The organism is Geothrix sp., from assembly GCF_020622065.1.
Classification (GTDB): Bacteria; Acidobacteriota; Holophagae; order Holophagales; family Holophagaceae; genus Geothrix.
Genome location: NZ_JAHRYQ010000001.1, coordinates 619,444 through 733,115, shown reverse-complemented (window position 1 = coordinate 733,115; position 113,672 = coordinate 619,444). Strand labels below are relative to the sequence as shown.

The window sequence follows — 113,672 nt, the reverse complement described above, 5'->3', positions numbered from 1 at the left end:
TGGCCCGCCGCGCCCCTGCGATCGACATCCTCATCGCCCCCGCGGCCGCCCAGGGCGAGCGCTGCGTGCCGGAAACCCTATTGGCCCTGCAGGAAATCCAGGATCCCCACTGGGGTTGCGAGGCCGTGCTGCTGGTGCGGGGCGGCGGCAGCCTCGAGGATCTCTGGGCCTTCAACGACCCGGCCCTGGTGCGCGCGGTGGCCGTGTGCCAGATCCCCGTCATCACCGGCGTGGGGCACGAGATCGACACCACGCTGGTGGACCTCGCCGCGGATCGCCGCGCGGCCACGCCCAGTCAGGCTGCGGAGCTGGCCACGCCGGATCGCGCGGCCCTGAGGGCGGAGCTGCGGCGCCGGACCGAGGCCCTGGCCGCCAAGGCCGCCTGGCGCCTGCGGGGCCTGGAGACCACGCTGAACCTGCTGGTTGATCACGGTCTCCAGCGGGCGGAACCGCTGGCAGGGCCGGGAGTCCGCCTGGCTGCCCTGGGTCAGCGGCTGGCCCTGGCCCACCCCAGCCGGGGGGTGGATGCGGCCGGGTCGCGCCTGTCCCTGCTGCGCCAGCGCCTGCGGCACGCCGCCGCCCGCGCCGCCCGGGAGGCGGATCTGCCCCGCGTCCGGGAGGCCCAGCGCCGCCTCGCCCCGGCGATCCAGCGCGGCCTGCAACGCCGGGACCACCGCCTGGCCGTGCTCGCCGAGCGCCTGCACGGCCTGGACCCGGCGGGCCCGCTTCAGCGGGGATTCGTACTGGCCCTCGATCCCGAAGGCCGGCCCGTGACGACGGCCGCCACCCTCCCTTCTGGAGCCGCCCTCCGCCTCCGATGGCAGGATGGCGAACGGCGCGCCACGCTGGACTGACCCAAAGTTCAAACGGGTCGGGCCTCGCGTCGATAGGGTTCTGGGCAGGACCATGTCTCGAATCCCTTTTCCACCCTTTCCATTCATGAACCGCTTGGTGACCCTCCTCCTGGTCGCCCTGGGTGCCGTCGGCCTGCTGGCGGCCCCCCGCCGCACGGTCAAAGTCGCGGTATTCCCCCATGTGCCGGCCATCTCCATGGAAGCCGGAGGCCAGGCCCAGGGTTTCTATGTGGACATGCTGAAGGAAGTGGCTGAGCGGGAGGGCTGGGACCTGCGCTTCATCCCGGGCACCTGGCAGGAGGGGCTCGACCGGGCCCGGTCCGGCGAGGTGGACCTGCTCACCAGCGTGGGCTACACAGCGGAACGGGAGGCCTACCTCGACTACGGCAGGACGCCCTCCTTCACGGTCTGGAGCATCCTGTACGCCCATCCCCGCGCGGGGATCCACACGATCCTGGATGTGCGTGACCGCCGGATCGCGCTGATGCGCGGCGATGTGAATGGCGAACACTTCCGAGAGCTGTGCAGCCGCTTCAACCTGACCTGCGCCTTCCGCGAGTACGGCAGCTTCGGGGAGGTGCTGGGCGCCGTGGCCGAAGGTCAGGTGGACGGCGGCGTGACCTCCAGCACCTTCGGCTACTCCCAGGAAGCCCGGTTCAAGGTCGAGCGCACGCCCGTGGTCTTCAGCCCCTTCGACATCTACTTCGCGGTGGCGAAGGGCCGGAACCCCGACCTGCTGCGGGCCCTCGACGCCTACCTGAGCGAGGGCCGGACCCGGCCCGATTCGGGCTATCACGGGGCCATCAACCGATGGCTGACGCCCCAGGAGAAGGGCGGGCTTCCCCCCTGGGCCCGGCGCGCGGGTCTGACCATCCTCGGTCTCCTGGCCCTCGCCACCGCCATCGCCTTCGTCTTCCGCCGGCAGGTGCGGGTGGCCACGGCGGAGATCCGCGCGCTGAATGCGGGCCTCGAGCGGGAACTGGCCCAGCGCCGACGGGCGGAGGAGCAGATCTTCCATGTGGCCAGTGGGGTCTCCGTCGCCACAGGGGAATCCTTCCTCCAGGAGCTGGTCAAGCATCTGGCGCAGGCCACGGCGGCAGATGTGGCCTTCATCGGAGAGAGCATTCATGAAAATGGCGCCTCCCGGATGCGGACCCTGGCGGTGTTTGCGGAAGGGGGCCCCGCCGAGAATTTCACCTACGATCAGTCCGGCACCCCCTGCGAACGGGCGGCCCGGGGCGAGCTTTGCGTGATCGCCAGCGGCGTCCAGGAGGCCTTCCCCCGCTGCCCGCTGCTCCACGACATGCGGGCCCAAAGTTATGTGGGCGCTCCCCTGGTGGATTCCCAAGGCCAGGCCCTGGGCGTACTGGCGGTGCTCCACCGGCAGCCGCTCGCCTCGCCGGTGGAAGTCACCTCCCTCCTGCGGATCTTTTCGGCCCGCGCCTCCGCCGAGTTGGAGCGCCGCAACACCGAAGGCGCCCGTGCCCTGCTCGAGCGCCAGATGCAGCATGCCCAGAAGCTGGAGAGCCTGGGCGTCCTCGCTGGCGGCATCGCCCACGACTTCAACAACCTCCTCACGGCCATGCTGGGGCACATGAATGTGGCCCAGATGAAGCTGGCCCCCGAATCCCCCGCCCTGCCCCACCTGGAGAGCCTGGAGCGCATCATCCACCGTGCCGCGGACCTGACCCGCCAGATGCTGGCCTATTCAGGCAAGGGGCGGTTCGTGGTCCGGCCCTACGACCTGAACCATGTCGTCCAGGAGGTGACGCACCTGCTGGAGGTCTCCATCCCCAAGAAGATCGCCCTCCGCTTCCAGCTCGCCCCGTCCATGCCCCTGGTGGAGGCGGACGCTGCGCAGATCCAGCAGATCATCATGAACCTGGTGACCAATGCCGCGGATGCCATCGGCGAGGCCGAAGGCACCATCCGGCTCACCACGGCCGCCCTGAAGGTGGACCGCGCCTACCTGGAGCAGGTGTTCCAGGGGCAGGAACTCGCCCCGGGGACCTACGCCACCCTGGAAGTGAGCGACACGGGCTGCGGCATGTCCCCCGAAGTCCAGGCCCGCATCTTCGAGCCCTTCTTCACCACCAAGGTGACGGGGCGGGGTCTCGGTCTCTCCGCCACCATGGGTATCCTCAAGGGTCACCACGCGGGCATGCGCATCTACAGCGAGCCTGGCCGGGGCACCACCTTCAAGCTGCTGTTTCCCGTCACCGACACCCAGCGTGTGGAAGAAACGCCTCAGGCCGTGGCCCCTGCCCTGGCCCGCAAATCCACCGTGCTGCTCGTGGACGACGAAGAGATGATCCGGGAGGCCGCCGCGGCCGTGCTCGAGTCTCTCGGCTTGTCGGTCCTCACGGCGGAGGATGGCCGCCAGGCGGTGGAGGTGGTGCAGCGGGAAGGCGAACGGGTGGATGTGGTCCTCATGGATCTCACCATGCCCCACATGGATGGGCGCGAGGCCTTCCAGGCCATCCGCCGCCTCCGGCCCAACCTGCCGGTGATCCTCAGCAGCGGCTACAACGAGCAGGAATCCATCCAGGATTTCCTGGGGCGCGGCCTGGCCGCGTTCCTCCAGAAGCCCTACACCCTCCGCGCCCTCGAGCAAACCGTCCTGGCCGTGCTGGCGAAGCAGGCCTGAGGGCGCGCGGGCCGCCGCACGGTCCTACATGTACAGGCCCCCATTGACGCTCAGCACCTGGCCGGTGATGTAGCTGGCCTCGTCGCTGGCGAGGAAGGCCACGCTGGCGGCGATGTCTTCGCCCGTGCCCATGCGGCCCAGGGGGATCTGCTTGGTGAACTCGGCCTTCACATCCTCGGGCAGGCCCGCAGTCATGGCGGTCTCGATGTAGCCGGGCGTCACAGCGTTGGCGGTGACATTCCGGCTGGCCAGCTCGCGTGCCACGGACTTGGTGAGGCCGATGAGACCAGCCTTGGCGGCCACATAGTTCGCCTGGCCCGGGTTGCCCATCTGGCCCACCACGGAGGCGATGTTGATGATGCGCCCCCAGCGCTGCTTCATCATGGGCTTGGTGGCCGCCTGGATGGCCGTCCAGGCGCCCTTGAGGTTGGTGTCGATCACCGCGTCCCAGTCCTCCTCCTTCATCTGGATGAGCAGCTTGTCGCGGGTGATGCCGGCGTTGTTCACCAGGATGTGGAGGGCGCCGTGGCGCTCGATGGTCGTCGCCACGGCGGCCTTCACGGAGGCACCGTCGCCCAGGTCCGCCGCGATGACATCCGCCTTCCCGCCCGCCGCGGTGATGGCATCCGCCACGGCCTGGAGCTTGCTCAGCGTGCGGGCCGCACAGACCACCGTGGCGCCCTGGGCCGCGAGGCGCTTCGCGATGGCTTCGCCGATGCCCTGGCTGGCACCGGTGACGAGGGCGATCTTGCCGTCGAGGCGGAACATGGAACCTCCAGATGGATGAAGGGACAGTCTACCTAGCCGGGGGAACGCTACTTCAGGTTCTTCAGCCAGGCTGCCAACGGGGTCAGATCCGCCATGGGCGTGGCGTCTCCATAGGTGGTGGCGGCGGCAGGGCCTGAGAGGCCAGCCCTGGGACGGGTCTCTCGCTTGAACAGGTGGTTGGCTTCGGGGATCTGGATCACCACGCCCTTGAAGTCGGTGGGCAGCCCATCGGGCTTCCAGGTCTGGATGTCCCGATCACCCCACACCACCGCAAAGGGCACGGCGAGGCGCTGCGCCGCCCCCCAGGGATCCAGGTCCAGGAGGTCGCGGACAAACCCGCGGCTTTCGGGGCGCGCGAGGCCCTTCGCCAGACCCACGAGGCCGGGCGCCACGCCCTTCCCCGGCTCCGGCAGGTCCTGGGTCTTGCGGATGGCGTCAAGCACCGCCTCAAGGTAGGCCATGTTCAGCGCGGACACCTCGGCCGGAGCGCCGGCGGTGTCCAGTTGCCCCTTCACCTGGGCCAGGATGACCTTGCCCATGCTGAGTCCCGGCATGGCCAGCAGCAGCGCGGCCTCGGCCTCGCCCGCCGCCAGCAGAGAAAGCAGGGCCCCCTCGCTGTGCCCGACGAGCAGCAGCTTCTTCCCCTTGGCCTCCGGCAGCGCCCGGGCCGCCTTCATCGCCGCCTTGATGTCGCCCAGCTGGGCATCCAGGGAGATGTCGAGCTTGGGGTCCTTCGACCCGATGAACCGCTTGTCGAAGCGCAAGGAGCCGAGGCCCTGGGCCTGCAGCCAGGCGGCGATATCCCGGCCCCCGTGGCTGGGCACCGGAATCAGCGGGTTCGACCAGTCCCGGTCCGTGGGACCCGAGCCCGCCACCATCACCGCGAAATAGGGATGAGCGCCGCCCGTCTTCACGCTCCCCTTCAGGGGGAAGCCGTTGAAACCCGGAAAGCCGATCAGCCGATCCGGCGCCGCAGCCACCACCTGGGCCGGCGCCTGGGCCACCGCCTGGGAATGGGCGGGCAGCATGAGGGCGGCAAAGAGCAGGGCGGCGCGAGTCATCAGGGCTCCGGAGCGGGGTTGGCGTCCTGGTTCCATCAGCGGCGAAACCCGCAGGTGGGTGCGGCGGACATCCGCCCCGGAATCAGGATGACGGGAACGGGCCGGAAGTTCGTGGCGGACCTGCGCCCAGGGCCCGGTCCGAATCCGGTCAGAGCCGTCCCGCCCCATCCCCACCAGGTTCAAGTTGACAGGTGGCGGAAAGGTTTTTACATTGTTGCCTTGGCAGTTATTGCTTAGACACCAAATAAGGGCCTGCTCATGACCATCGATCCATCGGGGACCGAGCCGCTGTACACCCCCGAGAACTACCAGGCGGAAGAGAGCCTCGGCCGCCTGATCGCCGATGTCTCCGGGCGGCTGCTGGCGGCCTTTGATGAAGAACTGGCCGACCTGGGCATCAGCGGAGCGCAGTGGGTGATCCTCATGCGCATCGCCAAGGGGTGCGCCTCCACGGCCGCCGAGCTCTGCCGCTTCAGCCGGTACGACCCCGGCTCCATGACGCGCATGATCGACCGCCTGGAGGAGAAGGGCCTGATCCGCCGGGTCAAGAGCAGCCTCGACCGCCGGATCAGCCACCTGGAACTCACGGAGGCGGGCCAGAACCTGGTCCCCCATCTCCCGCCGGTGGCCATCAAGGTGCTGAACACGCACCTCAAGGGCTTCACGCGGGAAGAGCTGGATCTGTTCAAGGGCTTCCTGAACCGGATGCGCGCCAACAGCGGACAGCCCGCATGAGCCGTCCAGCCCACTCTTCGCGACCGGTGGAGGTCTCCATGTCCCGCATCACCGCCCCTGCCCTCGGGCGAGGCTCCCTGCTCCTCCTGGCCTTGGCGACGCCCAGCCTGGCCTGGGCCCAGGTTCCGCCTGCCGCGTCCGTCGCCGGGCCGGTCGCCAGCCCCGCCAACGCCCTGCAGCTCACCTTGTCCCAGGCCATCCGAAAGGCCCTTGAACAGAATCCGCGGGTGCAGCAGTCCCTGCTGGCCATCGCCGAAAGCGGGGATGACCGCCGGGCTGCCGCCGCGGCCCTCATGCCCACCGTGGCCGCCCAGGCCACTGGCCAGCGGGCCAAGAACAACCTGGATGCCTTCATCGGCATCCCCACCCCGCACGGCCCCGAAGTGGTGGGCCCCTTCAACTGGGGCCAGGTGGGCGTCGAAGCCCAGGTTTCCCTGTTCGACCTGAGCCTCTGGAAGAAGTGGCGGGCCTCCCAGCATGCGGAGACCTCGGCCCGGGCCCAGGGCCGAGCGGTGCGGGAGGAAATCACCGCCCTGGTGGTGGGCCAGTACCTGCGCGCCCTTCGGGCCGCGGCCTCCGTGCAGGCCGGCGAGTCGCGGGTAGACCTGGCCGAGGCCCTGGCCAAGCTGGCGGAGAGCCAGCAGAAGCAGGGTGTGGGCACCAAGCTCGACACGCTGCGTTCCCAGGTGCAGCTGCAAACCGAGCGCCAGCGCCTCATCCAGGCCCAGACCCAGCAGTTCACAGCCCTCGCGGGCCTGGGCCGCCTGCTGGACTTGGAACCCGGCACCCGCCTCGACCTGACGGACACCCTCGTGGCCCCGGCACTGCCCGGAGGCAGCTTCCAGGAGGCCTACCAGGCGGGTCTCGGCCTGCGTCCTGAGCTCGCCGCCCTCGACGCCCGCGAGAAGGCGGCCGAGAACCTCCGCCAGGCCGCCCAGGGCCTCCGCCTGCCCACCCTCGTCGCCACCGGCGCCTACAGCTCCACTGGCCTCCAGTCCCAGCCCTGGGCCACCACCTACCAGGTCTCGCTGGGGCTCCGCGTCCCTCTGTTCACCGGAGGTCTCGTCTCCTCCCACATCTCCCGCGCCCGTTCCGAACAGGTCCGCATCCAAGAGGCGCGGCGGGATGTCCGCGCCCAGGTCGGCTTCGAGATCCAGGTGGCCCGGGCCGAGCTGGAGGCTGCCGCCCACGAGGTGGAGGTGGCAGGTCTGGCCGTGACCCTCTCGACGGAGGCCCTCACCCAGGCCCGCCACCGCTTCGAGGCCGGCGTCAGCAACAACATCGAAGTGATCAACGCCCAGGATGAACTGGCCCGCGCCAATGAAAACCAGATCAGCGCCCTCTACCGGCTGAACCAGTCCCGCGCGGACCTGGCCCGGGCCACGGGCCAGCTCGAATCCCTCTTCGCCCGCTGATGGAGCCCCCCATGAATCAAGAAGTTTCCGCCTCGACGGCTCCTGCCGAAGAACCCGCCAGTGGCGCCAAGGCCATGAGGGCGCTGCTCATCGGAACGCCCATCGCCCTCCTCATCGGCGGCGGCCTGTGGTTCTACTCCCGCAACCGCATGAGCACCGACGATGCCCAGGTGGACGGCCACCTCGTGCCCGTCTCCTGCCGCGTCTACGGCACCGTCGACAAGGTGCTCGTGGAAGACAACCAGGCCGTGAAGGCCGGGGATCCGCTGGTGGCCATGGACCCTCGCGACATCCAGGCCCGATTGGATCAGGCGAGGGCCGCCCAGGCCCAGGCCCGGGCCCAGGTCGAAGGGGCCAGGGCCGACCTGGAACGCGCCCGGGTGGCCTTCCAGCAGGCTCGCAGCTCGGACCTGGAGACGGCCAAAGCCACCCTCGATTCCAAGAAGGCCAGCCTGGACAAGGCCAGGACCGACCTCCAGCGCATGAAGCCCCTGGCGGAACGGGAAGAGATCTCCGCGCTCCAGTACGACGGCTTCCGCACCCAGGCCGAGGTGGCCGACAGCGAGTGGCGCGCCTCCCAGCAGCGCCTGAGCTCGCTCCAGCGCGAAGCGGACATCCGCAAGGTGGCCGTGGGCGCCGCCGAGGCCCGCCTGGCCTCGGCCCAGGCCCAGGTGGACCAGGCCCGCGCCAGCCAGGAAGGGCTCGAGCTGCAGCTCGGCTACACGCGCATCCTGGCGCCCGTGGACGGCGTCGTCACCCGCAAGTTCGTGGAGGCCGGACAGACCATCCAGCCGGGCCAGGGCCTGCTGACGCTGATCCCCCTGCACCAGACCTGGATCACGGCCAACTTCAAGGAGACCCAGCTCGCCCGCATGAAGCCCGGCCAGGAGGCTGAGGTCAAGGTGGACATGAACGGCGCGGTACTCAAGGGCCGCGTGGACTCGATCGCGGGCTCCACCGGCTCGCGCATGAGCCTGCTGCCTCCCGAGAATGCCGTGGGCAACTTCGTGAAGGTCGTCCAGCGCATCCCCGTGAAGATCCGCATCGACGAGGCTGAAGCCCAGAAGGTCATCCTGCGCCCCGGCATGAATGTCGAAGCCACGGTGATCGTGAAGTGACCTCCTCCCACCGCGCCATCAACCCCTGGGTCATCGCGCTCACGGTGATGATCGCGACCTTCATGGAAGTTCTCGACACCAGCGTGGCGAATGTGGCCCTGCCGCACATCGCGGGGGACCTCTCGGCCACGGTGGAAGAGACCACCTGGGTGCTGACCTCGTACCTGGTGGCCAACGCCGTGGTGCTGCCCCTGGGCGGCTATTTTTCGAGCCTCATGGGCCGCAAGCGCTTCTACCTCACCTGCGTGAGCGTCTTCACGGTGGCCTCGCTGCTCTGCGGCATCGCGCCTTCACTCGGTTGGCTGATCTTCTTCCGCGTGCTCCAGGGCCTGGGCGGCGGCGGGCTCCAGCCCATCTCCCAGGCCATCCTGGTGGAGACCTTCCCGCACGAGAAGCGCGGCGCGGCCATGGCGGTCTATGGCATGGGCGTGGTGCTGGCCCCCATCATCGGCCCAGTGCTCGGCGGTTGGATCACAGACAACTTCAGCTGGCACTGGATCTTCCTCATCAACATCCCGGTGGGTTTCCTGTCCTTCTCGCTCACCAGTGCCCTGGTCCAGGATCCGCCGACCTTCCACCGCATCTCCCTCAAGGAGGGCGCCCGCTTCGATTACCTGGGCATCGGCATCCTCACGCTGGGCCTCGCCTCCCTGGAGATCGTGCTGGACGAAGGTCAGCGCAAGGACTGGTTCAGCTCGGGCTTCATCGTCTTCTTCGCCATTGTCGCGGTGGTGGCCCTGGTCTTCGCCGTCCTCTACGAACTCGGGAAGGAACGGCCCATCGTGGACCTCAGGCTGCTGAAGGATCGGACCTTCGCCGTGTCGATCGTCATGCTCTTCGTCCTGGGTTTCGTGCTCTACGGCAGCCTGGCGCTGCTGCCCATCTTCCTCCAGACGCTGCTGGGCTACACGGCCCTGCTGAGCGGGTGGGTGCTGAGTCCCGGGGGCCTGGCCATCCTGCTGATGATGCCGGTGGTGGCCATGCTGCTGAAGAGGGTGGATACCCGCTGGCTCATCGCCTTCGGGTTCTTCACCTGCGGCCTGGGTCTCATCCAGATGTCCGGCTTCAACCTGCAGGTGGACTTCCAGACGGCCATGACCTCCCGGGTGGTGCAGAGCATCGGCTTCGCCTTCCTCTTCATCCCCATCAATGTCTCGGCCTTCCAGCACATCCCCCATGAGAAGACCGCCTACGCCGCGGGGCTCATGAACCTGGTCCGCAACATCGGCGGCAGCACGGGCATCGCCCTCGCCACCACCATGCTGGCCCGCCGGGCCCAGGTCCATCAGGCCAACCTCGTCGGCCACCTGTCCCCGGGTGACCCGGCCTACCAGGGCCTCCTCGACCGGGCCACCCAGCTGGGAATCCTGCGCGGCGGCCTCTCCCCCGCCGATGCCGCCCACATGGCCCAGGGCGCCGCCTACGGCACCGTGGTCAAGCAATCGAGCATGATGGCCTTCGCCGACACCTTCTGGTTCATGGGGGTGCTCTGCTTCGTCCTCATGCCGCTCCTCTTCCTCATGCGCCGGAGTCGGGCCACCGGCACCGTCCCCATCGACTGATTCCCCGGGATCGGTACCATGGACCGATGAGCCTCCGAGACCAGTCCTCTTCCGAACGCGCCTTCGCCACCTTCGTGATCCTCGCCCTGGCGGCCCTCCTCGCCAGCGGCCTGGCTTTCGCCCTCCGTCAGGAGCGGGCCCGCGCATCGGCTCCGCCGCCAGCCGCCAAGTCGCGCCTGGTGGCGGTCCTGGAGGGCGTCATGGCCCCCAATGTGACCCCGGCCGAAACCGAGACCGTCCGGATCTGGGTACAGGGCGGCGCCACGCGGGAGAGCTTCGCCCCCGTGGAGGTCATCGTGGCCAACAAATGCAGCGCCTGCCACAGCCCGGGGGCCCAGTTCCCCCCGATCACCGGCTATGAGGACCTGCGTCCCCTGGCCGTGGAGACGGTCTCGAGCGGCCTCTTCGCGCTCATCGGAGCCCGGGCGCTCCACCTGATCGTGTTCCCCCTGCTTTTCCTCATCGCAGCCTTCGGCTACCTGCGGCGGACGGCCTGGCGGGGGCGCCGCCTTCTCATGGGCTTCTGCGCGGCGATTGTGGCCTTGGATGCCGCCCAGTGGTGGTTGCGGCAGGGCCATCCCGGGGCCCCGTGGGCCTCCGGAATGGCCCTGCCCTGGCTGGCGATGGGCGCGATGGCCCTCGCCTTCGTGACGCTGGCGGCCGTGGTGCTGAAGGAGCTGTGGCTGGAACCCCGAAACTACTGAGGCGCCGGTTCGTCGACGAAGTCCTCGTCGGACAGGCCGCTGTCCGGCGGGAGCTTCGCCAGTTCGGCCTTCACGAGGTTCTGGTGGTGGGTCTCCTCGTCGCGCAGTTCCGTGAAGAGGGCCCGCACGCCGTCATCCTCGATGGAGGGAAGGGCCGCGACGAAGAAGGCATGGGCCTTCACCTCGGAAGCCAGGGCGGCCTTCATCGCCTGGCGGGGGCTCATGAAGGCGCGGGCGGCGTCGTAGTCCGGCGCCTCCACATCGAAGATCATGGCCCGGGTGGCCATCCGGGGCGCGTCGCCGAAGAGCTTTCGCCGGCGGGCGGCCAGTTCCTCGCCATGCTTGGCCTCATTGGCGGCCATGAGGCGGAAGAACGCAGCCGCCTCCGGCGTGCGGTGCTGCTCCATCTGGGCCGCGAACTCCTCGTACCGCTCCTGGGCCTCTTCCTCGATCAGGACAGCCAGATCGAGCGCATTCACCAGACTCAGGCTGGAAAAATCGATTCCTCGCGTTGCCATGCTGGGGCTCCCGTCACTTCTTGATGAAGAGGTCCAGGATACGCTCCTTCGACGGGGCGCCCTGGGAGAGCTGGGCCTGGCGCTCCCGGACCAGACCGTCGTAGGTCGGCGCAGGCTCGGGGTTCCGGTAGAACACACCGAGGTTCAGCTTGGTGCCATAGTTCTGGGCCAGGTTCATGGCCGCCAGCCGGTCCGACGGATCGTGCCCCAGGCTCTCAAGGGTCTCGCTGATGGCCTTGAGGCCCTTGATCTGCTGGGCCTCCTCGCCGTAGGTGACACAGGGGGACTGGATGTTCACGAAGGCGAAGCCGGGGTAGCGGATGGCCTCCTCGATGATGGCCGCCATGCCCACCAGGTCCGTGGGCGAGGCCTGGGCCACGAAGCCGGCGCCGTAGGCCAGCACATAGAGCAGCGGATTGACGGGGTTCTCGAGGCTCCCGTGGGGCGAGGTGCAGGTGGTGCGGCCCTTCTGCGAGGTGGGCGAAAGCTGGCCCTTGGTGAGGCCGTAGATCTGGTTGTCCATCACGATGTAGGTGATGTCGATGTTGCGGCGGATCAGGTGGGCGATGTGCCCGCCGCCGATGGAGAAGCCGTCCCCGTCGCCGCCGGCCGCCAGCACGAGCAGGTCGGGGTTGGCCAGCTTGATGCCCTGGGCGATGGGCAGGGCGCGGCCGTGGACGGTGTTGAAGCCGTAGGCCGTGGTGTAGCCGGGAATGCGGCTGGAGCAGCCGATGCCGGAGATGAAGGCGATCTCGTGGGGCGGGCGGCCGATGGCGGCCAGGGCGCGATAGATGCCCTGCACCACGGAATAGTCACCGCACCCTGGGCACCAGATGGGCTTCAGGTCGCTCTTGTAGTCCTTGGCCTGGAAGTCGCCCGGAGTGTTCACATTGGGGGTCATGGTAGCGCTCATGGTGAACCTCACTCCTGGGGCTGAAGCTTGCCCTCGTGGCTGCGCTGCAGCTCCGCGAGGAGATGGTGGAGGGCCGCGACGATCTCGCCGGGAAGGAAGGGATTCGCGCCGCTGCGGGCCAAGGACTGAAGGCCCTTGGGCAGGTCGAGGTGCATGCGCAGCACCTTGAAGGTCTGGGCCAGGTGGGACTGTTCGACGACGAGTCCCTTCTGGACCGAGGCGAAGAAGTCGCGGTAGGTCTGCTCGGCCACCGGGTAGAGCAGGTAGGGCACCATCAACTTCACATCCAGCCCCTGTTCCCGGGCCATCTGCAGCGCCTCACGGCATACGCCGGCCACGCTGCCCCAGGCCACCAGGGCCAATGGCGCATCGGGATTGCCGGTGATCTCGAAGAGGTCCTTGCGCTCCTTCAGCGGATCGAACTTCTTCGTGCGCTTGTCGTTCATGCGCGCGTGCACGGAACCGCTGTTCGTGGGGGCGCCGGATTCGACATGCTCGATGCCGGAAGCCAGGTAGGTTCCGCCCAGCATGCCGGGGTGGCTGATGGGGCTGATGTGGTTCTCGGTCTGCTTGAACCGCTTGTAGTCCTGGAGATCCGCGCCGGTGGGCTTCAGGCGGTCGATGATCTTGAACTGGCTGGTGTCGATGGGATCCAGGGTCTCCTTGCGCGAGGCGATCTCCTGGTCGGACAGGATGATCACCGGTGTCTGGTAGTACTCGGCGATGTTGAAGGCCTCAATTGTGGTGCGGAAGGTGTCGGCCACAGAGGTCGGGGCCAACACCGGGCGGATCACATCGCCATGGGCGGAGAAGGCCGCCGCGAAGAGGTCGGACTGCTCGGTCTTGGTGGGCAAACCCGTGGAGGGGCCGCCGCGCTGCACATCCACGATCACCAGGGGCAGCTCGGCGATGCTGGCGAGCCCCATCATCTCCGACTTCAGGGAGAGGCCCGGGCCGCTGGTGGCGGTCATGGCCTTCTTGCCGGCGAAGGAGGCGCCCACGGCCGCGCCGATGCCCGCGATCTCGTCTTCGGCCTGCAGCACGGCGCCGCCGTACTTCCAGACATGGTTGGTGAAGAACTGCATGATCTCGGTGGAGGGCGTGATCGGGTAGCCGCCGAAGAACTGGCAGCCCGCGAAGATGGCGGCGGCCGCGCACATGTCGTTGCCGTCGGTCAGGAGCTTGACGCCGCCCTTGTTCTCCAAGGGCACGATGGTCATGTCGGCCTTGAGGGGATGTTCCTTCGCGAACGCCATGCCGGCATCGAAGGCCTTCTGGTTGGCGTCGACGAGTTCCTGGCTCTTCTTGGCCAGCTTCTTGGAAATGCCCTTCATCACCGCCACGGCGCCGATGCCGAACCAGCCGGCGATGAGGCCCAGCACCACGGTGTTCTTGGCGCGTTCGGTGCCAGCGTGGGCCTTGGCCATCTCCGCGATGGGCACCGCGATCACCTGCAGGGGCGTCACGCCCACCAGGGGAATCTGGTTTTCGGGCACGCCGGTGGCGGCCTCGTAGATCACCACGGTGGTGCCGGCCACGGGCAGCTCGGCGCCGAACTTGAGGAAATCCTCCCAGTTCAGGGCCACGGCCACATCGAGGTTGCCTCCGGGGTTCAGAACCGGATCTGTGCTGATGCGCACGCGACAGGAGGACTCACCGCCGCGGATCTGGGAGCCGAAGCTCTTGGTCATCACGCCGTGATAACCCTCGGCCGAAGCGGCCTGGAGAAGGGAGTCACCGGCAGAGACGATGCCATCGCCTCCCGAACCGGCCATTCCGAAGACAAGATCCTTGCGCATGGGCACCTCGGACTGAGGGTGATGTGGGCGGCCTCCGAGCCTCATCCAGCCGCCCGGCACCGCACACTGGAAGACGCAGTGTCGTCCTCACCACCCTACCCCCGGGGGGCATTGCTTTTCATCACACCTTCCCGCCAGACAGCCTTGCCAGTGCTGTGTCAGCCCAGCTGGGCGAGGTCTTCGGGCGCACCGAAGCTCAGGGCCGAAACCTCAAGGCCCCGCTCCTTCGCCTGGCGCTTCACGAGGCCGGCCAGGACCTTGCCCGGCCCCAGTTCAAGAAAGGTGGTGACGCCCTGATCCAGCAGCAGGTCCAGGGTGGCCTGCCAGCGCACGGCGCCGGGGATCTGGCGCACCAGCCCGTCCCTCAGCGCCTCGGGCTCCGAGACTGCGGCTGCGTCCACATTGTTCACCAGGGGGCAGGCGGGTGCCTGGAAGACCAAGCTCCGCAGAATGGGCTCCATGCGCGCCTGGGCGGGCTCCATGAGGGGGGAGTGGAAGGGGGCGCTGACGGGGAGCTTCATCGCCTTCCGCCCGCCGCGGGCCTTGACGGCCTCCAGGGCCGCATCCACGGCCTCGGCGTGGCCGGCGATGACGATCTGCCCGGGGCCGTTGAAGTTCGCGGGCACTACGATCTTGCCGGTGGCGGCGGCCGCCTCGGCGCAGCTCGCTTCCACATCGCCCAGGCTCATGCCCAAGATCGCCGCCATGGCGCCCACGCCCACGGGCACGGCCTCCTGCATGGCCCGGCCGCGCTCGCGCACGGTGCGGACCGCATCCTGGAAGGTCAGGGCCCCCAGGGCCACCAGGGCGCTGTACTCGCCCAGGGAGTGCCCTGCGGCGAAGTCCGGCTTCGGCAGACGATGGCCCCAGGCCTGTACGACCATGATGCTGTGGGTGAGGATGGCGGGCTGGGTGTGTTCGGTGAGCTTCAGCGTCTCTTCGGGCCCTTCGGCCATCAGCCTCGACAGGGGAAAGCCCAGGGCCGCGTCGGCGTCCTGGAGCACGGCGCGCGCCGCGGGCTCAGCCTCCGCCAGCGCCACGCCCATGCCCACCGCCTGCGACCCCTGACCGGGAAACAGCCACGCGACCTTGCTCATAGGAGCCTCCATTACGAAAGAAATACTGATTCACCACGAAGACCTGAAGACACGAAGAAAAGAAAACCGGCTTCTTTTGTCCTTTTCGTGTCTTCGGGTCTTCGCGGTAGATCCTTATTCTGGGCTCAGCCCTGCGGCAGCAGCAGCGCCACGCGCTCCTGGATGCGCTCGTGCAGATGGTGTTCCGCGGCCCGCAGGGCGGCGCGGATGGCATTGCGCACGGCCTTGTGGTCGCTGCGGCCGTGACCGATGATGCTCACGCCCTTCACGCCCAGCAGCGGCGCGCCGCCGTACTCGGCATAGTCCAGCTTCTTCTTGAACCGCTTCATGGCGGGCTTGGCAAGCAGACCGGCCAGCTTGGTGATGGGGGTCTCCATGAAGCTCTCGCGAAGGCCGCCGATGATGCCCTCCGCCAGGGCCTCGCTGGACTTCAGCACCACATTGCCCACGAAGCCGTCGCAGGCGATGACATCGAAGTTGCCGTTCCAGATGTCACGGCCCTCGGCGTTGCCCTCAAAGCGGATGTCCATCTGGCGGAGCATGGCGGAGGCATCCTTGGTCACATCCGTACCCTTGCCATCCTCTTCGCCCACGCTGAGGATGCCCACGCGGGGACGCTCCAGGCCGAGCACTTCCTCGGCGTAGACCGAGCCCATCACGGCGAACTGCGCGATGTGTTCGGCCCGACTGTCCACATTGGCGCCCACATCCAGCAGCACCGTGGGATTGCCCTTCATGTTGGGCAGGACGCTGGCCAGGGCCGGCCGGTCCACGCCCTCGAGCTTGCCGATGACAAGGCTGGAAGCCACCATGGCGGCACCCGTGTGGCCCATGGACACCATGCCGTGGGCCCGCCCCTCGCGCACGAGCTGCGCAGCGACGCGGATGGAGCTGTCCTTTTTTTCCTTCAGGATGCTGGTGGCCTTGTCTTCCATCACCACGGTCTGGGAGGCGTGGACCACCTCCGCGCGAGCCATCAGCGCAGGCGTGAACCCCTGCCGCGCCAGCTCGGGGCGGAGCACCGCCTCGTCCCCGACGAGGTACAGGAAGAGCCCCGGCCAGGCCTCGAGGGCCTCCCGGGCGCCTTGCAGCGTTACATGGGGGGCGTGGTCGCCCCCCATGGCATCCAGTGCAATGCGATGGCCGTCCACCGGCCGGCCCTTAAGCCGTCTCGGCGACGCGAACGGCCAGCTTGCCGCGGTAGAACCCGCAGCTGGGGCACACGCGGTGCGGCAGCTTGGGGGTCTGGCAATTCGGGCAGGTGCTGGCGCTCATGACTTCCAGCGCGTCATGGGTGCGCCGGCGGTCGCGGCGGGCCTTGGAATGGCGGCGCTTGGGATTCGGCATGAAAAGCTCCTAGCAGATAGAACGCAATGTTCCAGGTTAAAGGGTTCAGGACTGCGGGTCCAGCTTGATTCCCGCGAGGGCCTTGGCCAGCGCCTGGTTCAGGGCGGACGGGGCCTGCACGGCATCGGGCTGGCACTGGCAGGGGCCCTTGTTCCAATTCTTGCCGCAGCTGGGACAAAGCCCCTTGCAGTCATCGGTACAGAGGGGGTGCATGGGGGCCTGGAGCTCGAACTGCTCCCGCACCAGCTCCGCCTCGTCCAGGTTGTCCTCCGGCAGGAAGACCACATCCAAGTCCTGGGAGCCCAGCGCATGGGAGCCACGGCCCACCAGGTCGGCGTCCTTGCTGCCCAGGAACTGGCTCTCGACCATGAGGGGGCGGTCCAGGGGCGCCAGACAGCGGCTGCAGAACCCCTGCCACACGGCCTGGCCCTTCACTTCGAGAAAGACATCGCCGTCGGAGGCCAGGGCAAAGACGGACCAGGCCAGCTCGCGCAGGGAGACATCCCCCTCCAGCTCCAGGCGTTCCGTGGTACCGCTCAGGCGGAGGCCCTCGGGGGGCAGGTGGTAGAGGTCGATCACTTCTTGGCTCCGGCGTCCGCAGCCTCGCCCTTGGGCGCGCCATCGGTCGTGGGCCCGGCGCCGATCACCTGGCCCTGGCCGGGGGTCCGGGTGATGGGCCCGAATTCATCCTGCCGGTCGGGATCGCCCGCGGACTTCAGCTCGTAGTTGTTCCGCGTGGACTTCCCCTCGTAGGGCTGCTTGAAGGGGTCGAGGGGGCTCATGCCGAGCTTGATGAGGCTTTCCTTCACCAGCGGGGAGTTGGGCTCCACCATGGCCTCGAAGCTGCCGAAATCGGGGTAGCGGGCATGCTTCAGGTGGTACTGGTCGAGGCCCTCGGCCACGGTCTTGAGGTCGTCCTGGGCTTTCACATGGCGGGCCTGGGCGCTGTATTTCTGGTACTGCTTGAACCCCAGCGTGCTGATGACGGCGATGATCATCAGGGCCACCAGCAGTTCCAGCAGCGAAAAGCCCCGGTGGGAGGGACGGGTCGCGCGGCAAGCGGAGGTCGGGTTCATGGGAAGGTCCGGAGAAAGGGCTCGTCTGCGTCGCATCCGAGCGTTCCAGTGTGCCAGGAATGGCCGAAAAAGCAAGGATCCATCAGCATCATGCGTCCTTGGAACCCTCGGTTCCACCGCCCTCGTCCACCGCGGACGCAGGGAAGTCGGCGGGCCAGGGGAAGGCCTTGGGAAGGGCTTCCACGCCCCCCAGTTCGGCCAGCCAGTAGCGGTAGGCCCGGAAGCTCATGCCGAGACGCTTTCCGGCCTTGGTCTTCACCCCACCCACCTCTTCCAGGGCCCGCCGGAGGAGATAGCCTTTCAGCGCGGTGAGCCAGGGTTCGAGGTCGAACCCCTCCGCCGGGATGCTGAAGGGCGAGGGGCGATCGGAGGTTTCGCTCATGGCCAGCGAGCCCAGCCCCTCGGGCAGGAGGTCCCGGGTGATGGGTCCCCCGGGATTGAGCGCCACGCAGCGCTCCATGAGGTTCTCCAGCTCGCGCACATTGCCCGGGAAGCGGTAGGTGAGCAGCTCGGCCATGGTCTCGGCGTGGAGCTGCATGGGTGGCTTGCCCAGCTTCTGGCAGAAGCGCCGGATGAAGTGCTCCGCCAGCACGGGCAGGTCCTCGGGCCGGTCGCGCAGCGGGGGCATCTCGATCTGGAGGATGTTCAGGCGGTAGAACAGGTCCTCCCGGAAGGCCCCGGATTCCGCGCGGGCCCGCAGGTCGCGGTTGGTGGCGGCAATGACCCGCACATCCACGGCCCGCTCCTCGGTGGCGCCGAGACGCCGGAACCGGCGCTCCTGGAGCACCCGCAGCAGCTTCACCTGGAGGGCCAGGGGCATCTCGCCGATCTCGTCGAGAAACAGGATGCCGCCACCCGCCTCCTCGAAGAGGCCCCGCTTCATGGCGCTGGCCCCCGTGAAGGCCCCCTTCTCGAAGCCGAACAGCTCGCTCTCCAGCAGGGCTTCCGGCAGGGCTCCGCAGTTCACGGCCACGAAGGGACCCCTGGCCCGGTCGGAGTAGCGGTGGATGAGCCGGGCCACCACCTCCTTGCCCGTGCCGCTCTCGCCCGTCAGCAGCACCGTGGTGTCGGCGCGGGAGACTTTCCCGATCAGCGCATTGATCTTCCGCATCACCGGCCCGACGCCCACCAGCTCGCCCAGGTCCGGGGGCAGCTGGGTTTCCGGCTCCGCGGCGGCCAGCAGGCCCTTCAGCGTACCGATGAGATCCTCGTGCTTGAAGGGCTTGGTGATGAAGTCCACGGCGCCCTGGTTCAAGGCCTGGACCGTGGTTTCCGTGGTGGCGTAGGCGGTCATGATCACCACCGGCGTCTCGACCCCCTGCTCCTTCATCCAGGTGAGCAGCTCGATGCCGGAACCGTCCTTGAGCTTCAGGTCCGACAGGACGCCGTCGAAAGAGGCCTCCTGGAGGGCCCGGCGCCCCTCCTCGATGCCGGTGACCGCCTCACAGGCGAACCCGGCCCCCTCCAGGGCCAAGGTCAGCACTTCCCGGAGGCCGGGCTCGTCCTCCACCAGCAGGATCCGTTGGGTCGAGGTGAGGGACATGGCACCCTGAAGAAGTGACGCGTTAGGTCAGTTATCCTATCTTGAACCCTTTTCTGGAGTCCCGTGAAGCACATCGTCTTTGCCCACCGGAAGCTGTCCTTCGGAGGCGGGGAGCGGGTGCTTCTGGAGCAGGTGGCCGCACTGGCCGATCTGCCGGTCCAGGTTTCGGTGATCTTCCGCAAGGAACCCGGGAAACGCGACATCGAGCCGGAGCTGCGCGCGCGGAACCCGAAGGTCGTAGAAGTGCTCCACCTGCCCGGCCCCCTGGGGGCCTTCCGGTGGCTGCGGCGGATCCGCCCGGATCTCCTGGTGCTCTGCAACCACAAGGGCGTGCAGCGGGCCCTGCCCTGGCTGGCCCGGACCGGCCTCCGCCTGCCCACCGTGGTCACCCTGCACGAACACTATGAACGCCACTTGCGGAAGTACCAGGGCATCCGCGGGTTCGTGGACCGCTGGCTCTGCACCTACGACTTCACCGCCGCCGTGCGGGAACACCTCGGCCCGGCGCCGTGCAGCATCATCCACCCCCTCTACCCCAGACCCGAGGCCCAGCCCGTGGATCCCGGGGCCCGGCGCGCGGCCCGGCGCGCCCTGCGCGTACCGGAAAACGCCGTGGTCGTGGGGTATGCCGGGCAGATGGACGCCCGGAAGGCGACCACCGATGTGATCCGGTTCGCAAGCCACCTGAGGGGACTCCTGGGCCATCCGCTGCACCTGCTCCTGGCGGGTCGGGAGGACGGGGGCTATGCCCAGGAGATCCAGGACGCCCTCGAGGATGAGAACCTGACCGGCCACTGCACCCGCACAGGCCCCCTGGGGGACCTTTCGCCCGCTTTCGCCGCCCTCGACCTCTATGTCATGACCAGCCGCAACGAGGGCTTCTTCCCCCTGGCCCTCATCGAAGCGCTGGAGCGGGGTGTGCCCGTGCTGGCCCCCACCGTGGGGGGCATCGGCACGGTGTTGAAGGATGGCGAGGGCGGCTTCCTCATCCCCAAGCCCGACGACCGGAAGCCCGTCGATGGTGCCCTCCTGCGCCAGGCCGCGGCCCGGATCGCCCCCCTGCTGGCGGATTCCACGACCTGGGAGGCCCAGCGGGCCAAGGCCCACGCCTTCGGCACGGCCCTGACCCGGAACTACGATGCGGCGGCCCGGTTCCGCGAGGCGGTGGCGGCATGGCTGTGATCCCCGACCACGCCACCTGGGTGCGCTTCCCGCGCTTTGTCGGGGATGCCGCCATGCAGCTGCCCGTACTGCGCCTGCTGCGGGAGCTGGCCCCCGACAAGGGCATCGGGCCCATCGTCGTCTGGGGCCCGAAGACCACCGTGGGCCTGGTGGCGAACACCTGGTTCTGCGACGCGGCCCTGGCCGACGAAGGCAAGCCCGGTCCCCTCGAGATGGCGCGCATCCTCCGCAGGCATCGCGCCGCCCGCAGCATCCACTTCCCGAAGTCCCTGCGGCCGGCCCTGGCCGCCTGGCTGGCCCGGGTGCCCGAGCGCATCGGCGTGGACGAAAGCCTGGCGGGTCTCTTCAACACCCACAGCGGCCCCTTCTGGGACGCGGAGGGCCCCTTCCTGCTCCGCTACCATGCCGTGCTGAAGCGGCGCTGGCCGGACCTGCCCCCCATGCCCTACGCCGACTTCGATCCGGCCGTGGCCATCGACAAGCCTGCAGAGCGCTACCTCTGCCTCATGCCCGGCTCGACCTGGCCCTCCAAGGCCTGGCCCGTGGACCACTACCGGGCCCTCCTCCTGAAGGCCCGCTCCGAAGGCTTCGCCGTGGCCGTGCTGGGCTCACCGGACGAGGCGGCCACCTGCGCGGCAGTGGCGGGAGGCGAAGGCCTCGACCTCTGCGGAAGGACCACCCTGAAGGAGGCCGCGGCCTGGATGCGCGGATCGACGGCCGTGCTGGGCAACGATTCGGGCCTGAGCCACCTGGCCGCCGCCTGCGGGGCGCCCGTGCTGGCCCTCTACGGCGCCACCGACCCCGGCGGCTCCACCCCCTGGGGGCCGAAGAGCCGCGGCCTCCGGAAGGAAGGCGTCCCCTGCGCGCCCTGCTTCAAGCCGGCCTGCTTCACCCCGGGCCACCCCTGCCTGGCGGGCATCGGGCCGGACCAGGTCTGGGCGGAACTCCAGGGCCTGATAACCGGATAGAATCACCGTTCACCTCCGAGGTTCCGCATGGTCCGCCGCCTTCTCCTCGCCTGCGCCGCCGTCACCCTCGTGGCCCAGGCGCCCGTCATCAGCTTCGACAAGACCCACCACGATTTCGGCCGCATCACCCCGGACCGCAAGGCCGCCGCGAAGTACCGCGTCACCAACACCGGCAACGCCATCCTCAGCATCACCCAGGTCCGGCCCAGCTGCGGCTGCACGGCCACGGTGCTGGGCAAGTGGTCCATCGGCCCCGGCGAGGGCACGGACCTGGAAGCCACCTTCGATCCCAAGGGCCTGAAGGGCGGGGTGCGGAAGTCCATCGAGGTCGTCTGCAACGACCCCAAGACCCCCACGGTCAGCCTGACTCTGGAAGCCGAGGTCGTGCAGGAGATCATGCCCTCGGTGGAATCGGTGTACTTCCACCTGGTTCCCAAGTCCGCCACCACCCGCGGGTCCGTCCGCTACGCCAGCGGCAATGGCGAGGCCGTGCAGCTCCTGGACGCGAAGGCTCCGGGCGCCCCCTTCCTCTCCTTCGGCTACCGGCAGGAGGGCAAGGATGTGGTGCTGGAAGTGGCCTTTGACGGCCGGAAGGTCCCGGCGGGCCGCTTCCGCGGCGTCGAGCAGGCCACGGTGCGGTTCTCGAATCCGCGGATGAACCAGCTGCCCCTGAACATCCAGTGGGAACTCAAGCCCTCGATCCAGACCTCTCCCATGGAGCTGGTGTTCCAGGATGCCCCCGGCAGGGAACTCCGCCAGAAGCTCTCCCTCAAACAGGCGGATGGACGCGCCTTCCGCATCACCGGGACCCGCTGCTCCCTGAACGGCGTCCGCGTGGAGGGGCTGGGGCCGAAGGCCGCGACCCAGGAAGTCTCCGTGGTGCTGCCCGCCACGCTGAAGGCTGGGCGCTACAGCGAGGTTCTGTCCCTGAACACCGACGATCCCGATCAGCCGGAGTTGACGGTCCGCCTGGCCGTGATCCTCAAATAGCAACAGTCCGTCAAGATTGCATGATGTTCGATTCCGGCCAGACGGGAGGGCGATAGCCTGGAGGGATGCCCAATTCCCGCCCCTCCCACCTGCTGGCCGTGCTCTCCCTGGCCGCCATTGCAGGCGTGTGGGGCGGGGGGTTCCCGGCCACCAAATACTGCCTGCAGGCGGGGTTGTCCGTCGGGGCCATCCTGACCATCCGCTTCGCCCTCGGCACGGCGGGCCTCGGCCTGCTGATGCTCCTGTTCCGGGTGCCCCTCCGGCGGCAGGCCGCCCTGGATGGCCTCTGGCTGGGGCTGGTCCTCGCCAGCCTCTTCTGGCTCCAGACCGATGGCCTGCGCTTCACGAGCACTTCAAAGTCCGGGTTCATCACCGGGCTCTATGTGATCTTCACGCCCATGGTGGCCCTGCTGGCGGGGGACCGCCTGCGGCCCTCCCATGGCCTGGGCGCCCTGGTGGCCCTGGCGGGCCTGGCCCTGCTGGTGCGGGAGCCGGGCGCGGCCTGGGGCGGGTGGAACCGCGGCGATTCCGAGACCCTGCTGGCGGCGGTGCTCTGCGGATTCCACATCGTGATGACCGCCCATTTCTCGCGGCGTTCCTCAGGCTGGGTCCTGGCCTTCATGCAGGTGGCCGTCACGGGGCTCATCTCCCTGCTCGTCACCCTGGCCCTGCCGTCTCCCCACGGTTTCCAGGGGGCCGGCGCCGCACTCGCCAAGGGTGGCACCTGGGTCTCGCTCGGCTTCATGGCGGTGCTGGCGACCACCCTGGCCTTCTATGTTCAAAGCACCATGCAGGCCCAGCTGGGCGCCACCGAGTGCGCCATCATCTTCAGCTCGGAACCCGTGTGGACGGCGGCCATTGCCATCAGCGGCTTCGTCCCGGGCATCAAGGAGCACCTGAGCCCGGCCCAGCTCTCCGGCGGTCTGCTCATCATTGCCGCCACCCTCGTGGCAGAGCTGGGACCCAGGTTGCTCCGGAGGCTCCAGCGACCGGAGCCGGAAGAGGCCATCGGCTAGGAATCCCCCCCTGTTTTTTGGAGAGCTGGCTTAGCCGGTATCCTGAAGGTCGAAGAGGAGTCGGCATGTTCATCGTCACGGGCGGCGCGGGGTTCGTGGGCAGCAACCTGGTGCGGGAGTTGAATCGCCGCGGGCACACGGACATCCTCGTGGTGGACAACCTGGCCCGGGCGGAAAAGGCCCGAAACCTGGCGGACCTCACGCTTTCGGACTACATGGACAAGCGCGAGTTCCGGGCGAGGCTGGACGCGGGCACGCTGGACCTGCGGCCCGAGGCCGTGTTCCACAACGGCGCCTGCTCCGACACGATGGAAACCGACGGCCGCTACATGATGGAGAACAACTTCGGCGATTCGAAGGCACTGCTCCACTGGTGCCTGGCCCGCAAGGCGCCCCTGGTCTACGCCAGCAGCGCAGCCACCTACGGTGCCAGCACGGACTTCGAACCCGTGCCGAAGAACGAAGGTCCCTTGAATGTCTATGGCTACTCCAAGCTGGCCTTCGACCAGCATGTGCGGAGCCTCCTGCCAGCCATCCAGAGCCCCGTGGTGGGCCTGCGCTACTTCAATGTCTTCGGCCCCCGGGAGCACCACAAGGGCCGCATGATGTCCGTGCTACACCAGCTGCTGCGCCAGCTGAAGGAATCGGGCGCCTGCAGGCTCTTCAAGGGCACCGACGGCTTCGGTGATGGCGAGCAGCAGCGCGACTTCATCTTCGTGGGCGACATCGTGGCCATCAACCTCCACTTCGGCAGTGCGGGCATGGCGAAGGGCATCGTGAACGCCGGCACGGGGCGCGCCCGCAGCTTCAACGACATCGCCCGCACCCTCATCACCCACCTCGGACAGGGCCGCATCGACTACATCCCCTTTCCCGAGGAGCTGCGCGGCAAGTACCAGAGCTTCACCCAGGCGGATGTGCGGAGCCTGCGTGGAGCCGGTTATGCCGCTCCCTTCACCGAGCTGGAAGCAGGCATCGCAGCGACCCTGGCGGAGATCTGATCCTCAGGCCTTGCGATCCAGGATCACCAGCGTGACATCATCCACGAAGGGCGCGGGATGGTTGAAGGCCCGGGCCTGGTTGATGACCACATCCGCGGCTTCCTCGGCGCCGGCAGGCAGTTCCGCGCAGATGCGCCGGAGGCCTGCTTCCTCGAGCATAGCCCGGTCCTCGCGCTCCACCTCCACCAGACCATCCGTGTAGAGCACCAGCCGGTCCTCGGCCTGGAACTCCGCCTGATGCTCCACGAAGGGCAGCTGGGGATCCAGGCCCAGCATGAATCCCTTGCCCCGAAGGACTTCGGATCGCTGCAGCCCGCCTCGGGCCCCGCGCACGATGCGCAACGGCGCGCAGTGCCCGGCCACCACATAGCGGATGCGATCCTCGGCGGGATCCAGACGGCCCAGCCAAGCCGTGGCGAACTGCTCCGCCAGGGTGGAGCGGCAAAGGTCCTCGTTCATCCCGTGGGCCCAGGTCAGGGGTTCACCTCCGAGCCGCACCTGGTTCTCGAAGGAGGTCTTCACCATGGCGGAGATCAGGGCCGCGGTCACGCCGTGACCGCTCACATCCGCAATCATCATGGCCGTGCTGCCGTCCGCCAGGGGCAGCACGGCATAGATGTCTCCGCCGATGCCCGCGGCGGGCAGGTAGCGGTGGGTGTACCGGGTCCCGAGCGCCTCGCCGGGCAGCTTGGGCAGCAGGCCCATCTGGAGGGCCGCGGCCAGTTCCATCTCCTCGTGCACGCGCTCCTGGAAGGCCATCAGCTCCTTGTTCTGGCGCTTGATCTCCTTCTGCATCGCGATGAGGCGGAAGGTGGAATCCACCTTGGCCAGCACCTCCTGGGCGTGGAACGGCTTGGGGATCATGTCGTCCGCGCCGAGGGAGAGGCCGCCGATGCGCGAAGCCGTGCCGTCCAGCGCGGAGAGGATGATGAAGTAGATGTCCCGGGTGGCGGGATCGCTCTTGACGCGCTTGCACAGCTCGTCGCCCGACATCTCGGGCATGCGGAGGTCCGAGATGATGAGGTCCGGCCGCAGCCGGCCCATTTCCTCCAGGGCCTCCAGGCCGTGGCCTGCGGTCAGGACCTGATAGCCCGCACGCTTGAGGTAGAAGCTGAGGATATCCCTGATGGGCGCTTCATCATCCACCACGAGGACCACGCCCTTGGCCATACGGATTCCTCAGATGGCGATCGGCGTCAGGCGCCGCGAAGGGCGTCCTGCTCCGTGGCGAAGATCGAGAAGTAGTTGGTGAGGTTCGTCTGGTCGAAGGTCTTCTTCACGGGCGCGGGAAGGCAGCAGAGGTGCAGCTTCCCACCGGACTTGTCGACGCTGTTCCGCGCGGCGACGAGCAGGCCGAGTCCCGAGGAATCGATGAAGCTGACGCCCTCCAGGTTGATCACCAGGAGCTTCGGCTGCGCCGTGGCCACCGTCTCGCGGATCACATCCCGCAACTGGGCGGTCACTTCGAAATTGACCTTGCCCTGGATGGACACCACCGAGGCGGTGCCTTCTTGGCGGGTCTGGATGTTCAGCATGGTTCCTCCTGAAGGATTCCCTGAAGCACTCGCCGCCGGGCGGCGTCCCGCTGGCGCTGTTTGTATTCCGAATGGGATGCCGGACCTGATCGTGAGCTTTGAAACCCCGATTGTTCCATCACTTGGACTTCGTGTGCGAAGAAGAAAGTAAACTCCTCCTGTTCCTGGATCAACTCAGGAATCCCCGCCAGGTCCGCCAGCTCCGCTTGGCCGAGCCCCCGGAGGCGGTTCTGGACGGTTTCCAGGGCCGCAGCCGCCGGCCCGGGCAGGCGGATCAGGGTGCGCGCGGTGAACTGGATGGCCGAGTAATCCTTGCTGGAAAAGGGGTTCTGTTCCAGCCCTCCCGATTTGAGGGCCAGGGTGTGGCTGAGGGATCGCCGTTCCTCTGGGCTCAGGTCGTAGATCTGGAACAGGGGCGGCATGGCCTCGGTCCAGGCCGCCAGGGCCTTCAGGTCGATCATCAGGTTCCGGCTCCGGCTGGGCTTGATGTGGGTGGGCATCAGCACATGGTGATCCAGCAGGAAGCGGATGACCATGAGCACGCCCAGCTGGTCCTCGGCCACCAGGCGGATGCCGATCTGATCGTAGATGGTCTCCGCCACATTCTCGGGCTTGTGGAGCATCTTCAGGAGCATGGACACGCGGTCCTTGTTCTCCTTGCGCTCCACGGCCACCAGCGGCACCTCGTAGGCCCCCCGCAGCAGCCAGCGCCCCTCCTCGCACACGAGGTACTGGTCGTAGCGGCCGAAAACCTGGCTCTGGATCTCCGGGAGGAAGCGGAGGTTCACATTGTGGTCCACATGGAAGAGCGTGTGCATCACCCGCAGGACGGCGCAGGCCCAGCGGCCGCTGAGGGTGCGTGGCCGTTCCGAGGCCCAGACCAGGAGATCGAGGGGATCCCCCAGGGCCCGGAGCTCGTTGGGAACATGCAGGTTCGTCCCCTCGAGCACCACCCCCTCCAGGAAGTCGATGGCGTCCTCGTAGATCCGGAGCACCCTCGCCCGGTGGGCGGGCACGCTCATGTCGTAGCCGTAGTTGAGGGCGAAGGTCCAGGCCTCGTCATGGGACTGGATCCGCAGCCCGTCCAGGTCGATGGGCGAACCACCGCCGAGGATCACCTGGGTGACCTCCGGGGGCATGGGAAAGAGGGCATGTTGTCGCATGGCGTCCAGCATGTGTATCGGCTCGCATCATGAATCATAAAAAATTGGGGCGCCCAGGAAATCGGGCGCCCCATCGAAAATCGGTTTTGTCCTACTTGATGGCGAAGGCGGCGACGAGCACATAGATCACGAGGGCCTCGATGAGGGCCAGGCCGATGATCATGGTGGTGCGGATGTTGCCGGCAGCCTGGGGATTGCGGGCCACGCCTTCGCAGGCGGCGACCACGGCCTTGCCCTGGGCCAGACCGCAGCCGGCGGCCGCGATGGCGAGGGAGAGGTGGGCCACGAACTGGCCTTCGAAGAGGCTCTTCTGGGCGGCGACGGGGGCGCCCTGCGCGAAGGCGACGGCAGCCAGGGTGAACAGGAAGGCGGTGGTGAGGAACTTCTTCATGGTGGTGCTCCTGAAAGGTGTCCAAGGGGTTCGGAATCCCTGGGGACGGTGAAAGAAAGGGCTCATCAGTAAGGGCGGCAAGGAGGCCTGGCTCAGCCGGGCCGACGCGCTGGGGGGTCCCGGGGGCCGTCGCCCGCAAAGCGGGCGCCCCCCGGACGATATCAATGCTCGTGAGAGACGGCACCACTCAAGTAGATGGTGGCCAGCATCGTGAAGACGAAGGTCTGGATCAGGCCGAAGAAGAGGCCCAGGAACATCATGGGGATCGGCAGCAGGATCGGCATCAGGCCGAAGAAGATGCCCGCCACCACATGCTCGCCGGCGATGTTGCCGAAGAGACGCAGGGAGTGGCTGAGAATGCGGCTGAGCAGGCCCAGGATCTCCAGCGGGAACATGAGCGGAGCCAGCCACCAGATGGGGCCCGCGAAGTGGGCCCAGTACTTCACGAACCCCTGCTCCTTCATGCCGTGGAAGTTGTAGTAGCCGAACACCACCAGGGCCGCGCCCAGGGTGACATTCCAGTTGCTGGTGCCGGGGCTCAGGGCCGGAAGCAGGCCGAAGAGGTTGTTGAAGAAGACGAAGAGGGCCATGGTCCCGATGAAGGGCAGGTAACGCTCCCCGTGGTGGGCAATGTTGTCGTTGATCATGTCCTTCAGGCCGCCGACCACGCCCTCGAAGACCTGCTGCAGGGGGCCGGGGATGCGGGCCAGGTTCTTCCGGACCAGGGTCGTGATCGCCATGGCCAGGAGCGCTGCCAGGGCCGCGTTCAGCAGGTGGTCGTAGCGCTCCAGGACGGAGAGGGCCGCCCCGTGGGCGAAGCCGGGCCAGGGATGCTGGGTCAGATGCAGGACCTGGGTGAGCCACTGGGCGAGCAACGATGCGTGGTGTTCCATCTCGGTCAAACCTCAATCGGGCGGGGTGGCTTCGGGTTTCTGGAAGGCCAGGCGCAGCGCCTCCAGGAGGATGCCGGCCACGAAGAGAAGCACTCCCAGGGCCAGCGGCAGGGCTTCCGCCGGGTATCTCCCCATCATCCCACGCAGCACCAGGGCGATCAACGCCAGTTTGCCGAAGGAGAGGAAGCCGTAGAGCCACCTCCGGCGCACGGAGGGCGTCAGCATGCGGGCCGTCAGGTAGCGGTGGAGGGTCCAGAAGGCGAGGCTGGCCAGGGCCCCCACGCCGAAGACCAGCCCGGCGGTCCAGGAACGCAGGAACCCCCAGAGGGCGATCCCCGCCAGGCCCAGGACGACCATGGCCCCAGTGACCCGGCAGAGGTGGTCCTCCCCCTCGTGGCCAGCCTCACGCATCGGGCCCCTTCCCTTCCTTGAGGCGCTTGAGTTCCGCCTCGTCCCGGCGGGTCATGCGCCGGTTCACCTTATAGAGCTCCCAGAAGGCGGCGGTGATGCCCCAAACGAGGCCCACCCACTGGCCCGTGGCCGGGCGCCCGAACCAGCCGCCGATCCAACGGCCCAGGAAGAACCCCAGGGCGATGCAGAGGGGGAAGGTCAGCCCGAGCGACATGAGGTCGCCCCACAGGGCCCGCTCACCCGGATCGACCCCGTCGCCGCGCTTGAAGATCACGGACCGCTCCCCAAGAAAAAAGGCGCGGGAGGAATCCCGCGCCTTTCAGTGTACGCCGTCGCCTCAGATCCGGACGGCCCAGTCCAGAAGCCAGGGCCCGAAGGCCGTCCCCACCAGCACCAGCAGGCAGGCCAGGGCCACGATGAAGGTCGGGGCAGCTCCCATGGGAACCACCTCGCCCTCGACAGGCTCCTTGAAGTACATCTGGGCCACCACGCCCAGGTAGTAGTAGGCACCCACGACGCTGGTGAGCAGCGCGATGACGGTGAGGGTGACGAAGCCCTGCTCGATGGCCAGCTTGAAGAGGTAGAACTTCCCGAAGAAGCCCACCAGCGGGGGGATGCCGGCGAGGCTGAGCAGGAAGATCATCATGGCGAAGGCCAGCACGGGATGTTTCTTCCCCAGGCCCCGGAAATCTTCGATGCGCTCGCCTTCGCCCTTGCCCTGGAGGTAGATCACCACCGCAAAGGCGCCGGTGTTCATCACTAGGTAGATGAGCATGTAGAGCCACACGGCCTGGGCCCCTGCCCTCGGGTCCCCCGACAGCACACCCAGCAGCATGTAGCCCACATGGGCAATGCTGGAGTAGGCCAGCAGCCGCTTCATGCTCTCCTGCCTCACGGCGGTCACATTGCCGAGGATCATGCTGGCCCCGGCGATGTAGCACAGGGGCAGCACCCACTCGCTGGTCACGCCGTGGAAGCCCGCGCCGAAGACACGCAGGAAGGCCGCCAGGGCCGCGGCCTTAGGAGCGGTGGCCATAAAGGCGGTGATGGGCGTCGGCGCACCCTCGTAGGCGTCCGGCGACCACATGTGGAAGGGCACCGCAGCCACCTTGAAGGCCATGCCCACCAGCACCATCAGCACCCCGCTATAGACCAGCAGCGTGCTGGTGGTCGGCGTGAGGGCCAGCGCCTGGTTGAGGTCCGCCAGGTTGGTGGTGGTGCCGCCCGCGGCGCCGTAGAGGAGGCTGATGCCGTAGACCAGAATGCCGCTGGAGAAGGCGCCCAGCAGGAAGTACTTCATGCCGGCTTCCACGCTGGTGGCGCGGTCCCGAAGGTAGGCCACCAGGATGTAGATGCAGATGGCCATGAGCTCGATGCTGAAATACACCGAAATCAGGTCCGAGGCGCCGCACAGGAAGAGCATGCCCGCCAGGGAGAACAGAAGCAGGGCGTAGTATTCCACCGTCTGCTGCTTGAGGCTGTTGAGGAGCCGGGTGCTCAGGGCCACCGTGGCGGCGGTGCCGAGGATGCAGAGCATCTGGAAGCCCCGCGCGAGGCCGTCCATGCGGAACATGCGGGAGAAGCCCTCGCCGTCCACGGTGCGGCCCACCAGCACGGCGGTCGCGGCCAGGATCACCAGGGTGATCGGGGCCCACTTGTGCTTTTCGCTCCGGTTGAAGAACAGGTCACCGGGCCAGAGCATCAGCGTGGCCATGACCATCAGGAACAGTTGGGGCGTGATCAGGTGCGTATCCCGGAGGAGCGCACCCAGAAGCCCCTGCGCGAAGCCGGTCATCAGTGGCCTCCGCCGTGGCCATGGGTTTCGGGGGCGGGCGTGGCGGGGGTCTCGTGACCAGCCGGGGCGGCTTCATGACCGACGGCCGGAGCCGCCTCATGAAGGGCCGGAGCGACCATGCCCCTCATCCCGATCTTGGCGGCGGCAGCCTGCTGGGCGGCCAGGGCCTGGGCGGCATGGAATCCCGGGGTGACCTGTTCGACGAGCTTGCGGACCGGCGCATCCATCACATCCATGACCGGCTTGGGATACATGCCGATCCAGAAGGCGACCACGACCAGGGGGGCGAAGTAGAGCACCTCGCGGAGGCTCAGGTCTTCCATCTTCTCGTTGACAGCGCTGATGGGCCCGAACATCACGCGCTGGTACATCCACAGCAGGTAGGCGGCGCCGAGGATGATGCCCAGCACGGCCACCACGGCGGCCCAGGGGAAGGCCTGGAAGGAACCCATGAGGATCACGCCCTCACCGATGAACCCGTTCAGCAAGGGCAGACCCAGGCTGCTCATGGTCATGATCATGAAGATCGTGGCGTAGACCGGCATGCTCTTCGAGAGGCCGCCGAAATCCGCGATCATTCGGGTGTGGCGGCGCTCGTAGACGATGCCCACCGCGAGGAAGAGGCCGCTGGTGCTGATGCCGTGGTTGATCATCTGGAACAGGCCGCCCTTGATGCCGTAGGGATTCAGGGCGAAGAGGCCCAGCATGCACAGACCCAGGTGGCTCACGGAGGAGTAGGCCACCAGCTTCTTCATGTCCTTCTGGATCATGGCCACCAGGGCGCCGTAGATAATGCCGATGAGGGACAGCCCGATCATCCAGGGCATGAGGTCCTTGGTGGCATTGGGCAGGATGGGCAGCAGGAAGCGGACGAAGCCGTAGGTGCCCATCTTCAGGAGGATGGCCGCCAGGATCACGGAGCCGGCGGTGGGTGCCTGCACATGGGCATCCGGCAGCCAGGTGTGGAAGGGGAACATGGGCACCTTGATGGCGAACCCGATAAAGAAGCCCAGGGCCAGCAGGATCTGGTAGGTCTTGGACTGCTGGGCGATGATCGGCGCCATGGCCTGGAAGCTGGCCAGCGAGAAGTCGTAGGTGCCCGTGGTCTTGTGCTGCAGGAAGTAGATGGCGAGGATGGCCACCAGCATCAGCACGCCGCCCGCCAGGGTGTAGAGGAAGAGCTTGATGGCCGCGTAGAGCTTCTGGGGGCCGCCCCAGATGGCGATGAGGAAGTACATCGGGACCAGCATCACTTCCCAGAACAGGTAGAAGAGGAACATGTCCTGGGTGATGAACACGCCGAGCATGGCCGTCTGGAGCACCAGCATCCAGATGTAGTACTCCTTGTGCCGGGTCTCGATGGACTTGAAGGAGCAGGCGATGGCGATGGGCCCGATGAAGGTGGTCAGCAGCCAGAGCAGGAGGCTGATGCCGTCCATGCCCACACTGAACTTCACCCCCAGGGAGGGGATCCAGTTCCAGGCCCCAGCCCATTGGACCGCGTCGCTGGCCCGGTCATAGCCGAACCAGAAGACGACGCTCAGCAGGAAGCTGACAATCATTACCAGCAGGGAGCCGATCTCGAAGATCCGGCGCTGGTCCTTGGGCACCAGAAGCAGGACCAGTGCCCCCAGGAGGGGCAGGAAGGTCGCCACCAGCATCAGTGTCGTGTTTGCGGTGAACATGGGGACTCCAACCAATGAGGGCTAGGCGAGGAATTTCCAGAAGGCGAAGACGAGGAAGCCGAGGAACATCACGAAGGCGTAGTGCTGCACGCGGCCGCTCTGCAGGCCCCGGAAGACCGTGCTGGTCTCCTGGATGATGTAGGCCACGAGGTTGACCGCGCCGTCCACCAGCTTCTGGTCAAACCAGTGCGACAAGTCCGCCCAGATGAGGGTGACGCGGGCGGCGCCATTCACCATGCCGTCCACCACCCAGGTATCGAAGCTCCATAGCTGGGCCGAGAAGCGCTTGATGGGCTCGATGAGGGCCGCCTCGTAGAACTCGTCCACATAGTACTTGGCGTTCACCCAGCGGTACAGGTTCGGGAAGCGCGCCACGAAGGCCTTGGCCCGGCTCCAGCTGGGGTCCACCTTGTAGATCCACCAGGCCAGCAGCATGGCACCGGGAGCCCACGCCAGCGTGGCCCAGGCCATGAGGCCGTATTCCATCGCGGGAGGGATGTGCTCGCCGTGGTGGACGGGCGCCACCTGATAGAGCAGCGGCTCAATCCACTTGCTGAACAACTCGGCAGGCACGATGGGCAGGATGCGATGCAGGCTCTCGGGGTAGTTCAGGAAGCCGCCCACCACCGCCAGACCGGCCAGGATGGAGACGGGCAGCCACATGCGCCAGGAGACCTCGTGGGGGTGGTGGCCCGGCACGATGTCGTGATCCTCCGGATCATCGTCATGGTGCGCGTGGTGCTGATCCAGCTCGTGGGTGTGGTTCTCGTGATGGCCGTGGGCATCATGACCATGGCCGGCATGCGCGTGGTCGTCATGGCCGTGGTGGGCCTCCGACTGCACGGTCAGGCCGTAGGGATCGTTGCCGGCTCCGCGGTACTCGCCGTAGAAGGTCATCGCGATGAGGCGGGTCATGTAGAACGCCGTGCAGAAGGCGCCCAGCATGCCCAGGATCCAGGCCACCAGATTCAAGGTCGGGCCTGTGTAGTGGCCATGCTGATACCAGCCCTCGAACACCTTCCACAGGATCTCGTCCTTGGAGAAGAAGCCCGAGAAGGGGAAGATACCCGCGATGGCGAAGGTCGCCAGGATCATGCTCATGGCGGTGATGGGCATCAGCTTCTTCAGGCCGCCCATGTTGCGCATGTCCTGCTCGTGGTGGCAGGCGGCGATCACCGCGCCGGACCCGAGGAAGAGACTGGCCTTGAAGAAGGCGTGGGTGAACACATGGAACATGCCCGCGCTGAAGGCCCCGGCGCCCATGCCCATGAACATGAAGCCCAGCTGGGACACGGTGGAGTAGGCCAGCACCTTCTTGATGTCGTACTGGGCCAGACCCATGGTGGCGGCCACGAAGGCCGTGAGCGAACCGAAGGCCAGCACCACGGCCAGGGCCACCGGCGCGTTCACATAGATGAAATTCAGCCGGGTGATCATGTAGAGGCCGCTGGTCACCATGGTGGCCGCGTGGATCAGCGCCGACACGGGGGTCGGGCCCGCCATGGCGTCCGGCAACCACACATAGAGGGGGATCTGGGCCGACTTGCCCATGGCGCCCACGAAGAGGCAGCAGCCGATGAGATTGAACCACCAGGTGGGACTCGCGGTGTGGCCATAGAGCGTGATGGCCGGCATGTTCGCGATGTTGCGGACGGAGCCCATCAGGGTGTCGTAGTCGAGGGTTCCGAAGACCTGGAAGATCAGGAAGAACCCGATCATGAAGCCGAAGTCGCCGATGCGGTTCGTGACGAAGGCCTTCTTGCCGGCGACGGCCGCGAACTCCTTCTCGAAGTAGAACCCGATGAGCAGGTAGGAGCAGAGACCCACGCCTTCCCAGCCCAGGAACATCATCAGGATGTTGGCGCCCAGCACCAGGTTCAGCATGCTGAACACGAAGAGGTTCAGGTAGGCCATGAAGCGGTAGTAGCGGCCGTCGTTCCGCTCTTCAGCCATGTAGCCGGTGCTGAAGAGGTGGATGAGGAAGCCCGCGCCCGTCACCAGCAGGGCCATGCAGCCGCTGAGCACATCGAACTTGTAGGCCCACTCGATCTTGTAGGTGCTGAGGCCGCCCAGGACCCGCGCGCCGCCGATGTCGAACCAGGTCCAGAGGCTCTGGTGGATGGACCGGCCGTCCGCAGGCAGGCCGACGAGCTGGACGAAGTGCCAGAGGGTGAGGAGGAAGGCCAGGCCCACGCTGCCCAGGGCGAAGGCGTCCACGACGGCGGTGTTCTTCAGCTTCCGGCCGCTGAGGCCGTTGATGATGAACCCGAAGAGGGGCAGGAAGGGAATCAGCCAGAGCAGGGTGCCCGGCTGGGAGGCGGCGGTGGCGAGGGCATTCACGCCGTGCGTCAGGGTCATGTCGGCAGTCATGGTCGTCGTCATCCCTTCAGCAGGTTGATGTCGTCCACCTGGACGGTGTCGCGCTTGCGGTAAAGGGCCACCACCAGTGCAAGGCCCACCGCCACTTCCGCGGCGGCGAAGCCCATCACGAGGAGGGCGAAGGCCTGTCCGGAGACGGAGCCGCTGTGGCGGGCGAAGGCGATGAAGTTCAGGTTGGCGGCGTTCAGCATGAGTTCGACGCACATGAGGATCACCAGCGCATTGCGGCGGATGAGCACGCCGGCAATGCCGATGGAGAACAGCAGGAAGGAGATGAGGAGGACCGCATTCAGGCTGACCATCACACCCGCTCCGTCTTTGCCAGCACGACTGCGCCGACCAGGGCCACCAGGAGGATCACGCTGAGGATCTCGAAAGGCAGCAGGTAGTCCGCAAACAGCCCGCGGCTCACGGCCTGGGCGTTCTGGTGGGCCACATCCAGGCCCTGGGCCAGTTCGGGACGAAGCACCAGGGCATCAGGGGAGGCCGTGCCGAAGATCACCCGCCGGAACACGCCCACGAAGAGAGCCGCACCGATCAGGACGGCTCCCACGGCGTAGCGCGACTGGAGCTGGAAGACCTCCCCCTCCTTCTTCTTGCTCATCTCCACCAGCATGACCACGAAGAGGAAGAGCACCACGATGCCGCCGGCGTAGACCAGGATCTGGGCCATGCCCAGGAACTCAGCCTCCAGCGCAAGGAAGCACCCGGCGATGCACAGCATCGCGAAAAGGAAGCCGAGCACGCTGTGCACGGCGCTCCTGGAGGCGACCATGAACGCGGCGCCGCACAGGGCCATGACGCCAAAGATGGCGAACATGTTCCGGCCGATCGTTTCGATGAAATGTTCCATGGGGCGTCCTCGGAAATGCGAGATGGGTGGAATCAGTCGTCAGCCACGCTGAACTTGCCTGCGTGCGAAGGCTCGAACATGTTCTGCTCCAGCCCTTCCGTACCGAGGGAGAAGTCCTCGCGGTTGTAGGCGGCCAGCTCGAACTGGTGGTTGAGGATGATGGAATCGAAGCCGCAGCTCTCCACGCAGAACTCGCAGAAGATGCAGCGCTCCATCTCGAAGTCGTAGCGGACCGGGAAGGGCATCTTGCGCCCTTCCTTCTTCCCCTTCTCGATGGTGATCACCTGGGTGGGGCAGATCTTCTCGCAGGCGAGGCAGCAGACACACTTGATCTCGCCCTGCTCATCCTTCAGTAGGGTGAGTCGCCCCCGGAAACGCGGCTGGACCTTGGCCGGCACCTCGGGGTACTCGGACACGATGTGGAGCGGGACCTTGCGCCGGTTGGCCGTGAAGAACACCTGGCTGAAGTGCTTGCCCGTGATGGACAGGCCCTTGGCGATGTCGGCGGGGATGAGAGTCCTCAGGAACTTGTGCATGGGCGGCCCCTTAGACGGCGAAGCAGCGGATGGCAGCCGCCAGCAGCAGGTTGATCAGCGCCAGGGGAATCAGGTACTTCCAACCCACGGCCATGATCTGGTCGTACCGGTAGCGGGGGATCGTGCCGCGCACCCAGATGTAGGTGAAGAGAAGGAAGATGATCTTGGCCACGAAGAAGATGGCGTGGGGCGCCCCGAACCATGAGAGGAAGCCTGGCAGGTAGGGATTCACCAAGCCCTGGAGGCCGAAGGGCAGGAGCCAGGGGCCGCCCAGGAAGAAGGCCGAGGCCAGCGCCGACACCACGGCCATGTTGATGTACTCGGCCAGGTAGAAGAGGCCGAACTTCATGCCGGAATACTCAGTGTGAAAACCGGCCACCAGCTCGTTCTCGGCCTCGGGCATGTCGAAGGGGAGGCGGTTGGTCTCTGCGAAGCCGCAGGTGAGGTAGAGCAGGAAACCGATAACCTGGGGGACCAGCGCCCAGGCCGGCATGCCCGTGGCCATCCGTGCGGACATTTCGCCGAAGTTCAGGCTGGCGGAGAGGACCACCGGCGCGAGGAGGCTGAGGGCCAGGGGGACTTCATAGCTCACCATCTGGGCCGCACTGCGCAGGCCGCCGAGGAGGGGGTACTTGGAGTTCGAAGACCAGCCAGCCAGGACGATGCCGTACACCCCCACGGTCGCCACGCCGAGGATCCAGAGCAGGCCCACATTGATGTCGGCGATGCCCCCGGAGACCGGGAGGCCGCCCACGAAGGGGAACCAGGTGGGGAGGGTGAAGAAGGTGCCGGGCACGAAGGAGATCGCGGCGAACACCACGATCGCCGCCACCATGCTGATGGAGGGGGCGATGAAGAAGACGAATCGGTCGGCCTTCGCCGGGATGACATCTTCCTTGAGGATCAGCTTCAGAACATCGCCCACGAGGCCGGGGATGCCACGCCAGTAGGAGAGGACGGGCACCCGGCCCATCTTCCACATTGAGCGGTTCATCCACCCGGAGAAGCCGACATGACCGCTGGCTACGCGGGTGGACCCCAGGCGCTGCTGGATGTGGCCAAGCACCTTGCGCTCGGCGAACACCGTGAGGGGAACGACGACGAAGACGAAGATCACCACCAGCAGGCACTGGATGAGCGTGATCACGATGGACTGGGTGAGGGTCGGAGTCGGCATGTCTTGGGATCCTCGTCGGCTAGCGGTCGATCTCGCCGAGCACGATGTCCAGGGAGCCGATGGCCGCGACGCAATCGGCGATCAGTCCGCCCTCGGCCATCTTGGGCAGGGATTGGAGGTTGATGAACCCGGGGGCCCGCACATGGAACCGGTAGGGATTCAGCGAGCCCTTCTCGCCCACGAGGTAGTACCCGATCTCGCCCTTCGGCGATTCGGTGGCGTGATAGACCTCGTTGACCTCGGACCTCATGATCTTGGGGAGCTTCGCCATGACGGGCCCCTCGGGCATGCCGTCCATGCACTGCTGGATGATGCGGGCGCTCTGGCGCATCTCCGCCATGCGGACCAGGTACCGGGCGTAGGTGTCGGCCTCGGTGCGGGTGGGGACCTCGAAGTCCATCTCGGCGTAAGCCGCGTAGGGGAAGGCCTTGCGGATGTCGTAGGCCACGCCGGCCGCCCGCAGCATGGGGCCGGTGACGCCCAGGGCGATGGCATCCTCGGCGTTGAGCTTGGCCACGCCGATGGTGCGCTTCTTCCAGATGCGGTTCTCGGTGAGCAGGTTCTCGTATTCCTCGAGACAGCTGGAGAACTTGGCCAGGAACTTGTTCACCATCTTGTCGAAGCCCGGGGGCAGGTCCTCGCGGAGGCCGCCGATGCGGAAGGCCGTGGTGGTGAGGCGGGAGCCGCAGAAGGCCTCATTGATGTCGAGGACATCCTCTCGCTCGCGGAAGGCGTAGAGGAAGACCGTCAGCGCCCCGATGTCCATGGCGTGGGTACCCAGCCAGATGAGGTGCGAGGCGATGCGGTTGAACTCGTTCAGCAGCGTGCGGATGTACTGGGCGCGCCGCGGCACGGTGATGCCGAACAGCTTCTCGTTGGCCTCGGCCCAGCCCAGGTTGTTGGCCACCGCCGAGCAGTAGTCCATGCGGTCGGTCCAGACCTGGCCCTGGAAGAAGGACTGGTTCTCGCAGATCTTTTCGACGCCGCGATGCAGGTAGCCGATGATGGGCTGGCAGTGGGTGATGGTCTCGCCATCCAGCCGCAGCTTCACCCGGAGCACACCGTGCGTGGACGGGTGCTGCGGGCCCAGGTTGATCTCCATTTCCTCGTTCTTGAACACCGTCCGCTCCTAGTCCGCCTTGGGTTGCTTCAGGTTGATGCCCAGCTGGCCGGCCTTCTGGAGGGCGATGCGTTCGAGCATGCCGCCTCGATCCTCGCGGAAGGAGATGTCCCGCTGGCCCCAGCCCACGGTCGGGTAGTCCTTGCGGAGGGCGTAGCCTTCCCAGTCCTCGGGGCAGAGGATGCGGGTCATGTCGGGGTGGTTGGCGAACCGGATCCCGAGCATGTCGTAGATCTCCCGCTCCATCCAGTTGGCGCTGGGGTAGAGCGGACAGGCGCTCTCGGGCACGAAACCCTCGGGGACGAGGATTCGGAGGCGGAGACGCCTGCGGCGGCTGATGCTCGTCAGGTGGTAGACCACGCTGAAGGCGAAGTCCTTGGCGGCGGGGTAGTGGGTGCCCGTCTGGTCGGCGAGCATCTCGTACTTCAGGGCGGCCTCGTCACGGCAGAGCGCCAGCGCCTCGAGGATGGCTTCCTTCTTCACCTGGCAGACCAGTTCACCGGCCTGCTCGAAGACCTCTTCCACCTTGTCGCCCAGGAGCACCTGCAGCTTCAGCAGATCGGCGTCCTTCGCATCCTCGGGAAAGGGGGTCTTCAGATCGTTGTCGTCCTTGCGGGGGACGGGGCGGACGGGGGCCTTGGGGGCATCCTTCCCCTCGGCCTCGGCCTTGGCCTTGGCGGTCTCGTAGTCCGCCAGGGTCTTCTGCCACTTGGCCTCGTCGGCCTCAGCCGCGGCCTTCTGTTCAGCCAGGTAGGTCCGGCGGCTCGGCAGAGGCACCGTCTTCGGCATGGCGATCTGGCGATTCGGCGCGGCCTTGTAGTCGTAGATGTACGGACCGGCGGGGGCCTCCGGGACTTCCGGGACCTGGGGGGCGTTCGGTTCCGACATCAGCCGACCTCCTCGAAGATCTCCTTGTACCGGTCAGCCAGGCTGCTGGTCATGATCTTGTCCTGCAGCTTCAGGAACCCGTAGATGAATGCCTCCGGGCGGGGTGGGCAGCCGGGAATGTAGACATCCACCGGGATGACCTTATCCACGCCCTGGATGGTGTGGTACGAATCGAAGGGTCCGCCGGCGGTGGCGCAGGAACCCATGGCCATCACCCACTTGGGTTCGGGCATCTGGTCGTAGAGGGTCTTGATGATGGGGGCCATCTTGTAGGTCACCGTGCCGGCGATGATCATCAGGTCGGCCTGGCGCGGGCTGGCCCGGAAGATGCCGGCACCGAAGCGGTCGAAGTCGAAACGGCTGGCGCCCGCGGCCATCATCTCGATGGCGCAGCAGGCCAGACCGAAGGTCACGGGCCACACGCTGGTGGCGCGGGACCAGTTCATGACCTTCTCCACCTTGGTGGTGATCAGGATGTGCTCCAGGGCGGTGGGTTGATTTACTCCCATGTCAGGGCTCCCTTGGACCAGATGTAGCCATAGCCGAACAGCAGCAGGAACAGGAAGAGTCCCAGTTCGATGAATCCGAAGAGGGCCAGCTCCTTCATCTGGATGGCCCAGGGCATCAGGAACACCGTTTCCACATCGAACACCAGGAACATCACTGCCACCAGGTAGTAACGGACGGAGAATTTCTCCCGCGCCCCACTGGTCGTGGTGATGCCGCACTCGTAAGTCGAGTATTTCGCAGCACTGGGCCAACTGGGGCGCAGGAGCCGCGACAGGTTCAGGATGATGATCGGCAGGGCCACTGCCACCAGGATCAGCAGCAGGATGGACGCGTACCCACGCATGGAGCCTCCAAGACGAAAGCAATTGTGGCGCGCGAGTCGCGGGCGGGTCAACGCTGGAAGCCGACCGCTGCATCCATTGTGACCCATGCCCGACTTCGACCCCCTCCCCCGGCCCCGATCCGCTAGGATGCTTCCATGTCGTCACCAAACCCCACGGTTCCTGCGGATGCCAATGACCCCGGCGCCCCTGCCCTCGCGGACTTCCGGCCCGCCCGGGAGTTGTATCCCACCCTGGACCTCACCCGCGAGCCGGTGGATTTCGGGCTCTTCCAGGCTTTGCCCCTCGATTTGATGCTCAAACATCATTTCGTGCCAGTGCAGGAGCGGGACGGCGCCCTCTGGCTGGCCATGGCCGATCCCCTGGACATCCCCACCCAGGACATGCTCCGCCTGCGCCTCAAGCGGCCCCTCCGGTTCGCGGGAGCCCCCCAGGCCCAGATCCAGGAAGTCCTCAAGAAGTCCGAGAGCGGGCAGAAGGTCATGGACGAGGCCGGCGAGGCCCTCAAGATCCAGGTGCTCCACGAGGAGGACCTGGATGACGAGGTCCTCGACCTGGAGCGCCTGACCGACAAGGACGAGGCCCCCATCGTCCGCCTGGTGGACACGACCATCTTCAACGCCCTCCAGCGCCGCGCCTCCGACATCCACCTGGAGACCACGGCCACGGGCTTCCAGATCAAATACCGCATCGACGGCAGCCTCTACTCCGCCGCCGATCCCATCGACCGGCGCTTTGCCTCCCCCATCATCAGCCGCGTGAAGGTCATGTCCGAGCTGGACATCGCCGAGAAGCGGAAGCCGCAGGACGGCCGCTTCAAGCTCAAGGTACGCGGCCGGGCCATCGATTTCCGCGTGAGCATCATGCCCACCATCCACGGCGAGGACGCGGTGATCCGCATCCTCGACAAGGAGAACCTCACCGAGGAGTTCCAGACCCTGACACTGGAGATCCTCGGCTTCTCCGACCACGAGCTGAAGCGCCTCCGCCGGTTCGCCCACGAGCCCTACGGCATGTTCCTGGTGACGGGGCCCACCGGTTCCGGCAAGACCACCACCCTCTACGCCGTGCTCAGCGAGATCAAGGCCCCCGAGGACAAGATCATCACCATCGAGGATCCGGTCGAGTACCAGCTCGAGGGCGTCACCCAGATCCCCGTGAACGAGAAGAAGGGCCTCACCTTCGCCCTCGGCCTGCGCTCCATCCTGCGCCACGATCCCGACAAGATCCTCGTGGGCGAGATCCGCGACCCCGAGACCGCCCAGATCGCCATCCAGTCCGCCCTCACGGGCCACCTGGTCTTCACCACCGTCCACGCCAACAATGTGCTGGATGTGATCGGCCGCTTCCAGCACATGGGCGTCGAGGTCTACAACTTCGTGTCGTCCCTGAACTGCATCCTGGCCCAGCGCCTGGTGCGCGTGCTCTGCCCCAAGTGCAAGCGCCCCTCGGCCCCGCCCAGCCCCCAGGAACTGGTGGAGAACGGCGTGGACGAGGCCTGGCTGCGCAATGCCACCCTCTTCGACCGCGTGGGCTGCGTGGACTGCCACGGCACCGGCTTCCGGGGCCGCCAGGCCATCATCGAGTTCATGGGCATCAACGACGAGATCCGCGAGTTGCTGGTGCAGCGCGCCCCCGTGCGCGAAGTGAAGGCGGCCGCCCGCCGCGGCGGCATGCAGTTCCTCCGCGAGAGCGCCATCGAGAAGGTGCGGCTGGGCATCACCACCTTCGCCGAGATCAACAAGGTGACCTTCCGCGACGGGGCCTGATCAGGCCGCATCGGCCTCCTTGGGCTGGTCGAAGGTCAACAGGTCCGCCGATTTTTCGAGGTTTTCCGCCAGGTCCAGCAACACCGGGCGCAGAGCAGCCCCGACCTCCACCCCCGCCAGGTTCCGCAGGAGCCGGGCCGCCCGCATGGGGTTGTCGTCGAGGCGTCGCAGGGCGTCGAGGGCATCTCCTTTCACGAACCCCGCGGTGGTGTCTGGGGTTTCGTGGAGTTCTTCAATGGCGTGCCCCAGGTTGATGACCGCCAGGATCCCCTTGGGCCAGCGTTCCCCCAGGTCCTTCGAGCGCCCCAGGTGCAGCGAGAGCCGCAGGATCTGCCGCGAACCCCGCGCCCGCCAGCCTTCGAGGACCTCCCCGGGGTCGGGCTCGACCATCCGGAGCAGGTCGCGGCGAATCACCTGGACCGCCTCCTCGGCCTGTCGCACTGAACTTCGCGGCATCAGAATGTAATTGCCGGCCACCAGACTGGCTGCCAGCGCCAGCGCGGCCGCGCCCCCGACCACCTCCGTCCCGGTGGCGAGGGTGGTGGCCCCAGCTTGGCTGGCCAGCAGGAAGCACATGTTGGTATCGACTCCGGCAATGGCTGTGCCGGGGTTGGCGCGCACGAAGCCACCCAGCAGCAGGAACGGCACCATCGACAGGAGCAGCCCCGCCGTCGACGAAAGATTCGGCTGCACCGCGAGGCGGTAGAACACCGCCAGGATGACCCCACTCACCACCCCGGCCAGCAGCTTGGGGGCGATGTGCTGGGGCAGGGCCAAGGAGCCCAGCACCAGCGAGAAGATGCTGACCCCCACCGCCGCCTGGACCACCAGGGGCGATCCCGTCCAATGAGCCAACGCCGTGGCCAGGAAGGTGGCGGCGCCCGAGGCCACGGCCGTGCGACCGGCCTGCGCCCATTCCCGGTGCGGTTCGAGAACGGCCAGCTGGCGGCGGAACGGGCGTGCCGTCTTGCCGACCAGGGGCCGGCCCAGGGCCGCATTCGCCTCGAGAATGCGGGTCAGGGCGCCGGAGAGGCGTTCAGATCTCGGGTGTTCACCCATTTGGAGGAGTCGGTCGCCCGGCAACGGCTCCCCTTCTCGGCGCAGCTGTTCCGCCACCTGATCCAGCTGGGGCGCCAGTTCGTCGACGCCTTTGGCCGGATTGCGGCCATCCGGTCTGTGCGCCACGGCGGCACTCATGACCGCGAGCGACCCCACCACCAGCGAATCCACATCATGCAAGCGGCGGTAGCCTTCGAAGGATCCGGCCAGGATCAGCCGGGCTGAGGCCTCGACCTCGCTGATCTCCGCGAGGATCCGTTCCTTCTCTACCCCCATCTCCGTGGCACCGCGACGGAGGACCTGGGCGGCGTAGGCGACCGCATCGGCGGACAGGCGGCGGAGGCGGGCGAAGAAGGCCTGACTCGGCGACCTGGGGGTCGCCAGACCGAAGACCACGGTCGCCACCACCACCCCGATCAGGGTGCATTCCACCCGCGCGGTGGCAAGGTCCAGCGAGGCCCCCGGGGTCAGCACGGAGGGAATGACGACGACGGCCGCCGTGATGCCCGCCAGCACGGCCCCATAGCCATGCACGCCGCGCAGGATATGGGTCAGCCCGCCGTTGAGGCCGACCCACACCCCGAGCAGGGCGAACTGCAGGAAGGGATGCACGGGCACATGGAGGATGGCGAATCCGGCCACCGCCCCCAGCAGGGTCCCCACCACGCGGAAGAGGGCCCGTTCGACCACCACCCCGCGGGAGGCCTGCGCCACCACCCAAACCGGCATGGCCGCCCAATAAGCGTTCTGCACATGCTGGATCGTCGCGATGGCGAAGGCCACCCAGGCCGATAGGGCCAGCAGCAGGGCGCGCACCACCACCCGGCGGTCGATCTGAAGTGCGTTCATCCCGCGCCCTTCACCAGCTCCCGTTCCAAGCTCTGCAGTCTCTTGAGGCGTGCGAACAGACCGGGCTGGGTGGCCAGCACCTCGGGCGTGTCCAGCTGGATCATCCGGCCCTCCTCCAGCACCAGCACCCGGGCGCAGGTCTCCGCCACGAAGACGCGGTGGGTGGCCAGCACCAGGGTGGACTTGCCGAGGAAGGTCCGCAGGTTCTCGAGGATGCGGCTCTCGGTCTCGGCGTCCACGGCGGAGAGTGCGTCATCCAGCAGCAGCAGGCGGGGACGGCGCAGCAGGGCCCGGGCCAGGGCCGTGCGCTGGCGCTCGCCGCCGCTGAGCGCCACGCCCCGCTCGCCCACCACCGTGTCGAGGCCGTCGGGCAGGCGGTGGATCAGCTCGTCCATGGCCACCACCCGGGCGATCTCCCAGATTTCCTCCTCGGTCGCCTCGGGGCGGCCCATGGCCAGGTTCATGCGCAGCGTGTCCGAGAAGAGGAAGGCCTCCTGGGGGACCCAGCCCAGGCCGGCCCAGTGCCGGCGGAGGGTGGCGTCGGACAGGGGTTCGCCGTCCACGAGCATGCGCCCGGCCTGCGGCTCGCGGAGGCCCGCCAGCGTCTGCAGCAGCAGCGTCTTGCCCGAGCCGATGCCACCCACCACCGCCAGGCTGTCGCCGGGAGCCAGCGCGAGATCCAGGGGACCCAGGCCGCGCCCCGTCTCGAAGCGGTGGCTCACGCCCTCCAGGGCCAGGGCTGCCGGGACCTCCGGCAGGGTGATGGCCTCGGCAGGGGGGAGGGGCGCTTCGGGGCTGCGGAACACCTGGTCGAGCCGTTCCTGGCCGGCCTTGGCCCGCTGGAACAGGTTCGCGGACCATCCCAGGCTCATCATGGGCCAGGCCAAGGCCACCAGGAACCCCGTGAAGGCCGTCAGGTCGCCCAGGTTCAGGGTGCCCTTCACCACCAGGCTGCCGCCGTAGGCCACCAGCACCAGGGCGGACACGCCGCTGATGAAGGCCGATAGGGGCGCATAGGCGCTGAAGATCACCGATTGCTTCATGCTGAGCGACGCGTGGCGGTAGCTGAGGGCCGCGAACTGCGCCACGCGGGCCTCTTCCAGCCCGAAGGCCTGCACCACCCGCTCGCCGCTGATGGTCTCGTGGCTGTAGGTCGAGAGGGCCGAGAAGGCCAGCTGCAGCTTCTGCTGCACCATGTGGCTCCACTTCCCGATGATGTAGAAGCCCAGTGCCAGGAACGAGAAGGGCAGCATGACGGCCACAGTGAGGCGCCAGCTCGTGTTGAACATCAGCCCCAGCGTCACCGGCAGGATGGACAGCACCTGGAGGAAGCTCATGAGGCCCGGGCCCGTGGCCATGCGGACCGTGCCCACATCGTCGCCGACGCGCGACATGAGGTCACCCACCCGCTGCCGCTCGTAGAAGGAGAAGGGGCGGGAGAGCAGGAAGCCGTAGAGGGATTCGCGCTGCTCCCGCTCCACATCGCGGCTGAGGCCGATGAGCGTGTTGCGCATGAGGTAGCGGCCGATGCCCGCGGCGGCCGTGAAGGCCAGCATCCAGCCCAGGAAGACCCGCGACCCCTGCCAGTCCTGGCGCTCCAGGGCATGCACCGCCCGGCCCGACCAGTAGGGCACCACGGAGGCCGCCACGCTGCACCAGACCGTCGCCACCAGCCCCCAATAGAGCGTGCGCCGATGACGGGCCATGAGGGGCCACCACCAGAACAGCTTGGATTCCGAAAGATCCGCCACGGGGCCTCCGCCAATCAGAGTAGCAACACCGATCATCCCGTGCGAAGCCACACCCGAAACGGAACCCGAACCCGAAACTTGGCAGGGTCCCGCCCCCCGGGCATGCTGGGTGAAACTTCCTCGAGCCCTCCATCATGCGGAACCGCCTCGCCGCCCTGACCTTGGTCTTGCTTTCGGCCCTGATCCCGGCCTTGACCCCAGCTCGGGCTCAGGTGGTGGAGGAGTCCCTGCCCCGCGATCCGGGCCCCCTGGATTTCATCCGCGGCGACAGTTACGAGCAGTGGATTCTCCAGTCCCTGGCGGGCGATGCGCTGGTGGGCATCGGACCCGATGGGCGGCTGGTGCCGCGCCTGGCCACGGCGTGGAAGGTCCAAAAGGATGGCGCTCTCGCGTTCTCCCTGCGGGCCGATGCGCGCTTCCCCGATGGCAGCCCGGTGACGCCCGAGGATGCCCTGTGGACGCTCCGGGAGCTGCTCCGCGATGCCCAGGCCAGCCCCACCAAACGGGCCATCCTCCAGGGTGCCGAAACCGGCATTCAGGATGGCCGCCTCTGGATCCGCTCGCCCAAACCCCCAGGCCGCCTGCTCCTGGAGCTGGCACAGGTGCCCGTGACCCAGAAAGGCCATGCGGACCGGGGCTCGGGGCCCTTTCTCTACCGGAAGGAACCCGCCGCCTGGGTCTTCACCCCGCGCGAACACTTCCTGAAGCCCCGCGTGGACGGCATCCGCTTCCGCCTGCTGCCGGACGCCCACAGCGTGCTCCAGGCCCTCCAGAAGGGCTGGCTCACCCTGGGCGCGCCCCCGGCCCGGCTCCAGGCCGACCCGCCCCCCACCCACCGCCTGCTGACCCAGCCCATGCACGCCCAGCTAGTGGCCTGGAGCCGGACTGGCACGGGCCCCCTCCTGCTCCTGGAACGCTGGCGCCGGGACGCCTTCCCGCCCCGCCTCCTGGGGCGGAACGCCCGGCCCAGCCGGGGCCTGTGGCCTGAGACGCTGGGCTTCGAAGCCCGGGCCATCGATACCCAGAGTCTCGAAGCCCAGAGTCCCAAAGCTGGCACCGCCAGCCAACCGCCTCGGGCCCCGGCCACGCTGAAGCTCCTCTTCGTCGCGGGCGAGGAGTCCGTGGAAAAGCTCCTGCTCGCCCTGCGCGAACGGGCCCGGAGGGACGGCTACGACCTGCAGCTCATCCCCTTGGAGCAGGCCCTGCTCGTGGCCCGCCTCCAGAAGGGCGATTTCGACCTGGCCTGCTCCATGGTGGTGTTCGAGCCCCACCCCTGGGCCGTCTTCGAGTATCTCGAGCCCAAGGGTCCCATGAACTTCACGGGCTGGAGCCACCCACGCTTCGCCGAGCTGGCCGCCCGGGCGCAACAGCCCGGAGATGCCGCCTGGCGGGGTCTGCAGATGATCTGGGCTCAGAATCCCGCAGCCCTGCCCCTGCTGGATTTCCAGAGCGTGATCTGGGTGGACCGGCGCCTGACGGTGGAACCCGGGCCCCTGGGCCTCTACCTCAGCACGCCCGGAGCGGCCGGCTGGCGCTGGGCCCGATGAGGGACGATCGGGGCCGAGATCGGACGGCCTGGGGCCCGGCCGCTTGGCGTCTGACCGCTTGGCGTCCAATCATTGGGGGCCTGGCCGTCTGGGGCTTGGCCCTCGCGCTGGCCTGGAGCCTTCCTGGGGCCCTGTGGCGGCCGGTGGCGCCCCCGCCCTTCCCCCTTCAGGCTCTGTTTCCCGCCGGCCTGGCCGTCCTCGCGCTCGCCGTGGCGGCACCCTTGGCGGCCTGGCTGGGCGGCCCGGGCTTGGCGGCCCGGCGGCCTCTGGCCCTGCTGGAAGCTCCGCCCGACCTGCTGTGGGCCGGCCTCCTGCTGGCCCTTTGGCCCGCCGCCTGGGGGCCGCCCGGTTCCGGAGCCTGGATCCTGGCCTTCCTGGCTGCCGCCCTGCCCGGCGAAGTGCGCTGGCTGTCCCATGCCCTGCCGGGAGAGCGCCCCTTCCCGGAAGCCTGGGGCGCCCAGGCCGTACGGCGGGTGCGCTGGCTGGCGTTGCGGCGGCTCTGGGGTCGGTGGCTGGCGGCCCGCCTGCCGGTCTGGCTCACCGCGACCCTCGTCCTGGAGCGCGTACTGGGCGTGCCGGGCCTCGGCGCGGACTGGCTGGCGCGGGTGTCCGGCCGGGATCGGGTCGGCCTCGCCGCCTGGGTCGCGGCGCTGGCGATCCTCTGGCTGCTGGCGCGGCCCCTGGAACGGGAAATGTCATGAAGGGGCGGCTTCTCTTCCTGCTGGCCCTGCTGCTACCGGATCTGCCCCTGGAGCCCTTCCGGGGCGGGGCGGCGATGTCCTTCCGACATCCCCTGGGTCTGGATGACCTCGGCCGGGACGCCTTGCTGCGCTTGCTGCTGGCCGGCACGCGCAGCCTTGGTTTCGCCAGTGCCTGCGCCTTGCTGGCCCTCGCGACCGCCCTCCTGCTGGCCTGGTACGGCCGGCGGGGCCGGGGTGCCCTCTCCGCCATGCGCAGCGTACCACCTCTGCTCTTCCTTCTACCCCTGGCCGCTGCCACGGGTGGCCTCTCCCTTCCGGTCCTCTTCCTCGTCATGGGCCTCCTGCTGGCCCCCCACCTCGAAGCCCCCCTCCGCGTCCGGCTCGAAGCCTTCCGCCGCTCCCCGGCCTGGGCAGCCGAGCGCGTCCTGGGAGCCGCCCCAGCCTCCACCCTTCGCCGGTGGGCCCCCTGGGGCCTGGATCAGGCCGCCTCGCTCTTTCCGGGCGCCTGGCTGGGCGCTCTGTGGGGGGAGGCCACCCTGTCCGCCCTCGGCCTGGGCCCGGGGCCCAGCCACGATAGCCTGGGGCGGCTGCTCTCCGAGGAGTTGCCCCGCCTCACCACGGACCCGAGTCCCCTGGGCTGGGCCGCTCTCGCGGCGGTGCTTGGGCTGGCCTGGGTGTCCGTGCCACGGAGGCCAGCCTGATCGCCGGGGGGCGTCGGGTCCCTAGAGCTTCGCCTGCATGATCTCCAGCACCTCGGCATCCACGCCGATCATGCCGCGGCGGGCCAGGCGCCCGAGGTTGGCGAGGGAAGCATCGCCATCGATGCCCACGATGCCATCCGTGGCCGGGATGCCGAAATCCGCCAGGGCCAGCGCCACCGACCGGAAGGCCGCGTCCACCCCCGTCATGGCCTTCATCGCGCAGCCGATCTTGGCACCGTCGCAGATCATGCCCGCCACATTGCCCACCATGTTCGCCACGGCGAGGTCCATCTGCGCGGGCGTCGCCCCCTCCAGAAGGAGGATCGCCAGGGCGATGCCGATGCCCGCGGCATTGGATGCCCCGCAGACGGCCGACAGCGTGCCGAGATGGTGCGTCGTGGCCGAGGTCATCAGACAGCCGAAGGCCAGGGCCTCCTCGATCCGGACCTGGTCATGCCCGCCCTCGCGGCCCCAGAGCGTGACGGGCACCGACAGGGTGATGCCCTTGTTGCCGGAACCGGCCAGGGACACGACCATGAGCGGCTCACCGGACATGCGCGCGAAGACGCCGGCGCTGACGAGCCGGGAGAGCCGCACGAGCCGGTCCGTCCCCGCGGGCGGTACGAACCCTGGAGGAAGCAGGGAGACACCATGTTCGGCCATGGCGAGATTGAATGCCGCGCCCTCCCGCAGCCGGGCCCGGTCTTCCTCAGAAATCGAGATGGCAAGCCTCCGCAGCTCCTGGATGCCCATGGCTCCCACGGTGGCCCGCGGGGAGGACAGGCCCGCCGCGCCGCTCAGGGACGGGCTGCCGCCGATCTGGACGCCATTCGCCTCCAGCCGGGCCAGGTGGGTGTGCTCCACCTCCAGCACCGCCCGGCCCATGCCACCCTCGCGGGCCACCGTGCAATCGATGTAGAGGTCCGGGTGGGACGGGTCCACCTCGACGCGGACCGCCTTCTGGTCCAGGAGGCCCTTCGCCGAGGCCAGGAGCCCCGCATCCACGGCGGCGAAGCAGCCCAGCCCCAGGGAGGGGTCCGGCAACCGGGCGCCCAGGGCCAGGGCCCAGAGCACGCCGGTGCGCCCACCGCTGTTGGGGATGCCGACGGCATGGCAGTTCTTGTAGGTGCGGGGATCCACCACCAGGCTCACCTGCTGGATCTCGCCCGTCCCTTGGGCGGCGGCCAGGCTGGTGGCGTGGGCCACCGCGGCGGGCTCCGTGCACCCCAGGGCGGGTTTCCATTCGGCATCCAGGAACTCGGAAAAGCGCATGATCGGCCTCACCCTTCATTCCACCCCACCCCCGAAGGGCTTGGGTCACATCCAGGCCTCCGCTACCCTGGCCCCATGAGCATCCAGCCCGGCACCTCCCTTCCCGCATTCTCCCTCCAGGACGACCAGGGCCACACCGTCACCAACAAGGACCTGAAGGGCCACTGGACCGTGCTTTACGCCTACCCCAAGGACAGCACCCCCGGCTGTACGACGGAAGCCTGCGACTTCCGGGACAACCTGGCCCGCGTGCAGTCCCTGGGCGCCCAGGTCTGCGGCATCAGCCGCGACAGCCTGAAGAGCCATCAGACTTTCATCGCCAAGCAGAGCCTGCCTTTCCGCCTGCTTTCCGATCCCGACTGCGCCCTGCTCAACCCCCTGGGCGCCTTCGGGAAGAAGCTCATGTACGGCAAGGGGGTGCAGGGCATCATCCGCAGCACCTTCCTGATCGACCCCAAGGGCGTGATCCGCCATGTCTGGCCCAAGGTCAGCGTGAAGGGACATGTCGAGGCCGTGCTCGAGGTCCTGGCAGCCCTGCAAAAAGGCTGATCCTGTCCAAGCCTTTCGGGCAGCCGGCGCTCACCCCGCCATGATGCTGAAGCCACCATCGACATAGAGCACCTGGCCGGTGATGCCACGGCCCATGTCGCTGACCAGGAAGACGCCGGCATCGCCCACTTCCAGCTGGTCGGTGTCCCGCTGCAGGGGCGTGTGGGAGCGGTGCTGCTTGAGCTTGGAGCCGATGCCCGGGATGGCCGAGGACGCCAGGGTCTTGATGGGTCCCGCCGAGATGGCGTTCACGCGGATGCCCTGGGGGCCCAGGTCGGCGGCCAGGTAGCGGACGCAGGATTCCAGGGCGGCCTTGGCCACGCCCATCACATTGTAGCCAGGCACCACCCGCTCGCCGCCCAGGTAGCTCAGCGTCACGATGGAGCCGCCTTCGGCCATGAGGGGCTGGGCCGCATTGCAGACGGCGGCCAGGGAGTAGGCGCTGATGTCGTGGGCCACGCGGAAGTCCTCGCGGCTGGTCTCTACGAAGCGACCCTCTAGAGCCTGGCGCGGCGCGTAGGCCACGGCATGCACCACGAAGTCGAGCTTCCCCCACTTCTTCCGTATCTCGTCGAAGGCCATGACAATCTGGCTGTCGCTGCCCACATCCATGGGCAGCAGGATGGGATTCTTCAACTCGGCCGCCAGCTCCCGGACATTCTCGCCCAGCCGCTCGTTCTGATAGGTCAGGCAGAGCTGGGCCCCGGCCTCCGCGACCTTCTGCGTGATGCCCCAGGCGATGGACCGCTTGTTGGCCACGCCGATGATCAGACCGCGTTTGCCCTCCAACAGCCCGCCCTTGGTCACCATGCGATCTCCTCCGGAGTCGTGTCCGAACAAGCACTTAGGATAGCGCAAAACCGCGTCCCTGCGCTATACCCGGAGTCAGGATGCAGGCTGGCCGTATCTCATTCCAAGCAATCCTGCTAATCCTGTCCTCGCATCCATCTTGAAGGTCCCCGTGCTCCTCCTTGTTCCCGCCGCCCTCACTGTTCTGGCCCCGACCCCGGCCCCCGCCTTCCGCGCCGACCTGGATGCGGGACACTACCTCAAAGTGTTGGCCGAGGCTGAAGGCAGGCTTCGGCTGGATCCCAACGAGGCTGGGGCCTGGGCGGCGAAATCCCAGGCCCTGTCGAGCCTCCAGCGCTTCGCCGAAGCCCGTGCCGCGGCGGAACGGGCCGTCTCCCTGAAACCCGGCTTGGCGGAGGCCCTGCTGGCCCGGGGCCTGGCGCGCGCCGGCGAAGCCATCCGCCAGCGCGACCTCGGCAGCCTGCGGGGCGCCCTCGGCGCCATGGACGACCTGCGCGCCGCCACCGAGGCCGATCCCACCCTGGCCCCGGCCTGGATGAGCCTCGGCCTGGCCTACGAGATGCTGCCCGGCCTGCTGGGCGGTTCCACCCGCAAGGCCCTGCAATGCGCCGAGCGCCTGCGCCGCGTGGCACCCGCCCAGGGCGACCTGCTGCAGGCCCTCATCCTCGTGGAGGAGGACAAGTGGCGCGAGGCCGAGCCCTACTTCCAGCGCGCCCTGGCCCAGGCCCCGCAGGATCCCGAAGTGGTGGGCCAGTGGCTGGATGCCCTGGACCGCCGCCCCGCCAAGAAGGCCCTGGGTGAGGCCGGGAAGAACGCCCGCCTGCTGGCCGAGGCCCCTCGCCTGCTCCCCGGCGTGCACACCCGCGCCCGCGGCGTGGCCGCCGTCAGCGAGGCCTACCTGCACGGCGGCAACCCCGAGGCCGCCTGGAGGACCGCCCAGGCGCACCTCACCCAGGTGGACGCTCCCAGCCTGCTGCGGCTACAGCTCGGCAAGGTCGCCGCCGTCAGCGGCCTGCACCGCCAGGAGGGTCTCGCCGCCCTCGATCAAGTGCTCCGCGAACCCCTCGAAGGCGGCTCCTCCGGCTACCCCGGCGCCTGGTGGCGCAAAGGCCAGATCCTGCGGGCCCTCGGGCGCCAAGAAGAAGCGCGCAGAGCCGCCCAGGAAGCCCTCAAGCTCGACCCGAAGCACCGGGGGGCGAGGGAGTTGGTGGAGAGCCTTTGAAAAGCCTCCGGTCAGCGCTGGCCCGCCTGGTCAAGCAGAGCTACGCCCTGACGGCCTTCTACTACCTCTGGACCGATTGCTTGGCTGGCTTGCGCTTCAGATGGGGCAACATCGTCTCGCATTCAGGGACCTTGCATGAGTCACTGGAGCCACCTGAATCGCTCGACTACATCCAGGGGCTCCTCTCGGATTACGCTCGGTATTCCGGCGGAGCGTCCCTCCGAGGAAAGGCCGCAGAAGTCGGCCCCGGCGACAACTGCGGAGTCGGGCTTCTTCTCCTGGAGGGGGGCTGCCAGTCGGTCGACCTGGTGGATCGCTTCTATGCGCGCCGGGATCCGGAGCGACAGGCCGAAATCTACCGGCAGTTGGCGGAGCATCATCCCGGGGTGGCGCGAATCCTAAAGGGGGCCTGCCTCCAGGATGAAGGCACCTTCCCTGGCATCCAGCGGCACTACGGCGAAGCGGCCAGCGCCGAGTCCTTTTTTCATGAAGGCCAGGAGTACGACCTGATCTTGTCCAGGGCGGTCCTCGAGCATGTCCGGGACCCCCTGCTTGCGCTCAGGCGAATGACTGAGGCGCTTCGCCCAGGGGGGCTTCTCCTCCACAAAGTGGATCTCCGGGACCATGGCATGTTCTCCGATCACCATGGCGAGTTGAAGTGGCTTGAAACCCCGGGCCGAATCCACCGCCGGATGTCGCGGGCCAGCGGCCGCCCGAACCGGGTCCTGCTTCACCGATACCGGTCGACCTTGACCTCGCTGCCCCTGGAGGTCGATCTATTGATCACCCGCCTGGCTGGCGTGGGAGACATCGACCCCCACATGCCCTACGAGGCGATTCCAAGCGACCTCCGACATCGCGCGCTGGCTGTCGTCGCTTCCCGCAAGGAATACTTCGCTTCGGAATTCGAGGGCGTTCCTCCTGCGGATCTGAGTGTGACTGGATTCTTCCTGGTGGCGCGGAAGCTCCCGCCTGGAGCGTGACTCCGACATTCCAACCTCCATGCGTTGCCCCTCCATGGCCGCGCTATAGTCATCCCTTCGAGAGGGGACCGGTGCCGGATCGCGATGTTCACCAGCTGGAATGGGATGAAGAGACCATCCGCCGCTTCTGGGATTTCGCGGCCACGCGGGAGAGTTGGCAGGAAGACTACTTCAGCTATCAATCCGGAACCGGCATCGTGGGGGTTCTCAAAGCTCTGACGCCCCTGGCAGGACGCGTACTCGACTATGGCTGTGGTCCCGGTTACCTGGTGGAGCGGCTACTCGCCATGGGCGTGGGCTGTGAAGGCGCGGACCTGTCGGAGGCCACTGTGGCTGCGGCCAACCAGCGCCTTGGGGAACACCCCCTCTGGCGCGGGGCTCGCGTCATCGATCCCGTTTTCTCCGACGAGCGGGAGGGGCTCCTCGACCTCGTGATCTGCGTGGAGACCATTGAGCACCTGCTGCCCCCCGGCCTCCCGTCCATCCTGCAGAGGCTGTGCCGGATGCTGAAACCAGGAAGCGGGAGGCTGTTCATCACGACTCCCCACGCCGAAGATCTCGCCCGAGCCCAGGTGTTCTGTCCTGAATGTGGCAGCGTCTTCCATCGGTACCAGCATCTCTCGCAATTCACCAAGGCTTCTCTGACGGAGCTGATGGAACGAGAGGGGTTCTCCACCTTGGCCTGCGAGGCGACGGATTTCGCCCGTTTCCAGGAACCTCTCCTAAGGGGCCCCTTGGAATGGAGTCCGCGTTACATCTTGAAGACGCTTCTTCGCGCTGGGGCCGCCTCGGGCGATGCCCTACACCTGCCCGGGCGGCCCAAGGGGGGCTTGGCCTTCGCCCGGAGAGTGGGTTCGGGACCCCACCTGTTCTGGCTGGGGCAGCGGCGTTGATCACCGTTTCGGTGGCCAAACCTCGGCGATGCAGGCTTCCCACAATCCGAGAACCTTTCCCAGGCTGAACCGATCAACGACCTCTCGGGCCCTCTCCCCCATGGAAGCCCGTAACGAAGCATCTGCCATGAGCCTGCTGAGGGCCTGCGTCAGCGCTTCCTGATTGCCCAAGGGGATCAAGAAGCCGTCCAGGCCTGGCCGGATGATCTGGGCCGGGCCGCTGGGGCAATCGAAGGACACCACCGGAAGACCTGTGGCCATGGCCTCGCAGAGGGCGTTGGGGAATCCTTCGAAGCGGGAGGACAGCACGAACAGATCGGATTCGGCCAAGGCTTCATAGATCCTCGGGTGATTGCCCGGGAGGGTGCTGCACCCCTCAAGGCCGAGTTCCCTCCGAAGCTGCTCAAGGACTGGGCGCTCAGGCCCTTCACCCCAGATCACCAGCTTCCAATCCGGATGCTCGGGGGCCAGACGGGCAAAGGCCTTGAGCAACATGTCGAACCCCTTCTGCGGGACGAGCCGTCCCACCGCCACCAGGGTTCGGTCTGTCCGTGTCAGGTCTGCGGGTACGGCGGGAACGGGCGCGCAGATGACGGGGTTTGGAATCACACGGGATCGTCGACGAACGCGGCCATGAAATTGCCTTTGGATCCCCTCGCCCTGAACCACGAGCCGATCCGCCCAGGGGTAGGTCATGACCCTCAGGGCATTCCAAGCCCAGCCAATTCGGTGATGGGCTGGGTCGATTCGTTCGGAGACGATCACGGGGATCCCGGTTCCGGCCAGTGCCACAAGGGTCAGGATGTTGATCTGGTCGATGAAACTGATCACCAGATCGGGATCAAGGTCCACCAGCCCCCGACGGACCCTCAGCGCCCGCCGGGACAGGTTCCAGAGAGTGGCCAGCTTGGTTCGCATCAACCATCGAAGGACACCCCGGTCCGCGCCTGCCTCCACCAAGGCCTGACCTGCGGCGGACCGCCGGGAGACAGCCAACTTGACTTGGCGGACGAGGGGATCGACGGGATAAAACGGGGGGACCTGGCCATCGTCCAGGGTCACCAGGGTGACACTCCAGCCCTTGGCCGCCCACGCATTGGCCAGGGTGGTCAGCACCCGCTCCGCCCCGCCACTGGTGATGGCATGGGTGAACAGAATAAGCCTGGGGGTAGCGGAGGCGCTTCCCTCCGTTCCCCCAACAACGGAAGTCGGCCGGGCATCCGATGGCGTATTCATGGATGGCCGGGGAAGGCCGCGACCAGGCGGCCCAGAGTGGCAGAAGAAACGGGAACCCGGTTCAATGGCCCACCCCCTGGGATTCCATCCACTGAAGCAACACAAGGAGGGGCCAAAGCCGATCCTGGTTCGGTTCCCCTCGATGGCAGAAGCCCTGCCAGGCGGAATCCACGGCTTGCCGGGCAATACCGGCTTCCGCCAGGCGATCTGGGCGGAGCAGGGCCTCCGCCCAGGGCCTGAGGGGTCCTCTGAGCCAAGCCCCAAGCGGCACGCCGAACCCCATCTTTTTTCGCTCCACGAGCTCCCGAGGCACATGCCGGTGCAGAATCTCCTTGAGAACCTGCTTTCCCTGGCCCCCGTCCAATTTGAACGCCAGGGGCAGCCTCCATGCGAAGGTGAACACGCGCTTGTCCAGAAGGGGATTCCGTACTTCCAGGCTGTTGGCCATGCTCGCCCGGTCAACCTTCACGAGGATGTCGTCCACGAGGTAGGTGAGCGTGTCCGTCAGCATCATCCGGGAGACGGGCTCCCAGTCCGCAGGAAGGGAATCCTGCCTCCAGGCGGGGGCGCCGGGGTTCGATGGCAGGGACAGGAGCTGCTCGGGTGCCTGCCAGTAGGACATCATGTCCCGATAGACGGCCTGGCTTCCCTCGGGGAGCATGAGGCGCCCAAGTTTTTGGAAACGGGACGAGGACCACCTGGGCCCCAGGAGCGCGCCCATGGTTCGGTCCCACCCGGGGCCCGGGATCTGACCACATGCCCAGGCTGTCATCCGGCGGAGGCTTTGCGGCAGCTTCTGAAACCGGCCCATCAGCATCTGGCCCACTCGGTACCGATCGTACCCCCCGAAGAGTTCGTCCCCCCCGTCTCCGGAAAGCGCCACCGTCACATGCTGACGCGTCATGCGGGACAACAGGAAAGTCGGGATTTGGGAGGGGTCCGCAAAGGGCTCGTCGTACACGGTCGGGAGCAGCGGAATCACCTCTCGGGCTTCCGAGGAAGCGAGGTAGAGCTCCGTGTGCTCGGTCCCCAGATGGTGGGCGACCGCCTTGGCGTAGGGTGCCTCGTCGAAGTCGCGTTCTTCGAATCCGATGGTGAAGGTGCGTGCTGGGGAGTGGCTTCCTTGCTGCATCAGGGCCGTCACCAGGCTGGAATCGATCCCCCCCGATAGAAAGGCGCCCAAGGGGACATCTGCCACGCAGCGCCTCCGGGTGGCGTCGAGCAATAGCGCTTCCAATTCATCTGTGGCTTCCTGGAAACTTCCCCCGAACCCCTGCTCCCGGGCTCGGAAAGCCTCTACCCTCGAATCCCAGTACACCTCCGGTCCAGGCAGTTGGCCAGGCACGGGAACGCCCAGCCGTAGGAAAGTCCCCGGCGGCAGCTTCCGAATTCCACAGTAGACGGTGGCGGGTCCGGGGATGTAGCCAAAGCGCAGGAAGGCTGCCATGGCCTCGCGGTCCAGGTCGAGGCAGAAGGCTGGGTGTCTTCGCAGGGCCTTCAGTTCCGAGCCGAAAAGGAAGACCCCGTCTCCCCACCCGTAATAGAGGGGTTTTTTGCCGAAGGAGTCCCTGGCGAGATTCAGCACCCGAGCGTTCTTGTCCCACAACGCCATGGCGAACATGCCGTTGAACCGCGTCAATGCTGTTTCTAACCCCCAATGCTCGATCGCCTCCAGGACAACTTCGCTGTCGGAGTGGCCTCGCCAGGAGCCTCCAAGTTCGGCGCGAAGCTCCTGGAAATTGTAGATTTCACCATTGAAGACCATGGCATGGCGACCTGAGTGGGCCTGCATGGGTTGGTGTCCTTCGGGACTGAGGTCCAAGATGGAGAGCCTGCGGAACCCAAGACCGACACCGGCCTCGGGATCCTGCCAGTGACCCTCGTCATCAGGTCCGCGGTGCTGGAGGGAACCGGTCATGCCCGCAAGGATGTCGAGCGACGCCTTCGAGGTATGGCGGCCCTTCACATCCCAATACCCCGTCAGTCCACACATACGATTCCTTCAAGGTTTCCAGTTTGCACCCGGCATTTGTGAATAGCCCAGCAGATGAAGGACCCGATAAAGTTATCGAGCCCCAGCCACCTAAGTTAACTGACGCAATCCAGATTTTCCTTCACCCATCGATCGAATTCATGAGGCGGCCATTTGTTGAAGTCCATGGGCGTCCAAGGCAGGCATTTTCTGTTCAAAGCCTCCTCACGGCTCCGCCAGGCCCGAATTGGCGGAACCCTTCACGGGAAAGTGTTTGCAGGATTGGCCATCCTCCTTTTTTGCGCCTACATGCCGGTGCTAGGGGCCGACCTCAAATGGCACTGGGCAAGTTCCGGCCTGATCTCCCTCTGCGGATGTCTCCTGGCGACGCGCCTGCCGCGCCCCTGGATCCTCCCGGGATTGATGGTGGGGTTCGCAGGTCTTGGCACCGTCACCCTTCTGGCCCTTTGGCACAGTGGCCTTTCCGACGGATTCACCCTGGCGGGCCTCTTCCCCTATTCCGATGCTGCCGGGTACTTCAGTGACGCTCAGCGGATCCTGGTCGGCGAACCAATCACGGCTTTCTCTTCCAGACGCCCTCTGTACGCGGCCTTCCTCGCAGGTCTCTTGAAAGTCACAGGGAACCATCTGCGTTGGACGCTATGGCTTCAGACACTTCTAGTATCCTGCTCTATCGGATGTGTCACTTGGGGCCTGCTGAAGAGAAGCCGAGACACCTTCAGCGCCTCCGTATTCGGAATGCTCCTGTGGTTGTTCTTTCGCCGCTTCATTGGAACCACCACCACGGAACATCTCGGGCTGCTGTTAGGCGCGTTCGGATTCCTGGCCATCGTGGAGGCGGTTCACGACCGCTCCATCCGGTTGTTTACCCTTGGACTATTCACAACAGGCCTCGCTTTGAATGCACGGGCTGGGGCCTTTTTCGTCCTGCCGTCCCTCTTGGTTTGGGGAAGTCGATATTTCGCGCAGAATAGTCACCGGGTTTCTTGGCCGCTCCTGGGAATGGGGTGCACCGCCATCGTCTTGTCCTTCTGCGTGAACTATGGCGTCCTGATTCTATCTGGAGGTCGCCCAGGCTTGGCCTTTTCGAACGCCTCATTCACGCTCTACGGGCTTGTTCATGGGGGGAATTGGCAGCTGGCTCTGACTCAACACCCGGAGCTGGGCGCGGTCGAACCCCAACGGCAAGCTGTCACTGTGTTCCAACTGGCCCTGGCTCAAATCGGAACTCACCCCTTCTCCCTGATCAAAGGGGCTTTTAGGGCTTGGGTGAGTTTTCTCCCCCAAGCCTTCAGCTTCGTGGATTCTCCTCATCCATTTGCGCCCATTTCTCTGGGGGGCCGGCTTGTCACCTTGCTCGCCCTCCGGGGCTTGTTCACATGGCGGCGGCCCCATTCCACCGTTACATTCTCCCTGCTGTTGGCTTACCTCGCCGGAATCATCCTCTCCGTTCCCTTTGCCCCGCCCTGGGATTCCGACTACATGAGAATTTACGCCGCCACCATTCCTGCCCTCTGCTGGTTGGCTTCGACCGGTGCATGGTTGAAGACCAGCCATGCACCAACTCATCCCTCATTCAATTCCGCCACGGTCTTCCGTGGAATGTTAATGGCTTATTCCGGTCTCCTCCTCTTATTCTCCCTGCCGCACATGCCCAGGACATCCACAGAAAGGATGCGGTTATCCGCCGTCCCGGGTTCCACCCTTCGCATCGACTCTGGCGTGGGATCGCCCGATTCCCTGAACTCGATTCCAAACCAGGAAAGGTGGAGGTCCTGGAGATGGCTGATTCAGGAGAAGCGGTTCCCTCCAATTCCGCTCAATCAACTTCTTGAAAATGCCCATCCCAAGATCTCGCCTGAAAGCGCCCGCTCATTCCTGAAGTCGCTCCCTCGAGAAAACGCAACGCTGTTTCTCGCAACAGGGAATGCATGGCCCGACTCGCCGGGCCATGACACAAGAATCGTCGTGCTTCAGGAATCCAGCGAGTGGATCTTGAGTGACCCGAATTCTCGTCCACTCCGCTCCGTCAAGCCATCATCGCTTCCATGAGAATCTGATGCCTCTTCTTCCTTCACTTGAATCCGAGACTTACCGCGCGGCGCGAAGCACTCACTGGGATGGCGTAGCAGGGAGGTCGCGAGCCAGCCTGGGCCGCTACTATCGCCAAAGGCTCCTCTCCGTTTATCGGGAGCTCATCCCTCCGGGGAGCCGCGTCCTCGAAATCGGGTGTGGTCGCGGCAACCTGCTGGCCGCCCTCTCGCCTTCCCACGGAGTCGGGATCGACCTGTCCGCGCGAATGATCGACCTGGCCCGGACCGACCATCCGGGCTTGGACTTCATCGTGGCCGATGTCCACGAACTCGGGCTCGAAGGGCAGGTCTTCGATTTCATCATCTTATCGGATGTCGTCAACGACCTCTGGGATGTGCAGGCAGCGCTCGCACGAATCCGCCCCCTCTGCGGACCCCAGACTCGCCTCGTATTCAATTACTTCAGCCACTTGTGGAGCGGCCCCCTGCGAGTGGCCCAGGCTCTGGATTTGGCCCAACCAACGCTCCCCCAGAACTGGCTGACTCGGAAGGACCTGAACAACCTTCTGGAGCTGGCGGGGTTCGAGCCGCTGCGAGGATGGGAAGAAGTCTGCGTTCCGCTTTGGATTCCACTTTTGTCCGGTGTTGCCAACCGCTACCTTTCGAAGATCCTCCCCTTCTCCTGGCTGGCCATGACCAACTTCCTGGTCGCCCGGCCGCTCACGCCACCGGAGATACAGGAGCCCTCGGTCACCGTGGTCATCGCCGCACGAAATGAATCCGGGCATATCGAGGAACTGCTTTCCAGGATTCCCGACATGGGTTCGGCCACCGAGATTCTTTTCGTGGAAGGAAACTCCACCGACGATACCTACGAGGTGATCCAGAGGGCGATTCAGGCTCACCCGGAGCGCAGTTGCCGACTGCTGAAGCAGAGCGGTCGCGGGAAGGGAGACGCCGTGCGCCTTGGCTTTTCAGAGGCCAAGGGCGACATCCTCATGATTCTCGATGCGGACATTACCGTACCACCGGAGGACCTCCCCCGGTTCTACGAAGCCCTCGCCTCGGGGAAGGCCGAGTTCATCAATGGCGTCCGGCTGGTCTATCCCATGGAGGACCACGCCATGCGCTTCGCCAACCTGGTGGGCAACAAGTTTTTCTCCTGGGTCTTCAGCTGGCTACTGGGTCAACCCGTCCGCGACACGCTGTGCGGAACGAAGGTGCTCTGGAGGCGGGATTACCGCCAGATCGCCCGGAATCGATCCCATTTTGGCGACTTCGATCCCTTCGGTGACTTTGACCTGCTCTTCGGGGCGGCGAGGCTCAATCTGAGATTCATGGAGGTCCCCGTGCGTTATCGGATGCGCCGGTACGGCGAAACCAACATCCAGCGCTGGCGACACGGGTGGCTGTTGCTGAAGATGGTTCTCTTCGGCGCGCGGAAGATCAAGTTTCTATGAACGCACTTCGCAGGAGGCTCCGGGAGGTCCTTCGCCAGGATGCCGGAATGGGCGTGGATGATCCCCGCACGACCCTTCTCAGGCGCCGCTTGCTGCAGGACAAACCATTCCTGCGATGCCTCTACCTCGAGTGGTACTCCCTCCTGGCGGCACGGATCCAAGGCCTCGACCCGGTGCTTGAATTGGGATCGGGGGGCGGCTTTCTTTCAGAGTTCCGGACTGGCGTCATCCAGAGTGATCTGATCAGGGTTCCGGGCCTCTCTCTCTCGGCGGATGCGTGCCGGCTCCCCTTCAAGGAGGGACGATTGGGGGCCATCGTGATGACGAATGTCCTCCACCACATTCCAGATGTCGCCCAATTCATGACCGAGGCCGTCCGCTGCCTCCGGCCAGGCGGACATGTGGTCATGGTCGAGCCCTGGAACACAGCCTGGTCCCGACAGGTCTACCGTCACCTGCACAGTGAGCCCTTCGACCCCGGGGCAACCTGGAAATTCCCTTTCACGGGCCCCTTGAGCAGCGCCAACAATGCCCTGCCCTGGATCCTGTTCCGCCGGGACCAGACCAGGTTTGAAGAGACTTTCCCCGAAATGAGCGTCGATATCATTCGACCCATGATGCCCTTCGCCTATCTTCTTTCAGGTGGCGTTTCCAGGCCCATTGGCGCGCCTGGCTGGAGCTACCGGAGTTGCCGGACCCTAGAGCGGCGCCTTGGCCTTGAGCGCTTGGGATTGTTCGCGCTCATCGATCTCAAGAGAAAGGGTTGATCTTCCTCACTTCAGCCACCCAGTTGATCAGCGCCAGATGACTAGCGGGCCCGAGAAGAATCTCAAAGCTAGGTCACCGGATGGCGCGACCCAGCCTGAAGTGCGATGACCTTCTCCCGGTTTGGAACTCATCGATCTGGCCCTCGTTTCCGGGCCACCAGAATCACATTGCTATAGAAGGAAGAAGTCCGGTCCAGGAAATCAACGGCCACGGCCATCCCGTTCAATAATGCGGTCACGACCAGCCACAGTGGGAGCAACGGTATTTTCAACATCCGGGTCGGAGATCTTCGGTCCCACATGGTCCGAAGCCAGGCCAACAAGAGGACGCACAGTGTGCTTCCCAATCCCCCCTGGGTGTCGTTCCGGAGAATGTCATACGACCCAGGAAGAAGTCGCTCTGTTTCATGCCTGGAAAAGCGCCTAAAGTCCCTGGGCGCCCCATGCTCGAAGTAGATGAAGGGGACTGTGATCACCACTTGCCCGCCGGGGGCCAGGACCCGATGGATTTCCGCCAGTACGAAATCCACATCCGAGGCATGTTCCAGCACCTGGGTGCACAGAACCATGTCGAACGATGCCACTGAAAAAGGCCAGGGCTGACCTTCCCCAATGACCACATCGACGCCAGGCCCAGGTTCGATGTCGATCCCCACAATGGATGGGGGGGGAACCGACTTGAACCAGGTGAGGTAGGGCTTGCTCCCGCAACCGACATCCAGGACCCGCCCTGTCACAGTGGCAAGGCTGGTTCGAAGGTCCCGGTGAAGGTCGCGTACGGCCATCCATTGCCAGTGCCAGGGATAGATGGTGGGGTGGACGCCACAGATCCGGTCGTACAGGCCCGCAGCGGCCCGGTCCAGTACCGCAACGGCTCTCAGTCGGAGAGACGGCCTGGGTTCAGGAAGACTCATGAGATGCGAGCGTATGACATGAGGCAAATCCTAGCGAGAGGGCCCAGGGGCCAGTTCCAGAGTGGATTCAGACCAATGAAGGTGAACGCTGGATTAGGAAGATTCGCCGCATCCAATCCGGGGCCAGCACCCACCCCAAGAGGCCTCCCGTGAGGATTCCGACTGGGAATTTGAGGAGCAGGCTCCTCCACGCCGACTCGCTCCATGGGAGGGCCAGGAAATTCCCAGCCACCAACGCGACCAGCGCGGCAACCCCTAGACGACCCCAGGGGAGAGGAAGGTAGAGCCTCGACTGGGCCGACCAGATCATTCCCCCAGCGATGAGGGCGAAAGTGAGGCAGTTGACGATGACCGCCCCCATGGGCCCAAAGGATCGGATTACCAGGGAGTTGGCCGCCACATTGAAGGTGGCCCCCGCGGCCCACCAGAGAGCCGTGGGTTTGAGATCTTTCTTCAAGAACAACCCCGTGTTGGCCAAGTCGGCGAGGCCGCTGAAGAAGACACCCCCTGCAATCCAGGGAATGAGGTTCGCACCCCCGTGGAATCTCGAATCCGCGAGCCACCGGACGAGATCTCCCCCCGCAGCGGTTACAGCCAGCCAGGTCACCATGTGGAGGCCCGCCAGCCGAGCCCACAGCCGGGCGATGTTGCGGGGGGCGCACTCACCGGAATGCTCGAATTCCCGGCTCACTTCCGGGAACCAGGCCGTGGTGATGGCGCTGTTGATCATCATTCCCGAGAGCCCGAGACTGGCGGAGAAGGCGTACACCCCCACCGCGCCCGCCCCCACCCAGAGGCCTAGGAACCAACGATCCGCCGAGTTGATGACCCAGAACATCGGGGCGGTCGCCATGCTGGCCAATCCAAGCCCTAGGAGCCCTCTCCGCTCCCTGGAATCCAAGGTGGATTTCTGAAGCAGGAATTGGCCCCGGGGAAGTCCCAAGATCCCCAGAGACAAGATGGACCCAACCAGGGTGCCAGAGAGCATGGCCCATGAATCTGGACGCCAGAACCTGGCCAACAGGAGAGAGACCAGAATCCCCACCCCGGTCCCGGCCAGTGTGGCCATGGCAATCCGGGCATAGGCTCCGCGAATCCGCTGGCGGGTCGTGGCCATGACGCTGGTCACGGCGGCCATGGTCGTCAGCCCGGCCATGAGGGCCAGGTCCCGGTGGACCGAGGCCGAGGGAATCAGGCGCCACCAGCCGATGCCCGCCGTCATCGAAAAAAGCAGGCCCAGGCCAAGGGCAAAACGCCAGCAGAAGCTCTCCACGGCAGAAGAATGATCACCGCGTCCAGCAAAGAAATACCGTGCATAGGCGAGATCGATGCCCACCAAGGCCACCGAAGCGGCAAGGGAAGATACGGTGCCGATCAGGGCGAGAATGCCATAGGGCGAAGGACCCACGAGCCGGGTCAGGATCGGGGCAGAGACTAGGCTGAAAAGGCGCGCGATGACCCCCGTGGTCACCATCACTCCAACGCCCTTCACCATGGTACGCGTCAGGGAGCGGATCGGCGCATCCTCGCGCACCGTCGCCCGACCCGCTGCAGTGGCCCGGGGCATCTCCGGGTCGGGGGGTCGAGGGCAATCGGAACGAGGCACAGAGTCCTCGGGAAGGTCGCGGTTCATGTCCGGAGGGGTCTCCTCGCCTGCAGCAACTATCGCACCAGGGATTGGTACAGCGATTGATATTGAAGCGCCACAGATCGGATGCTGAATTCAGTTTCCATCTTCGCGCGCCCCAGCTCCCCCAGCTGAATCCGCTGTTCAGCAGGAAGGGAGAGGAGCGAGCGGACCGCTTCCACCAGCGCAGCCGTGTCGCCGGCCGGGATGATCCGACCTGCGACTCCGACCAAAGCCGCGGAATCACCCACCCGGGTTGCCACGCAGGGCACGCCGCAAGCCAAGGCCTCGCCGAGAGCATTGGAGAAGCCTTCGTTCCAGGATGGGGAAACCGCGATATCCAGAGCCGCAGTCAAGCGGGGCAGGTCGGTGCGTTCCCCGAGCAGATGCACACGCCCCGTCAACGCCGGATCGCGCAATGCGGAAGCCAGCTCTGGCTGGTCCTGATGGACGCCCTGCCCGGCAAACACACCGTGCACCTCAAGAGGCAGCCTCCGTAAGGCATCCAGAAACATCCGATGATTCTTTTCAGGGTGGAATCGTGCGAACTGCCCGATCAGCCGGGCCTCCGCTCCCAGGCCCAACTCCTTTCGGACCTGGACGCGGGCCGAGGGATCTGGCTGGAAACGGTCGAGCGCGAAACCGTTCGGAATCCAGCGGCTACGATCCTCCCGGTACCCAATGGCCTCGTGTTGCCTCCGGGCCGAGTGGGCGTTGTAGAGCACGACATCCGCGGTGGAGGAAAGCCTGGCGCCCAGGTGGATGAGCGCCCGCGTCATGGGGCGATAGGTGGCCATGGTGTCGATCCCCACTCGGATGTTCCAGAGCAGCGGCGCATGACCGGGCAGGAAGCGGACAGCCAGGTAGGCGGCGAGGTTGCCGTGGTACATCCACCCCTGGATGATGTGGGGTTGCCAAGGTGCCCCGCGGAAGAAGAAGCCCGGGAGGCGCCACAAACCCGGCACCCCTCTCCCAAGCCCCAGGCAAAGGGTGGGCACCCCTTGTTCCCTCAGCTCCGCGGCCAACGGCGCTTCAGCCCCCAGGCACAGCACCCGTGAGTCGAAGGCCTCCCGGTCCATGGCCCCCAGGAGGCGCACCAGCATGGACTCGGCACCCCCGCGCGTGAGGCCGGTGATCAGATGGAGGACGCGAAGCTTCATCTCCCCCTCTTCCCGATCATGGAGCCAGCCACTCCAGATACCGTTGGAGCCCCTGTTCAATCGAGGTTTTCGGGGAGAGGCCCAATAGTCGCTGGGCTTTGGCGCTGTCCGCCAGGGTCGCTGGGACATCCCCAGGGAAAGGGCCCTGGAAGATGAGTTTGGCTTCGCGTCCGACCGTCCGCGAGACGGCTTGGATCAGTTCCAAGACCGTGATGGACTGGGCCCCGCCAAGGTTGATGATCTCGAACCCAAATCGTCGCTCCACCGCAGCCAGGACCCCATCGACGATGTCCCCCACATAGGTGAAGTCCCGGATCGCACTTCCATCTCCGAAGACCGTGATGGGATTCCCCTCGAGAATGGCCCGGGTGAACTTCGCGATGGCCATATCTGGCCGCTGTCGAGGCCCGTAAACGGTGAAGAAGCGCAGGGCAACCGTGTCCAACCCATGGATGTGGTTGTAGTTGTAGCAGAGAAGCTCACCCATCCGTTTGGTGACGGCATAGGGTGAGATGGGGCAGTCCACGGGATCGTCCTCACGCCACGGGAGCCTTGGGCTGAGGCCGTACACCGATGACGAGGAGGCGAACACGAATCGGGGCTTCCCGAATTTGACGGCGCCCTCAAGAAGATTCAGGAGACCGATCACATTCACCGTTTCATAGAGCACGGGATCTTTCAGGCTGGGGCGCACCCCCGCCCGTGCAGCCAGGTGGACCACCACCTCGAATTCACCCTCGAGCAGCGTCTCGATGAGGGCTCGATCCCGGATGTCCCCCTCGACGAGGCGGAAGGAGGGGTGACCCAGCACACCGGCCAGATTTCGCCGCTTGATAGCCGGATCGTAATAGTCGTTGAAGTCGTCCACGACGGTGACTTCATCGCCCCGCTTCAGGAGGGCCTCCACCACATGGGATCCAATGAATCCCGCCCCCCCCGTGACCAGAATCTTCATGGCTCGACACGCATCCTTTCTGGGGCATCAGAGCGGGGCGGGAAGCCCAGCTCCTGGTAGACGGCGAAGGTGGCATCCAGGACCCGGCTCTGGTCGAATCCCTCCACCACCAGCCTTCGGCTCTCCCGGCCATAGGCCTCCCGGGTACCAGAATCCGCCAGCAGTTCCAGCAGGGTTTCGGCCAGTGCGCCGCCATCTTTCGGCGGAACCAGGCGGCCATTGCTCCCGTGGCGGACAATGTCCCGGATCCCTTCGCCGTCGACCGCCACGAGAGGCAGACCCGAGGCCGCTGCTTCCAGGAGACTTCTCGGGACACCCTCACGGTACCGGGAGGGCAGGATCGCGAGCGTAGCCTGCCGGTACAGGTCCGGCATATCGTCCCGGTGGCCCAGGAATTGGACCATCGGGAAGTTGGCCTTCAGCGCTTCCAATTCGACGGAAGAGAAGGATCCGGGGTTGCCCTCATCGATCTCCCCTGCCACTTGGAACACGGCTTCGGGGCAGCTTTGATGCACGATGCTGGCCGCCTCACAGAAATCACCGACCCCCTTGTCCTTGAGCAGGCGGGAAGCCAGGATCAGCGTGGGGGGGGTCGACGGGTGGCCTGAAGGATGGAAGCGATCCGTGTCGATGCCGGACCCTGCGATCAACCGACACCGACCCTGGTGACCCGCGTGCGTGGCGACCTGCGCCAGGTCGCCCGGATTCTGGAAGATCGTCCTGATGCCCGGGTTCCGGAAGGTCCATCGGAGGAACACCTCCAGGAGGGTGCGGGGAAGCCGGTAGCGTCCCCAATGGCTGGAACTGAACATGCTCCCGAGTCCCGTCACCGCGTTGACGATTCGCGGCGTTCCAGCGCGTCGGGCGGCCAAAGTTCCGATCAAGATGGATTTGAGCGTGAAATTGTGGAGCAGATCCGGTCGAGCCTTGCGCAGGTCTCGCGCCAACCGCGAGGCAGCCGCCAGGTCGCGGACAGGGTTCAGTCCCCGCCGGTCGATCTCGGCGGAGATCCAATGGAATCCCTCCGCTTCCAACCTCGGGCGATAGGGACCGTCAGGGCAGATCACCCACACTTCTGCCCCCAGCTCGACCTGAAGGCGTTTTGCCAAGGGCAATCGGAAATTGTAGAGATACCATTCGGTGTTGGCGAACAAGGCGATGCGCGGGGGTTGAGGCAAAGTGTTCCCTTAGGCTGTGCCTGGCCATAGTAGCCTTGATCGTTTTCCCAGCCTACGGTGCAGCCACCCATGCCACTCGACCCCCGCCTCGCTCGATTCCTGGGAGGACTGCTTTCGGCCGGGCTCGCATCTTTTTTCGCACTTCGCATCCTGGGACCTCAGGGCTGGATGGATGTGCCTGATGGACGGAAGCACCATGGGCATCCCAGGCCCCGAACAGGAGGCGCGGCCCTCTGGGCAGCCTTGACCCTCGGACATGTCTTTGGGTGGCTCCAGTTGCCCATCGCAGGAAGCGAATGGATTTGCCTCCACGGACTCGCCCTGATGGGCGCTCTCGACGACCGCCATTCCCTGAGCCCACGGATCAAGGCCCTGGCAGGTCTCGGGCTTGCCTTCACCCTGGCCATCCCGGTGGCCTACGCCTTCGCCCTGGACCGCCCCGTGGCGATGCTGATGCGCTTGTCCATTCCGACGAACCCGCCGTACCTGACCCTCCCGCTCCTGGTGCTCTGGTTCTGGGCGATCCCTCAATCATTCAATCTCATCGATGGCATGGATGGCCTCGCCACCGGCTTGGCTCTGCTCATCGCCTCCTTCCTCCTCGTGGGACGGGGCTTCACGGGCACCCCGTTTCTCCTTGGCGCCCTGTTGGCCACTTTTCTCCTGAATTGGCCGAGGGCCTTCCACTTCCTGGGAGATTGCGGCGCCTATTTTCTCGGGGGCCTCCTCGGGTTGCTGGCGCTTCGAACCAGGGCCTTCGAATTTCCTTCGCTGGCCCTTTGGGTCTTCGCCTATCCGATCCTGGACATGGCACTGGTCATCACGATTCGATTCCTCCGGGGCCGCCCGCTCGGAGCCGGGGATCGCAACCATCTCCACCACCAGTGGGCCTCGATCATTGGGGAGCGGTGGGCAGTTCCCCTGCTCTGGTTCGAGGCGACCGCCCTCGCCGTGGGCCCCACGGGGTTCCCGGGAAGTGCCTGGGTCTGCTGGCCCACCCTCGCCCTGATGCTGGCTCAATGCGCCTTCTTCGTGCGCCGGTCCTTGCAGGAATCTGAAAAGGTCCCAGGTTGAGGCCCCCTTCAGAGGAAGGCCCCATGGTCGCGATTGGGCCATGGCCTGACGCAATCCGTCGCCCTCGGACCTGGGTCGGGGACATGACGCGGGTGCTCTGCGACGGACCCACCAAGGACCAGAGGATTTCGGGCTTTACCTCTTGCATCCAAACCAAGGTCAAGGCACCTTGTTGGCATCCCCTTAACCTGGCATGGGACTTGATAAATCATCCCTGGCCATCGCCATCCTGGAGCGCATCATGCAAAAACAGTCCGGCTTCACCCTCATCGAACTGCTGTTGGTGCTCGCCATCATCGGCATCATCTCCGCCATCGCGGTGCCCGCCCTCCTCGGCCAGCGTGAGCGCGCCCGCATGCAGGCCACCAAGGACAACACCACCTCCGTCATCGCCGACCTCACCTCCACCCTCGGCGAGCTGAGCGATCCCCCGTCCGAGCGCAAGACCGGCCTGCCCACCACCCTCTACGACGGCACGGCGGGCATGAACCAGACCAAGGCCACCGATGCCATCACCGCCGTCATGGCCAAGACCAACTTCAACACCGCCAAGAACCCCTATGGCTCCGGCCCCGCCTACATCGCCACGGCGAAGGGCACGGTCAGCGGTGCTGTCTACCTCGACGCGACCACTGCCAATACCACCACCGACCCGGTCATCACCGTCACCGGTGTGTTCATGAACTCCAAGGGCGTCCAGGACACCCTGGCCAAAACCGTGGCCGTCAACTAGGCCGGTTTGCGAATTTAAAAAAGGGGGCTTCGGCCCCCTTTTTTTGATCTTCGAAAATTACCCGAGCCCGGAGCAGGCTTTCGCCTCATCCTGGACCTGGCATGGGACTTGATAAACATCAGCGGCCATCGCCACCAAGGAGCACCTCATGAAAAAACAGTCAGGCTTCACCCTCATCGAACTGCTGTTGGTGCTCGCCATCATCGGCATCATCTCCGCCATCGCGGTGCCCGCCCTCCTCGGCCAGCGTGAGCGCGCCCGCATGCAGGCCACCAAGGACAACACCACCTCCGTCATCGCCGACCTCACCTCCACCCTCGGCGAGCTGAGCGATCCCCCGTCCGAGCGCAAGACCGGCCTGCCCACCACCCTCTACGACGGCACGGCGGGCATGAACCAGACCAAGGCCACCGATGCCATCACCGCCGTCATGGCCAAGACCAACTTCAACACCGCCAAGAACCCCTATGGCTCCGGCCCCGCCTACATCGCCACGGCGAAGGGCACGGTCAGCGGTGCTGTCTACCTCGACGCGACCACTGCCAATACCACCACCGACCCGGTCATCACCGTCACCGGTGTGTTCATGAACTCCAAGGGCGTCCAGGACACCCTGGCCAAGAATGTGGCCGTCAACTAAAGCGATCTGACCACAAAAAAAGGGGGGCCGAGGAGGCCCCCCTTTTTGCGTTTTGGCATATTATTTCCTACTCAATCCCGAAACCTGCCGAATGGATTGAGGAAACATGAGACGCGCTGCTGGATTCACCCTGATCGAGCTGCTGCTGGTGCTGGCCATCATCGGCATTCTCGCTACCATCGCAGTCCCCTCCCTGCTGAATCAGCGGGAGAAGGCCAAGATGAACGCCCTCAAGGACCAGACGGTGAGGGTGGTGGGGGACTTGGGCTCCGTGATCAATGAACTGGCCGACCCCCCCTCAGAGCGGAAAGCCGGCTATCCCACGACCAGCTACCTGGGGACGGCTGGGGACAATCAAACCAAAGCCCAGGATGCGATCACCCTGGTACTGGCGCGCCCCAACTTCACCTCCGCGCGCAATCCGTACACCGGTGGCGGCGGGGCCTACCTGGCCGCGCCGACTCCTGCACCCGGAGGAGGCACCCTCGGGGCGGTCTACCTGGACGCCTCCACCGCCAATACCACCCAGGACGCTTTCATCACGATCACGGGCGTCTTCCGCGATATTAAGGGTGATATTCAGGGCCTGACCAAGACCGTATCTGTGAATTGAGGGCCTCGATGGCGCTCGCGTGCCTGGGAGAGAACCCAGGTTGGCGCTGGGCCTCGGCCATGAGCTGACGCGCCGATTCTGGCTTGCCTTGTTCCAGGGCCGTCCTGGCGAGGCGGAGATACCGGTCGGGGTCGTGGGGAGCCACGGCGGCATAGCGGCTCAAGAGGCTCTGCGTGGCCTGCGAGTCGCCCAAGCGCCGGGCGATCTGGGCGCGGCACAGCAGCAGGTGATGGTCGAACGGGTCGCGCTGCAGGAGCTGGTCCAGTTCCCGGATGGTGGATGCGTCCACGGTCAGTGCTGCGTTTTGGATTGCGGCTTTGCTGTAGAGGTCGAAGAGGTCAGCCGTGAATGGATAGCATGTCCATAGGCTGCGAGCCTCTTCCAAGGTTTGAGTAGGACGGTTTGAAGCTTCGAATCGCTGTTCGACTCCCGGCCGCAAGACGGCGACACGGATCTGCAATCCGGCCAGAGCCAGAAGGCCGAGGGCGGCCAGGGCGTGCAGGGCTCGGGCGGCGCGCCCGGTGGTGCCGCCGGTAGGCTGGGCCAGTGGGGCCAGTGTGATCCCCGCCCAGAGAAGTCCCAGGGGGTTGTGGAAAGGGAAATCCAAGAGGGCGATCAGCGCGACCGGGACCAGCAAGGCGCGCCGTGTCTCCCGGTAATGACCGCTCCGATCCAGCCAAAGCCCCAGCAGCGCCATCAGCGCCGCGAGGAGTCCTCCTTCCACCAGCCATTCCAGCGCTTCGCTGTGCAGGTTGTTGGGTCGCTGAAAATCGCCGTAGGCAATCTCGGCAGCCGGACGGCTTCGATCGACGAACTGCGGGTAGATGGGGCGTGCGGAACCCAACCCTTGCCCCGTGAAAGGATGATCCAGGAGGGCCAGGGTAGCGGCGCGATAGTAGCTCAGCCGTTGGGTAAGGGAGACATCCCCCTGGACCAAGGTTCCCCGAACGACGGTCTGGGCGGCATTCTTGGGCGCCCGGGTGGCCATCCCAGCGAGGATGGCCAAGCTGAGACCAAGGATTGGGAGCAGTTCGGAAAAACGCCCGGATCGGGCCGATTCGGTTTTCCGAGGCTTCTTGAGAAGGGCCAGCACCCCTCCCCCCAATGGAAGGAGCCAGCCCCAGCGATGGGCGGTCAGGCTCCAGGCCAGGGCCAACACGAACGGCGGCGCGACCTTGAGCCATGTGCGGCCGGAAGAAGACTCCCCCGGGGTGCTCTGGTACAGGGCTGAATAGGCCAGGAGGCCCGCACAAACGCCGATGCCCAGGCGGCTCTGGGTCAGCGTCAGGGCCGGTAGCACCCAACCGAGATGAAGGACCCGAGATCGGCCCTGGTCGGACAACAAGAGCCACCCCGCGAGAATGACGAAGGGAAGCGCCGCCATGTTCGTGTTGTGGAACAACCCTCGGCCGATGCCCTGGAAGGGATCGATCCCGAGGCTGGGTGGCAACATGGCGCGCATGGAGGGAATCCACTGAACCAGGATCAGGAATGCGTGGATCCCGGTCCCGGCCGTGAATCCGCCCATGAAGGAAGGGAATCGACCCTCTTCGGCCACGAGCCAGGTTCCGACGCCCATGGCCGCTGCCAACCAGATGACGCGCTGCAGCCCAAAAAACGGGGCAGGACTCCAACAGGCGCTCAGAAGCAACCATCCAAGCGGCAGCAGCAAGGTCCATGGATAAGCCGCCATGGGGCGGGCCTTCCACCCCTGCCAGCCCCAGGCCAACGCGCCTGCCGTGAGCAGCAGCGCACTCTTGGGCTCCAGTGAGGGCTGGCTCCAGGAAGGCACATGCGCCACCACGATGGCGAAGCCAAACAGGAAAGCCAGGCACTTGGACATAGGCCCCATGGTAATGGAAGGGTGCCCTGCCCGAGGCAGAACCTCGCCTTGGTCCTTAGTTCCGATCGAAGCAGATCGCAGTGGCTAAGGGGCGTAGACCGTCTTCGCTCCAGACTGATCCATGCTGATCAACTTGGTGCCGGCAGTCCCCCCCTCATAGACCTCGATTCTATAGGTCAGGGGTTGGGCTGTCAGGACGAAGGTCATCTGGCTGTTGCCCTGGGCCTTGAACGACGGCGCCGGACTGACGGTGAAGCCGGTCAGGGTAGGCGCGGCAGCGGTGGGGGTCCAGGTGGCGGTGGCATTCGCGGGACCGTAAATGCCGTTCTCGGCCTTCGTGGCCTCCATGGCCATGGCAATCGTCCGGGCATTGGCTTCCGCGTCACCAATCCTCTTGGCGCGCTGGCGCTGCCCGGTGAGGGAAGGAACGGCGATGCCGACGAGGGCACCTATGACGGCCAGCACCAGCAGCAGTTCGACCAGGGAGAAACCACGGGAACGGGCTCGATCAGGCATAAGGCCTCCAGGCCGGGAATCCGCTAAGCAAGCAAGGATCGTGCGTCAATCTTTGCCGAACACATTGGCCAGATTGAAGATGGGCAGATACATGGCGATCACGATGAAGCCGATGATGCCGCCCAGCATGGCGATCATGACGGGCTCCATGAGGCTGGTGAGGTTGGTCACGGCGTTATCGACTTCGTCCTCATAGAAATCAGCCACCTTGGACAACATGGCGTCGAGGGCGCCCGTGGCCTCGCCCACACCCACCATCTGCACCACCATGGGCGGAAAGACCTTGGTCTCTGCCAGCGGCGTGCTGATGTTCCGGCCCTGTTCCACCGCATCCTTGGACTTGAGGATGGCGTTCTGGATGACCATGTTGCCGGCCGTCTTGGCGGTGATGTCCATGCCTTCCAGGATGGGCACACCCGAACTGATGAGAGTGCCCAGGGTGCGGCAGAAGCGGGCCACGGCCACCTTCCGCAGCACATCGCCAATGATGGGTATCTTCAAGAGAAGAGCATCGATTTGGAGGCGGCCCGCCATCGTCTTGTAGTACTGCCGAAGCCCGACCACGATGAGGGCAACGGCAATGATGATGAGCCAGCTGTAGTTGATGAGGGCATTCGACAGGGCGATGCAGACCAGGGTCGGGAAGGGCAGCTTGCTGCCCAGGCCGTCATACATGGCCGAGAAGACCGGAATGACCTTCACCATGATGATGACCACCACGGCGATGGCGATGGTGATGACGGCCACAGGGTAAGTCATGGCGCCCTTCACCTTGGCGGTGAGCTTCACGGCCTTTTCGATGTAGCCCGACAGGCGCTGGAGGATGATGTCGAGGATGCCGCCGCTTTCGCCCGCGCCCACCATGTTCACATAGAGGTCGTTGAAGGCCTTGGGATGCTTGGAGAGAGCGGCCTGCAGGGTGAGGCCCTGCTCCACATCCCCTCGCACAGCTTCGATGATGCGCTGAAAGCCCTTGTTCTGCTGCTGGGCGCCCAGGATCTCCAGGCACTGCACCAGGGGCAGGCCCGCATCAATCATCACGCTGAACTGCCGGGTAAAGATGGCCAGTTCCTTGGGTCGCACTTTGCCGATGGATTTGCTGCTCTTGCCCGCCATGAGGTTGACGCTCATGACTTCGATGCCGTTGCGTTTCAGCGTATTGGCGGCCGAGTCGCGGGAATCGGAGACCAGGACGCCCTCCTGGACCTCCCCCATTCGATTCTTGCCTTTCCATGCGTAAGCGGGCATGCGGACCTCGGCGAGCGGCTAGGAACGGTGGTGAACCCAGGATAGGCAGGAATGGCGCATTCGAGAAGACCTAGGTGTACTTGATGTTGGGGTTCCGCCCCCCAAGGGCCGGATTGACCGGCGTGGCCGGGGTGGCGGTCCGGCCGCCGGCGGTGCCGACGCCCACGCCCCGGTTGATGAGCTCGCGCAATTCGTCGGTGTTGGAGGAGTAGTCGAAGGCGGCTTCCTGGGTGATCTCCTTCTTCAGCACCAGGTCGGACAGGCTCTGGTTGAAGGTCTGCATGCCGTACTTCGTCTGGCCGGCCTGCATGGTGCCGTAGATCTGGTGGATCTTGTCCTCGCGGATGAGGTTCCGGATGGCGGCGTTGGGAATCATGATCTCCAATGCCAGGGCGCGGCCCTTGCCGCCGGCCTTGGGGATGAGGCTCTGGCAGATGACGCCTTCCAGCACCAGCGAGAGCTGGGCCCGCACCTGCGGCTGCTGGTGCGACGGGAAGACATCGATGATGCGGTTGATGGTCTGCACCGTGCTGTTGGTATGCAGGGTGGCGAAGGTGAGGTGGCCCGTCTCGGCGATGGTGAGGGCCGACTCGATGGTCTCGAGGTCCCGGAGCTCGCCCACCAGCACCACATCGGGATCCTGGCGGAGGGCTGAGCGCAGCGCCTTCTTGAAGCTGTGGGTATCCGCATGGATCTCGCGCTGGTTCACCAGGGCCCGGCGGTGCTTGTGGACATATTCCACCGGATCTTCGATGGTGAGGATGTGGACCGGCTCCTCGGCGTTGATCTTGTCCACCATGGCGGCCAAGGTGGTGGATTTGCCGGATCCGGTCACGCCCGTGACCAGAACCAGGCCCCGGGGCTTGTCACAGAGAGCCTGCACCGAGGGAGGGAGCCCCAGCTGCTCGAAGCTGCGGATGTTCTCGGGGATGGTGCGGAACACGCCCGCTGTGGCTCCGCGCTGGTTGAAGACATTGGCGCGGAACCGGGCCACGCCCTGGAGACCGAACGAGAAGTCCACCTCCAGGTCTTCCTCCAGGCGGTGTTTCTGCTGGTCGGTCATGACCCCGTAGCAAAGCCAGCGCGTCTGGGAAGCGTCCAGGGGCGGCAGCTTGAGGGGGACCATGCGCCCGTCGATCCGGATCTGGGGCGCGGAATCCGTGGTGATGTGGAGGTCCGTTCCCCCGTACTCCACCATGGTCTTGAGGAGCTGCTGCAACGGGGCCACATAGTTCGAACCGACTTCACTCATGGGAACCTCGCCTAGAGAACGGTTTCGCGGATGATCTCTTCGATGGTGGTGACACCGTCCAGGACTTTGCGGCAGCCCGAGCGCCGGAGGGTGATCATGCCCTCTTTCTGCCCCTGCTCGCGCAGCTCAATGGCCGAAGCGCCAGTGAGAATCATGTCCTTGAGGGTCTCGGACATCTCCAGCACTTCATAGAGGCCCACCCGACCCTTGTAGCCGCGCTTGTTGCAGACCTCGCAGCCCACGGTCTTGTAGAAGGTGATGCCCTTCTGGATCTCTTCGGGCGTGAAGCCCACCTTGAGGAGGGCCTCCTCGGGCTGGTGATGGGTGTCCACGGCCTTGCAGTTCGTGCAGAGGCGCCGCACGAGACGCTGGGCGCAGATGATGTTCACGGAGGTGGCCACCAGGAACGGCTCCACGCCCATGTTCATGAGGCGGTTGATGGTGCTGGGGGCGTCGTTGGTGTGCAGGGTGGACAACACCAGGTGGCCCGTGAGGCTCGCCTTGATGGCGATCTCGGCCGTCTCGAAGTCGCGGATCTCACCGACCAGGATGATGTTGGGATCCTGCCGCAGGAACGAGCGCAGGGCCGCGGCGAAGTTCAGGCCGATCTGCTCCTTCATCTGCACCTGATTGATGCCGGGGAAGTTGAATTCCACGGGATCCTCGGCCGTGAGGATGTTGGTGTCCACGGTGTTGAGCTTGGCGATGGACGAGTACAGGGTGTTCGTCTTGCCCGATCCCGTGGGCCCGGTGACGAGCACCATGCCGTAGGGCTTGGAGATCTGCCGGTCCCAGCGGTCGAGGCTCTCCTGCTCGAAGCCCAGCTTGGTGAGGTCGAGCATGAGCTTGTCGCTGTCGAGCAGCCGCAGCACGATCTTCTCGCCGAAGAGGGTCGGCAGGATGCTCACGCGATAGTCGATGACCTTCTGCTTGCCGCCCATGTTCACGCGCAACTTGATGCGGCCGTCCTGAGGCAGGCGCTTCTCGGCGATGTTGAGCTTGGCCAGGATCTTCACGCGGGAGGTGAGGGGGTCCTTCAGCTTCAGGTTCGGGCGCATCACCTCCATCAAGATGCCGTCGATGCGGAACCGGATGCGGTAGTTCTTCTCGTAGGGCTCGATGTGGATATCGGAGGCGCCGCGCTTGATGGCGTCGATGAGCACCATGTTCACGAGCTTGACCACCGGCGCGTCTTCGCTGCCCTTCTTCAGGGCGCCGACATTGATGCTGTCTTCCTCGTCGTCCGTGGTGTCGAATTCGGCGTCGGCGTCGAGTTCCTGTTCCAGGTCTGCCAGATCGAACTGCTCGTCCGCCTCATTGAAAGGGGAGGTTCCCCCGCTGGTGTCGGTGGGCCCGGCGGCGGCGGCCCCGCCCGCGTAGGAACTCCGACCCTGGGTGCCGTCGGCCAGGCGCACCGCACTGGCGCCCCCGTAGTATTTCTCGACCGCCCGGACGAGCCCCATCTCGCTGGAGACCACCGGATCCACATTGTAGCCCGTGTGGAAGCGGACATCATCCATGGCGAAGATGTCGGTGGGATCGGACATGGCCAGGGTCAGCACATTGCCCGTGCGCTGGAGGGGCAGCACCTTGTGGCGCTGGGCCAAGTCCTTGGGGATGAGGGCGATGACGCTCGAATCGATGGGCGGCCACTGTTCCAGGTCCGCGGCGGGCACGCCGTACTGCATGCCCAGGAAGCTCACGATGTCCTGATCCGAACAGAAGCCCTGCCGAACGACGATGCTTCCAAGCTTGCCCCCCTCCCGCCGCTGGATTTTCATCACTTCTTCCAGCTGGGCATCCGTGATGAGCTGGGCCTTGACGAGCATTTCCCCGAGCTTGCTGACCACTGGCTGCCTCCGGATGGGGTGAGGCGATGGTATCACCACCCGAAGCGTCCTGAAGTCCAACCCATTGTATGCTTTTGCCATGCCCGCCCCAGGAACCCCGCCCCAGCGCCTGCTGCTGGCCCGGCAGTTGATCCGGGAGAAGGGCCTGTCCAGAAGCGACCTGACGCTGCTGGAGGACATCCTCCGGGAAGGGGCCGGGGACCTGGACCCCCTGCTCGGTTCGGCCCCACAGGAGGCGGCTTCGGTCGAGGAATCGACGGCCCAGGCCAGCTTGCGACGCAATCTGGGACTCTTCCTGGCCTTCCTGCATCAGTTTTCCGCCCGCCGCCTCGGGGAGTCCCGTGCGGCCATGGCTCTGGTCATGCAGCACGGGTTGGGGCGCCTGGGCGATCAGGCCGAGGCGGCCCACCGGGAGCTCATGGTGGAGCTGCAGCAACCTGAATGGGTGGGTCAGCTGCTGGATCTCCTGGCTTCTCTGCGGGCCATGGCCCCCACCCCTGCCGAGGATGCCGGAGCCCTCCGGACCCTCTGGGCCGCCTTCCTGGCGGACCACCGCGACTCCTTCCGGCAGATCCTGGCCGCGATCCAGGCCTCGGAAGGCGGCTCCGAAGCCGTGGCGCGGCTGAATGCCCAGATGAAGTCCCTGAACCGCGCCATCCAGGGGCAGGGGCGGCTGGAGGAGGCCCTGGCCCGGCTGGCGGAGCAGCTGGAATCCTGCATTCCCAAGGAGATCCACGCCCGCGTGGAGCCGCTGATCCTCCTCGAGCATGTCATCTCCAACCTCCGCCTGAGCCTGCTGCGCCCCCTCGACCGGGGCATCCACTGGCCTGCCGTGGAGCAGGTCCGGGGCAGCCTGCGTTGGCTCTGGGACAACCTGGGCTGGACCCTGCCCCGCATGGACGCCGAGTTGCTCAGGGACCGCATGCCCACCGAGCTGCGGCGCCTGCTGGGGCAGATCCGCCAGGAGGACCGGGCGGCCTTCTCCGTGGTGGCCCGGGCCCTGGCCAGCCACATTTCCCTGCTGGGCCTGCTGGAATCCATCGAGCCCGCCGCCGGGGGGAACCTCCGCGACCGCTACGCCGCCGTCCCCACCTTCTTCGTCGTCGAATCGGAACTGGGCCGCATGTCGGAGCGGGCCTATGATCCCGAGCGCGCCGCCCTCCTGGACCCGGACCGGCCGGAGGCCCCCAGGCTCCGGGCCTACCTGCGGCAGGCAGTGCTGAGCCTACAGCAGGACCAGGGGACCCTGCGGAGCCTCCTCCAGCAGGCGCTGGCTGGCCAGGATGCTGACCAGCTGGCCCAGACCCTCGACAGCCTGAAGGCCCTCCTCGTGAACCACCAAAAGCAGCTCATGGGCGAGCTGGTGGGGATCTTCTCGCCGGATGTCCAGCATCGGCTCTTCCCCGAATCGCCCAGCATGATGGAGGAGGGCGAGCGGCTCCGGCTGCGGATCCAGCGGCTCTGGGAACAGGTCCCCCCCCTGCACGGCCAGCTTCTCCTCCACCTTGAACTCCAGGATTGGCCCCGGCTGGCCCTCGGCCTGTCACAGACCTACCGTCACCTGCTGGCCTTCCGACGCAGCCCGGAGTTCCCCCTGATGCGGCGGCCCGACCGGGAGGAAGGCGAGCGGCTCATCCAGGACCTGGGGCGCCTGCTCGAGTCCCCGGAGGATGTGCCCCAGGCCCTTCGCGACGGGATGGACTTGCTGGGCGAGCTGATGCGCTTCCTGGAGCTCTTCCTGCTGCGCATCAATGCGCGGGTGCCGCTGATCCGGCAGGACCTCGAAGTCGCCCAGGAGGCCCTGAGGCTCGTGGCCAGCTTGAAGCAGGGCCCCACGGGCCCCGAACGCACCCGGCTTTCCCACAAGCTCATCCAGACCGCCAAGCGGCTGGGCGTCCGTGACTCTCAGGCCCTGACCCTCCTCAAACGGTGGGTGCGGGCCGAACGCAGCCAGCGCGAGGGCTCTCTTCCCGCGCTGGAACAGCTGGCCGCTCACCTGCGCCAGTTGGCCCTGCGGCTCGAAGCGGCCCTGGGCTGAGCGCCCCCCGGCCCTCGCCACCCCCGCCCCTGATTGAATCGATCCATCGGAGTCCCATGCACCGCATCCACTGGCTGGAGCCGCATCCCTCCAGGGCCGGAGACGCCCTCCGCGTGGCGTTGGCTGAGTGGGGCTACGAGGCCATCCCCGGGCCAGGACCAGGCTCCGTTGTCCTGGTGGCCGAACGGCCCGACCCGCGGCTGATCCCGGCCGAAGGTTCGGAGTTGCTGTGGTGGGTCCAGGAGGCCAGCGCCGAAGAAGTCAGCGCCGTCCTGGGCCTGCGACCGGGCTGGGTCCTGCTGCAGGATCATCCCCTGGAGGCGGTCCGGGAGGCCCTGCATCACCTGCGGCACCGGGACCTGGGCAGCGAGGGCTGGCTGCGCCAGATGCTGCATCTGGCCTCGCTGGATGATCTGTTGCGTCTCGTGCTGGAACGGGCCATCCGGCTGTCCGGGGCCCGGGGCGGCGCCATCTGGCTGCGGCGCGATGACCTCTTCTACCAGCGTGCCGGCGATGGCGCCTTCCCCGAGGCCCCCCTGCCCCGGCAGGAGGCCGCGGACCTGGTGCGCCGCGGCGAGGCCTTCCTCCTGGCCGCCTCGGAACAGCTGGGCATTCTGCGGCTGCTGGATCCGAAGGAGGCCCCGGAGCGCTGCCTCCGCGGCTTCGACGATGTGGAGCCCCTGCTGCTCAACGCCTGGCGCCTGGAGGAGAGCCGGGCCCTCTCCTTCAAGGACGATCTCACCGTCGCCCAGAACCGCCGCTGCCTCGAGGCGGAGCTGCCCCAGGCCGTCCGGACCGCCGCCGCCAAGGGGGAGCCCCTCGCGCTGCTGTTCCTCGATGTGGACGACCTCAAGCGGGTGAACACCAGCCATGGCCATCCCGCGGGCAGCATCCTGCTGGAGGCTGTGGCCCACACGGCCCAGCGCCTCTGCCGGGCGCACGACCGCCTCTACCGCTACGGCGGCGACGAGTTCTGCATCCTCATGCCCAGCACGACTTCCCGGGGCGCCCGGAAGCTCGGCGAGCGGCTGCTGCAGACGCTCCGGGAGCAGCCGGTGGCGTTCGGCTCCAACCACCTCGCCATCTCCCTCAGCGCCGGCGTCGCCGCCTTCCCTGAGCATGCCGACGGGGCCGGCCACCTCATCGAACAGGCCGACCGCGCCCTTCTGCGAGCCAAGGAGGAAGGCAAGGGACGGGTGGTGATGGCGCGCTCGTAGACCGCTGGGCCGAGGCCCGGGCGCCTCAGCGGTCGTAACAAAGCCCTACGACGCCGCTTGAGGGGCTTTAATTACGACCTCCTACTTCCGCTTCTTTTTTCCGCCCTTCTCGGAGCCGAACACCTTGGCGAGGAAGCCCTCTCCTTCGCCCGGGGCGGCCTCGCCGTCCAGGCTGCGGCGGAGCTGCTCGACGAGCTGGCGCTGCTCGGCGCTGAGGGACTTCGGCACCGCCACCCGGAGATGGAGATACAGGTCGCCCCGCCCGCTGCCCTGGAGGCGCGGGACGCCGGCATTCACCAGCTTCACGACATGGTCCGCCGGAGTGCCCGCCGCAAGCTTCACCTTGTCCGGGCCGTAGGGCGTCTCCACCTCGAGCGAGCCGCCGGTCACCAACAGGGGCCAGGAGACCTCCAGCCGCTGGTGCAGGTCGCTGCCGTCGCGCTCATAGCGTGGATCCGGCTCCACATCGAACACCACATAGAGGTCGCCCGTCCGACCGCCGAACCGCCCGGCCTCACCCTGGTTCTGGAGCCGCAGCCGCGTGCCCCGGTCCACGCCCGCGGGAATCTTGAAACTGACCTTGGACTTGCGGTGGGTGCGCCCTTCGCCATGGCAGGTCCGGCAGGGCTTGGGAATGATGCGCCCCCGGCCTTCACAGCGCGGACAGGGGGTGAGCATCTGGAAGAAACCCTGGCGCACGGCCACCTGGCCCGCGCCCCGGCACTGGGGGCAGGTCTCGGGGCGGGACCCCGCCTCACAGCCGGAGCCATGGCAGGTGTCGCAGGCCTCCAGCCGGGGGATGCTGAGTTCGACCGAATCCTTCCCGAAGATGGCGTCGCGGAAGCTCAGCTTCAGGTTGTACTGCAGGTCCGAGCCGCGCTCCTCCCCACCGGCGCGGCGACGGCCGCCACCCCCTCCGAAGAGGTCGCCGAAGAGGCCGCCGCCGAAGAAGCTGCCGAGAATGTCCTCGAAGTCCGCGAACTGGTTCGGATCGAACTGGAACTGCTGGCCGCCGCCTCCCGCGCCGCCCAGACCCGCATGGCCGAACTGGTCGTAGACCTTCCGCTTCTCGGGGTCGGAGAGCACGCTGTAGGCCTCTGCGGCCTCCTTGAACTTCTCCTCCGCCTCCTTGTTGCCCGGATTGCGGTCGGGGTGCAGTTCCATGGCCAGCTTGCGATAGGCCTTCTTGAGTTCGTCGGATCCCGCTTCCCGGGTGACCCCGAGAACCTCGTAGTAGTCTCGCTTCATGCATCCATCCTGGGTTCCAGGATAGCCGATGATGCGGGGCTAGTTCGGGGGTGCCGCGCCCTCACCCTCCCCATCGAGGGAAGCCATCATGGCCTCGCTGGCCGCCAGAACGGCATCAGTCAGCAGGTCCTGGGCTTCCAGCAGCTGCCCCTCGCAGGCGCGGAGCGCCTCGGAGTCCTGGGCGGCCACGGCCTGCCGGGTGCGGGAGAGCACATCCCGCACCATGACCTGCTGGTCCTCGGTCAGGTATTTGCCACACTCGGCGAAGCTCTTGTCGCAGGAGAAGATCAGGCCTTCGGCCGAGGCGATGTACTTCAGGGCGTCCCGCTTTTTCACATCGGTTTCGGCATTGGCCATGGCCTCGCGGATCATGCGCTGGATCTCCAGCTCGGAGAGGCCGGAGCTGGGCCGGATGCTCATGCTCTGCTCGAGGCCGGTCATGAGGTCGCGGGCGGAAACCTTCACGATGCCGTTGGAGTCGATGTCGAAGGCGACCTCGATCTGCGGCACGCCCTTGGGCAGCGGGGGGAGGTTGATGAGATCGAACCGGCCCAGGCTCTTGTTGTGCTCAGCCAGCTCGCGCTCTCCCTGCAGCACATGGATTTCCACCCGGTTCTGGTTGTCGGTGACCGTGGTGAAGGTGCGGGCATCACGGGTGGGGATGGTGGCGTTGCGCTGGATGATCTTCACGAAGCCGCCGCCCTGGGTCTCGATGCCCAGCGACAGGGGGGTGACATCCAGCAGCACCAGGTCCTTGATATCGCCCTTGAGCACGGCGCCCTGGATGGAGGCGCCGGAGGCCACCACCTCGTCAGGGTTGATGCTGCGGTTCGGTTCCTTCCCAAAGAAGTTCTTCACCAGCCGCTGCACGAGAGGCATGCGGGTCTGGCCGCCCACCAGGATCACCTCGTCGACCTGCTTGGCGGTCTTGCCGCCCTGTTCCAGGGCGTCCTTGATGGGGATCAGGGTCTGCTCCACCAGGGCCCCGGCCATCTCCTCCAGCTGATCGCGGGTGAGGGCCGCCTCAAGATGCTGGGGTCCGCTGGGCCCCTGGGCGATGAAGGGCAGGCGGATCTCCACCCGGTCCAGGGTGGACAACTCGCACTTGGCCTTCTCGCTGGCCTCCTTGAGCCGCTGGAGCGCCATGCGGTCGGAGGAGAGATCGATGCCGGTCTTGTCCTTGAACTGCTGCACCAGCCAGGCCTGGATGGCCTGGTCGATGTCCTCCCCGCCCAGGAAGGTGTCGCCGGCGGTGGCCAGCACCTCGAAGACGCCGTCGTTCATCTCCATCAGCGTGAAGTCGAAGGTGCCGCCGCCGAAGTCGTAGATGGCCAGGATCTGCTTCACGCCCTTCTTGTTGAACCCGTAGGCGAGGGCCGCGGCCGTGGGCTCGTTGATGATGCGCTGGACATTCAGTCCCGCGATCTTGCCCGCATCCTTGGTGGCCTGGCGCTGGGCATCGTCAAAGTAGGCCGGCACCGTGATGACGGCATCCGTCACTTCCTCGTGGAGGAAGGCCTCGGCGGCCTGCTTCAGGGACCGCAGGACGATGGCGGTGACTTCGGGCGGAGCATAATCGCGCTCGCCCACCCGCACCCAGGCGTCGCCGTTGGGCGCGCCCACCACCGGGAAGGGGAGACGGCCCAGGGCCTCCTGCACCTTGGGGGCATGGAAGCGCTGGCCGATGAGGCGCTTCACGGCAAACAGGGTGCGCTGGGGATTGGTGACGGCCTGCCGCTTGGCGATGTGGCCCACCAGCACATCCCCCTTGTCGGTGAAGGCCACCACCGAGGGCGTGGTCCGGCTGCCTTCGCGGTTGGGGATGACGCGCGAATCGCCGCCTTCCATCACACAGACGCAACTGTTCGTCGTGCCGAGGTCAATGCCGATCAGCTTGCCTGCCATGGGTGGAACTCCAGGGGGATCGCGAGGTCATGGTAATGAGTTATGGACATTACATCCATCATAAGCATTGAATGCGACTAGGATTTTTAAGAACTCTGAAGTCGATTCACCACGACGCGTGCGGCCCGCAGGAGCTGACCCTTGAGCTTGAAGCCCCGCTCGTAGATGGCGGCCACGGCTCCATCCGGCAGGTTGGGATCGCTGAAGGTGGTGAGGGCCTCGGCATGGAGGGCGTCGAAGGGCTCGCCCACCTGCAGCGGCAGGGCCTCGACATTCATGCGGCGCAGGGCCTCCTGGAACTGCTTGCGGATGAGTTCCACGCCGGAGCGGAAGGACTCGACATCCTGATAGGTGGCGTCGAGCCCCCGGTCGAAGTTGTCGAGGACCGGCAGCAGCTCCAGGAGGATCTTGCGCTCGGCCTGCTCCACGGCCAGGGCGATGTCCCGCTGGGCCCGGTTCCTGAAATTGTTGAAGTCCGCCGCCAGGCGCCGGTGCTGATCCATCAGCTCGGCCTCGCGCCGGAGCATCTCCTCCATCTGTCGTTCCGCGTCGCCCAGCGCCGACTCCAGGTCCACCTCGGGCACGATCTGGGTCGGGTATTCCGAGGCCACCTCGTCGGCCACGGACTGGAGGTCCTCATCCAGGGAATCGTCCAGGTTGAGGTCCACCACATCCTCGGGTTCCCCGGCGGGATGGGGGCCCGTACGACGATGGTCGGGATGGGCGTCTGGTTCGTGGGGAAGGCCGGTGGTCATCGCAGCAGTATACGCAATCCCCGCAAGCCCCGGGGCCGTGCCCGGGCGGACCTACACCCCCTGGCGCCGGTTGACCTGCCCCGACCACCAGCGCAGCCCGCCCATGACCAGGGCATAGTCCATCCGGAGGGGCCCCACCAGGGCGAAGGTCACGAAGCCTGCGGAACCCAGCCGAACAGTGCGGACGGCGGTGGCCAGGGGCCAGCCCTCCAGGTAGGGGTTCTCCGAACCCAGCAGGAGCTGGACATCCTCGGAGGCCCGGTCTGCGAAGGCGTTCAGCAGGCGGGCCAGGCGACCGTGCTCCTCGAAGGCCGCCACGAGGCCGCGGAACCGGGCCGCATCCTCGAACTCGGGAAACCCGCCCAACCGCCCCAGGCCCGACACCATCACCGGCGGCTCTCCGGCCGGGCGCTCGTCTGGCCAGCGCGAAGCCAGGTCACGCAGCCGGGCACGGAGGAATTCCCCTTCCTGCGCCTCGGCCTGGAGGACATCCAGCAGGCGCGACCGCATCTCCACCAGGGTGAGACCGGCAAACCGGGCCGTGGCGTAGTTCCCCAGCTCGACGAGGACGGACTCGGGATAGCTCCAGGCGTTTTCCATGAGGCGGTGCTCCACCTCCCCCTGGCTGCCCACCCAGACCGCCACCAACCGGCCCGGTCCCACGGGCACGAACTCCAGCCGGGCCAGGCGGCTGTGGGTGAGCGGCAACGGCAGCGCCACGCAGACGCCCCCCATCACCTCGGCCAGCGTGCGTCCCGCGTGCCGGGCCCAGGTCTCGGGATCAAGGTCCAGGTCCTCCAGCGTGGCCGCCAGGCGCCCTTCCATCTCCGGCCCCGGGGGCTGCGCCTTCAGCCAGCGGTCCACATAGTAGCGATAGGCCCGCTCCGTCGGCACCCGGCCCGCGGAGGTGTGAGGCTGGGCCACCATCGATTCATCTTCCAGATCCGACAGCACATTCCGGATCGTGGCACTGGACAGCGGCTCGGGGTAGCGCTTGGCCAGCAGGCGGGACCCCACCGGCTCCCCCGCCTCGAGGTAGGTCTCGATGAGGGTGCGGAGCACGGACTCGCCGCGGGGATTGAGGTGGGGTCGCGCCATGAAAGGAAACCCTCTGGGGTGTCATACTATACGGCAAGATTCCCCCCAAGGAGGCCCCATGCGCACCATCTTCTCCAGTCTGTCCCTCGCCGCGATCCTGGTCGTTTCCCTGGGTTGCAACCGCAAGAGCGAAGCGGCCATCCAGGCTGAGGAAGCCGCCAAAGCCGCCGAGTCCAAGGTCGCCCAGCTGGAGCAGCAGCTGGCCGAGGCCAAGTCCGGCAAGGTCGCCGGCGCCGACAGCGACACCGTCCAGCACATCACCAAGTCCCAGGTGAAGGCCCTGGAGCGGCAGGTGGCCGATGCGAAGAAGCGGGCCGAGGCCAAGAAGCAGGAAGCCATCACCCTCGCCGCCGCACCCGCCCCCAAGGACGCCCCGAAGGCAGTGGTGGTGGAAGTCCCCACCGGCACGAAGCTCGAGATCGCCCTTGCCCGCGACCTCGCGACGGACAAAGAGCAGCCGGGGGATGCCTGGGAAGGCTCCCTGGCCGCGGATGTGGTGGTGGACGGCAAGCTGGTCTGGAGCGCCGGCAGCCCCGCCCGCGGCGTGGTCACCCAGAGCGCGGCGGCAGGCCGCCTCAGCAATGGCCAGGGGGCTTTGGGCATCCGCCTGACTGAGATCGCTGGTGTGGGCATCGACACCGACACCCATGTCGTGGTGGCCAGCGCCCGCGGGGAGCGCAATGCCAAGTTCATCGGCGGCGGCGCGGCCCTGGGTGCCCTGGTCGGCCTCCTCTCCGACAAGAAGAACCAGGGTGATCACGCCCTGGGCGGCGCGGCTATCGGCGCCGCCGCTGGCACTGCCGTGGCGGCCGGCACCGCCGATACCATCGTCCGGATCCCCGCTTCCAAGCCGGTGGCTTTCAGCCTGACCGCGCCGGAGCGGGTCACCCTGAAGAAGTAGCTTCTTCACCTCAAAGAAACGGGGAGGCGATGCCTCCCCCGTTTCTTTGAGGTGATCTGGGGAAATCGGCCACTCAGGCCTCCAGGACCTGCAATCGTCCGCCTCGAATGCGGCCCGCAGGGGCTCGATGATGGGTTCGATCATGCCGCCCATGGGGGGCCCCGCTCCGTGAGCGCAGCGCCCGAAGGGCCCAGCGAACGGGAGGGCGGTCCCGCGGACCGCCCCATCGCGGGCTGCCAGTGACCGCGTGCGCAGAGCCGCTTGCGGCGAGCGCTCAGCGGTGGAGCTTCAGGCCTCCAACGCCTGCAATCGCTCCGCCTCGAACGCGGCCCGCAGGGGCTCGATGATGGGTTCGATCATGCCGCCCATGAAGCTGTCGATCTGGTGGACGGTGACACCCACGCGATGGTCGGTGACGCGGCCCTGGGGGAAGTTGTAGGTGCGGATCTTCTCGCTGCGGTCGCCGCTGCCTACCTGGGACTTGCGCATGGCGGAGTGGATCGCGTCCGCCTCGTCCTGGGCTTTCTGGAGCAGCCGGCTGCGCAGCACGGTCATGGCCTTGGCCATGTTCTTGATCTGGCTGCGCTCGTCCTGGCACTGCACCACGGTGTTGGTGGGCAGGTGGGTGAGGCGCACGGCGGAGTAGGTGGTGTTCACGCTCTGGCCGCCCTTGCCGCCGGAGCAGAAGGTATCGACGCGAAGGTCCTTCTGGTGGATCTCGATGTCCACCTCCTCGGCCTCGGGCATGACGGCCACGGTGCAGGCGGAGGTGTGGATGCGGCCTTGGGTTTCCGTCTTGGGTACCCGCTGCACGCGGTGGACGCCGCTCTCGAAGCGGAAGAGGCTGTAGGCCCCCTCCCCCTGGATCTCGGCCGTGGCATCTTTCAAGCCGCCCGCATCGGCATCGCTTTCGTCCAGTACGGAGACCTTGAAGCCCCGGCGCTCGGCGAAACGGATGTACATCCGGAAGATCTCCGCAGCGAAGAGCGCCGCCTCTTCGCCGCCCGTCCCGGCGCGGACTTCGAGGATCACATTCTTGGCATCGGCCGGATCCTTGGGGATGAGCAGGCGCTTGATCTCCGCATCGCCCTCGGCGATGGCCTTCTTCAGGTCGGGGATCTCCATCTCGGCCATCTCGCGGAGGTCGGCGTCCATGGTCTTGTCACCCAGGATGGATTCGGCCTCCTCGAGCTGCTTGATCAGGTTCCGCTGGGCCTGGAAGGCCAGCACCACCGGCTCCAGCTCCGCCCGGAGCTTGGACAGCTCCCGGAGGCGCTTGGGATCCGATACCACGGCGGAATCCTGGAGCTGCGCCTCCACTTCCTGGAAGCGGGCTTCGACGGCTTCAAGTTGATCGAGCATGATCCACCTTTTCAGCTATCTCCAACATCCCGGCGGAGCCGGAATTGGGAGTCGACAAAAAAGAAGAACGGGCCGAGGAACTCGGCCCGTTCTTTGGAACAGCGGAGCTAGGCTTCGGTGGTCGGCGCGACTTCGGGCGCGGCCTCGGCAGGGGCCGCGGCTTCCTTCTTCGCGTACTTCTTGTTGAACTTCTCCACGCGGCCTTCGGTATCCATCAGGCGCTGCTTGCCCGTGAAGAACGGGTGGCAGGCCGAGCAGATTTCCACGCGCAGCTCCTTCTTCGTGGAGCGCGTCATGAACTCATTGCCACAGGCACAGTGGACTTTGACTTCGTGCAGCTCGGGGTGAATCTTGTCCTTCATCGCTTCCTCCTGGGACCGACCGGATGCCCCCATGAGCGGGGTATCTGCACGCGGCTTGTCCACGCAAGACGAACAGCTTACCGCCGAATCCCCGGTGGCTCAAGGGGGATTCCCGGGGCGGAGAGACGATCAGGCCGTTCCCTACCCCTGCTCCTGGGGGGTCAGCACCCAGCGCTCGGCCAGGAGACGCTTCAGCTTCAGGGCCCCCATGACGCTGAGCAGCAGGGTGGCGTTGAAGCTGAGTTCCAGGGGCACCTTCCACCACTGGAAGCGGACCCGGCCCAGGAAGCCGGCCTCGAGGATGAACATGAAGGCCGTGAAGAGGACGGGTTCCAGGAGGGTCTGCCAGAAGGGTCGCTCCTGGCTGTGGCGCTCCAGGAGGAAGCCCGTGTAGGCGCCGTAGAGCAGGCGGGTGGGCTTGAACCCGTGGTGGGTGGTGAAGCCCAGGGGGATGGACAGCAGGGAGGTGATGAGGACGGCCACCGCCGTGCGCGCCCAGGGATTGAGGCGGAGCCAGTGGCGGCGGACCCAGAAATAGCCTGTACCCACGGCCAGGCCCTGGGCCGCGGCGAACGCCAGGCTGATGTACCAGCGCCAGCCCTCGAACCACATGTGTGCGCCCGTGGCGAGGCCGATGATCATGCCGGCGGCCAGGGCCGTGCTGCCCCGGTGGTTGGCGTCCTGGCCTTCCCCGGCGGAGAGTTCTTCGGCCAGCAGGGTGGGATGCTCCTTCTCGGAAAGCATGGCCGACATGCCCGCTTCGGAGTCGATGCCCCGGGCCTCGGCCTCATCCCTGAGATGCGCTTCCAGTTCCCGCAAGAGGGTGAGCCGACGCCTCCGGGTCAGGCCCTTGAAGCCCGAACCCACTTGGGAGAGATAGGCTTCCAACGCCCGGGACACGGGATCTCCTGGACCTAGACCTTGGGCCCCACGAAGGCCTGGACCATGTCCACGAACTGGTTCCACTCCTTCTTCTTGGCCGTCAGGAAAGCGTGGCCGGCGGGCTGGATTGCGTAGTAGCGCCGCTCGCGGCCGTTCTCCTGGGTTTCCCAATAAGAGGCGATGAACTCGGTGGCCTCCAGCTTGTGGAGGGCCGGATACAGGGCGCCTTCCTTCAGCGTATAGGTGCCCCCCGTGCGCTGGCGGACCGTTTCGATGATCTGGTAGCCGTACATGGGCCCCTCGCAGAGCAGCGACAACAGCAGCAGGGGTGTGCTGCCCTTCAGCAGTTCACGGTCCACGGGGTCCTCCGGTTTAGGGCACTTCGATGCCTTTAATGTGCATCGCAAAGTGAGGTCCGTCAAGCCATCCCCTCGCGATCCCGGCAAAACCTGCACGAAATTCCGGCCCATCGGGAGGGCTTCAGGGCTGCCGAAAGGGCCGCTTCGCCTGGCGGAACAGCCCCCCCAGCCCCCAGGCGAGTGCCGCCATCGGCAGGGGAACCACCAGCAACCAGGCGACGCCCGCATGCCAGAGGCTGGTCCAGAAAAGGCCCAACGCCCCCCAGGCATCCGCCTTCAGTGCCTCCTCTAGGATGGGGAGGGAAAGCGGCAGGCGCGGCGCCCCGAAGAGCCGCTCACCCAGGCGGATGAAGGGGATGAGCAGAGCCAGCTGCAGGGGGTAGGCCAGGTAGTTGGCCACCTGCATGGCGGGCTGGTTCAACCGGAAGGCGGAGGCCACCCCCAGGCAGAGCACCGTGGAAGTGCCGTACAGGGGCGTGATCCCCAGGGCCAACCCCACCGCCACGCTCCAGGCCAGCGCCTCCGGGCTGAGCCCCTTCCGGAGCAGCCCGAGCAGCGGGTCCCAGATCCGGGCCTTCAGCCAAGCCCTCATGCCGCCACCGGCAGCCAGTGGACGGGAGCGGCCGGCGTGGCGAGAGAGGCATGGAGAGGGCTCATGGGCCCTCAGGGTAGCCGGGTGAAGGGACCTTGGCCTCCGAAGCCAACGGTCATCGGAAGGCCCCGGGAGCCTGGGACCCTTCGCGTGGAGCAAGCCAAGGGGAACGGCTTGGCCCCCCTTGGCTCATTGGTGTACCCGACTGGGGTCGAACCAGCGACCTTTGGCTTCGGAGGGAATCGTTAGTATTTATAACGGTCCTTTTACTAACAAGTTAGGAGCCGTGCATCGGTATCGCGGTACATGCCGAACACCCCCTGGAAAGTAACTCTCGAATCGCTACCCGCCTCTCTCACGGAGGCGGTCAATGGCAACCCCACATCCAGGGCTCTACAAGAAAGGGCGCTACTGGCAATACATCATCCAAGCACATGGACAGCGGGCTCATGGCTCAACCCGTGCAACAGACTTAGCGACAGCCCGAAAGGTGCTGGAGGAGAAGCGTCGCGCTCTGATTGACGGTCAACTCAAGCGTCCGACAAGGATCATTGCAGCGTCGGCTCTGATCAGTGAGTGGCTTCGGGTCAACCGGGCGACCTTCTCCCGTGGATACCTCTCCAGTGCGGAGTGTGCGCTTCGCCTGTGGGTGATGCCGGTCATCGGCACATTACCCGTCACGAAAGTAACGACCTCACAGGTGATGGAACTTCGTGCCCGGATGCTGGAGGCGGGGTGTTCCGCGACTTATGCCAACAACACCATGAAGACCCTGAAGGCGATCTTCAACTTCGGGATCCGGATGAAGTACGCCCAGGAGATTCCGTTTCATCTGCCGAAGTTGAAAGTTCAGAAGCAACCACGGGCAATCGTGCCAGCGAACCGGGTTCACGAATTCCTAGAGGCTGTGAATAAGGCAGCCCGCAACCCCCATATCCCCGTCATCATCCGCGTCATGTTCGGATTGGGGCTCCGTGAGGCTGAGGTCCTGGGGATGCGCTGGGAGTGGTTCGATCCAGAACAGAGGACCTATGTGGTCGGCAAGGCAAAGGGGAAGGAAGCCCGCGTCATCCCCGTTCCAGATTGGGTCTGGAGTGCGATCCACGGAATGCCAAAGCCCGTGCTAAGTGAGTGGGTGTTCCCCGCAGAGGACGGGAAGCCTCACCGCTCCCAGTTCACGAAGAAGGCGCTCCAGAAGGTCTGCGGGGAACTCGGGGTAGATACTCAGCCCCGGTGCTAGATCCCTCGGGTCGACCACGGGCGGCTGCATCCAGGGTGAGGCTTTGTAGCGACCAATCTCGTTCCCGTCAGCATCGAACCTGATCGTTCCTGGCGCGACCAGCATGGTCCTTGAACCCAACTTGAAGTCCCAGGGCATGACGACGCCCGCCTCTTTCGGGTGGCAGACATGGTGCTTCAGGCGATGCTGGTCAACGCTTTGTGGCAACTCAAATAGGAAGTGCCGCCCGCCGCTGGGAGTCCATGTTATGGGGCATTTGATTCCCCGCTCTTGGTTGAATCGGATGACCCGTTGAACGGTCTCTGGGCTGTCACAGTCCACGGCTGCTAGGCGGTTCCGAAATAGGTAGCCCACGCCGTTGCCTCGTTTCAGCCACGCAAATGCCAGGTCGAGCCTGGACTGCCCTTGCTGGTCATGCAGGTATAGGAAGTCATCCCATGCGCGGGTGGGCATCTTCTTGCCGGGTTGCAGTTCCAGGAAGACGCACCCATACGAGGCGATCCCTTCGAGGCTGCTGACGGTGCTACGGTCAAATCCTTTCATGACCACACCTCCCCGGAAACGGAGAGGCGATGGTCACGGTGGATCTGGTGGACGGTATCTTGCTCTATATAGATACCGGGCGGGGCTTCGCCCCTAATGAAGAGGGGGGGTGGCACTTTTCGAGTAGGGGTGTTTTTCGCAGTGCTGGTTGTCATTTACACCAGCGCCTTCCGGGGAAACCACTTCCAGGTGACCTCCGAGTCAGAGTGCGACTGGGTACGATATCCGAGGTCCATGAGGCAGGCGGCGATGGTCAACTGAAGATCTACACGCTGTTCCTCGATCCCCCACTCCTCCTCAAAGAGGTGCTGAACAATTTCCGGAGTAGTTCGAGGCTGCTCACAGAGCCACGGGTTGCTCGCCTTGAGAATGGCAAAAGCAGAGTCGAGGAAGAGATCCATTGGGGTCGCTTCCATGACGGAGTCTGGCAAGCCGAACACCGGAATGCGCTCAACGACCTGGACCTCAAGGTGCTTCAAGTAATCGAGGCAGTCGTCCATGACCGTGCGGTAATCAGGAAGATCCTTCATCCGGCTGACACAGGACCCGAAGTAGCGGTAGAGAAGATCTGACTCCTTACGAGGCTGAGCCGTCAGCCAATCGGCATCCTCCTTCATCTTGTGAACCGTTTCCCAGAAGATCGCAGCGTAAGAGTCTTCGGGTTCCAGGCAGTTGTGGTCACGCTCGTCTGAGTCGTTGGAATTGGTAAATTCGGGGTACGCGTATTCGTGTTGCATGGAGTTCTCCTGTGAGGTGTTGAGATGGGTTGCAGGCAAGCCTTCGGCGGCGTCCTGCGTTGCAGTCGCGGGGTGAGGGAGTTACTTGCTACCAGTGGTTACCCTCGTTGACCACGGGTTTGGTGCAGTGCCCTGTTGGTGTAGGGCGTGGGCGCACGAGGCACGGAGGCTAGCACTCCGAGATCGGGCGTCAGTTTCGATTACCACCAGAGTTCATCAGCCACGCTTAGCGCGACCCTTGATGAGAGGGTCAGCCGGGAGGGGCACGGTTGACTGGATAGTTCGTTTGGTCAGATAGGTTCATGGGCTGGATCTCCCCTCGCACTTTTCAAGTGCCACCAGCCAAATTCAATTTTAAAGAAGTAATTACATCCTAATAAGTCGAAATAACCTGATAGGTGGGTATCCACAACCGAGCCGGACTAGAGGCAAAGTAAGCACTCTTCTCGGATCGGCAGCCTAGCCGATATTCGATGAGGAGCGCGTGACCAGGCAGATGAAGGGGGGCAATAATGTTGAAAATAACAACATCATTGAGTCTGACTGGACTCATGGGGCTAACAAGTTAGGCTGGTCGTCATTGGACAGTAACTGTCTATAGATCAACCGCTCAGACTGTTGATGCTGCTCCCATGACCATCAGTTCTTAGGTTGACCACCCGTGGGTCTTTCCTACGCGCTCTCGGAGTCTAGAAAAACCCCTCCCCTCCGGTGGTCAAGGTGAAGGTGGCGGGGCTGGATTGACGGAAATACCAATAGGTAGAGGGTCCGAGGACTCTCTGTGGTCAGCGGGACTCCAGCAGGGCTTGGAATGGCACTGCGTTAAGGGGCGATCCGGCATGAAGTCAACAACAGTGCGCGTTTGGCTCGAAAACATGCGTGTACATGTCGTGTACTGACCCCGGAAAGATCTACACTTAGGCTTCACTCGCGGGTGGCGTCCGAGATCTTTGGCTGGATAGGGGAAACCCCCAAAACCTTTGCTGTGCTTAGGTTTCAGGGGCTTCAACTGGTGCACCCGACTGGAATCGAACCAGCGACCTTTGGCTTCGGAGGCCAACGCTCTATCCAGCTGAGCTACGGGTACTACGACTCTTCATCATGGCCGTGAACGGGCTGCAGTTCAAGGTCGGGGCGGGGATGGCGCCCCTCAACCCGGCCCACCCACCGTCCGGCGCCGCACACCGCCGTTGGTTTCGGCGAAATAGCGGCGGACGCCCTGGGTGATGGCCTCGGCCACCTTGGCGCGGAAGGCGGCCTCCTTCAGCTTCGCCTCTTCCTTGGGGTTGGAGATGAAAGCGACCTCCACGAGGACCGCGGGCATGGCTGCCCCCCGGAGCACGATGAAGGGAGCCTGCTTGACGCCGCGTTCCTTGATGCCCGCCAGGCGGTTGAGCTGCCCCTGGATGGCCACGGCGAGGCGCTCGGAATCCTGGAGGAAGGCCTTCTGGGCCAGGTCGTCGAGGATGCTGGCCACCACGCTGTCGGGGCTCCCGGGGCCTGCTCCCGCCCCGGCGTTCTCGGCGGCCACCACCTCCTCGTCATCGCCCTTGCCCAGGCTCAGAAAGTAGACCTCGGAACCCCGGGCGGCCCGGGCCCGGGCGGCGTTCAGGTGGAGGCTGATGAAGAGGTCGGCGCCCTGGGCGTTGGCCGCCCGGGCCCGGTCCCAGAGGGGGATGAAGGTGTCGTCGTCCCGGGTGAAGGCGGCCTCGAACCCGGCGGCCTCCAGCCGGGCGGCCACGGCCCGGCCGATCTCCAGCGCGGCGGCCTTCTCCTTCAGGCCCCGGGGGCCCTTGGCGCCCCCGTCATCCCCGCCGTGGCCCGGATCCACCATGACCTTCAGACGCGGAGGCTGGGGCCCGGGAGGGCCTCCGAGGGGGGCGGGTTTGGGAGTCTGCGCCCAAGACAGTAGGCTGAAGGTGAGCACCAGCGTGCTCGGGAGTCGGATCATGGCCCAGTCGGTGAAAGGTATGCGGGATCTCTTCGGGGCGGAGCTGCGTTGGTTCCAGCATATCGAAGAAACCGCCCGCCGCGTGTTCGGGCGCCACGGCTACGGCGAGATCCGCACCCCCATCCTGGAAGAGCTCGATGTCTTCAAGCGCAGCGTGGGCGAAAGCTCCGACATCGTGAACAAGGAGATGTACGAGTTCACGGACAAGGGCGGCCGCCAGGTGGTGATGCGCCCGGAGAACACCGCCGGCGTGGTGCGGGCCGCCATCCAGCACAAGCTGCTGACCTCCAACGATCCCGTCCTGTTCTATTACATCGGCCAGCAGTTCCGGTACGAGCGCATGCAGACCGGCCGCTACCGCCAGTTCTGGCAGATCGGCGCCGAGAGCTTCGGCGTGGCCACGCCGGAATCCGAAGCCGAGTCCCTGCTCATGCTCCACGGCTTCCTCACGGAGCTGGGCCTCAAGCACCTGGTCTTCTCCATCAACAGCGTGGGCACACCCGAATCCCGGCCGGCGTTCCACGCCGCCTTCCGCGCCTTCTTCGCCGAGCGCGAAGCTCAGTTCTGCGAAGACTGCCACCGGCGCATCGAGACCAACCCCCTGCGGGTGCTGGACTGCAAGAACGAGCGGTGCCAGGCCGCGCTGGAGGGGCATCCGGTCATCACCGATCACCTCGACGAAGCCTCCGCCAAGCACCACGCGCGCCTGAAGGTCCTGCTCACGGAACTGGGGATCCCCTTCAAGGAGGATCCCCGCCTGGTGCGCGGCCTGGACTACTACACCCGCACGGCCTTCGAAGTGCTCAGCTCCGACCTGGGCGCCCAGAGCGCCCTGCTGGGCGGGGGGCGCTACGACCTGCTCGTGAAGCACCTGGGGGGGCCGGATGTCCCGGCCTTCGGCTGGGCCATCGGCCTGGACCGCCTCGCCATGGTGCTGCAGCAGGTCCATGGCGAAGCGCCCCGCGAAGTCCCGGCGGTGCTGATCCCCCTGGGGGACCGCGCCGCCACCGAGGCCCTCAAGCTCGCGCGCAGCCTCTGGGAGGCCGGCGTGGCCCTGCAGCTGGAGACTCGGGGCGGCGCGCTCAAAAAGGCCATGGCCTCCGCCAACCGCATGGGCGTCCAGACCGTGCTCATCCTGGGCGACGGCGAGCTGGACGGCGGCACCGTCACCGTCAAGCACATGGCCACGGGTGAACAGGAAAGCTGGTCCCTGGAGGAAGTTGCGACGCGGCTGGCCAAATCCTGACCATTCAGATAAACTAAGCACTTCGCGATCGCAGGCGACCCCCGGTCTCCGCCTCTTTTCAGTCCGAATACCCCACTTTTCGCCCTGACCGGGCCCCCGGAATCCTTCCGCGGGCGGGCCCTTCAAGGAGCGACCATGTCCTTCGATACCCTCGGGCTGATGCCCGAGCTCCTGCGCGCCGTACGCGAGCAGGGCTACGAACACCCCACCCCCATCCAGGTCCAGGCCATTCCCCTGGTGCTGGAGGGCCGTGACCTCATGGGCCGGGCCCAGACCGGCACCGGCAAGACGGCCGGCTTCACGCTGCCCATGCTGCAGCGGCTGGCGCACCACGCCAACACCTCGGCTTCGCCCGCGCGCCACCCCATCCGCGCCCTCATCCTCACGCCCACCCGCGAGCTGGCCATGCAGGTGGAGGAGAGCGTCCGCACCTACGGGAAGTACATCCCCCTGCGGTCCACCACCATCTTCGGCGGCGTGAACATCAACCCCCAGACCAAGGCCCTCCGGGCCGGCGTCGAGATCCTCGTCGCCACCCCCGGCCGCCTCCTGGATCACCAGGGCCAGGGCAACCTGAACTTCAGCCAGCTCGAAGTCCTCGTGCTGGATGAAGCCGACCGCATGCTCGACATGGGCTTCATCCGCGACATCCAGAAGATCCTCGCCCTGCTGCCCACCAGCCGGCAGACCCTGCTCTTCTCGGCCACCTTCACGGACGAGATCAAGCAGCTGGCTTCCAAGTTCCTCAAGAACCCCGCCTCGGTGCAGATCACACCCCAGAACACCGCCGCCGAGCTGGTCCGCCAGGTGGTCCACCCCGTGGACCGCGAGCGCAAGCGCGCCCTGCTGGCCCACCTGATCACCAGCCGCAAGCTGGAGCAGGTGCTGGTCTTCACCCGCACCAAGCACGGGGCCAACCGGCTCTCCGAGCAGCTGGACAAGGACGGCATCAGCTCCATGGCCATCCACGGCAACAAGAGCCAGCCCCAGCGCATCAAGGCCCTGGAGGACTTCAAGAAGGGCGCCGTCCGCGTCCTGGTGGCCACCGATATCGCCGCGCGGGGTCTGGACATCGACAGTCTGCCCCATGTGGTGAACTACGAGCTGCCCCAGGTGCCCGAGGACTACATCCACCGCATCGGCCGCACGGGCCGTGCCGGCGCCGAGGGCGAGGCCCTCTCCCTGGTCTGCGTGGACGAGCACAAGCTGCTCAAGGACATCGAGAAGCTGCTCCGCAAGGAACTGCCCCGGGATGTGGTCCACGGCTACGCCCCGGACCCCAGCATCCCCGCCGAGCCCATCCTGACCGGCCGGCAGGGCGGCGGTGGCGGACGCAGCCGGGGCCCTGCCCGCCCCCGCACCGCGGCGGCTCCGGCCCCCCGGGGCGAGCGTGGCCGCCATCCTTCACGACCCGGTGCCCGCGGGAAGTGAGCCCGGCGATATACCCCTTGACACGAGGGTAGCCCGGACACAATCTTCTTGCTTATGCAAGAACAGACCCCCCTCCCCACATCGGAAGTCGGCCTGGGCGTCCTCGCTTCGGCCGTGCGTCGCCGCCTCAAGCAGGTGGTCTGGGCCCGCTTGACGCCCTACGGCCTCAGCCCCCAGCAGCTCTGGGTGATGCTGGTGCTCCTCGAGAAGGGCCCCTCCTCCCTGCACCCCCTCGCCCAGCAGGTCTGGATGGACGATCCCACGGCCAGCCGTGTGGTGAAGGCCATGGTGGGTCGCGGATGGCTCACCACCATGCCCGACCCCCACCACGGCCGGCGGATCCTCATCGATCTGGCGCCGGAGGCCCTGCCCCTGGCCCGGGAGCTCGGGGCCATGACCGAGCGGCTCAAGGAGTCCCTGGTGACGGGCCTGAACGAGCAGGAGCGCGCCATCGTGCGCCACGGCCTGCAGACCATGCTCGGAAACCTCGACGACCTGCTCGCCGCCGGCCAGGCCCTGGGCTCCAGCGAAGCCGCGGCTTCGTGACCGGGACTTCCCCCCAGGGATTGCCGTCGCCGACCCCCCACGGAGGCCCCATGCGTGTCCTGATTGCCGCCAGCCTCATGGCCGCCGTGGGCCTTCCCCTGGCCGCCCACGCCCGGCCCAGCGCAGCCCCGGCTCCGGCCGAGACACCCAAGGTCCATCGCGTCGAGAAGCTGGCCGAGAACGCCTACTGCATCTTCGGCCAGGGCGGGAACATCGGGCTCATCGTCACCGCGAAGCACGCGGTGCTCATCGACGACCAGTTCGAGCGCCTGGTGCCGGGACTGGTGGAGGCCGTGCGGTCCGTCACGGACAAACCCATCAAGTACCTCATCAACACCCATGGCCACGGTGATCATGTGGGCGGCAATGTGGTCCTGGAGAAGCAGGTCTCGGCCATCATCGCCCACGCCAATGTCCGCCGGCGCATGGTCACCGAGCAGGCCAAGCTGGAGCCCGCCAAGCGGGGTGGCCTGCCGGAGCTGGCCCTCGGATCCGAGGATGCGAACGAACGGGCCCGCCTGAACATCCACCTGGACGGCACCGAGATCCACCTCCTCCACCTGGGTCCGGGCCACACCAACGGCGATGTGATCGTGGGGATCCCCTCGGCCCTCGTCATGCACATGGGCGACCTCTTCTTCCTCGGCATGCTGCCCTTTGTGGATCTCGAAGGCGGCGGCAGCTTCGAGGGCCTGGTGGCCCAGATCTCCTCGGTGGCCGCCTGGATTCCGGAAGGGGCCCGCATCATTCCCGGCCACGGCCCCGTCTGCGGCAAGAAGGGCCTGCTCCGCTACCGGGACTTCCTCCAGGCCGTGCAGGCCCATGTGAAGGCCAACCCCGGCAAAGAGGCCTCCGCCTTGGCCGCCTCCTTCGACGCCGCCGCCTGGCCCGAGTGGAAACCCCGCCCGGACTTCGTGACCTGGGAAACCCTCTTCTCGGCGGCTCTCGGCAAGGGGCCGGGCCGTGTGACCCGCCCCTAACTGTCCGCCCGTATCGCCCCCATCTCCACTTGTTTGAAAAGGCTCGATTCCCGTATGGATGCTCCCGACCTCCTCTCCTCTGAATCCGGGTCCGCCCGCCCCGCCCTGCTGCGCGGCTGGCGCCTCTGGGCCCTCCTCGGGGCCGGCCTGGCCCTCGTCCTGGGCTTCCTGGCCCGGGGCGGAACGAAGCCGTCCGGCCCCAATCCGGCCGGTGGACGCCCCGTTCCCGTGGTGGTGGCCAAGGCCCGCCAGGGCGACATGGCCGTGAACCTCACGGGGCTCGGCACCGTCACGGCCCTGAACACCGTCACCGTGAAGAGCCGCGTGGACGGCCAGCTGGTGCGCGTGGCGTTCACCGAGGGCCAGATGGTGCGCCAGGGCGACCTGCTCGCCGAAATCGACCCCCGTCCCTTCCAGGTGCAGCTCATGCAGGCCGAGGGCCAGCTGGCCAAGGACACCGCCGCCTACCAGAACGCGCTCGCAGATCTGAGGCGCCTCCAGGGGCTGGTCCAGCAGGGCATCATCTCCCGCCAGCAGCTGGATACCCAGGGCTCCGCCGTCGCCCAGTACGAGGCCACGCTCAAGGCGGACCAGGCTCAGGTCGAGAGCGCCAAGCTGAACCTCACCTATAGCCGCATCACCGCCCCCATCGCCGGGCGGGTGGGTCTCCGCCAGGTGGACGCCGGCAACATGGTGCGCGCCAGCGACGCCAGCGGCCTGGCCGTCATCGCGCCCATCCAGCCCATCAATGTGGTGTTTGCCGTGCCTGCCGACCAGATCCAGAAGGTGCTCGGGCAGTCGGCCAAAGCCGGGAAGCTGCCCGTGGAGGCCTGGGACCGAGACCTCAAGGCCCGGCTCGCCGCCGGAACCCTGGCGGCCATCGACAACCAGGTGGATCCCGCCACCGGTACCGTGCGGCTCAAGGCGCTGTTCGGCAACGACGACCGGACGCTCTTCCCCAATCAGTTCGTCAATGCCCGCCTGCTGGTGGACACCCTCCGCGGCGTGGTGATCGTGCCCACGGAGGCCGTGCAGCGCAGCCCCCAGGGATCCTTCGTCTATGTGGTGAAGACCGACAGCACCGTGGAGATGCGCCCCGTGGAGATCCTGGCCACCGATGGCGGCGAGACGGCCCTGAAGAAGGGCCTGACCGGCGGTGAGACCGTGGTCACCGACGGCATCGAGAAGCTGCGACCCGGCAGCAAGATCGCCCTGCCCAAGCCTCCCGGCGCGAAGGGCTGAACAAATGAATCCCTCAAGGCCGTTCATCCTCCGGCCCATCGCGACCTCGCTGCTCATGGTGGGGCTGCTGCTGGTGGGCCTGCTCGCCTTCCGCCAGTTGCCGGTCTCGGCCCTACCCCAGGTGGACTACCCCACGATCCAGGTGGTCACCTTCTATCCCGGCGCCAGCCCCGATGTCATGGCCTCCGCCATCACCGCACCCCTGGAGCGGCAGTTCGGCCAGCTGCCGGGTCTGAACCGCATGTCGTCCACCAGCTCCGGCGGCAGCTCCATCATCACGCTCCAGTTCGTGCTGGACCTGAACATCGATGTCGCGGAGCAGCAGGTGCAGGCGGCCGTGAACGCCGCAGGGACCTACCTGCCGCGGGACCTCCCCAATCCGCCCATCTACAGCAAGATCAACCCCGCCGACTCGCCCATCCTGACGCTGGCCCTCACCTCGAAGACCCTGCCCCTGTCCAAGGTGGAGGACTTCGCCGATACGCGGCTGGCCCAGAAGATCTCGCAGCTGCCGGGCGTCGGCCTCGTCAGCATCAGCGGCGGCCAGAAGCCCGCTGTCCGCATCCAGGCCAACCCCTCGGCCCTGGCGGCCAATGGCCTCACCCTGGGCGATGTCCGCACCGCGGTAGCCCAGAGCAATGTGAACCAGGCGAAGGGCAGCTTCGATGGCCTGCGCCAGGCCTACGCCATCGGCGCCAACGATCAGCTGCTCTCCAGCGAGGATTACCGCCCGCTCATCATCGCCTACAAGAACGGCGCGCCCGTGACGCTGTCCGAAGTCGCACTCGTCAGCGACGATGTGGAGAACGCGCGGCTCGCCGCCTGGATGGACCGGACTCCGGCCGTCATCCTCAACATCCAGCGCCAGCCCGGCGCCAACATCATCGCGGTGGTGGACCGCGTGAAGGAGCTGCTGCCCCAGCTGCGGGCCTCGCTTCCCGCGGCCGTGGAGCTCACCATCCTCACGGACCGCACCACCACCATCCGCGCCTCGGTGGCGGATGTGGAGTTCACGCTGATGCTCACCATCGCCCTGGTGGTGATGGTCATCTTCCTGTTCCTGCGCACCCTGGCCGCCACCATCATCCCCAGCGTCGCCGTGCCGCTGTCGCTGGTGGGCACCTTCGGCGTGATGTACCTGCTGGGCTACAGCCTGAACAACCTCACGCTCATGGCGCTCACCATCTCCACGGGCTTCGTGGTGGACGACGCCATCGTGATGATCGAGAACATCATGCGCTACATCGAGGAGGGCGAGCCCCCCCTCCAGGCGGCGCTGAAGGGCTCGGGCCAGATCGGCTTCACCATTCTGTCCCTCACCGTCTCGCTCATCGCCGTGCTCATCCCGCTGCTCTTCATGGGCGACATCGTGGGCCGCCTCTTCCGCGAGTTCGCCGTCACCCTGAGCGTCACCATCCTGGTGTCGGCGGTGGTGTCGCTCACCCTGACGCCGATGATGTGCGCCAAGCTGCTGAAGCACACGCCGCCGGAAGAACAGGGCCGGTTCTACCAGTCCTCCGAGCGGGTCTTCCAGCGGGTCATCGCCTTCTACGGCCGCACCCTCTCCTGGGTGCTCAAGCACCAGACCGGCACCCTGGTCGTGGCCGTGGCCACCCTCGTCTCCACCGTCCTGCTCTACCTCGTCATACCCAAGGGCTTCTTCCCGGTGCAGGACACGGGCGTGATCCTCGGTATCTCCGAAGCCCCGCAGACCGTCTCCTTCCAGTCCATGGCCGAGCGGCAGCAGTCCCTCGCCACCGAGATCCTCAAGGATCCGGCCGTGGAAAGCCTGTCCTCCTTCATCGGCATCGACGGCACCAACACCACCCTCAACAGCGGGCGCATCCAGATCAACCTGAAGCCCCTGGAAGAGCGCGGGCTCAGCGCCAGCGAGGTCATCCACCGCCTCCAGCCGGAGCTGGCCAAGATCGACGGCATCCGCCTCTACCTGCAGCCCGTGCAGGATCTCACGGTCGAAGACCGGGTCAGCCGCACCCAATACCAGTACTCCCTGGAAGACGCCGATGCCAAGGAACTGGCCACCTGGGTGCCGAGGTTCGTGGAACGCCTCTCGGCCCTGCCCGAGCTGCGGGATGTGGCCAGCGACCAGCAGAACGCCGGGCTCCAGATCCGCATCGTCCTCGACCGCACCACGGCCTCCCGCCTGGGCATCACGCCCCAGATGCTGGATGACGCGCTCTATGATGCGTTCGGCCAGCGCCAGATCTCCACCATGTTCACGCAGCTGAACCAGTACCGCGTGGTGCTGGAGGCCCACCCCGGGCAGTACCAGCGGCCCGAGGACCTCCAGTCCATCTATGTCCGGTCCGCCTCCGGCGGGTCCGTGCCCCTCAGCGCCTTCACCCGCATCGAAACCATCACCGCCCCGCTGGCCGTGAACCACCAGGGCCAGTTCCCCACCGCCACCGTGTCGTTCAACCTGGCCCCCGGGGCCTCCCTCGGCGATGCGGTGAAGGCCATCCAGCGCGCCCGCCAGGACCTGGACCTGCCCCCCAGCATCAAGGCCGGATTCCAGGGCACGGCCCAGGCCTTCGGCGCCTCCCTCTCCAACACGCCGCTGCTCATCCTGGCGGCGGTCCTCACGGTCTACATCCTGTTGGGCGTGCTGTACGAAAGCTACATCCACCCCATCACGATCCTGTCGACCCTGCCTTCGGCCGGCGTGGGAGCCCTGCTCTCCCTCATGCTCTGCCGGACGGACTTCAGCGTCATCGCCCTCATCGGCATCATCCTGCTCATCGGTATCGTCGAGAAGAACGCCATCATGATGATCGACTTCGCCCTCGAAGCCGAACGGAAGGATGGCCTGCCGCCGGAGGAGGCCATCTACCAGGCCTCCCTGCTGCGCTTCCGGCCCATCATCATGACGACCATGGCGGCCCTGCTGGGCGGCGTGCCCCTGGCCCTGGGTTCCGGCGTGGGCGCCGAACTGCGCCGCCCCCTCGGCATCGCCATCGTGGGCGGCCTCATCTTCAGCCAGATCCTCACGCTCTACACCACGCCCGTCATCTACCTGGCTTTCGATCGCCTCGCACGCCGCGTGCGCGGCCTGCGGGGGATCCCTCCCCAATGAGCATCTCCACCCCCTTCATCCGCCGCCCGGTGGCCACCACGCTGCTGACGGTGGCCCTGGCCCTGCTGGGCGCCATCGCCTATCAGTTCCTGCCGGTGTCGCCCCTGCCCCAGGTGGAGTTCCCCACCATCCAGGTGCAGGCGGGCCTGCCGGGCGCCAGCCCGGAGACCATGGCCTCGTCCGTGGCCACGCCCCTGGAGCGCCAGTTCGGGCGCATCGCGGGCATCACGGAGATGACCTCCTCGAGTTCCCTGGGATCCACCAACATCACCCTCCAGTTCGACCTCAGCCGCAACATCGACGCCGCGGGCCGGGATGTGCAGGCCGCCATCAACGCGGCCCGGGGCGACCTGCCCTCCAACCTGCCCAACAACCCGTCCTACCGGAAGGTCAACCCGGCCGACTCGCCCATCCTCATGCTGGCCCTCACCTCCAACCTGATTCCCCGCGAGCGCATGTACGATGTCGCCTCCTCGGTGCTCCAGCAGAAGCTGTCCCAGATCCAGGGCGTGGGCCAGGTCTTCGTGTGGGGCGGCGCGCTGCCGGCCGTGCGGGTGGATGTGAACCCGGCCCTGCTGAACGCCCAGGGCCTGGCCCTGGAAGATGTCCGGGTCGCCGTGGCCGCCGCCAACCTCAACCGGCCGAAGGGCGACCTGACCAACGATCGCACCACCTGGTCCATCGCCACGACGGATCAGCTCATGACCGCCGAGGACTACCAGCCCCTCATCATCCGCTATCGGAACGGCAGCGCCGTGCGCCTGTCCGATGTGGCCCAGGTCACCGATTCCGTCGAGAATGTGCGGAACCGGGGGTTGTCCAACGGCGTCCCCGCCATCATCGTCCCCATCTTCCGGCAGCCTGACGCCAACATCATCGAGACCGTCGACCGGGTGCGGGCCGTCCTGCCGCAGCTCCAGGCCTCCCTTCCGCCCGCCATGGAGCTGAAGGTCCTCATCGATGCCACCCGCACCATCCGCGCCTCGGTGAAGGATGTGCAGCTGGCCATGTCCATCTCCATCGGCCTGGTGATCCTCGTCGTCTTCGTGTTCCTCCGGAGCGTCCGATCCACCCTAATACCCAGCGTCGCGGTCCCCATCTCGCTCATCGGCACCTTCGGCGCCATGTACATGCTGGGCTACACCATCGACAACCTCTCCCTCATGGCGCTCACCGTCGCCACGGGCTTCGTGGTGGACGACGCCATCGTGGTGGTGGAGAACATCACACGACACCTGGAGAACGGCATGCAGCCCATGGAGGCGGCCCTCCACGGCGCGAAGGAGATCGGCTTCACGGTGGTCTCCATCAGCATCTCGCTCATCGCGGTCTTCATTCCCATCCTGATGATGGGAGGCATCGTCGGTCGGCTCTTCCGCGAATTCGCCGTCACCCTGTCCGTGGCCATCGTCGTGTCCATGGTGGTCTCCCTGACCACCACGCCGATGATGTGTTCGCGCCTCCTCCGGCCCCACAGCGAAGAACGCCACGGACGGGTCTTCCAGGCCACCGAGCGCGTCTTCCAGTGGATCATGCGCCACTACGAATCGTCCCTCGGCTGGGTGCTGAGGCACCAACGCTTCACCCTGGCGGTGGCCCTGGGGACCATGTTGGCCACCGTCGGGCTCTACATCGCCATCCCCAAGGGCTTCTTCCCCCAGCAGGACACGGGCCGCATCAACGGCTCCCTCCAGGCCGCCCAGGACATCTCCTTCGCCGGCATGGAGAAGCTGATGACCGAGTATGTGGCCATCGTGCAGGCGGACCCGGCCATCGAGAATGTCACCGCCTTCATCGGCGGGGGCAACACGGGCCGCATGTTCGCCTCCCTGAAGCCCACCGAGCAGCGCAAGGAGACCGCGGACCAGGTCATCGCCCGCCTCCGCGGCAAGACCTCCCACCTCCCCGGCGGCACCCTGTTCATGCAGCCCGTCCAGGACCTCCGCATCGGCGGGCGCCCCTCCAGCTCCCAGTACCAGTACACCCTCCAGGGCGACGACGCCCGGGAGCTGTTCGAGTGGGCGCCGAAGGTGCTCCAGAAGCTCCGCTCCGTGCCCCAGCTGGCCGATGTGAACTCCGACCTGCAGAACAAGGGGCTGGAGGCCTCCCTGGTCATCGACCGGGCCACCGCCTCCCGCCTGGGCATCACGCCCCAGGCCATCGACAGCACCCTCTACGATGCTTTCGGCCAGCGCTTCGTCTCCACCATCTACACCTCCTTGAATCAGTACCATGTGGTCATGGAGGTGGATACGCCCTTCATGCAGACGCCCGACGGCCTGCGCCACACCTATGTACGCTCCACCGCCGGCAACCTGGTGCCGCTCAGCGCCTTCACCACCCTGGAACGGCGGAACACCGCGCTCTCCGTGAACCACCAGGGCCAGCTGCCCTCGGTGACGCTGTCCTTCAACCTGCCGGTGGGCGTGGCCCTGGGCGATGCGGTCGCCGCCATCGACAAGGCCGAGCAGGAGATCCACCTCCCCGGCACCCTGCGGGGGAGCTTCATGGGCACCGCCCAGGCGTTCCGGGCCTCGCTGTCGAACCAGCCCCTTCTGGTGGTGGCGGCCCTCCTGGTGGTCTACATCGTGCTGGGCATGCTCTATGAAAGCCTCATCCACCCCCTGACCATCCTGTCCACCCTGCCTTCCGCGGGCGTGGGCGCCCTCCTGGCCCTGCTCGCCTTCCGCACCGAGCTGAGCGTCATCGCCTTCATCGGCATCATCCTCCTCATCGGGATCGTGAAGAAGAACGCCATCCTCATGATCGACTTCGCCATCGAGGTCGAGCGCCGGGAGGGGGTCACGCCCGAAGCCGCCATCTTCCAGGCCTGCCTGCTGCGCTTCCGGCCCATCACCATGACCACCATGGCGGCCCTCCTCGGGGGCCTGCCCCTGGCCATCGGCATGGGCACCGGCTCCGAGCTGCGCCGCCCGCTGGGCATCGCCATCGTGGGCGGCCTGCTCTTCAGCCAGATCCTGACCCTCTACACCACCCCCGTGATCTACCTCTACATGGACCGGGCCCGGCTGCGGTGGGCCCGGCTCCGGTCCAGTCGGAAATCCTTGCCGTCCGTGGGAAAAGCCCTCCACGAGTGATCGACAGGTGCCTCCAGACCACCGTGACCCGCCTTCATGTCCCTTCGCGGCAGTCCTTTCACCCCGCTTGAGCCTGGGCCTCCCGGGTGCGATCCTGTAAGGCTATGAAACTCGATCGGCTCGGCGACTTCCAACGCACCCACCGCAACGGCGATCTGCGCCTCGGCCACGCGGGCCAGACCGTGCGCCTGCTCGGCTGGTGCCGCCGGGTCCGCAACCTGGGCTCGCTGGTCTTCCTCGATCTCCGCGACCGCTGGGGCCTGGTGCAGCTGGTGGCCAACGAGGAGACCGCTGATCCCGAGCTGCTGGCCAAGCTCAAGGCCGTGCGCAGCGAGTTCGTGCTGGCCGCCGAAGGCGTGGTGGCCGAGCGCGAGAGCAAGAACCCCAACATGGCCACCGGCGACATCGAGATCCGGCTGACGGGCCTGAAGATCCTCAACACCGCCGCCCCCCTGCCCTTCCCGCTGGAAGACGAAGGCGTGGGCGAGGATCTGCGCCTCACCTACCGCTTCCTGGATCTTCGCCGCGAGCAGCTGCAGCGCAACATGATCCTCCGCAGCGAGGCCTCCAACATCATCCGGAACTACTTCCGGAAAAACGATTTTGTCGAGTTCGAAACGCCCATCCTCGGCAAGTCCACGCCGGAAGGCGCCCGCGACTACCTGGTGCCCAGCCGCGTGCACGCGGGCGAGTTCTTCGCCCTGCCCCAGAGCCCCCAACTCTACAAGCAGATGCTCCAGGTCTCGGGCTTCGAGCGCTATGTGCAGATCTGCCGCTGCTTCCGCGATGAGGACCTCCGCGCCGACCGCCAGCCCGAATTCACCCAGGTGGATGTGGAGATGAGCTTCGTGCGCCAGGAGGATGTCCAGGCACTCATCGAGGGCCTGATGGTGGAGCTTTGCCCCCTGGTGGGCCAGCAGGCCGTCGCCCCCTTCCAGCGCCTGACCTACCGGGACGCCATGGAGTGGTACGGCTCCGACAAGCCCGATCTCCGCTGCAAGGTCAAGATCCAGGATGTGACGGGCCTGTTCGCCGGCAGCGAGTTCAACCTCTTCCGCGCCGCCGCCGACTCCCAGGGCCAGCGCCGGGTCCGCGGCCTCTTCCTGCCGGGCGAGGCGGCCGGCGCCTACAGCCGCAAGCAGCTCGACGAGCTGCAGGAGACCGCCAAGAAGCTCGGCGCCGGCGGACTGCCCTATGCCAAGTGGGGCAAGGACGGCCTGGCCTCCAGCTTCAAGAAGTTCATCAGCGCCGAACTGGAAGCCGAGCTGAAGGCATCGCTGGGTATCCAGGGCGAGGGCCTGGCCATCTTCGCCGTGGGCACCGATGACCAGACCTCCCGCGTGCTGGGCGACCTGCGCCTGCGGCTGGCCAGGACCTTCGGTCTGACGGATGCCTCCGCCTTCGAGTTCCTGTGGGTCGTGGATTTCCCCCTCCTCCAGTGGGACGAGGACGAGCAGCGCTTCGTGGCCTGCCACCACCCCTTCACCAGCCCCCACCCGGACGACCTCGATCTGCTGGAATCCAACCCAGGGGCCTGCCGGGCCGTGGCCTACGACCTGGTGCTCAACGGCTATGAGCTGGGCGGAGGCAGCATCCGCATCCACGACGCCGAAACCCAGAGCCTCATGTTCCGCACCATTGGCATCGACGAGGCGGAGGCGCGGGCCAAATTCGGCTACCTGCTGGACGCCCTCAGTTTCGGCGCGCCGCCCCATGGCGGCCTGGCCCTGGGACTGGACCGCCTCGTCATGCTGCTGGCGGGCGAAGACAACATCCGCGAGGTCATCGCCTTCCCCAAGACCGCCCAGGCCCGCTGCCTCATGACGGACGCGCCCAGCCCCGTGGACGAACGCCAGCTCCGCGAGCTGCACCTCCTGCAGGACGCCAAACAGACCTATCGCGTGGGTGCCGTGTTCTTCGAGTCCGCCGAGGGGGGGAGTCCCGAACTGCGCGGCCAGGCCCTGCAGCAGATCAGCCAGATGACCCCCAAGCAGACCCAAGGTCTCGTCACCCTCGACCCCCAGGGCCAGATCCTGGACGCCCAGACCCTCAGCGGGCCGACCTTCGAGTTCTGATCCCCAGGGAAACCGGCCGATCCACCCACTGGCCACGATGAGCGACGAGGAACCCATGACTGCGACGCCCGGAAAAGCCCCCAAGAAGGAAAAGGAGAAGCGGCAGACCCCCGAGGAGCGCCTCGAGGCCCTGCGCTACAACCACATGATGTACGGCCCCACGGCCGGGGAGCGGCGCCCCACCGTCAAGAAGGTCAACTACGGGGCCCCGTATCTCAGCCATCCCAAGTTCCAGAGCCTCATCGCGGCCTTCAAGAAGGGGACGGCCTTCCAGTTCGATGTCACCGACAAGGCCAAGCTCTGCAGCATCTCCACGGACGGTTCCCACATCTCGTTCGACGGGAAGATCATCTTCTATTCCCGCCCGGCCAATAAATACGAAGACAACCTGCTCTTGGACCGGACCTCGACCATCCACTACCAGGCCTACGATGCCCTGGTGCACCTGGTCTTCGCCGTCCTCCGCAGCTTCCCGGAGCTCGAGCCACCCCCACTCTCCTATATGGGCCACCAGTTCCACCTGGGCGCCGAGACCCTGGAAGCGGGCATGGCCGAGCTGGGGCCCAACCTCCTGATGGGGTCCTACCGCCACAGCAAGGTTCAGGAAAAGCCCCGGAAGTAGGCTCCTCCGGCCCGCCGCCCCAGCCAAGCGCCCCGATCCGTCGCAGACCAGGCCCGTGACCATCACCCTCCGCCAGCGCGCCCAAACCATCCTTCGCGAGGCGGGCTGGGAGCTCCCGGCGCCGCCGGTGCTCTGGTCGCCGCGCATGGCGCGGTGCGCGGGGCTCTTCCTCATCGAAAAGGACTCGCGGGGCAAGTGGCATCCCGAAATTCGCCTCAGCATCCCCCTGCTGCGCCGCCGGGACTGGCCCTGGCCCCAGCAGGTGTGCGGCATGAACTGCCACGCACCCGACGAAGTCCAACGGCGCATCCTCGAGCACGAGCTGATCCACTACAAGCTCTGGATGGACCGGGAAAAGGACTGGGGACACAGCGAACGCTTCCGGCAGCTGGCCTGGGAAGTGTTCGGACACCAGAGCATCACCCACGGCATCGGCACAGAACCGGAATGAGCCGACCCATCGCGTGGGTCGGGCCTGCTTTCGTGGATCACCCCACGCCGTACGGGGGGAACACCTCGTTGGCCGGACGCGACAGCGCGCTTTGGAGGACACCGTGCAGGAAGTCGATGGCGCTCTGCGGATCCGAGAGGACGGGACGCCCAAATTGGTGGCTGTTCAGCTGTCGGGCGTAGGCGATGTCACCCGATGCCGCCAGGACATAGGTCTGGATGCCGACGATCTCCCCTGTGGGATGGTGCAGCAGTTCCACGAACACGAAGAAATCGCCCTCCGGTCGGGTCCTCCGGATCCAATCTGCGTAGGCATGGGCCCGTTTCCAGGTGTAGCGCATCTGGTTCGCCCCGAGCGGTGTCGGGTCGATGTCCTTCGGAGCGGGGACGGGCACGGCGTACGACATGCCCTGTTGCCGCATTAAGGCCACCAGTTGGTCCGCCGTACCTGGACCCCAGGCACTCTGAGGCCCCCTCGGATCCAGGGCGGAATGCACCACGATGCGTGCGGTGCCCCTCTGCGACTTGAATTGTTCAAAGGTGGCCCGGCATCGCTTCAATTCCCCTTCGGAAGGAGATCCGAAAGCACGGGCGAGCGGGTAGAGCATGGACTTGCAACCCCATTGGGGAACCACCAGCACCAGCAGGCAACTCAAGGCAGGACCAAGTCGCACGGGATCCTCCTTCTACCAGGCACCCCAGACTCATTCACGACTACCTGGTGTCGTTCGGTTTGTTAGAGCATAGGCCTCCATGCCTGGCCCGCCAGCCATCTCCTGCCGCCGCCCCCGGGACTGACCAGCCTTCTGCATCCTCCGGCTGCTCCCGAGCTACACTCGCCCCATGACCGCCTGGGACCCCGCCCTGCTCGCCGCTCCGCCCCTGCTGGATGCGGACGACCGGCTGCCGCCGGAGCACAAGCTCTTCGCGCTGCGGACGCTGCCGCTGGGGGAGATCCGGGCCATCGGTTTCGACATGGACCATACCCTGGCCCGCTACCGCTCGCCGGAGATCGACGAGCTGGCCTTCAAAAAGGCGGCCCGGCTGCTGGTCCGCGACCGCGGCTACTCCCCCTGGCTGCTGGAGGTGGACTACGACCCGGCCTTTGCGGTGCGGGGCCTGGTGCTGGACGGGTTGCGGGGCAACCTGCTGAAGCTCAACCGGGAGCGGCAGGTGGTCCGGGCCAGCCACGGAGGCCGCGCCCTCTCGCGCCTCGAGGCGGAAGCCATCTACAGCCGCCGGCGGCTGTCCACGGCGGCCAAGGGATTCCGCAGCATCGACACCCTCTTCGAGATCCCCGAGAGCCACCTCTACGCCCAGATGGTGGATGGCTTCGACCGCGGCCGCCTGAAGGCCGAGAACTACCTCCAGCTCTTCCGGGATGTGCGCTGGGCCGTCGACACCGCCCACCGGAACGGCGAGATGAAGGCCGAGATCCTGGAGCACCGCCACTTCTTCATTCCACAGGATCCTCAGCTGGCCCTGGCCCTGGACCGCCTCAAGCGCGAAGGCAAGAAGCTCTTCCTTCTCACCAACAGCGAATGGAGCTTCACCGCGGGCGTGCTCGGGCACCTCCTGAACGGCCAGGACGAGGCCCGCCCCCTGTGGACCGACTACTTCGATCTGGTGGTGGTCAGCAGCCGCAAGCCCGCGTTCTTCCTCGAGACGCCTCCGCCAGTTCCCGTCGAGGGCCAGCCCCGCTGCTTCATGGGGGGACATGCCGCCTGGCTGGAATCCATGCTGGGCGCCGAGGGCGAGCAGGTGCTCTATGTGGGCGACCACATCTACGGCGATGTCCTGCGTTCGAAGAAGAACGCCTCCTGGCGCACCCTGCTGCTGGTGCCAGAGCTGGAACGGGAACTGAAGCTGCTGGAGTCCCGCAGCCAGGACATGCGGGAGCTCCTGCACCTCGAGACTGTTCGACGGCGGACCCTGCGCCGGGCCTCGGTGCTGCTGGACCAGTGGAAACGCAACCGGGTGCGCCGGCATCTGCTGGGCCCTCGCCTGAGCTCCGAAGCCACCATCGCCCTGGACCACGAGGCCGCGCACCTGGCCAGCAGCGCCGAGGCCCTCCAGCGGCGCGTCGAGCTGCAGACCCTCGAACTGGATGCCCTCACCCAGACCGTGGAGGCGGCCTTCAATCCTCTCTGGGGGCCCATCTTCCGGGATCGCGACGAGCAAACCCGCTTCGCGGACCAGATCCAGCAGTTCGCGTGCGCCTACACCGGGAAGGTCGGCAACCTCTACATGTACGACCCCCATGCCACGGTCTATGCCCCCGTGCCGGCCTTGCCCCACGAACGGATGACCTGATCAGGCCCTGGAAGTCAGCACCCGGTCGAGGATCTCCCGGAGTTCCTTGCTGGTGAAGGGCTTCTTCAGGAAGTCGGCGAACCCCTCGGCCACGGCCTGCTCCCGGGAGGCCGGGAGGGCATAGCCGCTGCACAGGATCCCCGGCAGTCCCGGCCGAACCTGGCGCATGCGCCGGAAGGCCTCCACCCCGTTCATGCGGGGCATGGTCGCGTCCAGGAACACGAGATCGAAGGCTTCGGGCCGGTGGTTGAAGATCTCAAGGGCCTCCTGCCCGTCCGAGGCGCACACCACCTCCAGCCCGAACCACTCCTGGAGCATCTCGGCCAGCACCGATCTCAGCTCGGCCTCATCGTCCGCCAGCAGCACGAGGTTGCGGGTGGGCAAACCATCGGCCGGCGGCACGGTGGGCGTCTCCAGACTTTCAGGCGAGGGGAAGTAGCCCCGGAAGACGCTGCCGGCCCCGGGGATGCTTTCCACCTGGATGCCCCCGCGGTGGCCCCGGAGGATCCCCAGAGCCGCGGGCAGGCCCAAGCCGCGCCCCATGTCCCGGGTCGAGAAGAAGGGATCGAAGATCCGCGGCAGGGTGGCCGCATCGATGCCGTCACCCTGGTCCGTCACTTCCAGCACCGCGTACAGGCCGGGCTCCACCGGCTCGGGCCAGTGCCCCGCGGCCAGCTCGACGGAGGTGACCTGCCGCATGAAGGTCCGCACGCGGACGGCGCCCGGCGCCGAGTTCGCCTCCAGGGCATTGGTCACCAGGCCCTCGACCACGCGACCCACCAGGACAGGATCCATCATCACCCGCGGCAGCACGGTCGCCAGGTCGCGGGTCACCCCCAGACCCACCTGGTCGAGCACACCCGCCACCAGGGAGGACAGGTCCAGGGACTCGGGTCGCCGCAGATCCCCCCCGGAGCAGTGGAGGATGTCGCGACTGAGGTTGGAGGCCCTGTCCAGGCCCGCCTGAAGGCGGTCGAGGTAGCTCCGCACGGGGGACTCCCCCGGCGCGCTGGATCGGGCCATCTCGAGATTGGCCACCATGACCTGGAAGATGTTGTTGAAGTCGTGGGCGAGCCCCCCGGCGAGCATGCCCAGGCTCTCCATTTTGTGCGCCTTGGCCAGGGCGCCCTCGACCCGGCGGAATTCCGTCAGGTCCACCATGCAGCACACGGCCCCATGGATGCGGCCATCCCCAAGGCGCAGGGGCGTGGCATAGGTCATGAGGTGGTGCACGATCCCGTCGTCAAAGATCAGATCCAGAGGCTCCTCCCGGACCTCCTCCCCCTTTAGACAAGCCCGCTGCATGGGCATCTCGTCCGGCCGGAGCTCCCGCCCGTGCTGCACCAGCCGGAAGTGGCCCGTCCATGCCACCTGGGTCTCCCCGACCTCTTGGGCAACCGAAGCGGAGTGGTTCGCATCGACGGGCACCCGAAGCAGGTCGGCGGCGGCGGGATTGCCGTGGACGACCCGGCACTCGGGATCCTCGGCGATCCAGGTGGGCAAGGGCGTGGCTCTCAGCACCGCGGAGAGCTTGTCGGCATCCTCCCGGGCCCCGGCCCGCGCCACCTCCAGGCTCGCGGCCTCCGCGGCCTTGGCGCGGAAGAGCCCGTGGATGAGGATGACGCCTCCCAGCAGCAGGGCCGAGATCACGAAGCTCATGACCTCGTTGGGAAGCAGGTAGGCGGGAAAGCCGTTCTGGTGGAATTCCACCAGCAGGAAGAGTCGGCGCACGGCCATCAGGGCCAGGGCCGAGGACATCAGGATCCAGGCCAGGGGCCGCCCCGCGATCCGGTTGATCCGCAGGGCGAACCAGGCCGCCACGATCTGCAGCAGCGCCGACAGGAGGATGAGGAGGAGGATGGTCACGGGGAAGGGTCCCGGCCATCCTATCGACAAGTTGCGGGCTTAGGTAAATGCCGATCAGAGAATGATGCGGCTCGCGGCTTTTGCGTGGGCGATCACCCGCCGGATGGCGGCCACCACCTGATCCTGGTCAGCCTCGGCCAGGCCGGGCCAGAGGGGCAGGCTCAGGAGGCGCTCGCCGCTCCACTCGCTGTGCGGCAGGCCATCTTGGGGCAGGTGCGCGGGGTGCGCGGCGTAGAAGTCCCGGTACCAGGGATGGATGTGGGCCGGACGGTAGTGGATGCCGGTGCCGATGTTCTCTTCCTTGAGGGCGGCCACAAAGGCGTCGCGGTC

Annotated in this window: 102 protein-coding genes and 1 tRNA gene (2 of these 103 only partly in view); 42 read left to right on the top strand and 61 right to left on the bottom strand. The window is 66.4% G+C overall.

The features are described 5' to 3' along the window. Together xseA and QZ647_RS03470 are read left to right on the top strand one after the other, a co-directional pair. Positions 1-854: the 3' portion of an exodeoxyribonuclease VII large subunit gene (xseA, locus tag QZ647_RS03475; protein ID WP_291270836.1), read on the top strand. It extends 463 nt beyond the left edge of the window; 854 of the gene's 1,317 nt are visible here — the last part of the coding sequence; its start codon lies beyond the left edge, outside the window; it ends in the stop codon at positions 852-854. Between the two features lie 97 nt (positions 855-951). Beyond that, on the top strand, positions 952-3,501 hold the full coding sequence (locus QZ647_RS03470; protein WP_291270835.1) for a response regulator: 2,550 nt from the start codon (positions 952-954) through the stop codon (positions 3,499-3,501). A gap of 24 nt (positions 3,502-3,525) precedes the next feature. On the opposite strand, the gene fabG is transcribed toward QZ647_RS03470, so the two are convergent. Together fabG and QZ647_RS03460 are read right to left on the bottom strand one after the other, a co-directional pair. After that, positions 3,526-4,269: a 3-oxoacyl-[acyl-carrier-protein] reductase gene (gene fabG, locus QZ647_RS03465; protein ID WP_291270834.1), complete on the bottom strand. Its 744-nt coding sequence runs from the start codon at positions 4,267-4,269 to the stop codon at positions 3,526-3,528. A 47-nt stretch (positions 4,270-4,316) separates the two neighbouring features. Continuing rightward, the gene (locus QZ647_RS03460) at positions 4,317-5,330 is read right to left on the bottom strand and encodes an alpha/beta fold hydrolase (protein ID WP_291270833.1); all 1,014 of its coding nucleotides are present in this window, start codon (positions 5,328-5,330) and stop codon (positions 4,317-4,319) included. Positions 5,331-5,588: 258 nt separating this feature from the next. Here QZ647_RS03460 and QZ647_RS03455 point away from each other — a divergent pair, with 258 nt between their 5' ends. The 5 genes from QZ647_RS03455 to QZ647_RS03435 are packed head-to-tail and all read left to right on the top strand — an operon-like array spanning position 5,589 to position 10,864. Beyond that, entirely contained in the window at positions 5,589-6,065 is a 477-nt protein-coding gene (locus QZ647_RS03455; RefSeq protein WP_291270832.1) for a MarR family transcriptional regulator, read from the top strand. A gap of 38 nt (positions 6,066-6,103) precedes the next feature. Then, entirely contained in the window at positions 6,104-7,480 is a 1,377-nt protein-coding gene (locus QZ647_RS03450; RefSeq protein WP_291270831.1) for a TolC family protein, read from the top strand. Positions 7,481-7,491: 11 nt separating this feature from the next. After that, the gene (locus QZ647_RS03445; RefSeq protein WP_291270830.1) at positions 7,492-8,598 is read left to right on the top strand and encodes an HlyD family secretion protein; all 1,107 of its coding nucleotides are present in this window, start codon (positions 7,492-7,494) and stop codon (positions 8,596-8,598) included. Continuing rightward, positions 8,595-10,160 (top strand): DHA2 family efflux MFS transporter permease subunit, encoded by a 1,566-nt coding sequence (locus QZ647_RS03440; RefSeq protein ID WP_291270829.1) that lies wholly within the window; start codon positions 8,595-8,597, stop codon positions 10,158-10,160. Before QZ647_RS03445 ends, QZ647_RS03440 begins: the two co-directional genes overlap by 4 nt. A gap of 26 nt (positions 10,161-10,186) precedes the next feature. Next, the gene (locus QZ647_RS03435; protein WP_291270828.1) at positions 10,187-10,864 is read left to right on the top strand and encodes a hypothetical protein; all 678 of its coding nucleotides are present in this window, start codon (positions 10,187-10,189) and stop codon (positions 10,862-10,864) included. Here QZ647_RS03435 and QZ647_RS03430 read toward each other — a convergent pair. From QZ647_RS03430 to QZ647_RS03390, 9 genes are all read right to left on the bottom strand, one after another. Continuing rightward, complete coding sequence (locus tag QZ647_RS03430; RefSeq protein ID WP_291270827.1) at positions 10,858-11,382, bottom strand: ferritin family protein; 525 nt, start codon at positions 11,380-11,382, stop codon at positions 10,858-10,860. The genes QZ647_RS03435 and QZ647_RS03430 overlap by 7 nt on opposite strands. Positions 11,383-11,395: 13 nt before the next feature. Continuing rightward, positions 11,396-12,295, bottom strand: a complete 900-nt coding sequence (locus QZ647_RS03425; protein WP_286353734.1) for a 2-oxoacid:ferredoxin oxidoreductase subunit beta — start codon at positions 12,293-12,295, stop codon at positions 11,396-11,398. Between the two features lie 8 nt (positions 12,296-12,303). Then, positions 12,304-14,094 carry a 2-oxoacid:acceptor oxidoreductase subunit alpha gene (locus QZ647_RS03420; protein WP_291270826.1) on the bottom strand — a complete coding sequence of 597 codons (1,791 nt, stop codon included), beginning with the start codon at positions 14,092-14,094 and terminating at the stop codon, positions 12,304-12,306. A gap of 158 nt (positions 14,095-14,252) precedes the next feature. Then, complete coding sequence (gene fabD, locus QZ647_RS03415) at positions 14,253-15,191, bottom strand: ACP S-malonyltransferase (protein WP_291270825.1); 939 nt, start codon at positions 15,189-15,191, stop codon at positions 14,253-14,255. Positions 15,192-15,316: 125 nt separating this feature from the next. Next, positions 15,317-16,342, bottom strand: coding sequence for a phosphate acyltransferase PlsX (gene plsX / locus QZ647_RS03410; RefSeq protein WP_291270824.1), 1,026 nt, complete (start codon positions 16,340-16,342; stop codon positions 15,317-15,319). Positions 16,343-16,352: 10 nt separating this feature from the next. Continuing rightward, on the bottom strand, positions 16,353-16,538 hold the full coding sequence (gene rpmF / locus QZ647_RS03405; protein WP_286353738.1) for a 50S ribosomal protein L32: 186 nt from the start codon (positions 16,536-16,538) through the stop codon (positions 16,353-16,355). Positions 16,539-16,583: 45 nt separating this feature from the next. Beyond that, the gene (locus tag QZ647_RS03400) at positions 16,584-17,117 is read right to left on the bottom strand and encodes a DUF177 domain-containing protein (RefSeq protein WP_291270823.1); all 534 of its coding nucleotides are present in this window, start codon (positions 17,115-17,117) and stop codon (positions 16,584-16,586) included. Beyond that, a complete protein-coding gene (locus tag QZ647_RS03395; RefSeq protein ID WP_291270822.1) occupies positions 17,114-17,614 on the bottom strand; it encodes a type II secretion system protein GspG in 501 nt (166 codons plus the stop codon). The genes QZ647_RS03400 and QZ647_RS03395 overlap by 4 nt, the downstream gene beginning before the upstream one ends. An 88-nt stretch (positions 17,615-17,702) precedes the next feature. After that, positions 17,703-19,157: a sigma-54 dependent transcriptional regulator gene (locus QZ647_RS03390; RefSeq protein ID WP_291270821.1), complete on the bottom strand. Its 1,455-nt coding sequence runs from the start codon at positions 19,155-19,157 to the stop codon at positions 17,703-17,705. Between the two features lie 63 nt (positions 19,158-19,220). Here QZ647_RS03390 and QZ647_RS03385 point away from each other — a divergent pair, with 63 nt between their 5' ends. The 5 genes from QZ647_RS03385 to rfaD all read left to right on the top strand — a co-directional run bounded on the left by QZ647_RS03385 (position 19,221) and on the right by rfaD (position 24,314). Then, positions 19,221-20,339, top strand: a complete 1,119-nt coding sequence (locus QZ647_RS03385; RefSeq protein WP_291270820.1) for a glycosyltransferase family 4 protein — start codon at positions 19,221-19,223, stop codon at positions 20,337-20,339. Then, entirely contained in the window at positions 20,330-21,307 is a 978-nt protein-coding gene (locus QZ647_RS03380; RefSeq protein ID WP_291270819.1) for a glycosyltransferase family 9 protein, read from the top strand. The genes QZ647_RS03385 and QZ647_RS03380 overlap by 10 nt, the downstream gene beginning before the upstream one ends. Positions 21,308-21,334: 27 nt before the next feature. After that, positions 21,335-22,297, top strand: coding sequence for a DUF1573 domain-containing protein (locus QZ647_RS03375; RefSeq protein ID WP_291270818.1), 963 nt, complete (start codon positions 21,335-21,337; stop codon positions 22,295-22,297). A 65-nt stretch (positions 22,298-22,362) separates the two neighbouring features. Further along, entirely contained in the window at positions 22,363-23,313 is a 951-nt protein-coding gene (locus QZ647_RS03370; protein ID WP_291270817.1) for a DMT family transporter, read from the top strand. A 65-nt stretch (positions 23,314-23,378) separates the two neighbouring features. Next, complete coding sequence (gene rfaD, locus QZ647_RS03365) at positions 23,379-24,314, top strand: ADP-glyceromanno-heptose 6-epimerase (RefSeq protein ID WP_291270816.1); 936 nt, start codon at positions 23,379-23,381, stop codon at positions 24,312-24,314. A gap of 3 nt (positions 24,315-24,317) precedes the next feature. On the opposite strand, the gene QZ647_RS03360 is transcribed toward rfaD, so the two are convergent. From QZ647_RS03360 to QZ647_RS03275, 18 genes are all read right to left on the bottom strand, one after another. Next, positions 24,318-25,484 carry a fused response regulator/phosphatase gene (locus tag QZ647_RS03360; RefSeq protein WP_291270815.1) on the bottom strand — a complete coding sequence of 389 codons (1,167 nt, stop codon included), beginning with the start codon at positions 25,482-25,484 and terminating at the stop codon, positions 24,318-24,320. A gap of 26 nt (positions 25,485-25,510) precedes the next feature. Continuing rightward, a complete protein-coding gene (locus QZ647_RS03355; protein ID WP_286353748.1) occupies positions 25,511-25,849 on the bottom strand; it encodes an anti-sigma factor antagonist in 339 nt (112 codons plus the stop codon). Continuing rightward, positions 25,843-27,012, bottom strand: a complete 1,170-nt coding sequence (locus QZ647_RS03350) for a TIGR04552 family protein (RefSeq protein ID WP_286353749.1) — start codon at positions 27,010-27,012, stop codon at positions 25,843-25,845. Before QZ647_RS03350 ends, QZ647_RS03355 begins: the two co-directional genes overlap by 7 nt. Positions 27,013-27,103: 91 nt before the next feature. Continuing rightward, positions 27,104-27,403: an ATP synthase F0 subunit C gene (locus QZ647_RS03345; protein ID WP_286353750.1), complete on the bottom strand. Its 300-nt coding sequence runs from the start codon at positions 27,401-27,403 to the stop codon at positions 27,104-27,106. 161 nt (positions 27,404-27,564) lie between these two features. Continuing rightward, on the bottom strand, positions 27,565-28,296 hold the full coding sequence (atpB, locus tag QZ647_RS03340) for a F0F1 ATP synthase subunit A (RefSeq protein WP_286353751.1): 732 nt from the start codon (positions 28,294-28,296) through the stop codon (positions 27,565-27,567). Between the two features lie 12 nt (positions 28,297-28,308). Next, on the bottom strand, positions 28,309-28,707 hold the full coding sequence (locus QZ647_RS03335; protein ID WP_291270814.1) for a hypothetical protein: 399 nt from the start codon (positions 28,705-28,707) through the stop codon (positions 28,309-28,311). Beyond that, a complete protein-coding gene (locus tag QZ647_RS03330; protein ID WP_286353753.1) occupies positions 28,700-28,981 on the bottom strand; it encodes an AtpZ/AtpI family protein in 282 nt (93 codons plus the stop codon). Before QZ647_RS03330 ends, QZ647_RS03335 begins: the two co-directional genes overlap by 8 nt. Before the next feature lie 63 nt (positions 28,982-29,044). Then, a complete protein-coding gene (locus tag QZ647_RS03325; RefSeq protein ID WP_291270813.1) occupies positions 29,045-30,502 on the bottom strand; it encodes an NADH-quinone oxidoreductase subunit N in 1,458 nt (485 codons plus the stop codon). Further along, positions 30,502-32,187, bottom strand: coding sequence for an NADH-quinone oxidoreductase subunit M (locus tag QZ647_RS03320; RefSeq protein ID WP_291270812.1), 1,686 nt, complete (start codon positions 32,185-32,187; stop codon positions 30,502-30,504). Before QZ647_RS03320 ends, QZ647_RS03325 begins: the two co-directional genes overlap by 1 nt. A gap of 21 nt (positions 32,188-32,208) precedes the next feature. Continuing rightward, positions 32,209-34,569 carry an NADH-quinone oxidoreductase subunit L gene (gene nuoL / locus QZ647_RS03315; protein ID WP_291270811.1) on the bottom strand — a complete coding sequence of 787 codons (2,361 nt, stop codon included), beginning with the start codon at positions 34,567-34,569 and terminating at the stop codon, positions 32,209-32,211. Further along, positions 34,566-34,868: an NADH-quinone oxidoreductase subunit NuoK gene (nuoK, locus tag QZ647_RS03310; protein WP_286353757.1), complete on the bottom strand. Its 303-nt coding sequence runs from the start codon at positions 34,866-34,868 to the stop codon at positions 34,566-34,568. Before nuoK ends, nuoL begins: the two co-directional genes overlap by 4 nt. After that, entirely contained in the window at positions 34,868-35,419 is a 552-nt protein-coding gene (locus QZ647_RS03305; RefSeq protein ID WP_291270810.1) for an NADH-quinone oxidoreductase subunit J, read from the bottom strand. Before QZ647_RS03305 ends, nuoK begins: the two co-directional genes overlap by 1 nt. A 32-nt stretch (positions 35,420-35,451) precedes the next feature. Then, complete coding sequence (locus QZ647_RS03300) at positions 35,452-35,955, bottom strand: NADH-quinone oxidoreductase subunit I (RefSeq protein ID WP_291270809.1); 504 nt, start codon at positions 35,953-35,955, stop codon at positions 35,452-35,454. Between the two features lie 10 nt (positions 35,956-35,965). After that, positions 35,966-37,132 carry a complex I subunit 1 family protein gene (locus tag QZ647_RS03295; protein ID WP_291270808.1) on the bottom strand — a complete coding sequence of 389 codons (1,167 nt, stop codon included), beginning with the start codon at positions 37,130-37,132 and terminating at the stop codon, positions 35,966-35,968. Between the two features lie 19 nt (positions 37,133-37,151). Further along, entirely contained in the window at positions 37,152-38,252 is a 1,101-nt protein-coding gene (locus QZ647_RS03290; protein WP_291270807.1) for an NADH-quinone oxidoreductase subunit D, read from the bottom strand. A 9-nt stretch (positions 38,253-38,261) separates the two neighbouring features. Then, positions 38,262-39,140: an NADH-quinone oxidoreductase subunit C gene (locus QZ647_RS03285; protein ID WP_291270806.1), complete on the bottom strand. Its 879-nt coding sequence runs from the start codon at positions 39,138-39,140 to the stop codon at positions 38,262-38,264. Then, positions 39,140-39,649 carry an NADH-quinone oxidoreductase subunit B gene (locus tag QZ647_RS03280; RefSeq protein WP_286353763.1) on the bottom strand — a complete coding sequence of 170 codons (510 nt, stop codon included), beginning with the start codon at positions 39,647-39,649 and terminating at the stop codon, positions 39,140-39,142. Before QZ647_RS03280 ends, QZ647_RS03285 begins: the two co-directional genes overlap by 1 nt. Next, a complete protein-coding gene (locus tag QZ647_RS03275) occupies positions 39,640-39,993 on the bottom strand; it encodes an NADH-quinone oxidoreductase subunit A (RefSeq protein WP_291270805.1) in 354 nt (117 codons plus the stop codon). The genes QZ647_RS03280 and QZ647_RS03275 overlap by 10 nt, the downstream gene beginning before the upstream one ends. Positions 39,994-40,128: 135 nt before the next feature. On the opposite strand from QZ647_RS03275, the gene QZ647_RS03270 reads away from it, so the two are divergent. Beyond that, the gene (locus tag QZ647_RS03270) at positions 40,129-41,760 is read left to right on the top strand and encodes a GspE/PulE family protein (RefSeq protein WP_291270804.1); all 1,632 of its coding nucleotides are present in this window, start codon (positions 40,129-40,131) and stop codon (positions 41,758-41,760) included. Here QZ647_RS03270 and QZ647_RS03265 read toward each other — a convergent pair whose 3' ends face one another. Beyond that, positions 41,761-43,668: an FUSC family protein gene (locus tag QZ647_RS03265; protein WP_291270803.1), complete on the bottom strand. Its 1,908-nt coding sequence runs from the start codon at positions 43,666-43,668 to the stop codon at positions 41,761-41,763. Further along, entirely contained in the window at positions 43,665-45,419 is a 1,755-nt protein-coding gene (locus tag QZ647_RS03260) for an ABC transporter ATP-binding protein (RefSeq protein ID WP_291270802.1), read from the bottom strand. Before QZ647_RS03260 ends, QZ647_RS03265 begins: the two co-directional genes overlap by 4 nt. Before the next feature lie 134 nt (positions 45,420-45,553). Between QZ647_RS03260 and QZ647_RS03255 the strand changes: the two genes are divergently transcribed. The 3 genes from QZ647_RS03255 (at position 45,554) to QZ647_RS03245 (ending at position 48,368) form a co-directional block, all read left to right on the top strand. Beyond that, positions 45,554-46,966, top strand: coding sequence for an ABC transporter substrate-binding protein (locus tag QZ647_RS03255; RefSeq protein ID WP_291270801.1), 1,413 nt, complete (start codon positions 45,554-45,556; stop codon positions 46,964-46,966). Between the two features lie 95 nt (positions 46,967-47,061). Beyond that, positions 47,062-47,667 (top strand): hypothetical protein, encoded by a 606-nt coding sequence (locus tag QZ647_RS03250; RefSeq protein WP_291270800.1) that lies wholly within the window; start codon positions 47,062-47,064, stop codon positions 47,665-47,667. Further along, entirely contained in the window at positions 47,664-48,368 is a 705-nt protein-coding gene (locus QZ647_RS03245) for a hypothetical protein (RefSeq protein ID WP_291270799.1), read from the top strand. Before QZ647_RS03250 ends, QZ647_RS03245 begins: the two co-directional genes overlap by 4 nt. Positions 48,369-48,389: 21 nt before the next feature. Here the strand turns inward: QZ647_RS03245 and QZ647_RS03240 are convergent, their stop codons facing one another. Then, entirely contained in the window at positions 48,390-49,640 is a 1,251-nt protein-coding gene (locus QZ647_RS03240) for an L-serine ammonia-lyase, iron-sulfur-dependent, subunit alpha (protein ID WP_291270798.1), read from the bottom strand. A 75-nt stretch (positions 49,641-49,715) separates the two neighbouring features. Here QZ647_RS03240 and QZ647_RS03235 point away from each other — a divergent pair, with 75 nt between their 5' ends. Further along, positions 49,716-50,189: a peroxiredoxin gene (locus QZ647_RS03235; protein WP_291270797.1), complete on the top strand. Its 474-nt coding sequence runs from the start codon at positions 49,716-49,718 to the stop codon at positions 50,187-50,189. Between the two features lie 30 nt (positions 50,190-50,219). Here QZ647_RS03235 and QZ647_RS03230 read toward each other — a convergent pair whose 3' ends face one another. Continuing rightward, entirely contained in the window at positions 50,220-50,999 is a 780-nt protein-coding gene (locus tag QZ647_RS03230) for an enoyl-ACP reductase (RefSeq protein ID WP_286353773.1), read from the bottom strand. Between the two features lie 151 nt (positions 51,000-51,150). Between QZ647_RS03230 and QZ647_RS03225 the strand changes: the two genes are divergently transcribed. From QZ647_RS03225 to QZ647_RS03215, 3 genes are all read left to right on the top strand, one after another. After that, positions 51,151-52,221 carry a tetratricopeptide repeat protein gene (locus tag QZ647_RS03225; protein ID WP_291270796.1) on the top strand — a complete coding sequence of 357 codons (1,071 nt, stop codon included), beginning with the start codon at positions 51,151-51,153 and terminating at the stop codon, positions 52,219-52,221. Beyond that, positions 52,218-53,204 carry a methyltransferase domain-containing protein gene (locus QZ647_RS03220; RefSeq protein WP_291270795.1) on the top strand — a complete coding sequence of 329 codons (987 nt, stop codon included), beginning with the start codon at positions 52,218-52,220 and terminating at the stop codon, positions 53,202-53,204. The genes QZ647_RS03225 and QZ647_RS03220 overlap by 4 nt, the downstream gene beginning before the upstream one ends. 71 nt (positions 53,205-53,275) lie before the next feature. Further along, positions 53,276-54,097 carry a class I SAM-dependent methyltransferase gene (locus tag QZ647_RS03215; RefSeq protein WP_291270794.1) on the top strand — a complete coding sequence of 274 codons (822 nt, stop codon included), beginning with the start codon at positions 53,276-53,278 and terminating at the stop codon, positions 54,095-54,097. Here QZ647_RS03215 and QZ647_RS03210 read toward each other — a convergent pair whose 3' ends face one another. Continuing rightward, positions 54,098-55,237 (bottom strand): glycosyltransferase family 4 protein, encoded by a 1,140-nt coding sequence (locus QZ647_RS03210; RefSeq protein ID WP_366526152.1) that lies wholly within the window; start codon positions 55,235-55,237, stop codon positions 54,098-54,100. 157 nt (positions 55,238-55,394) lie between these two features. After that, positions 55,395-57,326 (bottom strand): asparagine synthase (glutamine-hydrolyzing), encoded by a 1,932-nt coding sequence (gene asnB, locus QZ647_RS03205; RefSeq protein ID WP_291270792.1) that lies wholly within the window; start codon positions 57,324-57,326, stop codon positions 55,395-55,397. A gap of 153 nt (positions 57,327-57,479) precedes the next feature. On the opposite strand from asnB, the gene QZ647_RS03200 reads away from it, so the two are divergent. Genes QZ647_RS03200 through QZ647_RS03190 form a run of 3 tightly spaced genes read left to right on the top strand, consistent with a single transcriptional unit; the run spans position 57,480 to position 61,586 of the window. Continuing rightward, complete coding sequence (locus QZ647_RS03200) at positions 57,480-59,378, top strand: hypothetical protein (protein ID WP_291270791.1); 1,899 nt, start codon at positions 57,480-57,482, stop codon at positions 59,376-59,378. A gap of 7 nt (positions 59,379-59,385) precedes the next feature. Next, positions 59,386-60,819, top strand: a complete 1,434-nt coding sequence (locus QZ647_RS03195; RefSeq protein ID WP_291270790.1) for a glycosyltransferase — start codon at positions 59,386-59,388, stop codon at positions 60,817-60,819. Between the two features lie 47 nt (positions 60,820-60,866). Further along, the gene (locus tag QZ647_RS03190; protein WP_366526127.1) at positions 60,867-61,586 is read left to right on the top strand and encodes a class I SAM-dependent methyltransferase; all 720 of its coding nucleotides are present in this window, start codon (positions 60,867-60,869) and stop codon (positions 61,584-61,586) included. Between the two features lie 128 nt (positions 61,587-61,714). Here QZ647_RS03190 and QZ647_RS15545 read toward each other — a convergent pair whose 3' ends face one another. The 5 genes from QZ647_RS15545 to QZ647_RS03170 all read right to left on the bottom strand — a co-directional run bounded on the left by QZ647_RS15545 (position 61,715) and on the right by QZ647_RS03170 (position 67,396). Continuing rightward, positions 61,715-62,371, bottom strand: coding sequence for a class I SAM-dependent methyltransferase (locus QZ647_RS15545; RefSeq protein WP_366526126.1), 657 nt, complete (start codon positions 62,369-62,371; stop codon positions 61,715-61,717). Positions 62,372-62,567: 196 nt separating this feature from the next. Further along, positions 62,568-63,995 carry a lipopolysaccharide biosynthesis protein gene (locus QZ647_RS03185; protein WP_291271921.1) on the bottom strand — a complete coding sequence of 476 codons (1,428 nt, stop codon included), beginning with the start codon at positions 63,993-63,995 and terminating at the stop codon, positions 62,568-62,570. Positions 63,996-64,162: 167 nt separating this feature from the next. Further along, positions 64,163-65,287 (bottom strand): glycosyltransferase, encoded by a 1,125-nt coding sequence (locus QZ647_RS03180; protein ID WP_291270788.1) that lies wholly within the window; start codon positions 65,285-65,287, stop codon positions 64,163-64,165. 16 nt (positions 65,288-65,303) lie between these two features. Then, positions 65,304-66,242 (bottom strand): NAD-dependent epimerase/dehydratase family protein, encoded by a 939-nt coding sequence (locus tag QZ647_RS03175; protein ID WP_291270787.1) that lies wholly within the window; start codon positions 66,240-66,242, stop codon positions 65,304-65,306. Beyond that, positions 66,239-67,396, bottom strand: coding sequence for a glycosyltransferase family 4 protein (locus QZ647_RS03170; protein ID WP_291271920.1), 1,158 nt, complete (start codon positions 67,394-67,396; stop codon positions 66,239-66,241). Before QZ647_RS03170 ends, QZ647_RS03175 begins: the two co-directional genes overlap by 4 nt. A 93-nt stretch (positions 67,397-67,489) precedes the next feature. Between QZ647_RS03170 and QZ647_RS03165 the strand changes: the two genes are divergently transcribed. From QZ647_RS03165 to QZ647_RS03150, 4 genes are all read left to right on the top strand, one after another. After that, the gene (locus QZ647_RS03165; protein ID WP_366526125.1) at positions 67,490-68,494 is read left to right on the top strand and encodes an MraY family glycosyltransferase; all 1,005 of its coding nucleotides are present in this window, start codon (positions 67,490-67,492) and stop codon (positions 68,492-68,494) included. A 241-nt stretch (positions 68,495-68,735) separates the two neighbouring features. Then, on the top strand, positions 68,736-69,227 hold the full coding sequence (locus QZ647_RS03160) for a type II secretion system protein (protein ID WP_291270785.1): 492 nt from the start codon (positions 68,736-68,738) through the stop codon (positions 69,225-69,227). 148 nt (positions 69,228-69,375) lie between these two features. Then, positions 69,376-69,867: a type II secretion system protein gene (locus tag QZ647_RS03155; protein WP_291270784.1), complete on the top strand. Its 492-nt coding sequence runs from the start codon at positions 69,376-69,378 to the stop codon at positions 69,865-69,867. Positions 69,868-69,973: 106 nt separating this feature from the next. After that, on the top strand, positions 69,974-70,480 hold the full coding sequence (locus tag QZ647_RS03150; protein ID WP_291270783.1) for a type II secretion system protein: 507 nt from the start codon (positions 69,974-69,976) through the stop codon (positions 70,478-70,480). On the opposite strand, the gene QZ647_RS03145 is transcribed toward QZ647_RS03150, so the two are convergent. The 5 genes from QZ647_RS03145 to pilB all read right to left on the bottom strand — a co-directional run bounded on the left by QZ647_RS03145 (position 70,434) and on the right by pilB (position 77,189). Next, a complete protein-coding gene (locus tag QZ647_RS03145; RefSeq protein ID WP_291270782.1) occupies positions 70,434-72,152 on the bottom strand; it encodes an O-antigen ligase family protein in 1,719 nt (572 codons plus the stop codon). The two genes, QZ647_RS03150 and QZ647_RS03145, sit on opposite strands and share 47 nt — an antisense overlap. A gap of 255 nt (positions 72,153-72,407) precedes the next feature. Then, complete coding sequence (locus QZ647_RS03140; protein WP_291270781.1) at positions 72,408-72,839, bottom strand: prepilin-type N-terminal cleavage/methylation domain-containing protein; 432 nt, start codon at positions 72,837-72,839, stop codon at positions 72,408-72,410. 45 nt (positions 72,840-72,884) lie between these two features. Then, complete coding sequence (locus tag QZ647_RS03135; RefSeq protein WP_291270780.1) at positions 72,885-74,087, bottom strand: type II secretion system F family protein; 1,203 nt, start codon at positions 74,085-74,087, stop codon at positions 72,885-72,887. 70 nt (positions 74,088-74,157) lie between these two features. Further along, positions 74,158-75,315 carry a type IV pilus twitching motility protein PilT gene (locus tag QZ647_RS03130; RefSeq protein ID WP_366526151.1) on the bottom strand — a complete coding sequence of 386 codons (1,158 nt, stop codon included), beginning with the start codon at positions 75,313-75,315 and terminating at the stop codon, positions 74,158-74,160. Positions 75,316-75,350: 35 nt separating this feature from the next. Then, positions 75,351-77,189 (bottom strand): type IV-A pilus assembly ATPase PilB, encoded by a 1,839-nt coding sequence (gene pilB, locus QZ647_RS03125; RefSeq protein ID WP_291270778.1) that lies wholly within the window; start codon positions 77,187-77,189, stop codon positions 75,351-75,353. A 79-nt stretch (positions 77,190-77,268) separates the two neighbouring features. On the opposite strand from pilB, the gene QZ647_RS03120 reads away from it, so the two are divergent. After that, positions 77,269-79,227 (top strand): hypothetical protein, encoded by a 1,959-nt coding sequence (locus QZ647_RS03120; RefSeq protein WP_291270777.1) that lies wholly within the window; start codon positions 77,269-77,271, stop codon positions 79,225-79,227. 56 nt (positions 79,228-79,283) lie between these two features. After that, positions 79,284-80,444, top strand: coding sequence for a GGDEF domain-containing protein (locus QZ647_RS03115; RefSeq protein ID WP_291270776.1), 1,161 nt, complete (start codon positions 79,284-79,286; stop codon positions 80,442-80,444). An 81-nt stretch (positions 80,445-80,525) separates the two neighbouring features. On the opposite strand, the gene dnaJ is transcribed toward QZ647_RS03115, so the two are convergent. The 4 genes from dnaJ to QZ647_RS03095 all read right to left on the bottom strand — a co-directional run bounded on the left by dnaJ (position 80,526) and on the right by QZ647_RS03095 (position 85,450). Next, positions 80,526-81,692, bottom strand: coding sequence for a molecular chaperone DnaJ (gene dnaJ / locus QZ647_RS03110; protein ID WP_291270775.1), 1,167 nt, complete (start codon positions 81,690-81,692; stop codon positions 80,526-80,528). A gap of 39 nt (positions 81,693-81,731) precedes the next feature. Next, the gene (gene dnaK / locus QZ647_RS03105; protein WP_286353797.1) at positions 81,732-83,597 is read right to left on the bottom strand and encodes a molecular chaperone DnaK; all 1,866 of its coding nucleotides are present in this window, start codon (positions 83,595-83,597) and stop codon (positions 81,732-81,734) included. Between the two features lie 86 nt (positions 83,598-83,683). After that, positions 83,684-84,352: a nucleotide exchange factor GrpE gene (locus tag QZ647_RS03100; protein ID WP_291270774.1), complete on the bottom strand. Its 669-nt coding sequence runs from the start codon at positions 84,350-84,352 to the stop codon at positions 83,684-83,686. A 51-nt stretch (positions 84,353-84,403) separates the two neighbouring features. Then, positions 84,404-85,450, bottom strand: a complete 1,047-nt coding sequence (locus QZ647_RS03095; RefSeq protein ID WP_291270773.1) for a heat-inducible transcriptional repressor HrcA — start codon at positions 85,448-85,450, stop codon at positions 84,404-84,406. A gap of 58 nt (positions 85,451-85,508) precedes the next feature. Here QZ647_RS03095 and QZ647_RS03090 point away from each other — a divergent pair, with 58 nt between their 5' ends. Further along, complete coding sequence (locus QZ647_RS03090; RefSeq protein ID WP_291270772.1) at positions 85,509-86,351, top strand: hypothetical protein; 843 nt, start codon at positions 85,509-85,511, stop codon at positions 86,349-86,351. 288 nt (positions 86,352-86,639) lie between these two features. Here the strand turns inward: QZ647_RS03090 and prfA are convergent, their stop codons facing one another. The 5 genes from prfA to QZ647_RS03065 form a co-directional block, all read right to left on the bottom strand. Then, entirely contained in the window at positions 86,640-87,713 is a 1,074-nt protein-coding gene (gene prfA / locus QZ647_RS03085) for a peptide chain release factor 1 (RefSeq protein WP_291270771.1), read from the bottom strand. 107 nt (positions 87,714-87,820) lie between these two features. Next, on the bottom strand, positions 87,821-88,075 hold the full coding sequence (gene rpmE / locus QZ647_RS03080) for a 50S ribosomal protein L31 (RefSeq protein ID WP_291270770.1): 255 nt from the start codon (positions 88,073-88,075) through the stop codon (positions 87,821-87,823). A 141-nt stretch (positions 88,076-88,216) separates the two neighbouring features. Next, on the bottom strand, positions 88,217-88,975 hold the full coding sequence (locus QZ647_RS03075; protein ID WP_291270769.1) for a hypothetical protein: 759 nt from the start codon (positions 88,973-88,975) through the stop codon (positions 88,217-88,219). A 14-nt stretch (positions 88,976-88,989) separates the two neighbouring features. Continuing rightward, positions 88,990-89,316, bottom strand: coding sequence for a helix-turn-helix transcriptional regulator (locus tag QZ647_RS03070; RefSeq protein ID WP_286353804.1), 327 nt, complete (start codon positions 89,314-89,316; stop codon positions 88,990-88,992). Between the two features lie 121 nt (positions 89,317-89,437). Further along, positions 89,438-89,908 (bottom strand): DUF2062 domain-containing protein, encoded by a 471-nt coding sequence (locus tag QZ647_RS03065; protein ID WP_291270768.1) that lies wholly within the window; start codon positions 89,906-89,908, stop codon positions 89,438-89,440. Between the two features lie 370 nt (positions 89,909-90,278). On the opposite strand from QZ647_RS03065, the gene QZ647_RS03060 reads away from it, so the two are divergent. Next, positions 90,279-91,148 carry a tyrosine-type recombinase/integrase gene (locus tag QZ647_RS03060; protein ID WP_291270767.1) on the top strand — a complete coding sequence of 290 codons (870 nt, stop codon included), beginning with the start codon at positions 90,279-90,281 and terminating at the stop codon, positions 91,146-91,148. On the opposite strand, the gene QZ647_RS15540 is transcribed toward QZ647_RS03060, so the two are convergent. The 4 genes from QZ647_RS15540 to QZ647_RS03045 all read right to left on the bottom strand — a co-directional run bounded on the left by QZ647_RS15540 (position 91,032) and on the right by QZ647_RS03045 (position 94,379). Next, complete coding sequence (locus QZ647_RS15540) at positions 91,032-91,691, bottom strand: bifunctional DNA primase/polymerase (RefSeq protein WP_366526124.1); 660 nt, start codon at positions 91,689-91,691, stop codon at positions 91,032-91,034. The two genes, QZ647_RS03060 and QZ647_RS15540, sit on opposite strands and share 117 nt — an antisense overlap. Positions 91,692-91,846: 155 nt before the next feature. Further along, positions 91,847-92,428, bottom strand: coding sequence for a hypothetical protein (locus QZ647_RS03055; protein ID WP_291270766.1), 582 nt, complete (start codon positions 92,426-92,428; stop codon positions 91,847-91,849). A gap of 1,010 nt (positions 92,429-93,438) precedes the next feature. Further along, a tRNA-Arg gene (locus QZ647_RS03050) sits at positions 93,439-93,515 on the bottom strand. A gap of 63 nt (positions 93,516-93,578) precedes the next feature. Beyond that, the gene (locus QZ647_RS03045) at positions 93,579-94,379 is read right to left on the bottom strand and encodes an N-acetylmuramoyl-L-alanine amidase (protein ID WP_291270765.1); all 801 of its coding nucleotides are present in this window, start codon (positions 94,377-94,379) and stop codon (positions 93,579-93,581) included. Here QZ647_RS03045 and hisS point away from each other — a divergent pair. From hisS to QZ647_RS02995, 10 genes are all read left to right on the top strand, one after another. Beyond that, positions 94,378-95,625, top strand: a complete 1,248-nt coding sequence (gene hisS / locus QZ647_RS03040; protein ID WP_291270764.1) for a histidine--tRNA ligase — start codon at positions 94,378-94,380, stop codon at positions 95,623-95,625. The genes QZ647_RS03045 and hisS overlap by 2 nt on opposite strands. Before the next feature lie 135 nt (positions 95,626-95,760). Next, positions 95,761-97,056 (top strand): DEAD/DEAH box helicase, encoded by a 1,296-nt coding sequence (locus QZ647_RS03035; protein WP_291270763.1) that lies wholly within the window; start codon positions 95,761-95,763, stop codon positions 97,054-97,056. Between the two features lie 54 nt (positions 97,057-97,110). Next, positions 97,111-97,602: a MarR family winged helix-turn-helix transcriptional regulator gene (locus QZ647_RS03030; RefSeq protein WP_291270762.1), complete on the top strand. Its 492-nt coding sequence runs from the start codon at positions 97,111-97,113 to the stop codon at positions 97,600-97,602. Between the two features lie 50 nt (positions 97,603-97,652). Continuing rightward, positions 97,653-98,582 carry an MBL fold metallo-hydrolase gene (locus QZ647_RS03025; RefSeq protein ID WP_291270761.1) on the top strand — a complete coding sequence of 310 codons (930 nt, stop codon included), beginning with the start codon at positions 97,653-97,655 and terminating at the stop codon, positions 98,580-98,582. A 54-nt stretch (positions 98,583-98,636) separates the two neighbouring features. Next, positions 98,637-99,824: an MdtA/MuxA family multidrug efflux RND transporter periplasmic adaptor subunit gene (locus QZ647_RS03020; protein ID WP_291270760.1), complete on the top strand. Its 1,188-nt coding sequence runs from the start codon at positions 98,637-98,639 to the stop codon at positions 99,822-99,824. Between the two features lie 4 nt (positions 99,825-99,828). Next, on the top strand, positions 99,829-102,918 hold the full coding sequence (locus QZ647_RS03015; protein WP_291270759.1) for an MdtB/MuxB family multidrug efflux RND transporter permease subunit: 3,090 nt from the start codon (positions 99,829-99,831) through the stop codon (positions 102,916-102,918). Next, positions 102,915-106,016 (top strand): multidrug efflux RND transporter permease subunit, encoded by a 3,102-nt coding sequence (locus QZ647_RS03010; protein WP_291270758.1) that lies wholly within the window; start codon positions 102,915-102,917, stop codon positions 106,014-106,016. The genes QZ647_RS03015 and QZ647_RS03010 overlap by 4 nt, the downstream gene beginning before the upstream one ends. Before the next feature lie 104 nt (positions 106,017-106,120). Beyond that, a complete protein-coding gene (gene aspS, locus QZ647_RS03005) occupies positions 106,121-108,091 on the top strand; it encodes an aspartate--tRNA ligase (protein ID WP_291270757.1) in 1,971 nt (656 codons plus the stop codon). A gap of 55 nt (positions 108,092-108,146) precedes the next feature. Next, positions 108,147-108,713, top strand: coding sequence for a hypothetical protein (locus tag QZ647_RS03000; RefSeq protein WP_291270756.1), 567 nt, complete (start codon positions 108,147-108,149; stop codon positions 108,711-108,713). A 55-nt stretch (positions 108,714-108,768) separates the two neighbouring features. Beyond that, positions 108,769-109,164 carry a hypothetical protein gene (locus QZ647_RS02995; RefSeq protein ID WP_291270755.1) on the top strand — a complete coding sequence of 132 codons (396 nt, stop codon included), beginning with the start codon at positions 108,769-108,771 and terminating at the stop codon, positions 109,162-109,164. A 37-nt stretch (positions 109,165-109,201) separates the two neighbouring features. Here the strand turns inward: QZ647_RS02995 and QZ647_RS02990 are convergent, their stop codons facing one another. Next, the gene (locus QZ647_RS02990; RefSeq protein WP_291270754.1) at positions 109,202-109,585 is read right to left on the bottom strand and encodes a hypothetical protein; all 384 of its coding nucleotides are present in this window, start codon (positions 109,583-109,585) and stop codon (positions 109,202-109,204) included. Between the two features lie 421 nt (positions 109,586-110,006). Between QZ647_RS02990 and QZ647_RS02985 the strand changes: the two genes are divergently transcribed. Then, positions 110,007-111,476, top strand: a complete 1,470-nt coding sequence (locus tag QZ647_RS02985) for an HAD-IG family 5'-nucleotidase (protein WP_291270753.1) — start codon at positions 110,007-110,009, stop codon at positions 111,474-111,476. On the opposite strand, the gene QZ647_RS02980 is transcribed toward QZ647_RS02985, so the two are convergent. Beyond that, complete coding sequence (locus tag QZ647_RS02980) at positions 111,477-113,342, bottom strand: response regulator (RefSeq protein WP_291270752.1); 1,866 nt, start codon at positions 113,340-113,342, stop codon at positions 111,477-111,479. 54 nt (positions 113,343-113,396) lie between these two features. Further along, positions 113,397-113,672, bottom strand: partial view of an aminotransferase class I/II-fold pyridoxal phosphate-dependent enzyme gene (locus QZ647_RS02975; protein WP_291270751.1) — the 3' portion only. The gene runs 939 nt beyond the window's last position; the window shows 276 of its 1,215 coding nt (coding positions 940-1,215); its start codon lies off the right edge, out of view; it ends in the stop codon at positions 113,397-113,399.

What these genes read in the sequence shown, in the direction of transcription:
- rpmE (WP_291270770.1), bottom strand. Translation starts at nt 88,075, where the DNA reads ATGAAGGACAAGATTCACCCCGAGCTGCACGAAGTCAAAGTCCACTGT.
- QZ647_RS03090 (WP_291270772.1), top strand. Translation starts at nt 85,509, where the DNA reads ATGCGCACCATCTTCTCCAGTCTGTCCCTCGCCGCGATCCTGGTCGTT.
- QZ647_RS02985 (WP_291270753.1), top strand. Translation starts at nt 110,007, where the DNA reads ATGACCGCCTGGGACCCCGCCCTGCTCGCCGCTCCGCCCCTGCTGGAT.
- dnaJ (WP_291270775.1), bottom strand. Translation starts at nt 81,692, where the DNA reads ATGAAGCGAGACTACTACGAGGTTCTCGGGGTCACCCGGGAAGCGGGA.
- QZ647_RS03020 (WP_291270760.1), top strand. Translation starts at nt 98,637, where the DNA reads ATGGATGCTCCCGACCTCCTCTCCTCTGAATCCGGGTCCGCCCGCCCC.
- QZ647_RS03275 (WP_291270805.1), bottom strand. Translation starts at nt 39,993, where the DNA reads ATGCGTGGGTACGCGTCCATCCTGCTGCTGATCCTGGTGGCAGTGGCC.
- nuoL (WP_291270811.1), bottom strand. Translation starts at nt 34,569, where the DNA reads ATGACGACGACCATGACTGCCGACATGACCCTGACGCACGGCGTGAAT.
- QZ647_RS03255 (WP_291270801.1), top strand. Translation starts at nt 45,554, where the DNA reads ATGCGGAACCGCCTCGCCGCCCTGACCTTGGTCTTGCTTTCGGCCCTG.
- QZ647_RS03345 (WP_286353750.1), bottom strand. Translation starts at nt 27,403, where the DNA reads ATGAAGAAGTTCCTCACCACCGCCTTCCTGTTCACCCTGGCTGCCGTC.
- nuoK (WP_286353757.1), bottom strand. Translation starts at nt 34,868, where the DNA reads ATGGTCAGCCTGAATGCGGTCCTCCTCATCTCCTTCCTGCTGTTCTCC.
- rfaD (WP_291270816.1), top strand. Translation starts at nt 23,379, where the DNA reads ATGTTCATCGTCACGGGCGGCGCGGGGTTCGTGGGCAGCAACCTGGTG.
- QZ647_RS03370 (WP_291270817.1), top strand. Translation starts at nt 22,363, where the DNA reads ATGCCCAATTCCCGCCCCTCCCACCTGCTGGCCGTGCTCTCCCTGGCC.
- QZ647_RS03195 (WP_291270790.1), top strand. Translation starts at nt 59,386, where the DNA reads ATGCCTCTTCTTCCTTCACTTGAATCCGAGACTTACCGCGCGGCGCGA.
- QZ647_RS03000 (WP_291270756.1), top strand. Translation starts at nt 108,147, where the DNA reads ATGACTGCGACGCCCGGAAAAGCCCCCAAGAAGGAAAAGGAGAAGCGG.
- QZ647_RS03460 (WP_291270833.1), bottom strand. Translation starts at nt 5,330, where the DNA reads ATGACTCGCGCCGCCCTGCTCTTTGCCGCCCTCATGCTGCCCGCCCAT.
- QZ647_RS03160 (WP_291270785.1), top strand. Translation starts at nt 68,736, where the DNA reads ATGCAAAAACAGTCCGGCTTCACCCTCATCGAACTGCTGTTGGTGCTC.
- QZ647_RS03030 (WP_291270762.1), top strand. Translation starts at nt 97,111, where the DNA reads ATGCAAGAACAGACCCCCCTCCCCACATCGGAAGTCGGCCTGGGCGTC.
- QZ647_RS03435 (WP_291270828.1), top strand. Translation starts at nt 10,187, where the DNA reads ATGAGCCTCCGAGACCAGTCCTCTTCCGAACGCGCCTTCGCCACCTTC.
- QZ647_RS03060 (WP_291270767.1), top strand. Translation starts at nt 90,279, where the DNA reads ATGGCAACCCCACATCCAGGGCTCTACAAGAAAGGGCGCTACTGGCAA.
- QZ647_RS03235 (WP_291270797.1), top strand. Translation starts at nt 49,716, where the DNA reads ATGAGCATCCAGCCCGGCACCTCCCTTCCCGCATTCTCCCTCCAGGAC.
- QZ647_RS03035 (WP_291270763.1), top strand. Translation starts at nt 95,761, where the DNA reads ATGTCCTTCGATACCCTCGGGCTGATGCCCGAGCTCCTGCGCGCCGTA.
- QZ647_RS03095 (WP_291270773.1), bottom strand. Translation starts at nt 85,450, where the DNA reads ATGGCGCGACCCCACCTCAATCCCCGCGGCGAGTCCGTGCTCCGCACC.
- rpmF (WP_286353738.1), bottom strand. Translation starts at nt 16,538, where the DNA reads ATGCCGAATCCCAAGCGCCGCCATTCCAAGGCCCGCCGCGACCGCCGG.
- QZ647_RS02990 (WP_291270754.1), bottom strand. Translation starts at nt 109,585, where the DNA reads ATGCGGCAACAGGGCATGTCGTACGCCGTGCCCGTCCCCGCTCCGAAG.
- QZ647_RS03325 (WP_291270813.1), bottom strand. Translation starts at nt 30,502, where the DNA reads ATGACCGGCTTCGCGCAGGGGCTTCTGGGTGCGCTCCTCCGGGATACG.
- QZ647_RS03045 (WP_291270765.1), bottom strand. Translation starts at nt 94,379, where the DNA reads ATGATCCGACTCCCGAGCACGCTGGTGCTCACCTTCAGCCTACTGTCT.
- QZ647_RS03010 (WP_291270758.1), top strand. Translation starts at nt 102,915, where the DNA reads ATGAGCATCTCCACCCCCTTCATCCGCCGCCCGGTGGCCACCACGCTG.
- fabG (WP_291270834.1), bottom strand. Translation starts at nt 4,269, where the DNA reads ATGTTCCGCCTCGACGGCAAGATCGCCCTCGTCACCGGTGCCAGCCAG.
- QZ647_RS15540 (WP_366526124.1), bottom strand. Translation starts at nt 91,691, where the DNA reads ATGAAAGGATTTGACCGTAGCACCGTCAGCAGCCTCGAAGGGATCGCC.
- QZ647_RS03425 (WP_286353734.1), bottom strand. Translation starts at nt 12,295, where the DNA reads ATGAGCGCTACCATGACCCCCAATGTGAACACTCCGGGCGACTTCCAG.
- QZ647_RS03320 (WP_291270812.1), bottom strand. Translation starts at nt 32,187, where the DNA reads ATGTTCACCGCAAACACGACACTGATGCTGGTGGCGACCTTCCTGCCC.
- dnaK (WP_286353797.1), bottom strand. Translation starts at nt 83,597, where the DNA reads ATGGCAGGCAAGCTGATCGGCATTGACCTCGGCACGACGAACAGTTGC.
- QZ647_RS03055 (WP_291270766.1), bottom strand. Translation starts at nt 92,428, where the DNA reads ATGCAACACGAATACGCGTACCCCGAATTTACCAATTCCAACGACTCA.
- fabD (WP_291270825.1), bottom strand. Translation starts at nt 15,191, where the DNA reads ATGAGCAAGGTCGCGTGGCTGTTTCCCGGTCAGGGGTCGCAGGCGGTG.
- QZ647_RS03350 (WP_286353749.1), bottom strand. Translation starts at nt 27,012, where the DNA reads ATGCGACAACATGCCCTCTTTCCCATGCCCCCGGAGGTCACCCAGGTG.
- QZ647_RS03065 (WP_291270768.1), bottom strand. Translation starts at nt 89,908, where the DNA reads ATGAGGGCTTGGCTGAAGGCCCGGATCTGGGACCCGCTGCTCGGGCTG.
- QZ647_RS03430 (WP_291270827.1), bottom strand. Translation starts at nt 11,382, where the DNA reads ATGGCAACGCGAGGAATCGATTTTTCCAGCCTGAGTCTGGTGAATGCG.
- QZ647_RS03230 (WP_286353773.1), bottom strand. Translation starts at nt 50,999, where the DNA reads ATGGTGACCAAGGGCGGGCTGTTGGAGGGCAAACGCGGTCTGATCATC.
- QZ647_RS03180 (WP_291270788.1), bottom strand. Translation starts at nt 65,287, where the DNA reads ATGAAGCTTCGCGTCCTCCATCTGATCACCGGCCTCACGCGCGGGGGT.
- QZ647_RS03100 (WP_291270774.1), bottom strand. Translation starts at nt 84,352, where the DNA reads ATGACCACCGGCCTTCCCCACGAACCAGACGCCCATCCCGACCATCGT.
- QZ647_RS03285 (WP_291270806.1), bottom strand. Translation starts at nt 39,140, where the DNA reads ATGTCGGAACCGAACGCCCCCCAGGTCCCGGAAGTCCCGGAGGCCCCC.
- QZ647_RS15545 (WP_366526126.1), bottom strand. Translation starts at nt 62,371, where the DNA reads ATGGCCGTACGCGACCTTCACCGGGACCTTCGAACCAGCCTTGCCACT.
- QZ647_RS03115 (WP_291270776.1), top strand. Translation starts at nt 79,284, where the DNA reads ATGCACCGCATCCACTGGCTGGAGCCGCATCCCTCCAGGGCCGGAGAC.
- QZ647_RS03395 (WP_291270822.1), bottom strand. Translation starts at nt 17,614, where the DNA reads ATGAACCCGACCTCCGCTTGCCGCGCGACCCGTCCCTCCCACCGGGGC.
- QZ647_RS03445 (WP_291270830.1), top strand. Translation starts at nt 7,492, where the DNA reads ATGAATCAAGAAGTTTCCGCCTCGACGGCTCCTGCCGAAGAACCCGCC.
- QZ647_RS03450 (WP_291270831.1), top strand. Translation starts at nt 6,104, where the DNA reads ATGTCCCGCATCACCGCCCCTGCCCTCGGGCGAGGCTCCCTGCTCCTC.
- prfA (WP_291270771.1), bottom strand. Translation starts at nt 87,713, where the DNA reads ATGCTCGATCAACTTGAAGCCGTCGAAGCCCGCTTCCAGGAAGTGGAG.
- QZ647_RS03335 (WP_291270814.1), bottom strand. Translation starts at nt 28,707, where the DNA reads ATGCGTGAGGCTGGCCACGAGGGGGAGGACCACCTCTGCCGGGTCACT.
- aspS (WP_291270757.1), top strand. Translation starts at nt 106,121, where the DNA reads ATGAAACTCGATCGGCTCGGCGACTTCCAACGCACCCACCGCAACGGC.
- QZ647_RS03420 (WP_291270826.1), bottom strand. Translation starts at nt 14,094, where the DNA reads ATGCGCAAGGATCTTGTCTTCGGAATGGCCGGTTCGGGAGGCGATGGC.
- QZ647_RS03240 (WP_291270798.1), bottom strand. Translation starts at nt 49,640, where the DNA reads ATGCGCTTTTCCGAGTTCCTGGATGCCGAATGGAAACCCGCCCTGGGG.
- QZ647_RS03455 (WP_291270832.1), top strand. Translation starts at nt 5,589, where the DNA reads ATGACCATCGATCCATCGGGGACCGAGCCGCTGTACACCCCCGAGAAC.
- QZ647_RS03300 (WP_291270809.1), bottom strand. Translation starts at nt 35,955, where the DNA reads ATGCACAAGTTCCTGAGGACTCTCATCCCCGCCGACATCGCCAAGGGC.
- QZ647_RS03360 (WP_291270815.1), bottom strand. Translation starts at nt 25,484, where the DNA reads ATGGCCAAGGGCGTGGTCCTCGTGGTGGATGATGAAGCGCCCATCAGG.
- QZ647_RS03135 (WP_291270780.1), bottom strand. Translation starts at nt 74,087, where the DNA reads ATGCCCGCTTACGCATGGAAAGGCAAGAATCGAATGGGGGAGGTCCAG.
- QZ647_RS03140 (WP_291270781.1), bottom strand. Translation starts at nt 72,839, where the DNA reads ATGCCTGATCGAGCCCGTTCCCGTGGTTTCTCCCTGGTCGAACTGCTG.
- atpB (WP_286353751.1), bottom strand. Translation starts at nt 28,296, where the DNA reads ATGGAACACCACGCATCGTTGCTCGCCCAGTGGCTCACCCAGGTCCTG.
- QZ647_RS03165 (WP_366526125.1), top strand. Translation starts at nt 67,490, where the DNA reads ATGCCACTCGACCCCCGCCTCGCTCGATTCCTGGGAGGACTGCTTTCG.
- QZ647_RS03380 (WP_291270819.1), top strand. Translation starts at nt 20,330, where the DNA reads ATGGCTGTGATCCCCGACCACGCCACCTGGGTGCGCTTCCCGCGCTTT.
- QZ647_RS03150 (WP_291270783.1), top strand. Translation starts at nt 69,974, where the DNA reads ATGAGACGCGCTGCTGGATTCACCCTGATCGAGCTGCTGCTGGTGCTG.
- QZ647_RS03015 (WP_291270759.1), top strand. Translation starts at nt 99,829, where the DNA reads ATGAATCCCTCAAGGCCGTTCATCCTCCGGCCCATCGCGACCTCGCTG.
- hisS (WP_291270764.1), top strand. Translation starts at nt 94,378, where the DNA reads ATGGCCCAGTCGGTGAAAGGTATGCGGGATCTCTTCGGGGCGGAGCTG.
- QZ647_RS03190 (WP_366526127.1), top strand. Translation starts at nt 60,867, where the DNA reads ATGGGCGTGGATGATCCCCGCACGACCCTTCTCAGGCGCCGCTTGCTG.
- QZ647_RS03120 (WP_291270777.1), top strand. Translation starts at nt 77,269, where the DNA reads ATGCCCGCCCCAGGAACCCCGCCCCAGCGCCTGCTGCTGGCCCGGCAG.
- QZ647_RS03245 (WP_291270799.1), top strand. Translation starts at nt 47,664, where the DNA reads ATGAAGGGGCGGCTTCTCTTCCTGCTGGCCCTGCTGCTACCGGATCTG.
- QZ647_RS03270 (WP_291270804.1), top strand. Translation starts at nt 40,129, where the DNA reads ATGTCGTCACCAAACCCCACGGTTCCTGCGGATGCCAATGACCCCGGC.
- QZ647_RS03025 (WP_291270761.1), top strand. Translation starts at nt 97,653, where the DNA reads ATGCGTGTCCTGATTGCCGCCAGCCTCATGGCCGCCGTGGGCCTTCCC.
- QZ647_RS03185 (WP_291271921.1), bottom strand. Translation starts at nt 63,995, where the DNA reads ATGGTGAAGGGCGTTGGAGTGATGGTGACCACGGGGGTCATCGCGCGC.
- QZ647_RS03355 (WP_286353748.1), bottom strand. Translation starts at nt 25,849, where the DNA reads ATGCTGAACATCCAGACCCGCCAAGAAGGCACCGCCTCGGTGGTGTCC.
- QZ647_RS03375 (WP_291270818.1), top strand. Translation starts at nt 21,335, where the DNA reads ATGGTCCGCCGCCTTCTCCTCGCCTGCGCCGCCGTCACCCTCGTGGCC.
- QZ647_RS03295 (WP_291270808.1), bottom strand. Translation starts at nt 37,132, where the DNA reads ATGCCGACTCCGACCCTCACCCAGTCCATCGTGATCACGCTCATCCAG.
- QZ647_RS03155 (WP_291270784.1), top strand. Translation starts at nt 69,376, where the DNA reads ATGAAAAAACAGTCAGGCTTCACCCTCATCGAACTGCTGTTGGTGCTC.
- QZ647_RS03305 (WP_291270810.1), bottom strand. Translation starts at nt 35,419, where the DNA reads ATGGAACATTTCATCGAAACGATCGGCCGGAACATGTTCGCCATCTTT.
- QZ647_RS03280 (WP_286353763.1), bottom strand. Translation starts at nt 39,649, where the DNA reads ATGGGAGTAAATCAACCCACCGCCCTGGAGCACATCCTGATCACCACC.
- QZ647_RS03175 (WP_291270787.1), bottom strand. Translation starts at nt 66,242, where the DNA reads ATGAAGATTCTGGTCACGGGGGGGGCGGGATTCATTGGATCCCATGTG.
- QZ647_RS03265 (WP_291270803.1), bottom strand. Translation starts at nt 43,668, where the DNA reads ATGAACGCACTTCAGATCGACCGCCGGGTGGTGGTGCGCGCCCTGCTG.
- asnB (WP_291270792.1), bottom strand. Translation starts at nt 57,326, where the DNA reads ATGTGTGGACTGACGGGGTATTGGGATGTGAAGGGCCGCCATACCTCG.
- QZ647_RS03390 (WP_291270821.1), bottom strand. Translation starts at nt 19,157, where the DNA reads ATGTCCCTCACCTCGACCCAACGGATCCTGCTGGTGGAGGACGAGCCC.